103 protein-coding genes, 1 tRNA gene and 1 pseudogene (1 of these 105 running past the window's edge) are annotated in these 113,765 nt (G+C 70.6%); 48 read left to right on the top strand and 57 right to left on the bottom strand.

Features of this window, described 5'->3' with window-relative positions; genetic code table 11:
• The 8 genes from ACGFIS_RS01740 to ACGFIS_RS01705 form a co-directional block, all read left to right on the top strand.
• Positions 1-6,083: the 3' portion of an ADP-ribosyltransferase gene (locus ACGFIS_RS01740; protein WP_392907001.1), read on the top strand. The gene continues 2,281 nt to the left of window position 1, outside the view; 6,083 of the gene's 8,364 nt are visible here — the last part of the coding sequence; its start codon lies off the left edge, out of view; it ends in the stop codon at positions 6,081-6,083.
• A gap of 76 nt (positions 6,084-6,159) precedes the next feature.
• A complete protein-coding gene (locus ACGFIS_RS01735; RefSeq protein ID WP_392907002.1) occupies positions 6,160-6,984 on the top strand; it encodes a hypothetical protein in 825 nt (274 codons plus the stop codon).
• Between the two features lie 48 nt (positions 6,985-7,032).
• Positions 7,033-7,839, top strand: a complete 807-nt coding sequence (locus ACGFIS_RS01730; protein ID WP_392907003.1) for a hypothetical protein — start codon at positions 7,033-7,035, stop codon at positions 7,837-7,839.
• Between the two features lies 1 nt (position 7,840).
• The gene (locus ACGFIS_RS01725; RefSeq protein WP_392907005.1) at positions 7,841-8,728 is read left to right on the top strand and encodes a glycohydrolase toxin TNT-related protein; all 888 of its coding nucleotides are present in this window, start codon (positions 7,841-7,843) and stop codon (positions 8,726-8,728) included.
• Complete coding sequence (locus ACGFIS_RS01720; protein WP_392969009.1) at positions 8,725-10,086, top strand: TNT domain-containing protein; 1,362 nt, start codon at positions 8,725-8,727, stop codon at positions 10,084-10,086. Before ACGFIS_RS01725 ends, ACGFIS_RS01720 begins: the two co-directional genes overlap by 4 nt.
• 24 nt (positions 10,087-10,110) lie before the next feature.
• The gene (locus ACGFIS_RS01715; RefSeq protein ID WP_392907009.1) at positions 10,111-10,566 is read left to right on the top strand and encodes a hypothetical protein; all 456 of its coding nucleotides are present in this window, start codon (positions 10,111-10,113) and stop codon (positions 10,564-10,566) included.
• Positions 10,563-11,003, top strand: coding sequence for a hypothetical protein (locus ACGFIS_RS01710; protein WP_392907010.1), 441 nt, complete (start codon positions 10,563-10,565; stop codon positions 11,001-11,003). Before ACGFIS_RS01715 ends, ACGFIS_RS01710 begins: the two co-directional genes overlap by 4 nt.
• A 20-nt stretch (positions 11,004-11,023) precedes the next feature.
• Entirely contained in the window at positions 11,024-11,896 is an 873-nt protein-coding gene (locus ACGFIS_RS01705) for a hypothetical protein (protein ID WP_392969006.1), read from the top strand.
• Between the two features lie 57 nt (positions 11,897-11,953).
• Here the strand turns inward: ACGFIS_RS01705 and ACGFIS_RS01700 are convergent, their stop codons facing one another.
• From ACGFIS_RS01700 to eccD, 7 genes are all read right to left on the bottom strand, one after another.
• Positions 11,954-13,309 carry a S8 family serine peptidase gene (locus ACGFIS_RS01700; protein ID WP_392907012.1) on the bottom strand — a complete coding sequence of 452 codons (1,356 nt, stop codon included), beginning with the start codon at positions 13,307-13,309 and terminating at the stop codon, positions 11,954-11,956.
• Between the two features lie 90 nt (positions 13,310-13,399).
• A complete protein-coding gene (locus ACGFIS_RS01695) occupies positions 13,400-14,533 on the bottom strand; it encodes a hypothetical protein (protein WP_392907013.1) in 1,134 nt (377 codons plus the stop codon).
• Between the two features lie 24 nt (positions 14,534-14,557).
• Positions 14,558-15,139 carry a hypothetical protein gene (locus ACGFIS_RS01690; protein WP_392907015.1) on the bottom strand — a complete coding sequence of 194 codons (582 nt, stop codon included), beginning with the start codon at positions 15,137-15,139 and terminating at the stop codon, positions 14,558-14,560.
• A gap of 101 nt (positions 15,140-15,240) precedes the next feature.
• Positions 15,241-15,537 carry a WXG100 family type VII secretion target gene (locus tag ACGFIS_RS01685; RefSeq protein WP_392907016.1) on the bottom strand — a complete coding sequence of 99 codons (297 nt, stop codon included), beginning with the start codon at positions 15,535-15,537 and terminating at the stop codon, positions 15,241-15,243.
• Positions 15,538-15,582: 45 nt separating this feature from the next.
• Entirely contained in the window at positions 15,583-15,903 is a 321-nt protein-coding gene (locus tag ACGFIS_RS01680; RefSeq protein WP_392907017.1) for a WXG100 family type VII secretion target, read from the bottom strand.
• Positions 15,904-16,085: 182 nt separating this feature from the next.
• Positions 16,086-17,537 carry a type VII secretion protein EccB gene (gene eccB, locus ACGFIS_RS01675; RefSeq protein ID WP_392907018.1) on the bottom strand — a complete coding sequence of 484 codons (1,452 nt, stop codon included), beginning with the start codon at positions 17,535-17,537 and terminating at the stop codon, positions 16,086-16,088.
• Between the two features lie 7 nt (positions 17,538-17,544).
• Positions 17,545-18,945 (bottom strand): type VII secretion integral membrane protein EccD, encoded by a 1,401-nt coding sequence (gene eccD / locus ACGFIS_RS01670; RefSeq protein ID WP_392907019.1) that lies wholly within the window; start codon positions 18,943-18,945, stop codon positions 17,545-17,547.
• A gap of 175 nt (positions 18,946-19,120) precedes the next feature.
• On the opposite strand from eccD, the gene eccCa reads away from it, so the two are divergent.
• Positions 19,121-23,092 (top strand): type VII secretion protein EccCa, encoded by a 3,972-nt coding sequence (gene eccCa / locus ACGFIS_RS01665; protein WP_392907020.1) that lies wholly within the window; start codon positions 19,121-19,123, stop codon positions 23,090-23,092.
• A 128-nt stretch (positions 23,093-23,220) separates the two neighbouring features.
• Here eccCa and ACGFIS_RS01660 read toward each other — a convergent pair whose 3' ends face one another.
• A complete protein-coding gene (locus ACGFIS_RS01660; RefSeq protein ID WP_392907021.1) occupies positions 23,221-24,483 on the bottom strand; it encodes a S8 family serine peptidase in 1,263 nt (420 codons plus the stop codon).
• A 223-nt stretch (positions 24,484-24,706) separates the two neighbouring features.
• Here ACGFIS_RS01660 and ACGFIS_RS01655 point away from each other — a divergent pair, with 223 nt between their 5' ends.
• Genes ACGFIS_RS01655 through ACGFIS_RS01645 form a run of 3 tightly spaced genes read left to right on the top strand, consistent with a single transcriptional unit; the run spans position 24,707 to position 26,531 of the window.
• Positions 24,707-25,306: a hypothetical protein gene (locus ACGFIS_RS01655; protein WP_392907023.1), complete on the top strand. Its 600-nt coding sequence runs from the start codon at positions 24,707-24,709 to the stop codon at positions 25,304-25,306.
• Positions 25,303-25,905 carry a hypothetical protein gene (locus ACGFIS_RS01650; RefSeq protein WP_392969003.1) on the top strand — a complete coding sequence of 201 codons (603 nt, stop codon included), beginning with the start codon at positions 25,303-25,305 and terminating at the stop codon, positions 25,903-25,905. The genes ACGFIS_RS01655 and ACGFIS_RS01650 overlap by 4 nt, the downstream gene beginning before the upstream one ends.
• Entirely contained in the window at positions 25,902-26,531 is a 630-nt protein-coding gene (locus ACGFIS_RS01645; RefSeq protein WP_392907026.1) for a hypothetical protein, read from the top strand. The genes ACGFIS_RS01650 and ACGFIS_RS01645 overlap by 4 nt, the downstream gene beginning before the upstream one ends.
• Here ACGFIS_RS01645 and ACGFIS_RS01640 read toward each other — a convergent pair.
• From ACGFIS_RS01640 to ACGFIS_RS01605, 8 genes are all read right to left on the bottom strand, one after another.
• Positions 26,419-27,747, bottom strand: coding sequence for a hypothetical protein (locus tag ACGFIS_RS01640; RefSeq protein WP_392907028.1), 1,329 nt, complete (start codon positions 27,745-27,747; stop codon positions 26,419-26,421). The genes ACGFIS_RS01645 and ACGFIS_RS01640 overlap by 113 nt on opposite strands.
• A gap of 154 nt (positions 27,748-27,901) precedes the next feature.
• Positions 27,902-28,210 carry a DUF1416 domain-containing protein gene (locus tag ACGFIS_RS01635; protein ID WP_392907029.1) on the bottom strand — a complete coding sequence of 103 codons (309 nt, stop codon included), beginning with the start codon at positions 28,208-28,210 and terminating at the stop codon, positions 27,902-27,904.
• 34 nt (positions 28,211-28,244) lie between these two features.
• Positions 28,245-29,084 (bottom strand): sulfurtransferase, encoded by an 840-nt coding sequence (locus ACGFIS_RS01630; protein ID WP_392907031.1) that lies wholly within the window; start codon positions 29,082-29,084, stop codon positions 28,245-28,247.
• A 33-nt stretch (positions 29,085-29,117) separates the two neighbouring features.
• On the bottom strand, positions 29,118-29,570 hold the full coding sequence (locus ACGFIS_RS01625; RefSeq protein WP_392907033.1) for a DUF4395 domain-containing protein: 453 nt from the start codon (positions 29,568-29,570) through the stop codon (positions 29,118-29,120).
• A 78-nt stretch (positions 29,571-29,648) separates the two neighbouring features.
• Positions 29,649-29,714: a putative leader peptide gene (locus ACGFIS_RS01620; RefSeq protein ID WP_358455703.1), complete on the bottom strand. Its 66-nt coding sequence runs from the start codon at positions 29,712-29,714 to the stop codon at positions 29,649-29,651.
• A gap of 117 nt (positions 29,715-29,831) precedes the next feature.
• Positions 29,832-30,200 carry a thioredoxin family protein gene (locus tag ACGFIS_RS01615; protein WP_392969306.1) on the bottom strand — a complete coding sequence of 123 codons (369 nt, stop codon included), beginning with the start codon at positions 30,198-30,200 and terminating at the stop codon, positions 29,832-29,834.
• 238 nt (positions 30,201-30,438) lie between these two features.
• Positions 30,439-31,146 carry a DUF2993 domain-containing protein gene (locus ACGFIS_RS01610; protein ID WP_392907034.1) on the bottom strand — a complete coding sequence of 236 codons (708 nt, stop codon included), beginning with the start codon at positions 31,144-31,146 and terminating at the stop codon, positions 30,439-30,441.
• Between the two features lie 141 nt (positions 31,147-31,287).
• Positions 31,288-31,548, bottom strand: a complete 261-nt coding sequence (locus ACGFIS_RS01605) for a MoaD/ThiS family protein (protein ID WP_392907036.1) — start codon at positions 31,546-31,548, stop codon at positions 31,288-31,290.
• 219 nt (positions 31,549-31,767) lie between these two features.
• On the opposite strand from ACGFIS_RS01605, the gene ACGFIS_RS01600 reads away from it, so the two are divergent.
• Positions 31,768-32,484, top strand: a complete 717-nt coding sequence (locus ACGFIS_RS01600; RefSeq protein ID WP_392907037.1) for a winged-helix domain-containing protein — start codon at positions 31,768-31,770, stop codon at positions 32,482-32,484.
• Here the strand turns inward: ACGFIS_RS01600 and pstB are convergent, their stop codons facing one another.
• From pstB to mshD, 5 genes are all read right to left on the bottom strand, one after another.
• Positions 32,485-33,261, bottom strand: a complete 777-nt coding sequence (pstB, locus tag ACGFIS_RS01595) for a phosphate ABC transporter ATP-binding protein PstB (protein WP_392907038.1) — start codon at positions 33,259-33,261, stop codon at positions 32,485-32,487.
• Between the two features lie 52 nt (positions 33,262-33,313).
• Positions 33,314-34,216, bottom strand: coding sequence for a phosphate ABC transporter permease PstA (gene pstA / locus ACGFIS_RS01590; RefSeq protein ID WP_392969000.1), 903 nt, complete (start codon positions 34,214-34,216; stop codon positions 33,314-33,316).
• Entirely contained in the window at positions 34,213-35,190 is a 978-nt protein-coding gene (pstC, locus tag ACGFIS_RS01585; RefSeq protein WP_392907039.1) for a phosphate ABC transporter permease subunit PstC, read from the bottom strand. The genes pstA and pstC overlap by 4 nt, the downstream gene beginning before the upstream one ends.
• A 107-nt stretch (positions 35,191-35,297) precedes the next feature.
• A complete protein-coding gene (gene pstS / locus ACGFIS_RS01580; RefSeq protein ID WP_392907040.1) occupies positions 35,298-36,401 on the bottom strand; it encodes a phosphate ABC transporter substrate-binding protein PstS in 1,104 nt (367 codons plus the stop codon).
• A 314-nt stretch (positions 36,402-36,715) separates the two neighbouring features.
• Entirely contained in the window at positions 36,716-37,672 is a 957-nt protein-coding gene (gene mshD, locus ACGFIS_RS01575; RefSeq protein ID WP_392968997.1) for a mycothiol synthase, read from the bottom strand.
• 147 nt (positions 37,673-37,819) lie between these two features.
• Between mshD and ACGFIS_RS01570 the strand changes: the two genes are divergently transcribed.
• On the top strand, positions 37,820-39,568 hold the full coding sequence (locus ACGFIS_RS01570) for a bifunctional metallophosphatase/5'-nucleotidase (protein WP_392968994.1): 1,749 nt from the start codon (positions 37,820-37,822) through the stop codon (positions 39,566-39,568).
• Between the two features lie 90 nt (positions 39,569-39,658).
• Here the strand turns inward: ACGFIS_RS01570 and ACGFIS_RS01565 are convergent, their stop codons facing one another.
• The 5 genes from ACGFIS_RS01565 to ACGFIS_RS01545 all read right to left on the bottom strand — a co-directional run bounded on the left by ACGFIS_RS01565 (position 39,659) and on the right by ACGFIS_RS01545 (position 47,013).
• Complete coding sequence (locus ACGFIS_RS01565) at positions 39,659-40,864, bottom strand: anion permease (protein ID WP_392907045.1); 1,206 nt, start codon at positions 40,862-40,864, stop codon at positions 39,659-39,661.
• Complete coding sequence (locus tag ACGFIS_RS01560; protein ID WP_392907046.1) at positions 40,861-41,478, bottom strand: DUF47 domain-containing protein; 618 nt, start codon at positions 41,476-41,478, stop codon at positions 40,861-40,863. The genes ACGFIS_RS01565 and ACGFIS_RS01560 overlap by 4 nt, the downstream gene beginning before the upstream one ends.
• A gap of 373 nt (positions 41,479-41,851) precedes the next feature.
• Entirely contained in the window at positions 41,852-42,043 is a 192-nt protein-coding gene (locus ACGFIS_RS01555) for a hypothetical protein (protein ID WP_392968991.1), read from the bottom strand.
• A 208-nt stretch (positions 42,044-42,251) separates the two neighbouring features.
• A complete protein-coding gene (locus ACGFIS_RS01550; RefSeq protein WP_392907048.1) occupies positions 42,252-46,391 on the bottom strand; it encodes an AAA family ATPase in 4,140 nt (1,379 codons plus the stop codon).
• A gap of 100 nt (positions 46,392-46,491) precedes the next feature.
• Positions 46,492-47,013, bottom strand: coding sequence for a gamma carbonic anhydrase family protein (locus ACGFIS_RS01545; protein ID WP_392907050.1), 522 nt, complete (start codon positions 47,011-47,013; stop codon positions 46,492-46,494).
• A gap of 325 nt (positions 47,014-47,338) precedes the next feature.
• Between ACGFIS_RS01545 and ACGFIS_RS01540 the strand changes: the two genes are divergently transcribed.
• The 4 genes from ACGFIS_RS01540 to ACGFIS_RS01525 all read left to right on the top strand — a co-directional run bounded on the left by ACGFIS_RS01540 (position 47,339) and on the right by ACGFIS_RS01525 (position 51,508).
• On the top strand, positions 47,339-48,439 hold the full coding sequence (locus ACGFIS_RS01540; protein ID WP_392968989.1) for a DivIVA domain-containing protein: 1,101 nt from the start codon (positions 47,339-47,341) through the stop codon (positions 48,437-48,439).
• 94 nt (positions 48,440-48,533) lie between these two features.
• Positions 48,534-49,064, top strand: a complete 531-nt coding sequence (def, locus tag ACGFIS_RS01535) for a peptide deformylase (RefSeq protein ID WP_392968986.1) — start codon at positions 48,534-48,536, stop codon at positions 49,062-49,064.
• Positions 49,065-49,193: 129 nt separating this feature from the next.
• Positions 49,194-49,937 carry a response regulator transcription factor gene (locus tag ACGFIS_RS01530; RefSeq protein ID WP_392907053.1) on the top strand — a complete coding sequence of 248 codons (744 nt, stop codon included), beginning with the start codon at positions 49,194-49,196 and terminating at the stop codon, positions 49,935-49,937.
• A complete protein-coding gene (locus ACGFIS_RS01525) occupies positions 49,937-51,508 on the top strand; it encodes a sensor histidine kinase (protein ID WP_392968983.1) in 1,572 nt (523 codons plus the stop codon). Before ACGFIS_RS01530 ends, ACGFIS_RS01525 begins: the two co-directional genes overlap by 1 nt.
• A 343-nt stretch (positions 51,509-51,851) precedes the next feature.
• Here ACGFIS_RS01525 and ACGFIS_RS01520 read toward each other — a convergent pair whose 3' ends face one another.
• On the bottom strand, positions 51,852-52,682 hold the full coding sequence (locus tag ACGFIS_RS01520) for an oxygenase MpaB family protein (RefSeq protein WP_392907056.1): 831 nt from the start codon (positions 52,680-52,682) through the stop codon (positions 51,852-51,854).
• A gap of 88 nt (positions 52,683-52,770) precedes the next feature.
• On the opposite strand from ACGFIS_RS01520, the gene arfB reads away from it, so the two are divergent.
• On the top strand, positions 52,771-53,196 hold the full coding sequence (gene arfB / locus ACGFIS_RS01515; protein WP_392907057.1) for an alternative ribosome rescue aminoacyl-tRNA hydrolase ArfB: 426 nt from the start codon (positions 52,771-52,773) through the stop codon (positions 53,194-53,196).
• Positions 53,197-53,239: 43 nt separating this feature from the next.
• On the opposite strand, the gene ACGFIS_RS01510 is transcribed toward arfB, so the two are convergent.
• The 3 genes from ACGFIS_RS01510 to ACGFIS_RS01500 form a co-directional block, all read right to left on the bottom strand.
• Complete coding sequence (locus ACGFIS_RS01510; RefSeq protein WP_392907058.1) at positions 53,240-54,013, bottom strand: methyltransferase domain-containing protein; 774 nt, start codon at positions 54,011-54,013, stop codon at positions 53,240-53,242.
• A 90-nt stretch (positions 54,014-54,103) separates the two neighbouring features.
• Positions 54,104-54,994, bottom strand: a complete 891-nt coding sequence (locus ACGFIS_RS01505) for an N-acetylmuramoyl-L-alanine amidase (RefSeq protein WP_392968980.1) — start codon at positions 54,992-54,994, stop codon at positions 54,104-54,106.
• Positions 54,995-55,029: 35 nt separating this feature from the next.
• The gene (locus tag ACGFIS_RS01500; RefSeq protein WP_392968977.1) at positions 55,030-58,398 is read right to left on the bottom strand and encodes a BTAD domain-containing putative transcriptional regulator; all 3,369 of its coding nucleotides are present in this window, start codon (positions 58,396-58,398) and stop codon (positions 55,030-55,032) included.
• 122 nt (positions 58,399-58,520) lie between these two features.
• Between ACGFIS_RS01500 and ACGFIS_RS01495 the strand changes: the two genes are divergently transcribed.
• Positions 58,521-59,855 (top strand): FAD-binding oxidoreductase, encoded by a 1,335-nt coding sequence (locus ACGFIS_RS01495; RefSeq protein ID WP_392968974.1) that lies wholly within the window; start codon positions 58,521-58,523, stop codon positions 59,853-59,855.
• 82 nt (positions 59,856-59,937) lie between these two features.
• On the opposite strand, the gene ACGFIS_RS01490 is transcribed toward ACGFIS_RS01495, so the two are convergent.
• Both ACGFIS_RS01490 and ACGFIS_RS01485 read right to left on the bottom strand, forming a co-directional pair.
• Positions 59,938-60,798 carry a crotonase/enoyl-CoA hydratase family protein gene (locus ACGFIS_RS01490; protein ID WP_392907062.1) on the bottom strand — a complete coding sequence of 287 codons (861 nt, stop codon included), beginning with the start codon at positions 60,796-60,798 and terminating at the stop codon, positions 59,938-59,940.
• Between the two features lie 7 nt (positions 60,799-60,805).
• Positions 60,806-61,579, bottom strand: a complete 774-nt coding sequence (locus ACGFIS_RS01485; RefSeq protein ID WP_392907063.1) for an SDR family oxidoreductase — start codon at positions 61,577-61,579, stop codon at positions 60,806-60,808.
• Positions 61,580-61,798: 219 nt separating this feature from the next.
• Here ACGFIS_RS01485 and ACGFIS_RS01480 point away from each other — a divergent pair, with 219 nt between their 5' ends.
• On the top strand, positions 61,799-62,647 hold the full coding sequence (locus tag ACGFIS_RS01480) for an SDR family oxidoreductase (RefSeq protein WP_392968971.1): 849 nt from the start codon (positions 61,799-61,801) through the stop codon (positions 62,645-62,647).
• Positions 62,648-62,706: 59 nt separating this feature from the next.
• On the opposite strand, the gene ACGFIS_RS01475 is transcribed toward ACGFIS_RS01480, so the two are convergent.
• The 4 genes from ACGFIS_RS01475 to ACGFIS_RS01460 form a co-directional block, all read right to left on the bottom strand.
• Positions 62,707-63,468 carry a metallophosphoesterase gene (locus ACGFIS_RS01475; protein ID WP_392968968.1) on the bottom strand — a complete coding sequence of 254 codons (762 nt, stop codon included), beginning with the start codon at positions 63,466-63,468 and terminating at the stop codon, positions 62,707-62,709.
• Positions 63,465-63,731, bottom strand: coding sequence for a BON domain-containing protein (locus ACGFIS_RS01470; RefSeq protein WP_392968965.1), 267 nt, complete (start codon positions 63,729-63,731; stop codon positions 63,465-63,467). Before ACGFIS_RS01470 ends, ACGFIS_RS01475 begins: the two co-directional genes overlap by 4 nt.
• A gap of 16 nt (positions 63,732-63,747) precedes the next feature.
• Positions 63,748-64,368 (bottom strand): hypothetical protein, encoded by a 621-nt coding sequence (locus ACGFIS_RS01465; RefSeq protein ID WP_392968962.1) that lies wholly within the window; start codon positions 64,366-64,368, stop codon positions 63,748-63,750.
• Positions 64,369-64,443: 75 nt separating this feature from the next.
• Positions 64,444-65,742 carry a glycoside hydrolase family 1 protein gene (locus ACGFIS_RS01460; RefSeq protein WP_392907069.1) on the bottom strand — a complete coding sequence of 433 codons (1,299 nt, stop codon included), beginning with the start codon at positions 65,740-65,742 and terminating at the stop codon, positions 64,444-64,446.
• Positions 65,743-66,752: 1,010 nt separating this feature from the next.
• Here ACGFIS_RS01460 and ACGFIS_RS01455 point away from each other — a divergent pair.
• On the top strand, positions 66,753-67,097 hold the full coding sequence (locus ACGFIS_RS01455) for a C40 family peptidase (RefSeq protein ID WP_392907071.1): 345 nt from the start codon (positions 66,753-66,755) through the stop codon (positions 67,095-67,097).
• 146 nt (positions 67,098-67,243) lie between these two features.
• Here the strand turns inward: ACGFIS_RS01455 and ACGFIS_RS01450 are convergent, their stop codons facing one another.
• Positions 67,244-68,317 (bottom strand): alkene reductase, encoded by a 1,074-nt coding sequence (locus tag ACGFIS_RS01450; RefSeq protein ID WP_392907073.1) that lies wholly within the window; start codon positions 68,315-68,317, stop codon positions 67,244-67,246.
• Between the two features lie 100 nt (positions 68,318-68,417).
• On the opposite strand from ACGFIS_RS01450, the gene ACGFIS_RS01445 reads away from it, so the two are divergent.
• Entirely contained in the window at positions 68,418-71,255 is a 2,838-nt protein-coding gene (locus ACGFIS_RS01445; protein WP_392907075.1) for an ATP-binding protein, read from the top strand.
• Positions 71,252-72,103 carry an ADP-ribosylglycohydrolase family protein gene (locus ACGFIS_RS01440; protein WP_392907077.1) on the top strand — a complete coding sequence of 284 codons (852 nt, stop codon included), beginning with the start codon at positions 71,252-71,254 and terminating at the stop codon, positions 72,101-72,103. The genes ACGFIS_RS01445 and ACGFIS_RS01440 overlap by 4 nt, the downstream gene beginning before the upstream one ends.
• Here the strand turns inward: ACGFIS_RS01440 and ACGFIS_RS01435 are convergent.
• Together ACGFIS_RS01435 and ACGFIS_RS01430 are read right to left on the bottom strand one after the other, a co-directional pair.
• On the bottom strand, positions 72,098-72,787 hold the full coding sequence (locus ACGFIS_RS01435; RefSeq protein WP_392907079.1) for a dienelactone hydrolase family protein: 690 nt from the start codon (positions 72,785-72,787) through the stop codon (positions 72,098-72,100). The genes ACGFIS_RS01440 and ACGFIS_RS01435 overlap by 6 nt on opposite strands.
• Before the next feature lies 1 nt (position 72,788).
• Complete coding sequence (locus ACGFIS_RS01430; protein ID WP_392907082.1) at positions 72,789-73,187, bottom strand: PaaI family thioesterase; 399 nt, start codon at positions 73,185-73,187, stop codon at positions 72,789-72,791.
• Between the two features lie 25 nt (positions 73,188-73,212).
• Between ACGFIS_RS01430 and ACGFIS_RS01425 the strand changes: the two genes are divergently transcribed.
• Both ACGFIS_RS01425 and ACGFIS_RS01420 read left to right on the top strand, forming a co-directional pair.
• Complete coding sequence (locus tag ACGFIS_RS01425; protein ID WP_392907085.1) at positions 73,213-74,499, top strand: cytochrome P450; 1,287 nt, start codon at positions 73,213-73,215, stop codon at positions 74,497-74,499.
• Positions 74,500-74,542: 43 nt separating this feature from the next.
• Positions 74,543-74,615: transfer RNA gene (locus ACGFIS_RS01420), tRNA-Lys, on the top strand.
• A gap of 458 nt (positions 74,616-75,073) precedes the next feature.
• On the opposite strand, the gene fadD1 is transcribed toward ACGFIS_RS01420, so the two are convergent.
• From fadD1 to ACGFIS_RS01400, 4 genes are read right to left on the bottom strand one after another with little or no spacing between them, the layout of a single operon-like run.
• Positions 75,074-76,714, bottom strand: a complete 1,641-nt coding sequence (gene fadD1 / locus ACGFIS_RS01415; protein WP_392907088.1) for a fatty-acid--CoA ligase FadD1 — start codon at positions 76,712-76,714, stop codon at positions 75,074-75,076.
• Positions 76,707-77,645 (bottom strand): alpha/beta fold hydrolase, encoded by a 939-nt coding sequence (locus ACGFIS_RS01410; RefSeq protein WP_392907091.1) that lies wholly within the window; start codon positions 77,643-77,645, stop codon positions 76,707-76,709. Before ACGFIS_RS01410 ends, fadD1 begins: the two co-directional genes overlap by 8 nt.
• Complete coding sequence (locus ACGFIS_RS01405; protein WP_392907094.1) at positions 77,642-78,271, bottom strand: TetR/AcrR family transcriptional regulator; 630 nt, start codon at positions 78,269-78,271, stop codon at positions 77,642-77,644. The genes ACGFIS_RS01410 and ACGFIS_RS01405 overlap by 4 nt, the downstream gene beginning before the upstream one ends.
• Positions 78,268-79,617, bottom strand: coding sequence for a flavin-containing monooxygenase (locus tag ACGFIS_RS01400; protein ID WP_392907097.1), 1,350 nt, complete (start codon positions 79,615-79,617; stop codon positions 78,268-78,270). The genes ACGFIS_RS01405 and ACGFIS_RS01400 overlap by 4 nt, the downstream gene beginning before the upstream one ends.
• A gap of 106 nt (positions 79,618-79,723) precedes the next feature.
• Between ACGFIS_RS01400 and ACGFIS_RS01395 the strand changes: the two genes are divergently transcribed.
• Positions 79,724-80,068, top strand: a complete 345-nt coding sequence (locus tag ACGFIS_RS01395) for a hypothetical protein (protein ID WP_392907099.1) — start codon at positions 79,724-79,726, stop codon at positions 80,066-80,068.
• A complete protein-coding gene (locus ACGFIS_RS01390; RefSeq protein ID WP_392907101.1) occupies positions 80,065-80,430 on the top strand; it encodes an SDR family NAD(P)-dependent oxidoreductase in 366 nt (121 codons plus the stop codon). The genes ACGFIS_RS01395 and ACGFIS_RS01390 overlap by 4 nt, the downstream gene beginning before the upstream one ends.
• 10 nt (positions 80,431-80,440) lie before the next feature.
• Here the strand turns inward: ACGFIS_RS01390 and ACGFIS_RS01385 are convergent, their stop codons facing one another.
• Complete coding sequence (locus ACGFIS_RS01385; RefSeq protein ID WP_392907103.1) at positions 80,441-81,142, bottom strand: hypothetical protein; 702 nt, start codon at positions 81,140-81,142, stop codon at positions 80,441-80,443.
• Positions 81,143-81,536: 394 nt separating this feature from the next.
• Here ACGFIS_RS01385 and ACGFIS_RS01380 point away from each other — a divergent pair, with 394 nt between their 5' ends.
• The 4 genes from ACGFIS_RS01380 to ACGFIS_RS01365 all read left to right on the top strand — a co-directional run bounded on the left by ACGFIS_RS01380 (position 81,537) and on the right by ACGFIS_RS01365 (position 85,093).
• The gene (locus ACGFIS_RS01380; RefSeq protein ID WP_392907105.1) at positions 81,537-82,889 is read left to right on the top strand and encodes an NAD-binding protein; all 1,353 of its coding nucleotides are present in this window, start codon (positions 81,537-81,539) and stop codon (positions 82,887-82,889) included.
• Positions 82,890-83,619: 730 nt separating this feature from the next.
• The gene (locus tag ACGFIS_RS01375) at positions 83,620-83,913 is read left to right on the top strand and encodes an STAS domain-containing protein (protein ID WP_392907108.1); all 294 of its coding nucleotides are present in this window, start codon (positions 83,620-83,622) and stop codon (positions 83,911-83,913) included.
• A 9-nt stretch (positions 83,914-83,922) separates the two neighbouring features.
• A complete protein-coding gene (locus ACGFIS_RS01370; protein WP_392907110.1) occupies positions 83,923-84,093 on the top strand; it encodes a hypothetical protein in 171 nt (56 codons plus the stop codon).
• 724 nt (positions 84,094-84,817) lie between these two features.
• On the top strand, positions 84,818-85,093 hold the full coding sequence (locus ACGFIS_RS01365; protein ID WP_392907606.1) for a MerR family transcriptional regulator: 276 nt from the start codon (positions 84,818-84,820) through the stop codon (positions 85,091-85,093).
• A 98-nt stretch (positions 85,094-85,191) separates the two neighbouring features.
• Here the strand turns inward: ACGFIS_RS01365 and ACGFIS_RS01360 are convergent, their stop codons facing one another.
• Together ACGFIS_RS01360 and ACGFIS_RS01355 are read right to left on the bottom strand one after the other, a co-directional pair.
• Entirely contained in the window at positions 85,192-85,815 is a 624-nt protein-coding gene (locus ACGFIS_RS01360) for a LysR family substrate-binding domain-containing protein (protein ID WP_392907112.1), read from the bottom strand.
• A 60-nt stretch (positions 85,816-85,875) separates the two neighbouring features.
• Positions 85,876-86,172: a hypothetical protein gene (locus tag ACGFIS_RS01355; protein ID WP_392907114.1), complete on the bottom strand. Its 297-nt coding sequence runs from the start codon at positions 86,170-86,172 to the stop codon at positions 85,876-85,878.
• Between the two features lie 237 nt (positions 86,173-86,409).
• Here ACGFIS_RS01355 and ACGFIS_RS01350 point away from each other — a divergent pair, with 237 nt between their 5' ends.
• Both ACGFIS_RS01350 and ACGFIS_RS01345 read left to right on the top strand, forming a co-directional pair.
• Positions 86,410-86,556: a UBP-type zinc finger domain-containing protein gene (locus ACGFIS_RS01350; RefSeq protein ID WP_392907117.1), complete on the top strand. Its 147-nt coding sequence runs from the start codon at positions 86,410-86,412 to the stop codon at positions 86,554-86,556.
• A gap of 139 nt (positions 86,557-86,695) precedes the next feature.
• Complete coding sequence (locus ACGFIS_RS01345) at positions 86,696-87,904, top strand: PP2C family protein-serine/threonine phosphatase (protein WP_392968958.1); 1,209 nt, start codon at positions 86,696-86,698, stop codon at positions 87,902-87,904.
• 31 nt (positions 87,905-87,935) lie between these two features.
• On the opposite strand, the gene ACGFIS_RS01340 is transcribed toward ACGFIS_RS01345, so the two are convergent.
• The 4 genes and pseudogenes from ACGFIS_RS01340 to ACGFIS_RS01325 all read right to left on the bottom strand — a co-directional run.
• A complete protein-coding gene (locus ACGFIS_RS01340; RefSeq protein ID WP_392907122.1) occupies positions 87,936-88,115 on the bottom strand; it encodes a hypothetical protein in 180 nt (59 codons plus the stop codon).
• Positions 88,116-88,340: 225 nt separating this feature from the next.
• Positions 88,341-88,880, bottom strand: coding sequence for a hypothetical protein (locus ACGFIS_RS01335; RefSeq protein WP_392907125.1), 540 nt, complete (start codon positions 88,878-88,880; stop codon positions 88,341-88,343).
• A 216-nt stretch (positions 88,881-89,096) separates the two neighbouring features.
• Positions 89,097-90,077, bottom strand: a complete 981-nt coding sequence (locus tag ACGFIS_RS01330; protein WP_392907127.1) for a YihY/virulence factor BrkB family protein — start codon at positions 90,075-90,077, stop codon at positions 89,097-89,099.
• Positions 90,078-90,140: 63 nt separating this feature from the next.
• Positions 90,141-90,293 (bottom strand): annotated as a pseudogene (locus ACGFIS_RS01325) (hypothetical protein); the annotation flags it as partial.
• Positions 90,294-90,476: 183 nt separating this feature from the next.
• On the opposite strand from ACGFIS_RS01325, the gene ACGFIS_RS01320 reads away from it, so the two are divergent.
• The 3 genes from ACGFIS_RS01320 (at position 90,477) to ACGFIS_RS01310 (ending at position 94,154) form a co-directional block, all read left to right on the top strand.
• Positions 90,477-91,994 carry a molybdopterin-dependent oxidoreductase gene (locus ACGFIS_RS01320; RefSeq protein ID WP_392907129.1) on the top strand — a complete coding sequence of 506 codons (1,518 nt, stop codon included), beginning with the start codon at positions 90,477-90,479 and terminating at the stop codon, positions 91,992-91,994.
• Between the two features lie 26 nt (positions 91,995-92,020).
• Entirely contained in the window at positions 92,021-92,242 is a 222-nt protein-coding gene (locus ACGFIS_RS01315) for a heavy metal transporter (protein WP_392907131.1), read from the top strand.
• Between the two features lie 505 nt (positions 92,243-92,747).
• On the top strand, positions 92,748-94,154 hold the full coding sequence (locus ACGFIS_RS01310) for a hypothetical protein (protein ID WP_392968955.1): 1,407 nt from the start codon (positions 92,748-92,750) through the stop codon (positions 94,152-94,154).
• 585 nt (positions 94,155-94,739) lie between these two features.
• On the opposite strand, the gene ACGFIS_RS01305 is transcribed toward ACGFIS_RS01310, so the two are convergent.
• Positions 94,740-95,579 carry an SDR family NAD(P)-dependent oxidoreductase gene (locus ACGFIS_RS01305; protein WP_392907136.1) on the bottom strand — a complete coding sequence of 280 codons (840 nt, stop codon included), beginning with the start codon at positions 95,577-95,579 and terminating at the stop codon, positions 94,740-94,742.
• 171 nt (positions 95,580-95,750) lie between these two features.
• Here ACGFIS_RS01305 and ACGFIS_RS01300 point away from each other — a divergent pair, with 171 nt between their 5' ends.
• Positions 95,751-96,653 carry a helix-turn-helix transcriptional regulator gene (locus ACGFIS_RS01300; protein ID WP_392907139.1) on the top strand — a complete coding sequence of 301 codons (903 nt, stop codon included), beginning with the start codon at positions 95,751-95,753 and terminating at the stop codon, positions 96,651-96,653.
• A 147-nt stretch (positions 96,654-96,800) separates the two neighbouring features.
• On the opposite strand, the gene ACGFIS_RS01295 is transcribed toward ACGFIS_RS01300, so the two are convergent.
• Positions 96,801-97,643: a helix-turn-helix transcriptional regulator gene (locus ACGFIS_RS01295; RefSeq protein WP_392907143.1), complete on the bottom strand. Its 843-nt coding sequence runs from the start codon at positions 97,641-97,643 to the stop codon at positions 96,801-96,803.
• Positions 97,644-97,781: 138 nt separating this feature from the next.
• Between ACGFIS_RS01295 and ACGFIS_RS01290 the strand changes: the two genes are divergently transcribed.
• Both ACGFIS_RS01290 and ACGFIS_RS01285 read left to right on the top strand, forming a co-directional pair.
• Complete coding sequence (locus ACGFIS_RS01290; RefSeq protein ID WP_392968953.1) at positions 97,782-99,164, top strand: amidohydrolase family protein; 1,383 nt, start codon at positions 97,782-97,784, stop codon at positions 99,162-99,164.
• Positions 99,165-99,243: 79 nt separating this feature from the next.
• Positions 99,244-99,573 carry an Atu4866 domain-containing protein gene (locus ACGFIS_RS01285; protein WP_392968950.1) on the top strand — a complete coding sequence of 110 codons (330 nt, stop codon included), beginning with the start codon at positions 99,244-99,246 and terminating at the stop codon, positions 99,571-99,573.
• A gap of 219 nt (positions 99,574-99,792) precedes the next feature.
• Here the strand turns inward: ACGFIS_RS01285 and ACGFIS_RS01280 are convergent, their stop codons facing one another.
• Positions 99,793-100,212: a PLDc N-terminal domain-containing protein gene (locus tag ACGFIS_RS01280; protein WP_392968947.1), complete on the bottom strand. Its 420-nt coding sequence runs from the start codon at positions 100,210-100,212 to the stop codon at positions 99,793-99,795.
• Between the two features lie 776 nt (positions 100,213-100,988).
• Here ACGFIS_RS01280 and ACGFIS_RS01275 point away from each other — a divergent pair.
• The 5 genes from ACGFIS_RS01275 to ACGFIS_RS01255 all read left to right on the top strand — a co-directional run bounded on the left by ACGFIS_RS01275 (position 100,989) and on the right by ACGFIS_RS01255 (position 105,755).
• Positions 100,989-101,276, top strand: a complete 288-nt coding sequence (locus tag ACGFIS_RS01275) for a DUF308 domain-containing protein (RefSeq protein WP_392907154.1) — start codon at positions 100,989-100,991, stop codon at positions 101,274-101,276.
• Between the two features lie 428 nt (positions 101,277-101,704).
• Positions 101,705-103,192 (top strand): cation:proton antiporter, encoded by a 1,488-nt coding sequence (locus tag ACGFIS_RS01270; protein ID WP_392968944.1) that lies wholly within the window; start codon positions 101,705-101,707, stop codon positions 103,190-103,192.
• Between the two features lie 71 nt (positions 103,193-103,263).
• The gene (gene cas6e, locus ACGFIS_RS01265; RefSeq protein WP_392968941.1) at positions 103,264-104,019 is read left to right on the top strand and encodes a type I-E CRISPR-associated protein Cas6/Cse3/CasE; all 756 of its coding nucleotides are present in this window, start codon (positions 103,264-103,266) and stop codon (positions 104,017-104,019) included.
• 682 nt (positions 104,020-104,701) lie between these two features.
• Positions 104,702-105,034 carry a hypothetical protein gene (locus ACGFIS_RS01260; RefSeq protein WP_392968938.1) on the top strand — a complete coding sequence of 111 codons (333 nt, stop codon included), beginning with the start codon at positions 104,702-104,704 and terminating at the stop codon, positions 105,032-105,034.
• Positions 105,035-105,266: 232 nt separating this feature from the next.
• A complete protein-coding gene (locus ACGFIS_RS01255) occupies positions 105,267-105,755 on the top strand; it encodes a hypothetical protein (RefSeq protein WP_392968935.1) in 489 nt (162 codons plus the stop codon).
• A 23-nt stretch (positions 105,756-105,778) separates the two neighbouring features.
• Here the strand turns inward: ACGFIS_RS01255 and ACGFIS_RS01250 are convergent, their stop codons facing one another.
• Positions 105,779-106,225, bottom strand: coding sequence for a hypothetical protein (locus ACGFIS_RS01250; protein WP_392907166.1), 447 nt, complete (start codon positions 106,223-106,225; stop codon positions 105,779-105,781).
• 476 nt (positions 106,226-106,701) lie between these two features.
• On the opposite strand from ACGFIS_RS01250, the gene ACGFIS_RS01245 reads away from it, so the two are divergent.
• Positions 106,702-107,784 carry a lytic transglycosylase domain-containing protein gene (locus ACGFIS_RS01245; RefSeq protein WP_392907169.1) on the top strand — a complete coding sequence of 361 codons (1,083 nt, stop codon included), beginning with the start codon at positions 106,702-106,704 and terminating at the stop codon, positions 107,782-107,784.
• Between the two features lie 705 nt (positions 107,785-108,489).
• Positions 108,490-110,286 (top strand): type IV secretory system conjugative DNA transfer family protein, encoded by a 1,797-nt coding sequence (locus ACGFIS_RS01240; RefSeq protein ID WP_392907173.1) that lies wholly within the window; start codon positions 108,490-108,492, stop codon positions 110,284-110,286.
• A gap of 68 nt (positions 110,287-110,354) precedes the next feature.
• Here the strand turns inward: ACGFIS_RS01240 and ACGFIS_RS01235 are convergent, their stop codons facing one another.
• The 3 genes from ACGFIS_RS01235 to ACGFIS_RS01225 are packed head-to-tail and all read right to left on the bottom strand — an operon-like array spanning position 110,355 to position 113,626.
• The gene (locus ACGFIS_RS01235; RefSeq protein ID WP_392907176.1) at positions 110,355-111,890 is read right to left on the bottom strand and encodes an ATP/GTP-binding protein; all 1,536 of its coding nucleotides are present in this window, start codon (positions 111,888-111,890) and stop codon (positions 110,355-110,357) included.
• On the bottom strand, positions 111,887-113,368 hold the full coding sequence (locus tag ACGFIS_RS01230) for an SCO6880 family protein (protein WP_392907179.1): 1,482 nt from the start codon (positions 113,366-113,368) through the stop codon (positions 111,887-111,889). The genes ACGFIS_RS01235 and ACGFIS_RS01230 overlap by 4 nt, the downstream gene beginning before the upstream one ends.
• Positions 113,369-113,386: 18 nt before the next feature.
• Positions 113,387-113,626, bottom strand: a complete 240-nt coding sequence (locus tag ACGFIS_RS01225) for a PT domain-containing protein (protein WP_392907608.1) — start codon at positions 113,624-113,626, stop codon at positions 113,387-113,389.
• Between ACGFIS_RS01225 and ACGFIS_RS01220 the strand changes: the two genes are divergently transcribed.
• A partial coding sequence (locus tag ACGFIS_RS01220; protein WP_392969317.1) for a hypothetical protein occupies positions 113,511-113,765 on the top strand: 255 nt, incomplete at its 3' end. The two genes, ACGFIS_RS01225 and ACGFIS_RS01220, sit on opposite strands and share 116 nt — an antisense overlap.

Genomic DNA, 113,765 nt, shown 5'->3' with positions numbered 1-113,765 from the left:
CGGGCTTCGTCGCGCCCCTGCCGATGGGGATGATGGGCGGCTCGGCAGGTACGGCGTCCCCGAGCCGCACACCTTCATCCTTCGGCAGCGGATCTCCGCCGCCCTCACCCACGCCCACGGGAGGTTCGCCCTCCCCCTCGCCCTCCCCTTCCGCCACGGGCGGCCCCAGATCGACGACGCCGCCCAGGCCCGAGTCCCGGCCCTCGGCCGGCGACGATCCCGGCGGACGCCCGAAGCCGCCCCCGATCGAGAACGTCGACGACGGCGGTGTCGTCCGCGGTGAGCCGGTGCCACGGCAGGACGACGCCTCGCAGCAGGACCAGCCCTCGCAGCAGAGTGAGGGCGCGCCGCACAACAAGGAATCCGACGGCGGCGACTCAGGCGACACGTCCACCGGCAACGACCAGACCGACAGGTCGCAGGAGCTCGCGGACGCCGAGCAGCAGGCGCGGGACGCCCTCACCCAATTCGGCAACGATGCACCGACCATCGACTTCTCGTCGAGCCCGCTCGACCCGGCCGCGGCGCGGGAGATCAACAACGCCATCCAGCAACTCGCCGCGGACTATCCCGAGACGATGCGGGGCCTGTCCCACATCGGCTCCGGGGACTTCAGCCAGTCCCTCGGCCCCGGCAACGACGACGTCCTCGCCTACGCCACGCCCGGTGCCACCAATCCGGGCATCTACATCAACCACGACGCGTTCTCCGACAACGCTCAGCGTGCGCAGGACGGCGCGAGCGAGGAGCAGACCGGGTTCACGGTGCCCGGCGGCGGCTCCACGGAAGGCGTCTTCACGCACGAGTTCGGGCACCACCTCGGCGAGCAGCTCCTGAACAACCCGCAGATGCTGGCCGACCTGAACCAGGCCGTGTCCAACGCCCTGGGCATCCCGTACGACGCCACGCAGCCGCACGACCCCGCCACGCAACAGAGGATCGCGGACGCGCTGTCGGAGTACGGGTCCGGCGACTCGCACGAGATGATGGCGGAGGCGTTCACCGAGTACCGCCTTTCCGACAGCCCGCGTGACCTGGCCAACGCCATCGGCCAAGTCATGGACCGCCACCTCGGCGGCCAGAACACCGGCACCCAGAACACCGGCACCCAGAACACCGGGGGCAGCACTCCGGCGCCCGGCAACCCGGCGAACCCCAACGGGAACACGACGCCGCCCCGGTCAGGTGAAACACAGCCGCCCTCAACCGACCCGCAATCGCGGTCGGACGGCACGCCACCGCGCACCGACGACGGCCAACCGCGCTCGGACAGCACCCAGCAGCCCGACGGCACACAACAGCGCGGCGACGACGGGCCCCGGCCGGGTGAGGGCGAACCTCGCTTCCGGCGGGGAGACACCGACGACTCGAACACCTCCCCCGGGGACCAGGAGCCGCCGGCCCGGACCGACCCTCCTGCCGGACGTGGGCTGCCTCACCAGCAGGCCGACTGGGCACCGCCGTCGTACACCCGCGAAGACAACATCACTCTCAGGCCCAACGAGCGGCTGGTCCAACAGGGGACGCTGGAGCCGAGGACCAAGTACACCGTCTACGAGACCGACGCCTCGGGGAACAGGGTCCCTCGAAGCGAGGCCTACACGGACGGCGACGGCAACGTCACCCACATCACCAACGTCACGCCGGATCCCGGTACCCGGGTCGTCGACCCCAACGAGAACATCGACCTGACCCGGCCCGAGCCGGGGGTCACCCACAAGGTCGAACTCGGGTTCGACAACCCGCACATCTTCACCGGCGAACCCCACACCGGCGGCCGAGAGGGCATGGCGCCATCCGCCGCCAGGTTCGACCCCCCGGCGGACGCCACGCCGGTGCGGTGGCAGGGCACATACGACGTAGGGACGCAGGGCCCGTTCTCGGCCCGGCAGGACCTGCCGCCCAACTCGCGGATCGAGGTGCGCGGCCCGGGCGACAGGCTCCACGGCGTCTTCTGGACGGACGCGAACAGGCAGGTCACGCACGCCCGCACGTGGTACGGCGACCGGCAGCACGGGTTCAACCCCGAACTGGGCGACAGCAACGCCACCGTCAAGAAGTACGGGGTCCCCCGCCCGAACACGCACTACCTCGCCGAGCCCCACGACCGTTTCCAGACCAGCGACCCCGACGCGCCGCTCGACCCGCCGGACGCCACCCGCAGCGGTGATTTCGGCGACGGCAGCGTCGAGCCGGGCACCTTCCTCTTCCACACCGACCACCGCGGGCAGACGGACGCCGCCGCCGGACGTCCCGAGTACGACACGCCCCACGCGGACGAGGAGCAGCGGAACACTTCTGTCCAGAAGAAGGCCGGCCACATCGGCAAGGCGACCGGTGAGTACCCGGGCGGCCGTTTCGACGGCGGCCACATCTTCCCGCACGAGGCGCGGGGGCCGGGAGAGCGGATCAACTACTTCCCGCAGTGGAGCCCCACGAACCGCGGGAACTCCGGCACGGGCCTCACTCCCGGCGATACCTGGCGGCAGTCGTTCGAGAGCCTTCTCGAACAACGGCACAGCGGAAATCCGGATGTCACGATCGAGCGGATCGACTTCTTCCCGGAGCCGAACGATCCGAAGATCACGCCAGAGGTCGTACACACCCGCTGGACGGAGACCGACAACTCCCAGACCCCGCCGGTGACCACGACGCACTACCGGAGCTACCACAACCTGGACCCGAGCCAGCGAGCCGCAGGAGGCACGCCGTCCGGCGGCGCGCCGTCCGGCGGCCCGGCGGCGTCCCAGCCGCCGAGCAACACACCACCCGGCAACACACCGCCCGGCAACACCGCTCCTACCCAGCCATCGGGGAACGGTCAGCCCACCCAGCCGGCCACTCCGAACCAGACGGCCACTCCCAACCAGGCGGGCGCGGACAACGGATCGCAGTCATCCCCGGCCGGCGGGAACACCACGCCCGAGTCGAACGGCGGAGACCAGCCGCGATTCCGCCGGAGCAACCCGGCACCCGAGCCGGACGGGGGACAGGCCCCGCGCTCGGACGCCCAGCAGGCGCCGCCACGCACACCCTCCGAAGAGACGCGGACATCCGGTGACGGCACCGACCGGCAGAGCACGTCACGACCGGACGCCCGGACCCATTACGGCTGGTACGAGGACGGCGGGCCACGCAGCACGCCCAGCACGTCGACAACGGAATCACCCACACCCGGCACACCCACGCCGGGAACACCGGCTGCGGGCACGGCCACGCCCGGCGCGGAGACGGCCGCGCCGCGGTCCGGTGATGCGTCCGCTTCACGGCCGGATGGCCGGACCGACACCGGTACCCGGTTGCAGGACGCGTCCGCCCCGCCGGCGGGTCACGCCGTTCCGAGGTCGGCGGAGAGTGAGGGCTCGCCGCCCCGGACCGCCGAGCCCGAGCTCATGCGCCGGATCCAGGAGAACCAGCAGGTCCGGCAGATGGTCGACGAGGCCCGCGGGACGGTCGTCGACGACCGGGGGAACCGGCTCGGCGATCTGCTGGCCGACGACCTGCGCAACCGGCTGCCGAACCATCCCCACCTCGCCCGGATCATCGAGGGCGGCGGCCCACCGCCGCTGACACCTGCCGAGGAGTCGGTCCGGCAGTCGCTGCTGGCGCGGCCGCGGACGCTGCACAGCCTGCTGACGCACTCGGACGCCGTGCACATCCTGGAGGACTCGATCCGGGAGGTGAACGAGCGGGGCGCCGACGCGGTGCTGCGCGAGGGGCAGGTGGAGCCCACACCGACTCCGCTTGAGGACTGGCAGGTCGAGATCAGCGACCGGGCCATCGACGAGATCGGCCCCGGCAAGTCCCCGAAGCAGCCCGGGTTCGACGAAGAGGCGCTCGCCGCCGAGCAGGAACGCGCGGGCGGGCAGCCGCTCTCGAAGGACAACGAGCTCGTCAACCGGTACCTGGACGAGCTGTACCAGAAGGCCGCGGAAGGCACCGGCACCCTCCGCAACGTCCTGAACGACCTGGCCGGCGATCCGGACGACGCCAAGATGCGTCCGGGGCCGAAGGACCGGGTCCGGGCTCTCGACAAGATCATCAATGAGAGCGACGGGGACGCCTCCGCGCTCAACGACCTGCTCGGCGGCAAGGTCCAGTTCGACAGCGTCTCGGATCTGTACCGGGCGCTGGACCGGGTCCGGGAGGTCGCGCAGCGGCACGGCGTCGAGGTCGTGTCGATCAAGGACCGGCTGCGCACACCGCAGCCGAGCGGCTACCGCGACATCCGGATGACGGTCCGGATGCCGAACGGCCACATCGGAGAGCTCCGCCTCCACCTGCGGCCGTTCGACAACGTCGCCAGCTACGAGCACTCGCTGTACGAGGTCTCGCGCGACCTGCCCAACGTCGCCGAGGAACGGGCGGCGCGCGGCGAACGCGACGCTCCGCTGACACCGGAGGAACGGGCCGTCCGCGAAGTGATCAACCGTCGCCTCAACGAGCGGTTCGACGCGGCGCTGAACGAGTCGCTGCCGCCGCACCTGCGCACCACGCGCGAGGACGGCGACACCACCCACGGCGACTCCACCCACGGCGACTCCACCACCGGCGACGCTTCGCACGGCGATGGGCAGCCACCCGTCCGGCGGGAGGACGCCGAGTCCCCGGAGAGGGCCCCGGAGACCATCCCGGACGGTCTGCCGCCGCACCTGCACGACACCTTCCGGGACAGCGACGCCACGCCGGCCGGACGGTCGTTCCACGACCCGGCCGACCCCGCCATGCGGGACCTCGCGCGGCGTGTCCCCGCGGACCCGCAGCGGTTCACGGTCGACGGGCACGGCGACGCGGACGGGCTGCGGCTCGGCGGCGGACGCCGGCTCAACGCCGACGACCTGGCGCATCTGATCCGCAACGACCCGAACTGGAACGGCCGCGAGATCCTGCTGCTGTCGTGCCGGACCGGCGACGGCGACTTCGCCGCGCAGCTCGCCCAGCGGCTCGGCGTGCCCGTCACCGCCCCGAACGGGCTGGCGTGGTCGGACGGCGACGGCAACGTGTACGCCTCGTCCGGCCAGACCGGCCCGGACGGGCGGACCCGCCCCGGCTGGCCCCCGAACGGCACGTGGCAGACCTTCAACCCGGACGGCACGACCTCGACCGCCGGACGCGACGGCCGTCCCCCTGGCCGGGAGGACCACCGAGGCCCGGACCCGGCGAGGCCCGCGGACGACGCGGAGGCGCGGGGGCTGCGCGACTGGTTCCGCCGTGAGGGCCACGTCGACCGGGACGGGTACCGCCGTTTCGACACCGACGAGCAGGGCGAGCGGTACGGCGAGAACCGGCTGTCGGACGTCTACCGCAACCTGCCGCACCAGTTGCAGCAGGCCCTGCACTGGTACACGGTGCAGTCGATGCCGAATCCGCAGCTGCGGCCCGGCGCGGACGTGGGCCGATACCTGACCCATCTGTTCACGGAGCAGAACTACGTCCAGCACCTCGCCTACCTGAACGGCGGGGGCATGCCGGTCCACCGGAACCAGCTGATGCAGATGTGGAACCGGCCGGACCTCACCGACTACCAGCGGCAGCTGATCCAGCACGTCCTCACGCAGACGGACCCGGAGGCCCGTCTCCAGGAGATGTGGCAGAACCACGAGCAGCGCGAGTTCCTGCGGCGCTACCTCGGCGGTGAGCCCACACCGGACGCCTTCTGGCGGCGGATCAATGAGCTCGACCACGCCCTGAGCCAGCCGCTGCCGGAGCCCGTCCAGGCGGTGCGCGGCCTGCACGACGTGGACTTCATGCTCGCCTCGGACGGCAGGCCGCTGGCCGGACGGCATCCGATGCTCCTCATCGGGGCCGTGCAGAACGAGCCGGGATACATGTCGACCTCACTGGGATCGGGGACGACGGAGGTCGACGGACAGGGCTTCACCTACCAGTTGCACCTCAACCTTCCCGAGGGTGCGCACGGGGTGTGGATGGGCACCAGCAGCGCATATCCTGACCAGCGCGAACTCGTCCTCCCCCGGGGCACCAGGTACTACGTCAGAAACGTCGTGCAGACCGGGTGGAACGGCACCCAGCCGGTCTTCTCCATCGAGGCGGACGTCATCCCGCCCGGGGCGGCGCCGTGAGTGCGACATCGCCCAGGGAGAAACGGCCACCGGGGAGACGGCGACGGAGAAATGACGACGGAGAGGCGCGCGTGTCATGAGTGACGGGTTTCCGGACCTTCCGCAGGCACCGCCCATCGACGGCGGGCTCCGGCCGCCGAAGCAGACCTACGAGCGGTTCACGCGGCAGGCGGTGTTCTACCTGCCCGTCGTCCGCCGCGGCGAGCTGCTCGGGCATCTGTGGGCCGCGGAGTCCAACGCGAAGGCCGCCGGTTTCATCCGGCGCGTCGCGGCCCAGGCGGCGGGCGCGGAGGCCACCGATGTCTGGGGACGACGCCTGGACGACGCCCACGACCGCGGCGTCCCCGCGCTGGAGGCGATCCGCCTCTGGGTCGGCGCGGCGGAGGACCCGGTCGGCGGCGCGATCCCGGCGGACGCGCGCGAGTACCGCGTCGCGAACCTCGACGCCCTGCGTGAGCTGACCAACCCCGGCGCACCGGCGACACCCGGCCCCCTCATCCAGGACGGCCTGTACCCGGACGGAACGCCGGCCGACCGCTCGCAGGGCTGGGGCCCGCTGGTGAGCGTCCGGCCGCCGTCGTACGCGCCGCGGACCGCGGCGCCCGTGCTGTTCTACCCGGTGACGCGCGGCGGGGCGGTTCTCGGCTACGTGTGGGCGTCGTTGTCGGAGGAGGCGGCGTCCTACCTGCGGCGGGCGGCGGCGGGCCGGGACGGGGAGATCGCGGCGGGGCTGTGGGAGGCCCGGCTGGCGCACGCCTTCGGTGCGGGCGTGCCCGCCGCCGAGGCGGTACGGCGCCTGCGCGGAACGCCTGAGGACCCGCTCGCCGGCGGTGTCGCCGCCGACGCGCAGGAGGGCCGGGCGGCCGGGCTGGACGAATTGGACCGCCTGGCGCGGGGATAGCGCCGGGTACGGTCGTCGGCATCACGAATCATCACGGGAGTCGTCGTTGTGAAGCTGGTGAGGAAGACCTATCCGCGGTACTTCGTGTACAACGAACGGCCGGTGGTCCTCCTGGAGACGCCGGGCGGCGGACTGGACTGCCTGGCCGCAGACCCGCGGGGCGGGGCGTTCGTGCGCGCCATGCGGTACATCGGCGAGCTGGACTTCAACCGTGACGCCGACATCGACGAGCTGCCGTACGAGGAGTTCGTCACCGCCGTGGAGATGTACCGGGCCCGCAAGGGACTGGGCGAGGGCACGGTCAAGGCCCTCTACGAGACGATGCGCGGGCTTGAGGAGACCGCCCTGGAGGGCGGCCGGCGGTTGACCCTGGAGGAACAGGCGCTGATCCGTTCCCTGAGCAAGCGGACGAATCCGCTGTTCGACGAGTCCCTGCGTGAGCGGGGACTGACGGGCACCCCCCAGCCGTCGCCCGCGGGGATGCGGATCGCCCGCGTCTTCGGCCCGGCCGGCCCGTCCGGGGCGCCCGTCGCCGATCACCCGCCCGTCCCCGAAGAGGACCGGGAGGGGCTGCTGCGCTACCTGGAAGGCGCCCCGATCGTCCTGGCGGCCCGCGGCTACGACACCGATGTCCTCGACCCGGGCCGCCGCGCCGAGGTCCCGATGACCTACCACACCGACGGCACGTGGATCTGGCCCGGTGCGGTCGCCTACTACCTGCGGGTCCACGGCGTCCCGCCCGAGCCCGACCTGGTCGGCTTCGCCCGCGGGAACGGGTTCGCGGTGCCCGAGGTGGACGAGGACGTCCGCCGCGAAGCCGTCGCGACCATCAACCGGCCGGCGGAAACATCCTGAGATGCCTTCCCCCGAGGAGACGCCCTCTCCGCAGGACGAGCGCGAGCTCGTCGCCCGGCTCGCGCCCGAGAGCCCCATCATGTTCGCGCGAGCCCGTCGGCTCCTGCGTGACATGACGCGGGACGGCGCCGCCCGTTTCCGGGTCGGCGTCGCGGAGCACGGATGCCGGTCGGTCCTGCACGGCGAGAACGGCTGGCAGGCCGTGCACCGCCCGGACGGTTCCGCCGACGCGGCATCGGACCACGCCACGGCGAGGGCGGCCACCGCTCACGCGGTCGGCGGCATCCTCTCCGAGGACGGCGTGAGCCTGAACAGCACGATCCTGGAGATCGCCGACCTGATCCGGCGCGAATCCCACGAATACACCTGGACGTGGGCGCTGACCGAGACGGCGCAGCGGATCTCAGCCGAGTCCCGGAACGCGACACGGCCGTCCGGCACGCCCTGCATCGCTCTGGAGGGCCTGGTCGGACGCGCCGGATACATCGTCCTGCGGCCCGCCCCCACGCCTTCCGAAGGCCCGTTCGTGGACGTTCACACGGTCTGGTCCATGATGGCCTTCAACCTGCTCCCCGACACCCCGGGAGAACCCGCCGAGATCCTGTCCGAGGGCACGATCCTCGACGGTTACGGCGACACCGACGACGTGTTCCTCTACGAGCCCGGAACGCCGTTCACCCGTCGCGGACTGTGGGACGAGCCCGCCCGGCACACGCACCGCTCCTACCGGGTCCGCAGGCCGCTGCACGTCTATCCGTCCTTCCCGACCGACAAAGCGACGATCTCCGTCGCGGACACCACCGGGCAGGGCCGCGGCTACTACCTGGTCGACACGATCGCCGCTCTGCTCGCGACCGGAACGCTGCGCGAGACCACCGAGGGCCCATGACGAACGACCCGGAAACAACGCTGCTCCAGCAGCTGATCGACGAAGTCACCGGCCTGCTTCCCGACACGTGGACAAGGGCCGAGCTGACCTACCGTGCGATAGGCGACCATGAGGTCATCTACCTGACCGGCAACGAAACCGGCCGCAGCTACCCCAGCGGCATCCGCGCCGCCGGGCGGCGCATCCCCAGAACCGGCATCCCGGGCCTGCTGCGCCGGCACCGGGAGATCACCTACCACCCCGACCAGGGGACCTGGCCGTCATTCAGCTACAAGCTGCGGAACAAGAACGGGGTCGCCGACTGGGGGGTGTCCGCCCGGCCCCCCGCCGAGTTCGCCTGGACGGACGAGATCACCCCCGCCGACTGCGCCGCGGAACTCCAGCGGTTCCCCCGCCCGGACGGCGCGGTCCCCGAGTGGATGCGCTCGCTCCTGGACCTGCACCACGCGGCGCGGACCTACAGCCCCGTCCCGCAGCGGGAAAGCGACCTGGTCGCGCTGCTGCCGCCGGGCATGGAGCAACTGTTCATGCGGGCACGCGTCAAGCTCGCCGACTTCGTTCCGGGCGCGGGAACGCTTCGTATCGGGGCTCCGGGCGAGGGTCACTGGACGGTCGCCCACACCGGCGACGCCTGGCTGGCCGTGGCGCCCGGCGGTGACGCCGCCCCCTACGCCGAACCGCACCGCGCGGTCGCGCACGCGATGGCCGGGGTGATGACCGACGCCGGGATGGAGATCAACAGCGCGGTCCTGAGCGTGGTGCAGATCATCACCGGGGAACGCATACCGAGAGACGACCAGCAGGCATGGACCTTCGGCGACGTGGGCCGAGAGCTGAGCGTACGCAGGTCCAACTCACCCCGGCCCGACGGAACCGGCCCCTACATCCACCTCGACCCGCTCCACAACCGCCCTGAAGATCACTTCGTGTGCTTCCCCGGCGCCGCCCCTGAAGAAGGCGCGTACGTCTCCGTCCACGAGGTGCTCATGATGCTCGCGGAGAGCGGGCTCCCCGCACCGGCGCCGGAACCCGAAGCCGCACCCGAACCTCCCAGCGAAGTGCTGGAAACCGGTAGGGAAGTCGATGCGTACGGCGACCCCGCGAACTGTTTCGTCTACACGATCGGAACTCCGTTCCTGCGTCGCGGCCTGTGGGGTGCGCCGAGCGACTACGCCTACCACGTCTACCGCGTGGAGAAGCCGATCCGCGCTCACACCGGCCTCTTCGCCCCCGGCCCACTCGGAAGCGACCCTTCCCCGCCCGACACCGGGATGGGCTTCTATCTCGCCGACTCGATCGCCGACCTCGTCGCGTCCGGCCACCTGGCGGAGATCACCGGTGACCGGGCAGGACACTAAACTCGCGGAACAGGAGGGACAGCCATGACCGACGCTCCAGGCCGCGGGCCGATGCCCTACGACCCGCAGCGCTACGACGTGCTCACCAAGGGAGTCGCGACGCTGCTCGCCCAGGCGGCACCGGCCGGCTGGAAGCGCATCGACATGAAGGCCCTCATGACCGTCGCGGTGTCCGACATCGCGCTCACGGTCGTCCTGCAGGACGGTTCGTCACCACCGGCCGAGATGCCGCGCGACGTGATCGGCATGCTCGGGGAACTGCGCTCGATGATGTACCGGCCCGGTACCGGCACCTGGCTGAGCATGCGCCTGATGATGGACCCGCCCGGCGCGTACCACACCAGCTTCAACTACGACCACGACCCGCTCTGGCAGCCGGGCATCACCGCCGCCGAGTGGGCAGAAGACCTGGCCGCGTTCCCGCGCGACGACGAGCACATCCCCGGCTGGTTGCGCGCCAGGCTGCAGGAGGCACAGTGAGCGAGCAGCTGAACCCTGCCGAACAGAACCGGCTCCTCGAAGAGATGACGCTGTTGCTGGTCCACACCCTCCCGGCCGCCTGGCAGGAGTGCGTCGTCGTCCACCGGTCGGTCGGCTCCCACAGTGAGACCCTGGGGCAGGTCCGCAAAGTCTCCGGTCCGGGCTTTCCCAGCCTGTGGACGCCCCCGCCCGCTCTCGGCGACCTGTTCGCCCGCCTCCGCTCCGGCATGTACGCCGACGGGCTCGGCACCTGGTTCTCCGCCAAGTTCCGGCTGACGTACCCGTTCTCCTACGAGATCGAGTACGACCGGGAGAACGACCCCAAGTGGGCCACCTCGCCGCCGGCGAAGGCCTATGCGGAAGAGCTGGAGCTCTACCCCCGCACACCCGAGAACATCCCGGCCTGGCTGCAGGATAAGCAGCCGGCCGGCGGCTGATAGGCAGCGGGGCCTGCAGGGTGTCCGATGGGTCGCGTCCGGAGTTCGAACCCCCGGACCAACTGCTGGACGGGGCTGACCGCACGGCCGCCGAACCGCCCGAGCCCGCCGAACCGCCCGAGCCCGTCGCGGAACCGCCCGAGCCCGTCGCGGAGACCGCGGCGTTCCGGTGGTCGCGGATGGCGAGCAAGCCATGGCTCATGGGTTCCGGCGTGCTCGCGGTCGCCGCGGTGTGCGCCGCCGCCTGGGCTTTGAGCAGCGCCGGGGACGAGCCCGAGCCGGCCCGGTTCACCTCGATGCCGGAGCCGTGCTCCCTCGTGCCGGGCATGACCCTCGAACAGCACGTGCCGAACTCCGCCTTGCCCGTCCCCAGCAAGGCCGGCACCTCGGCGGCCGAACGGTACGCGGCCTGCGAGTGGGCGGAGCCCCTGATCGGGGCGCCGGGCGACGAGACGGCCACCGCGCGTCGGCTCGACATCGCGGTACGGCTGCACCTGGACGGGGTGACGCCGGCGAAGTCCGACTACGACGGGGCGTGGAAGGGCGCCCGGCACATGGCGGGCACCTCGCGCGGCGCGGAAGGTGCACTGCACGCCGAGGCTCCCAGCGTCATCGGACTCGGAGACCAGGCGTTCACCCGCTATTCGACGCTCAAGGGGCCGCTGGGGCAGTCCGGTACCATGGCCGCGACCGTCCGCCTGCGCAACGCCGTCATCACGGTGCGGTACCGGGGAACGACATCGCCGCTCGACAAGGACGGCTTCCCCAGAGCCGGCGCGTCGAAGGCACTGGACGAAGGAGCCGTGCGCGGAGGCGCCGAAGCGGTCGCGAAAAGCATCACCGACACCCTCGCGAACTGCGGCGAATGCCTGAGCCGGCGACCCGGCGGTTAGCCCGGTCGGCGTGGCCCGGTCGACGGTGAAGGGCCGGCCCGAAGACCGGCCCTGCCGTCAGCGGCCGGGCGGCGGATTCTGCGGACCCCCGTGCGGACCTGGTTGCTGCGGAGCCGGTTGCTGCGGAGCCGGCGCCTGCGGGCCGGACTGGTAGGGCGACTGCTGCGGCCCCGGCTGCGGCGGCCCGAACTGCTGTGGTGGCCCGAACTGCTGCGGCGGCGACGACATGGGGCCCGCGGGCCCCGACGGTGCCCCCGATGGCCGGCGACGCCGAACGAGCAGGAAGGCGCCGGCGCCCAGAACGAGGAGAACGACCACGACTCCGCCCGCGATCAGCACCGGGAAGCCGCCGGAGTCCTTCTCCTCCGCAGCAGCGGGCTTCTTCGTGGCACCGGCCCCGCCCTCGCCGCCGGCGACCTTGTCGAGCCGCGCGTACACCGGGTTGGGCGCGGTCTCGGGGACGTCCTGCTTGAGGGCGCGCGGGATGCTGATGACGCCGTATCCCAGCAGGTTGTCCTTGCCGCGCGGGCCGAAGTCCTTCGCGGTGGCGATGAGGCGCTGCACGATCTGGCGGGCCGGCATCTGCGGGTAGCGGCTGCGCAGCAGGGCGACGGCGCCTGCGGTCAGCGCGGACGCCTGGCTCGTCCCCTGACCGGCGGTGAAGACGTGGCCGGTCTTACCGATGTAGCCGACGTCCTGGCCCGGCGCACCCACCGCGACGTAGCTCTGCTGCTGCGTCGACTCCCACGGCTTTCCGTTGTGGGCCAGCGCTCCGACGGCGACGACCCCCGGGCACGAGGCCGGATAGGCGGGCTTGTTGTTGAAGTTGCCGGAGTTGCCCGCACCGGCGACGATCACGACGTCCTTGCCCGCCGCGTACTTGATCGCTTCGAGCAGTTCTGGCGGGCACTGGTTGGGATAGAGGTTCGCGGACGGGCTGGCCTGGGAGATGTTGATCACCTTGGCGCCGTGATCGACCGCGAAGCGAACCGCCTTGCTCGTTATCGGCCCGCTCAGGGAGGGAGCGGCGATCGGAAGGATCTTGGCCTCCGGGGCGACCCCGACGAACCCCGTCTTGGTGCCCTGCGAGGCGATCAGGCTCGCCATGCCGGTGCCGTGGCCCTCATTGCTGGTGTCGTAGTCCCGCCGGCCGTCGCCGCCCTTGCCCGTCATGTCGCTGCCGGGCAGCACGGCGGGCTTCAAATCGGGCAGCTGGGCATTGACCCCGGTGTCGATGACGGCGACCGTCACACCCTTGCCCTTGGTGACGGGCCAGACCTCCTTCTGGATGTTCCAGGAGTCGAACCACCACTGCTGGGGCGAAGGGGCCGGCGCGGCGTGTGCGGGGACGACCGGGGCCACCGCCAAGCCGATCGCCACCGTCGACGCCGCCGTCCGAAGCAGCCATCGCATCTGTCGCACACTCCCTAGTCCGTCGCGCAGGCGCGGGCGGCCTGCGACCGAAGCCGCCGACCGCCCGTGAGCCGCGCGTTCACCGTGGGTTCAGCCGATCACCGGGGGCGCGGTGTCGTCGTCGCCGCCCCAGACGTCCTCGTCCTCGGACAGCCAGGTCTCGCGCTCGCGCTCCTCGCCCTTGCCGCCTTGGCCGCCGCCCCCGCCCATCGGCATGCCGCCCATGGGCATGCCACCGCGCATGGCGCCGGCGCCGCGTCCCGCGGCGCCCATCCCGCCTGGACCGACGCCCGAGCCGGCACCGCCACCGGAGCCGGCGCCGCCGAAGCCGCCCGGGTCGGCACCGAAGCCGCCGCCTGCACCGCCGCCGCCACTGGGCATGCCGCCGCCTCCGCCGCCTCCGGGGAAGCTCGACAGGTCGGAACCGGGAGCCCCGCTGAGCGACCCGCCGCTTCCACCGGGCACACCGCCGCCGGAAAGGTGCGGTCCGCCGCTACCCGGATCAAAGGGGCCGCCGCCCCCGGCCCATGGGCCCGCGCCGCTGCCCGAACCACCGGTGAACGGAGAAGCACCGTCGGCACCCAGGGAACCGGCACCGCCAGCGAACGGCCCGCCGTCGGCGCCGAACGGGCTGGAGCCGCCTCCACCGCCGCCGCCTCCGAACGGGCCGGGGCCGCCGGGCGGGGTGTAGGGCGGCGGGTCCTCGCCCGTGGTACCGACCTCGGACGGAAGATCTTTTTGGATCTTGAGCGGGTGGCCGTTGAACGCCTCTCTCATCCGGCCGATGAACCTGTTCATCAATTCGCGGGCGTTGTCGTCGTCCCCGCCGGTGTGAACATAACCGTCGGTCATGGTCTCGCCCTGGGTCTTGTACCAGTCGAGAATGTCGTGCTTGTACCAGGCGTAGAGGGTCGCGTTCTGGTGGCTGTCGTCGGACAGCTTCACGGAGGTGTTGTACACCTGCCCTAGCTGGTCGAGAGCCTTCTGCGCGGCGTCACCCTGCCAGTGCTGAATGATCTTCTTGGCGAAGTTGTTGGTGAGCTCGTCGCTCATCTCGGCGAGGGCGTCCGCCGCGTCCTTGTAGGCGGTGGAGGCGTCACCGACCTTTTCCGGCTTCAGGCTCTTCAGCTTGTTCTTGACGTCCTCATGGCTCATGCCGCCGGCGTCGTGGCTGCCGAACTGCAACCCGTCCTTGATCGGGTAGTACGTGGTGTTGTCACCCATCGGGCCTCCTTTCAGGGGTGCTGATCAGCCGAGATCCGGGTTGACGCCGTCAACCGTCGTCTTGGTGTTGCCGTGGGCGTTCTCGTACTGGTCCGCCGTCGCGTTGAGCCTGCTGATCACACCCAGGTAGGCGCCTTCGATGGCACCGATGTACTCCGAGAAACCGGACTTGCTCGCGTTCACGACCCCCACGAACTCCTCGGAGCCCTGGATGTTGCCGAGGTCGCCCTGAGTTATCGAGGTGGTGGCGACCTTGTCGAGCTTGCGCTTCCAGATGTCGAGCTTGTACTGCATGTCCCTGGCGAGCTGCCTGAGCTCCGCCGGATCCACGTCGTAGCCCTTTTCGGCCGTCGCGTTCCACTCGCCGCGCTGCGGCTCGGTGCCACGCGGAAGGGTATTGCTCGCATCATTCCACTTGCCGGCGTCGGCCCCCGCGCTGTACTTGAAGTACAGTTCGCGCTGCTCGGACTCCGAAAGGTCGTTCCACTCATCACGGGTCGGGCTCTGCACGTGCTCTGCAGGCGTTGAGTAATTGCCATGCATCTGGCCCGGGAAGGTGTGGTCGATCCTCGCAAGTTCCTCGTCGGTCAGATAATAGTCGCTCATCGCTCGCCCTCCCGGCGAATCACGTTTCTTCCCCCTGCACGCCTACGTCGTGCGGGTCCAGCGGACCTGCACGACGTAGGCGGACCTCGCGGACCGGTGTGTCAGCCCGACCAGATGTTGAGGTTCGCGCGCTCCGCGCCGCTGTAGTTGCTGTGGGCCTCGCCGATGGTGACACCGAGCTGGTTGAGGATCTGACCGATGTGGGCCGCGGCGGTGTCCCACTGGCGCTTGGCCTCCCAGTAGGCGGTCTGCGCGCCGCCCTCCCATTGGCTGAGGTGGTTCTCAAGGTTCTTCTCAAGGTCGTCGAGTTCGTCGACGAGGGCGCGGTAGGCCAGCGTGAAGTCCGCCTGGGCCTGCTGCATCTGGCCGAAATTCGCTCTGGTGTAGCTGTCGCTCACGATGGAAGTCCTTCGGTCGGAGGGAAGTCGGGTGAACGGGACGGATCAGGTGCTGCCGTTGAGCAGCTGGTTGATCTTGTTGACCGCGTCCTGCTGCTCCTGTTCCTTGCTCTCGTAGACGATCTTGGTCTGCACCAGCTTCTGGTGCATCCCTTCGAGAGCGGTCCGGACCTTGGTCATCTCGGTCTGGAACTCGTTGAAGACCCGGTCGAACGACACCGCGGCGTTACCGGCCCACCCGGACATCAGCTGGCCCTTGTGCCCGTCGAGCTTGGTCTGCAGGCCCTTGACGATGCCCGCGGAGTCCTCGATCCGCGTGGCGGCCTGCTGCATAGCTGCTCTGTCGACTGCGGACTGGTCACCCACAGTGTCACCTCCGTTGCGATTCTTGATTTCGCGTACCAGAGAGAGGGGAGTCGATCAGCCGGGTGCCAGTCGGCCTGGGAGCCCCACCGTCGGCACAAGATGGCAGAAATCATAGGTGTTTGCCGCCATCTAAGTCGACGCAGTAGATGATCCGACGGTTCGTGTGACGTACATCACGTTTACTATCCTCGCGCCGTTGAGATCGGCTTTCTCGCGAGCGCCGGGTCGAGTGCCGGCCCCTGCGGAATCAGATGGATGACGCTGGACGGGACGGGCGCGGCCTTCCCGGCGTCGTAGCCGAGCTTCTTGGCGACCTCCGCGGACGGCAGCGCGAACCGGATGCCCTGGTCGTTGACCAGCGACAACGAGCCGGAGCCACCGCCGCCGACGGTGGTGGTGTCGCCGCCCGCGGGCACCAGGCTCATCAGCGCGGCGCCGCCCGGCGGCAGCACCATCTGGTCGATCGAGCCCGACGCCCCGGCGCTGCCGGACCCGAGCGCGCCGGCGGACGGCGCCGGGAGCGTTCCGCCGATGGTCAGCTGCGCCGTGGGCGAACCGACCGGGAAAACGGAACAGAGCGGCTTCGAGGTGTCCCAGGAGACGAACTTCGGTAGCGTCGGCGGCAGATTGTTGTCCAGCAGCCGCGTCGCCGACGCCCGCTGCTGCGCCGACGGGACGTCCGTCGGCAGCGGGCGGGCCTGCTCGCCCGGGTAGGCGTCGGCCGTCTTGACGTCGCGCAGCAGCAGCTGCGCCTGCGTCTCGTTGATCTGCGAGAGCCCGTCGGCCAGCATGACATACCAGAGCGCCTGCCCGCCGGCGCCGGTCTCGGCCTTGAACACCTGCCCGACCCGGGCCGTCCCGCCCCGGGGGCCCGGCACCTCCTTGCCCCGCTCGGGGACGTCCGGCGAGCCGAAGTTGCCCGCGGCGGGAAGCGCGTTCAGCCACGTCGCCGGGACCTCGACGGCACCTGGCCCACCGGTCAGCGCCGTCACCTGGTTCAGCGGGAGGGTCAGCTGCATGCGGTGGTCCTGCCAGACCACCCAGGGCGTGCCGCCACTCTGCACGACGACGGCCTCGCCGGCGCTCAGCCGGCGCCCGCCGACCTTCTTCCCCGCGGCGAGGGCGGTGATCTGCCGCTTCACCCCGGTGGGCCCGGCCGCCTCCCGCGTGCACACCGACCAGGGGCCGCGGATGAGCTGCTTGTCGTCGGGCAGCGAGTCCGGCGCGCCGGGGATGCCGATCATCGCGCCGCGCTCGAACCCGGCCAGCGACTTGCGGGACACGCTGCGCCGCTCGGGCTCGCTGTCGGAGTCGAGGGCGAGCAGCGCCGACGCGTAGTTCGCGACCGGGAACATCTTCCCGGTGTTGCCGTCGTAGATGTACTTGGTCCCGGTCTCCTTCTCGATGATCAGTTTGCCGGGCTTGTCCAGGCCCTTGGCACCGCCCGGGGACAGCAGCCCCCAGATGCCGAACACCGCGACGACCAGGAGGCCGATCATCACCCCGGCGAACGCGCCCACCGTCAGCCGCCGCATCGGCGACTCGGCGACGTCGGGCTCGCCCTGCAGCAGGGCGAGCCCGACCCGCTGCGTCATCAGCCGGTGCGCCTGGTAGAGATCCCGCCTGCTCTGCATCAGCGCGTCACCCGGCCAGCCCGCGGACGCGGGTGTAGACGTCGAGCACCGCGAGCGCGAGCGGGATCAGCGAGATCATCACGAGCATGTCCAGGATGTCGCCCCATCGGCCCCAGACCGGCGTGGGCCGGTGGCTCGGCAGCCACAGCGTCACCGCGACGAGGATGCCGGTGAGCACCAGCAGCGGGACGAGCGCGGCGGCGAGCGCGACCACCTGGCTGCCGTGCACCGCCATCCCGATCGTCGTCAGCACCAGCCCGAACAGCCCGATCACGAGCATCCACGACCGCTGCGCGACACCGCGGAAGATCCGGGCGCGCAGCAGCAGCGACAGCGACATCACCGCGGTCATCGTCGGACCGGCCCAGCCGCCGGTGTCGAAGAGGAACAGCATCGCCCCCGCCGCGACGAGCGCGATCGCGGCGATCAGCCCGGTGGAGAACCGGTCGGCGGCGGCGGTACGGGTGAGCACCTGCGCGCCGTCCACCGTCTCGGTGTCGCGGCGCAGGTCCTCGGCGCTGCTCGGCACGGGCGGCAGCGGCATCCTCGCCAGCTTGAACGACAGCGACGGGACGGCGGCGAAGAACATCATCACGATGACCGCGGAGACGGCGGCGATGCCCGCGGCGGGCAGGTCGTCGAACAGGAATCCGACGGTGGACCCGATCGTGCCCACGAGCGCGGCGAACGCGATGCCGAGAAAGACCGGCAGCCCGTCCGCGACGGCGAACGCGGCGATGATCGCGGCGAGGGCGGCCACCCCGAACCCGGCGAGCAGATGCGGGGCGCCGAGGTCGAGCAGTTCCAGGTCCTCGCGGGCGGGCGCGGTCAGCCCGGCGAGGAACGCGTACGGAAGCGCGGCGTAGCCGAGGATGACGCCCGCGCCGGAGTCGGCGACCGCCCGCGACAGCACCGTCGCCACGGTCAGGATGAGCAGGGCCAGCAGCCCGGCGGCGATGGCCGGGACGATCCACGGCGGGCCGGACAGCGCGATCACGACCGCGCCGACGAACAGCGCGACGCCGCCGGCGCCGAGGCCGAACGAGCGGGTCGTGGTGGGGCGCCAGCGGTCGGAGCGTTCCCGGATCCCGGACGCGATCACGTCGGCGACGTCGTCGAACGACATCTCCGGAAGCTGCGCCATCCGCGGCCGGAAGTACAGGATCTCGCCGTCGCGCACGCCGAGCGCGCTCATCGTCTGGCCGGCGTCGAACGGCTCCGAGTCCAGGCGCTGCAGGACCCATCCGGAATGGGCGAGCCCGGCGTCCGCCAGGTCCTCGCCCGCCGCGCGCAGCAGGGTGGGGAGCATGTGCGCGAGCGGCACGTCCGCGGGCAGGCTCACATCGACCCGTCGCCTCGGGGCGACGATGGTGACCCTGCAGAGTTCCGTTGTAGCAGGCGAGTTCACGGGAGCTACCGTTCTCCATGTCAGATCTAGGGGCGGATCCGATCAGCGCGCAGCCTAGGATGTTGCGTCGAGCTACGGTAAATCAACCTCATGCACGGATAAGTATCCCGCGGGCCGGTCGTCCCCCCCGGACGATGACGAGGCCGCCCAAGGCTAGTCCCGGAGGAACGCCGAGGTGAGCACGATCCTCGTCAGGCGCAGAGAGCGCCGCAAACCGCCGCCGGCCCCCAAGGGGGAACTGCTGCTGGAGTCGCCGCCGGAGATTCCGGAGACGCAGAGCGGCGGCCTGCAGAACGTGCTCATGTACCTGCCCATGGCCATCATGCCGCTCATGATGGGCCTGATGCTCCTGGGCGGCGGCACCCGCAGCCCCATCATGATGATCGGCAGCGGCGGCATGGCGCTGGCGATGGGCGCCATGATGGTCGGGCAGATCGGCCGCGGCTCGGGCGAGCGCAAGTTCAAGCTGAACGGGGCGCGCCGCGACTACTTCCGCTACCTCAGCCAGGCGCGCCGCAAGGTGCGCCGCGCGGCCGAGCAGCAGCGTGAGTCGCTGGAGTGGAACAGCCCCTCCCCGGACTCGCTGTGGTCGCTGGTGATGAGCGCCAGGATCTGGGAGCGCCGCCCGTCCGACCCCGACTTCGGGAACGTGCGGATCGGCGCCGGGCCGCAGAAGCTCGCCGTCCAGCTGATCCCGCCGGAGACGCGCCCGGTGGAGGACCTGGAGCCGATGACGGCGGGTGCGCTGCGCCGCTTCGTCCGGGCGCACTCGACGGTGCCGAACCTGCCGGTGTCGGTGTCGCTGCCGTCGTTCGCGCGGATCCTGCCGATGGGCGACCTGGACGCCGCACGCGGGATGGTCCGCGCCATGGTGTCGCAGCTGACCGCGTTCCACTCCCCCGACGACATGCGCGTCAGCGTGTGCGCGTCGCCCGAGGCGATGCCCCACTGGGACTGGATCAAGTGGCTGCCGCACGCGATGCACCCGACGATGACGGACGCGGCGGGCCCCGTGCGGCTGATGTCGCACACCCTGTCCGATCTCGAGCGGATGTTCGGCAACGAGGTGAAGGACCGGGCGCGGTTCACCCCCGGCCTGCAGCAGAGCGACCTGCCGTACCACGTCGTGATCGTGGACGGCGGCACCGTCACGCCCGACTCGCAGATCGGCTCGGACGGCATCGAGGGCGTGTGCATCGTCGACCTCACCGGCCATGTCGCGCCGACCGCCGACAACACGATGCTGCGGCTGCGGGTCGCGCCGGACAAGATGGCGATGCTGCGCCGCGACCGGACCGGCAAGGACGTGCCGAGCTCCCTCGGCCGGCCCGACCGGTTCAGCTACGTCCAGGCCGACGGGCTGGCCCGGCAGCTCGCCCCGCTGCGGGCCAGCGCCGCCGCCGACCCGGAGATGGACGCCCTGTCGGCCGCCACGACGCTGACGACGCTGCTCGGCGTGCCCGACCCGGCCCGGGTCGACCCCCGGCAGGCGTGGCAGCCGCGGGCGCCGCGGAACCGGCTGCGGGTGCCGATCGGCATGGACGCCGACGGCCGCCCGATCGAACTGGACATCAAGGAGGCCGCGCAGGGCGGCTACGGCCCGCACGGCCTGTGCATCGGCGCGACCGGCTCCGGTAAGTCGGAGCTGCTGCGCACCCTGGTCCTCGGCCTGGCGATGACGCACTCGTCCGAGGTGCTGAACTTCGTCCTCGTCGACTTCAAGGGCGGCGCGACGTTCCTCGGCATGGACGGCCTCCAGCACGTCTCGGCGATCATCACGAACCTGGAGGACGAGCTTCCGCTCGTCGACCGCATGTACGACGCGCTGCACGGCGAGATGGTGCGGCGGCAGGAGTGGCTGCGCGCCGCCGGCAACTACGCCTCGCTGCGCGACTACGAGAAGGCCCGCGAGCAGGGCGCGCCGCTCAAGCCGATGCCGACCCTGTTCGTCGTGCTGGACGAGTTCTCCGAGCTGCTGTCCGCCAAGCCCGACTTCGCCGAGCTGTTCGTGATGATCGGACGGCTCGGACGCTCGCTCGGCGTCCACCTGCTGCTGGCGTCGCAGCGGCTGGAGGAGGGCAAGCTGCGCGGCCTCGACACGCACCTGTCCTACCGGATCGGCCTCCGGACGTTCTCCTCCGCGGAGTCGCGGGTCGTCCTCGGCGTGCCCGACGCCTACGAGCTGCCGCAGGCGCCCGGCAACGGCTACCTGAAGATCGGGACCGAGACGATGACGCGGTTCCGCGCCGCGTACGTCTCCGGCGCGTACAAGCCGGAGGAGAACCAGGGCCAGGAGTCGCGGCAGGGGCCGCGGCAGCTCGCGCAGATCGTCCCGTTCACCCCGGCGTACGTGCGGCCGCAGATGCAGGAGCAGCCGCAGCAGGAGCAGCGCGGCCGGGAGGACGAGGGCCCGCAGATCAGCCTGTTCGACCTGGTCGTCAGGCAGCTGGCCGGGCATGGCCCGCCGCCGCACCCGATCTGGCTGCCGCCGCTGGCGGAGCCGTCCACGCTCGACCAGGTTCTGCCGCAGTTGCAGCAGACGCCCGATCTCGGGTTCACCACGGCGGGGTGGGACGGCAGGGGGCGGCTGCACGCGTTCGCGGGCATCGTCGACAAGCCGTTCGACCAGCGCCGCGACCCGATGTGGCTGGACCTGTCCGGCGCCGCCGGGCACATCGGCGTGGCCGGCAACCCGCAGGCGGGCAAGTCGACCGTGCTGCGGACGATCATCACCTCGCTGGCGCTCATGCACACGCCGCAGGAGGTGCAGTTCTACTGCCTGGACTTCGGCGGTGGCGCGCTCGCACCGCTGGTCGACCTGCCGCACATCGGCGGCGTCGCCAGCCGCCTGGACCCCGACCGCGTCCGCCGCACGGTCGCCGAGGTGTCCGGGCTGCTGGAGTCGCGGGAGCGGTTCTTCACCGAGCGCGGCATCGACTCGATCGGCACCTACCGGCGGATGCGGGCCGAGGGCCAGATCGCCGGGGACGGCTTCGGCGACGTGTTCCTCGTCGTCGACAACTGGCTGACCGTCCGCCAGGAGTTCGAGGCGATCGAGGCGACGATCACCGATCTCGCCGCGCGCGGCCTGGGCTACGGCATCCACGTCGTCGCCGCGACGAACAAGTGGTCGGAGTTCCGGCTGACGATCCGCGACCTGTTCGGGACGCGGCTGGAGCTGAAGCTCGGTGACCCCTACGAGTCGGAGATGGACCGCAAGCTCGCCGCGAACGTCCCCGAGGGGCGTCCGGGGCGCGGCATCACCCGCGAGGGCCTGCACTTCCTCGGCGCGCTCCCCCGCATCGACGGCCGGCAGTCCGCCGACGACCTCGCCGACGGCGTCCGGCACCTGGTGCAGACGATCAAGACGGGCTGGCAGGGGCGGCCGCCCGCGCCGCCCGTCCGGATGCTCCCGGACCTGCTGCCGCACGCGCAGCTGCCCGTCGTCACCGAGACCGGCAAGCGCATCCCGATCGGCATCGACGAGGACACCCTGTCGCCCGTCCTGCTGGACTTCGAGAACGACCCGCACTTCGTCGTCCTCGGCGACAACGAATGCGGCAAGTCCAACCTGCTGCGGCTCATCGTCGAGTCGATCAAGGCCAGGTACACCACCGACGAGGCCCGCATCATCATGCTCGACTACCGCCGGGCCCTGCTGGACTCGGCGGAGAGCGACCACGTCATCGGCTTCGCCGCGTCCTCCACGGCCGCGGGCGGGCTGATGAAAGATGTCAACGGCGCCCTCGTCAACCGGCTCCCGCCGTCCGACCTGACACCCGACCAGCTGCGCAACAGGTCATGGTGGAGCGGGTCGGAGCTGTTCCTGGTCGTGGACGACTACGACCTGGTCGCCACTCCGTCCGGCAACCCGGTCGCGCAGCTCGCCGAGCTGCTGCCCCAGGCCCGCGACATCGGCATGCACCTGATCATCGCCCGCACCATGGGCGGTGCGGGGCGCGCCATGTACGACCCGGTCCTGCAGCGGCTCAAGGACATGGCCAGCCCGGCGCTGATCATGTCCGGCAACAAGGACGAGGGCAACGTGTTCGACGTCCGGCCGAGCCCGCTGCCCACTGGCCGCGGCACCCACTCCGACCGCCGCGCCGGCAAGCGCCTCATCCAGACCGCCTTCTACGAGCAGTGACCTGGTGAACGGAGAGCCCCGCTCGGGGCTCTCCGTCTCCGGACCGGTGAACGCCGGTGGTGGGCGCCGGTGGTGGGCGCCGGTGGCGGGCGGCCGGTGGCGGGCCGGGCGTCGGCCCCGGCGGCGTCTCAGTCGCGGTCCTCGGCGGGAATGACGGTGCGTCCCGGCTTCCAGCCCCGCTTGCGGCCGAGGGGAATGAACGCGCCGCCGAACGCGACGAGCATCGCGACCAGGAGGGCTCCGCCCGCGATGGCGGCGCCGATGGTGCGGGTCCGGTGGTCGACGGGCTCCGGTTTCGCGATCGGGACGGCGCCGCCCATCGGCTGCGCGTTGGTCCCGCCGGGCTTGGCGTTCGGCTCGACCAGCGCGGACACCGCCTGCAGCGGGCTGATCATGCCGTGCCCGCTGCCCTGCCCGTTGCCGCCCTCCGCCGTGATCAGGATCCGGTTGATGACCTGCTGGTAGTTCAGCTTGGGATGCCGGGCGCGGACGAGCGCCGCCACCCCCGCCGCGTAGGGGGCGCCGAAGCTCGTGCCCTGCAGTCCCCCCGCGTAGCCGTCGCCGAGAGTCGAGATGACGTTCTGGCCGGGCGCCGACACGTCGACCCGGGTCTTGAGGTTGGAGAAGTTCGCGATCGTGCCGGCCTCGTCCACCGCGGCGACGGACAGAACGCCCTTGTAGCTCGCCGGGTAGGACGGACCCTCCTTGCCGCGCTGGTCCTCGGCGACGTTGCCGGCCGACGCGACGATCAGGGCGTCGCGCTGCTGCGCCTTCTGGACGGCCTGGCGCAGCGCCGGCGTGTCCGGGGCGTCCGCCGACACGTTGATCACCTTGGCGCCCTGATCGGCGGCCCAGGCGATGGCCTTGGGAAGCAGTGTGTTGTCGTTCGTGCTCTGCCCGCTGGACCATTTGGCGTTCAGCAGCTTGACCTGCGGCGCGACCCCCACGAACGGGACGCCTTTGGAGCGCATGTCCGCCGCGGCGATGATGCCGGCGACCTCGGTGCCGTGCCCGAGGCAGTCGTCGGTGGTGGTCTTGGTCGCGTCGAAGTCGGCCGCGACCTTGCCCCGGAGCTGCGGGTGGCCGGTGTCGATGCCGCTGTCGACGACCGCGACCGTCACGCCCTTGCCCCTGGTGATCGACCATGCCTGCTCGAAGTCCAGCCGCCGCTGGGCCCACGGCTCCACCGTGATGGCCGACGCGGGCTGCCCGGCCGGCTTGTTGCACTCCGGCTTGGCCGGCGGCCGCTGCTTCGGCTTCTTGCTGGGGGTCGGCGCCGCCAGCGGACGGTCCGCCGGGGCCACCGGGGTCGCAGCCGCCGCCGGAGCGAACACCAGAACGGCCGTCAGGGCCAGGCCGCCGGTCCCTGCCGCAAGTCGCCCTCCGCGCATTCCTCGCCTCTCCAGATGTGTGCGAACCCTAAGAATCTAAATGATCCGCACGACTCTAAGCGATCCGCGCGGAGGAGGCGGTCATCCGCACGGGCCGTGCGCATAACCGATCTTTTGGTCGCACCGGGGTAATACCATCTGGCGGGTGCACTCGTACGGACCGGTTCCCCCGCCTCCCGGGGACGAGCAACAGCGGCGCAGGGCTCGGCGCTGGGTGATTCCCGTGTCCGTGCTGGGCGTGGCGGCCGTCCTGACCGCGGCCCTGTGGGCGACGGGCGGCCTCAAGGAGACACCGAAGCAGCCGGCCGCGACGGCGGGGAAGGCCCTCGACCTCGGCCTGTTCACCGTCACCGTCCGGGATGTGCGGATCGGGATGGCGAAGGAAGACTTCGGCAGTGACCAGGAACGTTTCCTGATCATGCGGATGAGGGTGGTCAACAAGGGCAAGGAGACCGAGTCGCTGGGCGACAGCGGCCTGGCAGCCGGTGTGGTCGCGCTGACCAAGGCCGGCAAGTGGGTGAAGCCGGACCGGGTCGAGGGCGTCGCCGGCGGCGCGGAGACGGACGTCGCGCAGCCGGGGCTGGCGGTCGAGGCGTCGGCGATGTGGAAGATGGGTCCGGCGGACTCGCCCGAGAAGCTGACCGTGGGGCTGCGCAAGTGGAAGTACGAGCAAGGGTTCACCGACAGCAGCTTCAACTGGCTGGTGCAGCGTGAGGACGACAAGCTCGTCGGCCGTCTCACCCTCCCGGTGGCGCCGATGAGCCCCGCGCCGCAGCCGCGCGCCACCACGCGTTCGCCGAGGCCGACCGCGAGCCGCCGATGAACGCGCGGCAGGTGCTGTTGCGGGGCGGCGCCGGGATCGGCGGGACGGCCCTGCTCGCCGGCGCGATGTGGCTGCACTCCCTCCGGCCCGGAATCAGGGCCGCGGAACTGGACCCGATCCGGGGCGGCGGCACGATCGGCGAGGAGATCCGCAACCGCGACTTCAGCGTCCGGGTCGAGAAGGTGGAGGCTGCGCGGTCGCTGGCACCGGGATTCTCGCTCCGCAACCCGCCCCCGGTCGGCACCGACGGCATCTACCTCATCGTGCGGCTCCGCGCGACGAGCCATCGTGAACCCCTCCAGCTGGCGACGGCGGAACTGGAGACCCCCGGCGGCTACACCTTCAAGGACGACCCGCGGACGGGCACCGCGTCGGCGGGGCGACAGCCCACCTTCCAGCCGCTGATCTGGTCGTCGGCGGCGTTCGTCTTCGAGCTGCCGAAGAAGCGGCTGGAAGGGGCGCACCTGGTCGTGGGCACGGGCGGGCTGCTGGCGCAGCTGTCCGCGGCCGCCGACATCGACCTCCGCATCACCCGGGACCGGGCGGACGCGCTGATCCGGGACGCCGGCGAACGCTACGAGATCAAGGACAACCCTTGACGGCAGACGACACCCGGCCCGATCTCCCCGCGGTCCCGCCGGAGTTCGGACCTCCGGAGTCCGAGGAGACGCCGGAGCCGGAGGAGACGCGGGAGTCCAGGCTGCGTCCGCTCGACAGGCGGGTCCTTCAGGCGATCGCGCTTCTGTGCGCCGTCCCCGCGATCCTCGCCCTGCACTGGGTGGACGAGACGAACAACATCGAGAAGAACCTGAAGCCGCCCGAGACGGTCACCACCGTCCCGCCGGGGAAGGTCGGCGAACTCGTCGGGGCCAGGTGGATGATCCTGAAGCGTGCGACGGCACAGCCCCGCCCGGGCGGCGCCGAACCGGGCTCGAACGGCGTCACCGAACTCCGGCTCACGGTCGGCGTCCGCCCCGGAGACGCCGCCAGCGCGAAGACGGTCGGGTCGTACGGTCTCGCCTTCCGGTTCGTCGACGATGAGGGCCGCGAATGGACCGCCGTCAAGGCGGGCGGCCAGGAGCCGCGGGCCGGCACGGCGATGCTGGTCACCGTCAAGGGGACGGTGCCCCGTGCCAAGGCGGACTCACTGGACCTGGAGATACGGGCACCGAAGACGTCCCGGAAGGAGGGGGAGCCACTGCCTTCGCTGCGGTTCGAGCACTGACCCTCGCCATGACGAGGTTGAACGCCGCCGCCAGCAGGCAGACGCGCAGGATCTCGAAGACCAGCGACGTCCCGTACCCGACGAACGGCAGCACCTGGATCCACCACGTCACCTCGTGCGGGCCGATCAGCTCGTAGACGAAGCGGCGTGAGGCCTCCTGGCCCACGTCCAGGGCGGCGAACAGCAGGCAGAACGTCGCGAACGGCATCATCCCCGACCGGCGGACCAGCCGCAGCCCGAACCAGGCGGGCAGCCACATCTCCCGGAAACCGCGCGTGAGGATCTCCCGGGGGCTGTTCGTCCGCTCGATCCCGCCGGCCCTCGCCAGCCGCTGCGCCGCGCGGCTGCGGCCGAGCACGACCCGCTCGTCCCCGGCGTCCAGCCCGAGGATCACCCCGGCGATCACCAGCAGGATCAGCGCCCCGAGCACCGCGTCCTTGAACGGCGGCCACAGGGCGAGGGCGGGCCCCGTGGCGCCCGTCAGCCACTCCCACGCCTGCCGCCCGGTGGCCCACTCGGCCGCCTCGGAACGCAGATGGTCGACGGTGAAGATGCCGAACAGCGCGAACTGCACCTCAAGGAACGCGACGAGCGCGCCGACGGCGCGGGGCAGCCGCTCCTCCAGCCGCCACTCCGCCGCCACCTTCATCACGAACAGGCCCGCGGTGAGGCCGATCGCGAGCCCGACGTGCTTCTCCAGCGACAGCAGCAGTTCGAGTGCGTCGAGCTGTCCCTGGATACCGCCCTCGGCGAAGCCGCGGCTCGCGGCCATCTCGGCGAACTCGCGGGCGTCCTCCGACTGCTTGCCCCACGCCAGATAGAAGATCACGAACGGGAGCGCGGCGCGGCCCATCGCGCCGATCACCGACTCCTCGTTCCCGACCGCCCACGGCGTCAGCTCGCCGTCGGACTCGCGGGCGTGCACCACGTCCAGGCCCTCCCGGACGCTGTGCACCATCAGCACCGTGACCGCCAGCGTGATCACCACCAGCAGCCCGACGGTGGCGATCGGCGCGACCGTCGCCGCCGTCCCCTTCATCGAGCCGAGCCGGTAGCCGCCGTACATCACGCCGTAGCGCAGCAGCTCCCCGATCGTGAACCACAGGGCGAGCGGCAGGACGAAACGTCCCGCGAGCTTCAGCGTGGCCCACGGAAGTACGAGCGGCGATCGTGCGGACAGTCCCAGCATCGCGCCGATGGTATCGAGCCTGCGCACCCCTCCGCGGCGCTCCCCGGATGCCGGCGCGGGAAATGACGGACCCCGCCGTCCGCATGAAGCGGGCGGCGGGGTCCAAGGTGCGCCTGCCCCCTGATGGGATCAAGGGGGACGCCCCCCGTGCCACCGGGGAGCCGTGTCGTGGCGGCTCGGGTCAGATCGCGACCTCGAGGCCGGCGACCTCGCCGGTCTTCGCCGTGACGGTGTTGTCGACGCTGACGCCGCCGGCCGCCAGGACGCGCACGGTCCAGTCGCCGTCGGCCGCGAAGAACCGGAACACGCCCTCGTCGCCGGTGACGACCTCGGCGGTGAACTCGCCGGTCGAGTCGAGCAGGCGGGCGTAGGCGCTGGACACCGGGGCGCCGTCACGGGTGACGGTGCCCTGGATGACGGCCTCGTTGGTGAGATCGACGGTCGCCGGAAGGTGCGCCGTCTGCTCGGGCGCTGCGCAGCCCTGGGTCATTGCTCCTCCATCTCCATGCACACGGAAAATCTGGTTACTTGGGTGCGCCGAGCTCGATCGGGACGCCGATGAGCGAGCCGTACTCGGTCCAGGAACCGTCGTAGTTCTTCACGTTCTGCACGCCGAGGAGCTCGCGCAGCGCGAACCAGGTGTGGGAGGAACGCTCACCGATGCGGCAGTAGGCGATGGTGTCCTTGCTCAGGTCGACGCCGGCGTCGGTGTAGATCTGCCGGAGCTCCTCGTCGGACTTGAACGTGCCGTCGTCGTTGGCCGCCTTCGACCACGGGATGCTGCGCGCGGTCGGCACGTGCCCGGCCCGCTGCGACTGCTCCTGCGGGAGGTGCGCCGGGGCGAGCAGCTTGCCGCTGAACTCGTCCGGGGAACGGACGTCGACCAGGTTCTGCTTGCCGATCGCGTCCACGACCTCGTCGCGGAACGCGCGGATCGACGCGTCCTGGTCCTGGGCCTTGTAGTCGGTCGCCGGACGGGTCGGGACGTCGGTGACGAGTTCGCGGGACTCCAGCTCCCACTTCTTGCGGCCGCCGTCGAGCAGCTTCACCTTGTCGTGGCCGTACAGCTTGAAGTACCAGTACGCGTAGGCGGCGAACCAGTTGTTGTTGCCGCCGTAGAGGATCACCACGTCGTCGTTGGCGATCCCCTTGGCGGACAGCAGCTGCTCGAACCCGGTCTTGTCGACGAAGTCGCGGCGGACCGGGTCCTGCAGCTCGGTCTGCCAGTCGATCTTCACGGCGCCACGGATGTGGCCCTTGTCGTAGGCGGACACGTCCTCGTCGACCTCGACGAGAACCAGGCCGGGCGCGTCCAGGTTGGACTCAACCCAGTCGGTGTCCACCAGGACGTCTGAGCGGCTCATGCAGCAACCTCCCTTTCGGAGTTCTTCGCGGTATTACGTCGGAGCACTACTTCTCGAGGGGGGCCGACCCCCCACGCCCCCCGGCCGACTTCGTCGGATCATGAGATACATCTCGCACCCGAGGCAGAACCCGAACGCCGCGTTCAGGAACGCCGCCGCCAGCGCGAGGGCGGTCGCACCGATGCCGAGCCAGGTGGTCCCCGTCACGTAGCCGACCGTTCCGACCAGGGCGAACGCGAGACCGACACCCTGCGCGAAGCGGGGGCCGGCCGCGTCCTCCAGTTCCCTTGGCGGAGCGAGCCGGGGACGGATCAGCACTCTGAACGCAAGCCCGTACGGGGCGTACCGGAGGCCGAGGAAGGTCGCGATGGCGAACACGACGGCCTGAGCGGCGAGCAACGCCCAGCTTCCGGTCACCAGGACCGCGACGAGAATCACTGTCGTGACGGTCGCGCTGAAGCGTGGCCCACGAGGGTCGACCTGCATCGGGGTGCTCCTGGCGGAGTGGAAGCGTGCGTACGAGCTGGGAGTGGAAGTGCTCGGGGGGCGGGTGGGCTCGATGCCTCAGGCCATACGACAGAGCGAAGCGGCCATGCGGCAGAAATCAACCGCGCGGCGCTTCGTGAGCATCTGCTCTGTCATGTCACGCACGGACACGATGGTAATCCGCCGATCCACGTACTGTCACATCCGTCTCGCCTTCCGAGACAGTGACATCCGTCTTGTCGCAGGTCGTCCGCGTGCGGCTCACCGCACGGCCTCGCCCAGGGCCGCGATGACGCCGGGCTTGCGCGGGGCGCCGGCGGCGCGGCGGACGATGCGGCCGGCGTCGTCCAGGATGAGGACGGTCGGGGTGCGGATCACGTTCAGGCGGCGGACGAGGTCCAGGTGCGCCTCGGCATCGAGTTCGACGTGCGCGACGCCGTCGACCATGCCGGCGACCTCGCCGAGGACGCGGCGGGTGGCGCGGCAGGGGGCGCAGAAGGCGCTGGAGAACTGCAGCAGCGTCGCCTTCTCACCGAGGTCGGCGCCCAGGTCGTCCGGCCGGAGAATGTCGCCCACGTCGTCCCCGCTTCCCCGGCGTGCGCGCAGGACACCGTCGCGGCGCCGCCGCAGCAGGCCGAACACCGTGGCCGCGGCGAGCACCGCCGCCGCAATGAGTGCACCAGTCATCGGTAACGACAACCGCGCGGGGCCGTGAGTTCTTCCATGAGCATCGAGACCGGGAGGGCGGGAGGCGGGCCGGGTGAGGGCGGGTCAGGTGGGGATCGTGAGGAGCGGGCGGCCGTCCCGCGCGTTCCGCGCCGGTCGCTTCCGGCCCGTCACCGCTGCACTCCGTCAACGCCGCACTCCGTCACCGCTGCACCTGCTGGATGTCGTTCAGCTTGACGTTCTCGGCGGTGGCGCCGATCCGGAGCCCCTCCGCCGTCGGCCGGATCTCGCTGATCTTGGCCCCGAGCGGCAGCGCGGGAACCCGCACGACCCAGGTGAGCTGCCGCTTCAGCACCGCCAGCGGGATCTGCGGCCCGCCGTCCGACGCCACCGACACCGGGCTGACCGCGATGCCGCGCGCGGTCGGCTTGACCTCGACGACGCCGTTGCCGGACACCGGGAAGCCGAGGATGCTGCCCTCCATGTCCACCGCCAGGTTGTCGCCCTTGGGCCCGATCCCCTTGACCTCCTTGGGCGCGTTCTTCTTGATCAGCGGGTAGGGGACGACGGCGGACACGGTCGCGGTCCGCGCGGTGACGTTCGCGGTGTTGCCTCCGGCGACCTGCGACAGCGGCGCGCTCACCCCGCGCATGTCGATCCTGACGTCGGTGACGGTCACGTTCTGTTCCGTCCAGTCGCCGATGGCCATCTCGATGTGCCCGTACTCGCCGCCGACCACCTGGGTGAGGAACGGGATGCCGTGGATGGTGACCTCCGGCGGCTGCGTCAGGTCGGTCTGCGCGGCGACCTCCTGCGCGATCCTGTCCTGGGCGATCCGCACACCGATCCGGTCGGCGGCGACCACGCCGACGACCATGAGGACCAGCAGCACCACGAGCACTTTCCGCATGTCACTCCTCCGCCCGGCGCCATGCGATCGCCACACCGCGCCGGCTACACGTGCGATCGCCACACCTTATTGCGCGGACGCACCACAACGGGTCAGACCGGAGAATGACCTCGAAGTTCGGAAAATCACTCCATTGTGATATCAACCACCTGCGAACGGCGGCAGAACCTCTACGACGCCGCCCTCGGGCAGCTCCACCGACTCGTGCGGACGCGTGCCCACCGGATCCCCGTCGATGAGGAACGAGCTGCGGCCCACGACCAGCTCGAACTCGTTCCCGCGCCCGTCCCGCAAGGTCGCGGCGGTGATCGCCTCGGCCAGCGTGCCCGCGTCGTACGGCTCCTCGTGGATACCCGCCGCCGCCTTCGCAGCGGCCCAGTACCGCATCGTCCCCTTGGCCATGTCCCCAGACTCCCATTCCCGCCGCGTGACCGTCCCGACCTGGCCACTCCATTGTCCGCCGGACCGGTTCCGTTATGCTCGGGGGGAGGGATCCGGGCGACGAGGCCATGGAGTTCATCCGAAACCCTTCATGGCCACCTCGTCCTTGAGTCGTCGGCCATGGCCGGGCTTGGGGGTGAGCCGCCTGGATCCTACGTCTTTGTGGACGGGAGGCGGCATTTGAGCAGCTTGCTCTTGCTGACCAACGCACTGGAGCCCTCCGACGAGATCCTGCCCGCACTCGGGCTTCTGCTGCACTCGGTGCGCGTCGCCCCGGCGGAGGCGTCCGCCCTCATCGACGCTCCACCCGCCGACATCGTGCTGGTCGACGCGCGCCGCGACCTCGTGCAGGCCAAGAGCCTGTGCCGCCTGCTGCGCACCACCGGGCTCGACTGCCCGCTGCTCGCGATCGTGACCGAGGGCGGGCTCGCCGCCCTCAGCCCGGAATGGGGCCTGGACGACGTGCTGCTCCAGACCGCCGGGCCCGCCGAGGCCGAGGCCCGGCTGCGGCTCGCGGTGGGACGCGCCGCCGTCGCCGGCGCCGAGGAGGTCCCCGGCGAGATCCGCAGCGGCGACCTCACGATCGACGAGGCCACCTACACCGCCCGGCTCCGCGGACGGGTGCTCGACCTCACCTTCAAAGAGTTCGAGCTGCTGAAGTACCTCGCCCAGCATCCCGGCCGGGTCTTCACCCGCGCCCAGCTGCTCCAGGAGGTCTGGGGCTACGACTACTTCGGCGGCACCCGCACCGTCGACGTCCACGTCCGCCGCCTGCGCGCCAAGCTTGGCGCCGAGTACGAGTCCCTCATCGGGACGGTCCGCAACGTCGGCTACCGCTTCGTCCCTGACCACCGCCCCGGCGGAGACGCCGAAGAGAAGACCCCGGCGCGTGCCTGATCAGCCGAAGCGGCCGGTGATGTAGTCCTCGGTCGCCTTCTGCTCCGGGTTCGTGAAGATCTTGCTGGTCTCGTCGATCTCAATGAGCTTGCCCGGCTTGCCGGTCCCGGCGATGGTGAAGAACGCGGTGCGGTCGCTCACGCGGGCGGCCTGCTGCATGTTGTGCGTGACGATGACGATCGTGAACTGCGCCTTCAGCTTCTCGATCAGGTCCTCGATGGCGAGGGTGGAGATGGGGTCGAGCGCCGAGCACGGCTCGTCCATCAGGAGGACCTGGGGCTGGACGGCGATGGCGCGCGCGATGCAGAGCCGCTGCTGCTGGCCGCCGGACAGGCCGGCACCGGGCTTGCTCAGCCGGTCCTTGACCTCGTTCCACAGGTTGGCGCCCTGCAGCGACTCCTCGACGATGTCGTCGAGCCGGCTCTTGCGGCGCACGCCGTTCAGCTTCAGGCCCGCGGCCACGTTGTCGTAGATGGACATCGTGGGGAACGGGTTGGGCCGCTGGAAGACCATCCCGACGACGCGGCGCACGGCTACCGGGTCGACGGACGAGTCGTACAGGTCCTCGTCGTCCAGCATGACCTTGCCCTCGACGCGGGCGCCCGGGATGACCTCGTGCATCCGGTTGAGCGTCCGCAGGAACGTGGACTTGCCGCAGCCGGACGGCCCGATGAACGCCGTCACCGAGCGCGGCTCGACCGTCATCGAGATGTCCTCGATGGCGTGGACGCCGCCGTAGTAGGCGTGCAGCCCGGAGACCTCGATCCGCTTGGCCATGGGGTTGGTGGTCCTCTCTGTGGTTCAGGCCTGTGGTTCAGGGCACGTGGGGTCAGGAGCGCGTGGGCGAACTGCGCCGGGCGACGAGCCGGGCCACCAGGTTGAGCAGCATGATGATCCCGATCAGGACGAGAGCGCCCGTCCAGGCCCGGTCGATCGAGTTCTGGTTGGGGTCGGCGGCCTGCTCCCAGATGAAGGTGGGCAGCGACGCCTGCGGGCCGTGGAACGGGTCGTTGTTGATCGCCTTGGTGAAGAAGATCGTGAGCAGCAGCGGCGCGGTCTCCCCCATCACGCGGGCGACGGCCAGCATCACGCCGGTCACGATCCCGGTCATCGCGGTGGGCAGGACGACGAACAGGACGGTCCGCCAGCGGGGCACCCCGAGCGCGAAGGACGCCTCGCGCAGGTCGTTCGGGACGAGCTTGAGCATCTCCTCGGTGGCCCGCACCACGGTCGGGATCATCAGGATCGTCAGGGACAGCGCCCCGGCGAACCCGGAGAACTCGAACCCGAACGTCAGCAGCCACAGCGCCAGGACGAACAGGCCGGCGACGATGGACGGGATGCCCATCATGACGTCCACGGTGAAGCTGATGATCTTGCCGAGCCGGCCGTTCGCGGCGTACTCCACCAGGTAGATCCCGGTCAGGATGGCGATCGGGACGGCGATCAGGCTGGTGATCGCCACCTGCTGAAGGGTGCCGATGATGGCGTGGTAGGCGCCGCCGCCCGGGTCGCTGCCGCTGACCGCGTTCATCGAGAACTGGAAGAACGTGAGGTCGAGCCGCTTCAGGCCGTTCACGAGGACCGTCCACAGCACCGACACCAGCGGAATGACCGCCAGCGCGAACGCCAGATAGACCAGTCCCTGGACGGACCGGTCCTTGATCTTCCGCCCGAGTGAGACCGACGACAGGCTGCTGGCCTTGCCGGTGCCGGTGGTCAGGGTGGTCACACGAACTCCTTCCGGCGGGCGACGACGGCGCGGGCCGCCATGTTGACGACCAGGGTGATCACGAAGAGGACGAGGCCGGAGGCGATGAGAGCGCCGCGGCCGGTGACCGACGCCTCGGCGAAGCTGTTGGCGATGTTGGCGGCGAACGTGGAGCCGCCGTTCTCCAGGATCTGCCAGTTGATGCCGGGCACGAACGTCAGGACCATCGCGACCGCGATCGTCTCGCCCATCGCGCGGCCGAGCCCGAGCATCGAGGCGCCGATCATGCCGGACCGCCCGTACGGCAGCACCGACATCCGGATCATCTCCCAGCGGGTGGCGCCGAGCGCCAGCGCGGCCTCCACGTTGGGCCGCGGAACCTGCAGGAACACCTCCCGGGAGATGGACGAGATGATCGGCAGGATCATGATGGCCAGCACGATCGACGCGGTGAAGATCGAGTTCTTGCCGGGGCTGCCGGCCAGCAGCGGGATCCAGCCGAGCACCGCGTTGAGGAACCGGCTGACGTCGTCCATGTGCTGCGACAGGAACACCAGGCCCCAGAGCCCGTACACGATGCTGGGGACGGCGGCGAGCAGGTCGACGACGTAGCCGAGCCCGGACGCGAGCCGCCGCGGCGAGTAGAACGAGATGAACAGCGCGATGCCGATCGCGATGGGCGTCGCGATGAGCATCGCCAGCAGCGAGGAGATCGCCGTCCCGAACGCCAGCTGCGCGATGCCGAACTCCGGCGGGTCCGCATTCGGGTTCCATTCCTCGGTGGTGAGGAAGCTCGCCTCGTTCTCCCGCAGGGCGGGGATCGCCTTCCAGACGAGGAACGCGGCGATGGCGGCGACGAGCGCCAGCACGGTGATGCCCGAGCCGCGGGCCGCGCCGGCGAAGATCCGGTCACCGGCGCGTCCGGTGCCCATCGCGGTGCCGGTGGCGCGGTGCCGGGCGTCGGCCCGCGCCTCGACGCCGGTCTCGCTGGTCATGGGGGTGCCTCCTTCGATCACGTCGGCCGAACCCAGGCCGGCCCCGCCGCCGGGACCCCCGGTTGGGGGGTCGTCGGCGACGGGGCTGCGGCTGGCGTCGTCCGCTGTCAGGACAGGGCCTTCACGGACGCCTGGACCTTGGTCAGCACACTCTGCGGGATCGGCGCGTAGCCGTGCTGGGTGAGGATCTTCTGACCGTCCGCGCTGGAGGTGTAGGTCAGGAAGGACTTGACGAACGCGGCCTGCTCGGCCGGCAGCCCCTTCTCACACGCGATCTCGTACGTGACCAGGACGATCGGGTAGGCGCCCGCCTCCTTGGTGGTGTAGTCGATCTCGAGTGCGACGTCGTTGCCGGTGCCCACGACCTTCGCCCCGGCGACGGCCTTGGACGCGCTCTCCGGCGACAGCTCGGTGAACTCCCCGGCGCCGTTCTTCACGTGCGCGGTCTGCAGCTTGTTGTTCGTCGCGTACGACATCTCGACGTAGGAGATGGCGCCCTCGGTGCTCTTCACCTGGCTGGTGACGCCGTCGGACTTGGGCGCGCCCTGCCCGGTGGAGTTCGGCCACTTCTTGGCGGCCTCCCACGTCCAGACGTCCGGCGCGGTGGTGTTCAGGTAGTTCGTGAAGTTGTCGGTGGTGCCCGACTCGTCCGAACGGTAGACCGGCTTGATCGGCGAGGACGGGAGCGTCGCGCCCTCGTTCTCCTTGGCGATCGCCGGGTCGTTCCACGTCTTGACCTTGCCGGAGAAGATCTTCGCGATCGTCTCGGGCGACAGCTTCAGCCCGTCCACACCCGGGACGTTGTAGACCACGGCGACCGGGCCGACGACCATCGGCAGGTTCACCGCCTTGCCGCCCTCGCAGCGCTTCTGCGCCGCGGCGGCCTCCTCCTCGTCGAGCGCCGAGTCCGAGCCGGCGAACGCCACCTGCCCGCTCGTGAAGGCCTGGATGCCCGCACCCGAGCCGGACGGGTTGTAGTTGAGGTTCGCACCCGCGCACTCGGAGGCGTAGACCTTCGTCCACTCCTCCATGGCGTTCTTCTGCGCACTGGAGCCGGCCGCGTTGACGCTGGCCTTCGCGCAGTCGATCTTCGCGGACGGCGCGCTCCCCGTGCTCGCCGTCGTGTTGGCGTCGCTCCCGCAGGCGGTGAGGGCCAGTGCCCCCGCGACGACCACGCCGCCCAGGGCGGCAAGTCGGGAACCGTTCTTCACCGGAGGGTCTCCTCTTAGTTTCGTTGGCCGGGTCCCCGGATCCGGTCCTGGTTCGTTGCCCAGGTGCCGGGGTCACCGTCGGATGCGACGCTAAGCAGGCGAGATGACCAGCCACCCTGATCCAGGTGAACGGCAGATGAACGAGGATGACCGGCGCTGCGAAGAATGCCCCGATTTGCCATGGACGCCGGGTTAACAGCGCAGCTCACAACGCAAAAGACCCGGTCGAGACCGGGTCATGCGCTGTGAGAATCCCCGGGTGCCCGGGTGAACGCCCGGCGGTGCGGAGGCCGGGTCAGGGCGGAGGCCGCGGGCTAGGACGTCGCGTACATGACGTCCACGGCGTACCGGGTGAACCCGAGGGACTCGTACAGGCGGACGGCGGCGACGTTCGACTCGTCCACATAGAGCATGATCTGGTCGACGCCGGCGTCGCGCAGGTGATGCAGGCCCGTCAGCGTCAGCGTGCGGCCGAGGCCGAGGCCCTGCGCGTCCGGGTCGACACCCACCACGTAGACCTCACCCAGAACCTCACCGGGGACGCCTGGATGGATCTTGGTCCAGTGGAAGCCGACCGGCCGGCCGTCCCGCTCGGCGAGGAAGAAGCCGGCCGGGTCGAACCAGTCCTCGGCCTCCCGGTCGCGGACGTCCTCGATCGTCCAGGCTCCCTGCTCGGGATGGTCGGCGAACGCGCGGGCGTTCACCTCCAGCCACGGCCGCTCGTCCCGTCCGGGCTCGAAGGTGCGCAGGGTGACGCCCGGAGCGACCCGCGCCTCCGGCAGCGGACCGGACGCGGGGCGCCGCATCTGGAACAGCGCGCGGACACGCGCCATGCCCTCGCCGGCCGCCAGCGCGGCGGCCGCGGGAAGATCGCCGTGCGCCCACACGCGGAGCGGCCCTCCGGCCTCGTCGCGCAGCGCACGCAGCAGCGCGCGCCCGTGCCCCCGGCGCCGGTGTTCGGGATGGACGACCAGTTCCCCCGCCGCCGGTTCCCCGTCGGCCGCCGGATCAAGATGCGCATACGCGACGATCCCACCGCGCGCTCCGCCGCCGACACCGCCGACACCGCCGCTGTCTCCGCCGTCTTCCCCCCGGCCGGCGCCGCCATCGCGGATCGCCATCCCGGCGCGGCCGCCGCGAAGCGCGAGCACCGAGTGCTCGGACAGCGGCCCGACCCCGTCGGCGTCCGCCGCCGCCTCGGCCAGCGCCAGCACCTCGGCGATCTCACCGTCCCCCAGCGTCCCGCGCGCCCGCAGCTCACTCACGGCCATCACCCTATGCGGCAACGCCCAACGGTTGCGGACGGGCCCGGAAGGTGCGGACGGCCCTGGTGATCGCCGGAATCCCTGATCGATTCGTCACAGAAACGTCACCGCGCCGCCGGGAACCGTATGCCGGGCGCACTTACCGTCCGCAGCATGACTCGACGACGCACCATCCTGGCGTGCGCAGCGGCGGGGCTGACGGTCATCGGCCTGACCGCGCAACCCGCCGCCGCAGGGCCCGCACCGACCGCGTCCTCCCACTTCTGGGGGGACGACCCCCCAGGCCCCCCGGCAACAGCGTCGGTTCGGCTGCTGTCCCTCAACGACTTCCACGGCAACCTCGAGCCGCCGTCCGGCAGTTCCGGGAGGGCCGTCAACGAGAACGGCGAGACCGTGCCCGCCGGCGGCGCCGCCTACGTCGCCGCCCACCTGAAGAATCTGCGGAACCGCGACACCCTCACCGTCGCGCAGGGCGACCTGATCGGGGCCTCGCCGCTGCTGTCCGCCGCCTACCACGACGAGCCCACCGTGCAGTTCCTCGGCGACATCGGCGTCACGGCCTCCGCCGTCGGCAACCACGAGTTCGACGAGGGCTACGAGGAGCTGCTGCGCATCCAGAACGGCGGCTGCCACCCGGTCGACGGCTGCTCCCCCGAAGGCGAGTGGCGGGGCGCGGAGTTCGACTACCTCGCCGCGAACGTGCTGAAGAAGCGCGAGGCCGGTGAGCACCGGCACGGGAACCGGCCGGCCCTGAAGCCGTGGACGATCCGCCGCGTCAACGGCGTCCGGGTCGGCTTCATCGGCGTCGTCACCAAGACCACCCCGAGCATCGTGACCGCGGAGGGCATCAAGGGCCTGGAGTTCCAGGACGAGGTCGAGGCCGCGAACCGGGCCGCCCGCGAGCTGAAGCGCCGCCACGTCCGCGCGATCGTCCTCCTCGTCCACGAGGGCGACGAGGTGAACTCCGGTCAGCGGCCGGACGCGTGCGGCGTCGTCCCCGGCGCCGGGTCCCGCATCGCCTCGGAGGCCGACCCGGAGATCGACGTCGTGCTGTCCGGGCACACCCACGAGCAGTACATCTGCTCGATCGAGGACCCGGCGGGCGACCCGCGCCTGTTCTCGTCCGGCTCCTCCTACGGCCGCGTGATCACCGAGGTGAACCTCAGGGTGAACCGCCGCACCGGCGACATCGTCCGCTCGTCCCTCCGCGGCGACAACCACGTCGTGACCCGCGACGTGCCGCCGGACCGGAAGACGGAGCGGTTCGTCCAGACCTGGAAGGACCGCGTCTCCGAGATCGCCGACAAGCCCATCGGCGGCATCACCGCCGACCTCACCCGCACGCCGTCCCCCTCGGGCGAGACCGCGCTCGGCGACGTCATCGCCGACGCGCAGCTCGCCGGGACCAGGGATCTCGGCGCGCAGGTCGCGCTGATGAACCCGGGCGGCGTCCGCACCGACCTCGCCTACGCGGCGAGCGGCTCGGAAGGCGACGGCGTCGTCACCTACGGCGAGGCGTTCGCCGTCCAGCCGTTCAGCAACGTGATGGGCGTCGTGTCCCTGACGGGCGCGCAGATCGACGCGCTCCTCGAACAGCAGTGGACGGACGCCGGCGAGAAGATCCTCCAGCCGTCCGCCAACCTGCACTTCGCCATCGACCGGTCCAGGCCCGTCGGCGACCGCGTCTCCGCCATCACCATCGACGGGACGCCCATCGACCCGGGCACCGCCTACAAGGTCGCGGCGAACAACTTCCTCCTGGGCGGCGGTGACGGCTTCACCGTCTTCACCGAGGGCACCGGCCAGGTCCTCGGCTCGATCGACCTGGACACCTTCGTCGCCTACTTCAAGGCCCAGGGCACGATCTCTCCCCCGCCCCTGGACAGGATCACCGGCCGATAACCCGGTCCGTTGAACTGCGGCGTGTCGCCCCATGCGCGAATTCGCAAGGGCGACGCGCCGCAGTTCAATGTGGGGGCTCGGCCCGGTGAGTCACGCTCCGAAGAGGTGGACCACGAAGTAGACGATGGCGGCCACCGCGGCGGCCATCGGCATGGTGAGGATCCAGGCGGTGATGATGTTGCCCGCCACACCCCAGCGCACCGCGGAGAGCCGCTTGGTCGCGCCGACGCCCATGATGCAGGACGTGATCGTGTGGGTGGTGGAGATTGGAGCGTGCCAGATGTATGCGGTCGCATAGAGGATCATCGAGGCCGTCGATTCGGCGGCGAAACCCTTCGGCGGGTCCAGTTCGATCACCTTGCGGCCCAGCGTCCGCATGATCCGCCAGCCGCCGGCGTAGGTGCCGAGGGACAGCGCGCCCGCACAGGCGATGATGACCCACAGGGGGACGCCCTTGCCGTCGGAGTGGCCGGTCGTGACCAGGGCCAGGACGATGATGCCCATCGTCTTCTGCGCGTCCTGGAGGCCGTGGCCCAGCGCCATCGACGCGGCCGACAGCGACTGCGCGATCCGGAACCGGCGGGCGATCCGGCCCGGATTGGCGCGGCGGAAGATCCACAGGATGGCGACCATCACCAGGTAGGCCAGCCCGAAACCGGCGACCGGGGAGATCACCATCGGGATGGCGACCTTCTCGACGACGGTGTCCCAGCTGACGGTCGACGCCGACGCGATCCCGGCCCCGACGACGCCGCCGATCAGCGCGTGCGAGGAGGACGACGGCAGCCCGAAGTACCAGGTGATCATGTTCCAGGTGATCGCGCCCAGCACGCCGGCGGCGACGACGGTGAGGCCGTGCAGCCCGGACGGCGGGGTGATGACCTCGCTGACGGTCTTGGCGACCTCGACCCCGAGCAGCGCGCCGATCAGGTTCATCACGGCCGCCATCAGCAGCGCCGCCCGCGGTGTCAGCGCCCGGGTGGACACCGACGTCGCGATGGCGTTGGCGGCGTCGTGGAAGCCGTTGGTGTAGTCGAAGACCAGCGCGATGACCACGACCAGGATGAGGACCGCGGTCTGCGCGTCCTGGCGCAGGCCCAGCGCCCCGGAGATCACCACCGCGAGGAGGCCCAGCAGCAGGAAGGGCCAGAACCGCACCGGGCCGCGTCGGACCTGCTCGGCGAGGGTCGGGTCCGCCCCCGGAGGCTCGTCCTTGGCCAGCACCGCCCCGACGGGTCCGCCTACGGCGAAATCGGCGGGGCGGCTGGATTCTGGCGGTTCGTCCTTCGCGATCATGATTCCTTGACCGAGATCGTCTCGACCGTGTTGGCCACGTGCTCGAACGCGTCCGCCGCGTCCTCCAGCCGGTCGATGACCTGCTTCAGCTTCAGGACCGTGAGGGTGTCGTAGTCACCGCTGAACAGCTGCGCCAGCAGCTTGCGGTAGACCTGGTCACCCTGGTTCTCCAGCCTGTTGATCTCGATCCAGTACTCGTTGAGCTCCTTCATCGAACGCAGCCGCGGCATCGCCTCGGCGGTCAGCTCCGCTGCCCGCTCCAGCACCTCCACCATGGCGACGATGCCCTTGGGGAACTCGTCGATCTTGTAGAGGACAACGAGGTCCGCCGCCTCTTCCATCTCGTCCATCACGTCATCGATCGTCGAGGCCAGCCGGTAGATGTCCTCGCGGTCGAAGGGCGTGATGAAGGTTTCGTTGAGCCGTCGCATGATCGCGTGAGTACATTCGTCGCCCGCATGTTCGCAGGCACGCATCTTCTCCGCGATCGCTGCACGGTCCGAGCCGTCGCTGATGAGCTCCACGAGCAGCCTGGCACCGGTGACCAGGTTGTTCGCCGAGTCGGCGAACATGTCGTAGAAGCTGTCCTCACGCGGCGTGAGACGCAAGCGCACGTCGTTCTCCTGAAGTGCCGGAACAGTCCGCAGAGGATCGTAGGCGCAACCAGCCGTAAAAAGAACCTTTGCCCCAGCTTCGGCTGGTGTCCGCCATCCTCTCACCTACATGGGTGCCCTACACCACCAGGTACATACCTTCTGCGCATCGCCGTATGGCCGGGCCTCCCGAGCCCGCGGGCCGGACGCGGCCGTCACCTGGAGAACGGGGCGGCACACAGGGTGAGATTCGTTACAGCGACCGGCGTGGCGAGCCGCCACGGCAGGCACGAGCGGCCTGCACGAAGACGAACCGGGGGCGCCTTGATCGGCGCCCCCGGTGCGAACTGCGGGCTTCGGCTCGGCCGGGCCGGGGGATCGCCCCCGGGACCGCCTAGTCTTGCGGCGTCAGCTCGCGACGACCGGCTTCGTCGGACCGTACTCCGAGCACCATGTCGATTTCCGCGATGGTGAGCGGCTCTTCCGCCGCCGCCACCGCACTGAGCATCTCGGCATAGAGTTCGATCTCGTCCAGCGCAACGCGGTCGTGGACGCGCAAATCAAGGTTCTGGCGCACCGCGTCCACCTCCGTTCGTTCCCCACACCCAAGTCGAGGCTACGCGGCCGGCCCCGGCGGGCACATGACCCAAGCGGGCCATTCGAGGGTCACTCCGACCCTGTCAATCCGGGCCCCCGACCCCCGCAGTCACCCTTCCCGGATGAGGCCCGTCTGATGCCCGTGTCCGGGCCGTGTCAGGTTCGCCGGGCATCCGGCGGCGATGCTCAGCGGCGGTTCAGCGGCCGGGACGGAAGTCGCCGAGCATCTGCTCCAGCGGCGTCTCGGGCAGGTCGCGGGCCGTCAGCCGGGCCACGGTCGCGGCGTTGACGTCGGCGCCCGCGAGCCGGGCCGCCTGCCGCGCCACCGTCTGCTCGAACAGGGCCCGGACGGTCCGGGCGTAGGCGAACTGCGGGTCGTCGCGCAGCCGCTCGAACCGGCTCAGCAGCTCGACGCGCAGTTCCTCGTCCAGCATGTACAGGTCGCGCTCGGCGTAGCCCTGGAAGAGCCGGACCATGTCGCGGTCGCCCATCCCGGTGAACTCCATGACGCGGCCGAGCTCGGCGCGGAACGCGGGGTTGCCCGCGAGGAAGCCCTCCATCTCGGCCACCGGGCTGGAGCACACCACCATGAACCGGGTGCCGTTCTGGTTCATCTGGCGGAGCAGCTCGTCCACCACGGCGGGGCTGCGGTCGAGCCGGTACGCCTCCTGGACGAGCAGCACCCCGCCGAGCGCCTGCTCGACCATGCCCGCGACGCGGCGCTCGGTGTCGAGCCGGTCACGTCCCGCGAGGTGGACGGGACGGCAGGCGACCACGTGCCCGGAGTGCAGCAGCCCGAGCGCCGCGTAGATGCCGCCGACCAGGCCCGCCACGGTCGTCTTGCCGGTGCCGGGCGGTCCCACGAAGATCAGGTGGCGGGGGTCGCCGCCGCCCACCCCGTACCGCGCCCGGTCGGCCGCGAGCCCCGCCTCGGCGGCGAGCTCGTGCACGGCCGCCTTGACGTCGTCCAGCCCGGTGAGCTGGTCGAGCTGCCGCAGGTAGCCGTCGATGTCGCCGGGCGGGCGCAGCGCCGGCTCGATGCCCTCCGCGACGCCCGCGAGATCGTCCGGGGTCAGGACGAGCCGGTCGTGCGACGCGCCGGCCCGCTCCATGTTCCGCTGGGCCGCCTGGTCCAGGTAGGCCTCGACCAGGCGCGCGTTGACCAGGTCGCCCGGCCCGCGGAGCCGGTTCAGGTCCTCCCGGACGACCTCCAGCGCCGACGCGCCGATGGTGACGCGCCGCTCGTCGGCCAGCAGGTGCAGCAGCGTCAGGCGGTTGTCGAGGTCGCTGAAGTCGGGCAGCCGGTGCACGCGGAACGCCTGGACGAGCTTCGGATGCTCCTGCAGGAGGCGCTTGTACGTGTGCGGTTCACAGGTGGCGATCACGGGCGTCGTGTTCACCGGGTCGCGGCGGGCCCGGCGGACCGCGCCGACGACCGCCGCCGGGTCGGGCGCGCCGTCGATCGCCGCGTCCAGCCGCTCGAACAGGATGACCGGGCCCGGCTGGGAGAGGATCTGCCCGATCCGCTCCGCGGGCGCGTCCCGCACGTCCTCGGCGTCGTGCGCGCGGATCGACCCGTCGCCGAGGCCGGCGTTCGCCAGCGTCAGCGCGATCATCCGGGCGAGCCGGCGCTGCCCCGAGTGCGGACCGCCGACCAGCAGCACGCCCGGCAGCCCCGACTTGATCGAGCTCGGCGCGCCGTCCACCCTGGTCCGCTCGACGTCCTGGCCCGCGGGCGCGTTCCACTCCTCGGCCTGCGTACGCAGGTCCGCCAGGAACGGGCTCGCGTCGTGATCCCCGTACACGAAGCCGAAGCCGAACCGCTCCAGGACACGGCGCTCACTGCGGTCCTGCGGAGGCGGGATCTCGTGGACGGGCTGTTCCGGCGAAGGCGTGTCGTCCAGGAAGTCGAAATCGCCGACCATCGTCTTGGACATGACCTTCGTGCCCGGCCCGCCTGCCGGGACGGGCGGCGGCGGTGGCGCCGGATCGTCGTCGAGGTCACCGGGCCCCAGGACGCGCGTGCCGGGCGGCCCCTGCCGGCCCGGTGGCTGCGGCGGGGGCTGCTGCGTTGGCGCGCCGGGCGCGCCCTGCGGCGCTCCGGCCTGGTCCTCCACCCGCGTGGCGTACGGGTCGAACGCGGCGGGCGCCGCGGGCTGCTGATGCTGCTGCGCCTGCTGCGGTGCCGGCTGTGCCTGCGGTTGTGCCTGCTGCGGCTCTGGAGGCCGGACGGGATTCGGCGGTCCTTGCGGGACGGCGCCAGGCGCCGGCCCCTGCTGCGGAGGAGCGGCGCCCGCCGGCTGATACCCGAGATGCGTGTACGGCGGCACGAAGTCGTCGTCCTGCCGCCCCTCCTCCGGAGGGGAGAACCCTCCGAGCTGTGGAGCCGGGGCAGGTTGCCGCTCCGGCGCGGCGGGCGGCGGCGTGGCCTGTTCCTGCGCCGCGTAGGGCATCTGGCCCTGGCCGGGAGCCTGGGGCGGCTGAGAGGCGCCCTGGTTCGGCGCGGGGCTCTGCATGGGGGCAAGGCTCTGCATCGGCGCGGGGCTCTGCATCGGGGCAGGCGGCGCCGCGCCCGGACGCTGGAACCCGAGTTCGGTGTAGGGAGGCGCGACGTTCCCGTCGTCCCGGCCCTCCCTGCTCTCGCGCTCCTCCTCGGCGGGCGGCGAGCCCCCCGCCGGCGGCTCGGGAGCGGCGAACGCGGCCTGCTGCCCCTGGCCGGGACCCTGTGCAGGCATCTGGCCGGGCGCGGGACCGGCCGGACCGGACGGGTTCTCCCACCCCTGCTGGGCGGGCGGCTGCACGAACGGGCGGTCGGGCTCGGACGGCTTGCCCTGCGGCTGCGGAGGCGTGCCCGGGGCAAGACCGGGCTGGCTCTGCATGCCGAACGGGGACGGCTGCGAGGGCGCCGGGTTGGGCGGCGGGGTCGGGGCCGCCACCGCGGCCGTCGCGCGGGCCCGGTTGCGGCCGATGATCCCGGCGATGAGCGCGGTGGGGACGGGAAAGCCGCGGGGACGCGCGGGCATCCCGCCGAGCCGGCACCAGGCGAGGTCGACCTCGTACATCGCGGCCAGCAGTGACTCCGCGCCCGGCCCGGACCCGGTCGCGGACCGCAACGGCTCCGGGAGGCGCATGTCCTGCGGCCACAGCCGGCGCAGAGGGTGGCCCTTCTGTTCCGACACCGCCTGCACCGTGTAGCGGATCTCCGGGTCGAGCCAGGGGACGATGGTCCCCACCATGTCCTTGCGGACGACGTCCAGGTCGGCGGCGAGCAGCGCGGCGGCCACCAGGCGCGGCTCAACGTAGGCGGGGTCGGCGGGGTCGCCGGCGAGGTCGGCTATCAGCTCGCTGAGCGTGTAGAAGGCGTGACGGAAGTTGTCCCCCGGCGAACTCTCGTTCCTCAGCGCCGGGACCAGGTTCGCCGGGCAGCGGGTGAGCCACTGCTGGACGATCGCCTGGTCCCCGTAGGGCAGTGCCCCGTAGTCGACGGTCGGGTTGGCGAGCGTGGTGCTGAGGATGGCGAGCAGGGCGTCCGCCCGGCTCTGGTACCGGACGTCTTCGCGCAGTGCGCTGGCGACGGCCCACATCGTCCGGAGGATGACGACCGCCGCGTCCACACGGCTCGCCCGCAGGCGTTCCGCGTAGAGCCCGGCCAGCGTCTCCAGGGCGGGCGGGGTGAGCCAGCGCGGGCCGTCCACGTCCGGGAGGGGCTTGGCGCGGTACGGCTTCCAGAGGTCGAGCATCTGCGCGTCCAGGCGCGCGTCGAACGCGGGCGCGGACGCACACCACAGCATCACACCCCACGCGACGACCACGGTGGACGGCGTGCCGCTGGAGAACTCCGGCCACCAGTGCGGGTACTCGGGGGCGGGCAGGGCCGCGGCGGACTCGACCGTCGACCGGACCCGCGAGGTCACGTCCGTCGCGAACCCGTGCCCGACGAACGGCAGGCCCGTCGGCGGGTCGTAGGAGAAGTCGGGACCGGCCGGGATGACGTGCGGCGGCAGGTTGGGCACCTGCCCCGGCGCCTGCTGCGCTGGCCTCGCCGCCATCCGGACGGCGGGCGTGCGGGGCGGCGGGCACAGGTACCACTGGCCGTCGGACGGGTGCAGCCGGTACCAGCGCGCCCACGCTCCGAACAGCCACCATGTGCCGTCGGGCAGGACGAGCATGCGCCCGCCGATCGCGTGATGGCGCTGCTGAGGAGGCGTCGACGGCCACCATGCGGCGGCCACCATCGCCCTCGTGTCCCGCTCTGCCTCCGCGAACGGATCCTGCCCCATCTGGGGGCTGGGCGGCGGAGCACTGCCATAGCCCGGTCCCCACACCACGCTGGTCATCGTAGTCAGGAGAAGCCGGTTGGGATGCCCCTCACCGGCCCATTAGCCACATAACCACAGGTCAGCGAGACATCAATTCGGCTCGACGGCGACCGGACCGTCAGTGCCACTCGGCGGTGCGGTGCCGCCGGGCCTTGGTCACGTACACCTCGGGGGTGTGCGCCAGGACGAGCCGGTCATCGTCGGTCAACTCCCGGACGATCTTGCCCGGAGTCCCGGCGACGAGGACGCCGGAAGGGATCTTCTTGCCGGGCGGCACCAGCGCGCCCGCCGCGATCAGCGTCCCGGACCCGATCCGGGCGCCGTTCAGCACGATCGCGCCGATCCCGATGAGCGAGCCGGTTTCGACATGCGCGCCGTGCACCATCGCCTTGTGACCGAGGCTGACCCGGTCCTCCAGGACGGCGGGCATACCCGGGTCGGAGTGCATGCAACTGAGGTCCTGGATGTTGCACTCGTCGCCGACGACGATCTCCTCGTCGTCGCCGCGGAGCACCGAGCCGTACCAGACGCTGGACGCGCGGCCCAGCGTCACCCGCCCGACGACGACCGCGCCCGGCGCGACCCACGCCTCAGGGTCGATCTTCGGCCGGTCCTCACCCAATGATCCCAGGTAGCTCATGCGGCCGATGCTAGGACGCGTCCCGTCCCGTCCCGAACGGCACCCCCGGGACGGGCGCCCACCGGCACGAACCCCGACACGAACCCCGACACGAACCTCCACACGGGCCCCACAGCGCGAAGTTTGTGCAGATTAGGTAGCTTGTCGGGCCTACCCGGATGAAGAAACGGCAGCGAGAAGCGCGTTCCGGTTGCGCGAATGGGGTGGACCGGACAAGAGTCGTCCTGACGTTTCCACATGTGGGCCCGCTCAACGGCGGGTGAGGATGTTATCGCAACCGACCCTGACGGGGTGATGACCCCCGCCAACGACCCCCCAAGGCATCATGAGCAACGAAGCCGAAATCCTGCCGAATCTCCTCCAAGAAGAGTCCTTCGAGATCGTCATGCGCGGCTACAACCGCCGCCAGGTCGACGATTACATCGCCCGCGCCCAGCAGAAGCACCGCGAACTGGAGGCGCGGCTCGCCCGTGCCCAGGACGACGGCGAGCGCCTCCGCCGCGAGATGGCCGAGGTCCGGGAGGCGCGCAAGCCCACCGGCGACGACCTGTCCGACCGGCTCCGGCAGATCATCAACCTCGCTGAGGACGAGGCCCAGGACAAGGTCGCCCAGGCCGAGGCCAAGGGCGCCGAGATCCGCGAGGACGCCGAGCACGAGTCCAAGCGGATCATCGACGACGCCCGCTCGCACGCCGACAAGAACCTCGCCCAGGCGCAGGAGAAGGCCGAGAACGTGCTCGCCTCCGCCAAGCAGGAGTCCGAGAGCGTCCTGTCGGCCGCCAAGCAGGAGGCCGAGCAGACGGTGAGCAGCGCGCGGCTGGAGGCCGAGCGCACCCTCACCGCGTCCGAGCGCCGCGCCAGCGTGATCAACGAGGGCGCGACGCAGCGGCTGACCTCGCTCACCAAGAACCACACCCAGGCCCTGCAGCGCCTCACCGAGATCAGCGAGACGCTGCACCGGCTGCTGACCGCCGAGAACGAGGCGGGCCCACTGGAGAAGATGGTCGAGGACGCCGTCCGGCAGAGCGCGCCCCGCAAGCAGCAACCCGCCCCGCCCCAGGCCGGGCCCACCCAGGCGGCCCAGCCCTCCTCGCCGTCCGGGCCGCAGTCCGGGCCCGGGACGAAGCCGATTCCGGCCGCGCCCAAGCCGGCCACGGCTCCCGGCGCGCCCCAGGGCGCCCCGTCCATGAAGAAGCCCGGGCCGGCGGCTCCGGCCGCCGACGCTCCCGCGCCGCCGGCCCCGCAGCAGCCCAAGCCCGCACGCCCGGCCGAGGAACCGGACGGCCCCGCGCAGTCCGGTCCCGCGCAGTCCGGTCCCGCGCAGTCCGGCCCCGCACAGCCCGGCCCCGCACAGCCCGGCGGTCCCGGGCAGTCCGGTGGTCCGGCCGTCCCGCCGCAGCCTCCGCGCGGCCCCATCGAGCTGTAACCCCACCCGGCTCCGGAAGCGTCAGGCGGGCTCCGCGGTGTGCCCTGCCCTCACCCGGCCGGGCACACCGCCTCGTCCTTTATAGGATCTCGGGGTGAGCAAGAGGACCCACACGCGCCGCGGAACCGCCCGCCCGATCCGGCTCCTCGGAGACCCGGTCCTGCGCACCGGATGCGACCCCGTCCGGACGTTCGACGCCTCCCTGGAACGCCTCGTCGACGACATGTTCGTCACCATGTACGAGGAGGACGGCGCCGGGGTGGCCGCCAACCAGGTGGGAGTCGGCCTGCGGGTCTTCGTGTACGACGTCGGCGACGACAAGGGACGGCGGCACATCGGGCACGTCGTCAACCCGACGCTCGTGGCGGCCGACGGGGAGATGCTGGTCGAGCCGGAGGGCTGCCTGTCCGTCCCCGGCCTGCGTTTCGAGACGCCCCGCCACGCGCACGCCGTCGTCGAGGGCGTGGACGTCAAAGGCGAACCCGTACGCGTCGAGGGCACCGGCTACTTCGCACGCTGCCTCCAGCACGAGTGCGGCCATCTGGACGGCGGCGTCTACATCGACGTCCTGTCCGGCGACGCGCGCCGCGAGGCCATGCGCGCCATCCGGGACCTCGGCCGGTAGGCGCGGGCACCCGGTCTCCCCACCAGGCACGATGACGAAAACGCACTCACCCGATCCTCTGCGCGCATTCAGGGGACATTCAGGTTGAGATGGGAACCTCTGCGGTGATTGTGGAGGGAGACTGTGCCATTGGCTGATCGAACGGTTGATCGGACGGCGAACGGCGGCGGCAAGGCGGCGGAGGCGACGCTGCTCGTCGTCGAGGACGAGCCGAACATCCTGGAGCTGCTCGCCGGCAGCCTGCGCTTCACCGGATTCGACGTGGTCACAGCGACCAACGGGGCCGACGCCGTCCAGTCGGCGCGGCGGCACCGCCCGGACCTGATCGTGCTGGACGTCATGCTCCCCGACATCGACGGGTTCGACGTGGCGCGGCGGCTGCGGTCCGGCGGCGACCACACCCCCGTGCTGTTCCTGACCGCACGGGACGCCGTGCAGGACCGGATCAAGGGGTTGACGATCGGAGGCGACGACTACGTCACCAAACCGTTCAGCCTGGAGGAGGTCATCGCCCGCATCCGGGCGGTCCTGCGGCGGTTCCGCGGCGGAGTGGCCGAGCCGACGCCGCGCATGGTGTTCGCCGACGTCGAACTCGACGAGGACAGCCACGAGGTGTGGCGCGGCGGACGCGCGATCCAGCTCTCGCCGACCGAGTTCAAGCTGCTGCGCTACTTCATGGCCAACGCGGGACGCGTCGTGTCGAAGGCGCAGATCCTCGACCACGTGTGGAACTACGACTTCCGGGGCGACGCGGGGATCGTCGAGTCGTACGTGTCGGCGCTGCGCCGCAAGGTCGACAACGCCGAGCCGCGCCTCATCCACACGCTGCGCGGTGTGGGGTACGTCCTGCGTGAGCCGGCGAGACCGGGCTGATGACCGCCCGGGTTCCGGCGTCCGCCACCGGCGCCCTTGCATCCGCGGCGCACCCCGGGCCGCCGAACGCCCCCGGCGGGAACGCGGCCGGGTGGACGCGGCGCGGCCTGGCCCACCTGTGGGGGCGGACGTCGCTGCGCGTCAAGCTGGTCGCCGGGATGCTCGTCCTCGCCACCCTCGGGATGACGGTGATGGGCGCGGCGGGCGCGTCGGTGCTGCGGCAGTACCTGGTGGGGCGGGCCGACGATCAGCTCCGCGGCTCCGTGGGCCGGACGATCGACCAGGTCGTCCCCCATCTGGAACGCGGGCAGACCCGGTTCACCGTCCGCCTCCCGAGCGAGATCTACGGGCAGATCCGCGTCAATGACGGCCGTACGGTCGGGCAGAACCCGGCGTGGAGCGATCCCGGCCATCCGCGTCTCCCGGAGGACCTGTCCGGGTGGATCGACCGGCCGTTCACCGTGTCCGGGACGGGCGGTTCGACCTCGTCGTGGCGGATCCTGGCCGAGCCGATCCCGGACAGCGACGGCGCGATCCTCGTGCTGGCATTCAGCCTGGACGAGGTCGACCGGACCGTCCGCCGGCTGGTGGCGATCGACGCGATCGTGGGCCTGGTGGTGCTGGCCGGCCTGGTCGGGCTCGGTGTGTGGGTCGTCCGGGCGAGCCTGCGTCCGCTCGCCGCGGTCGAGGAGACCGCGGGCGCCATCGCCGCGGGCGACCTGTCCCGCCGCGTCCCGCAGGCCGATCCGCGCACCGAGATGGGACGGCTCGGCCGCTCGCTGAACGCGATGCTCGCGCAGATCGAGACGGCGTTCCGGGCCCGCGCCGAGTCGGAGGCGGCGGCGCGGCAGTCGGAGCGGACGGCGCTGCGCTCCGAGGAGCGGATGCGGCGGTTCATCGCGGACGCCAGCCACGAGCTGCGCACTCCGCTGACCGCGATCCGCGGATTCGCCGAGTTCTACCGGCAGGGCGCCGCCCGCAGCCCCGAGGAACTCGACCGGCTGATCGGCCGCATCGAGGAGACCGCGTCCCGGATGGGCCTGCTCGTGGAGGACCTGCTGCTGCTCGCCCGGCTGGACCGGCAGCGTCCGATCGAGCGGCGTCCGGTGGACCTGCTCGCCGTCGCCGCCGACTCTGTCCAGGAGGCCAGAGTTCTCGCACCCGAGCGCACGATCGACCTTTCGGTCGAGGGAGGATTGGCGTACCAGGTCCGGGGGGACGAGCCGCGGCTGCGCCAGGTGCTCGGGAACCTGCTGACGAACGCGATCGTGCACACCCCCGAGGGCGCGCAGGTGGAGGTGCGCCTCAAGCCGGGGACGCTGCGCGACGCCCCCGCGGCGATCGTCGAGGTCGCCGACCGGGGCCCCGGTCTCTCGCCGGAGCAGTCGGAACGGGTCTTCGAGCGTTTCTACCGCGCGGACGAGGCCCGGTCGCGGGAGGGCGGCGGCGCGGGCCTCGGCCTCGCCATCGTCGCGGCACTGGTGGCGGCCCATGAGGGCCTGGTGGAGGTGGACTCCACACCGGACGAGGGAGCCACCTTCAGGGTCGTCCTGGCCTTGGACGAAGACTGACCACGGGCTTGCCGACCACGGGCGAGAACCGACCACGAATGAAGACCGAAGGTCGCGTTCAGGCAACTTTCAGGTTGGATCCAGGTGGATTGCAGCCCCGGGACGCATTCTCGATCGTGAGTGAACGAAAGACCGCCGACGAGATCATCGCCGGCGCCCCGATCTGACCCGGGCGCCGTCCGGCCAGGCTCTGGGGGGAGCGGGCGGACGGGCGGCGGAACCGGGCCAGAGGTCCCTCCCAGCCGGGCCGGGTGAGGAGGGACCGAGCAAGGGAGAGCGGCCGCGTGGCTTCCCTGTGGGCCACGCGGCCACTCAACGGCCACACGCCCCATGGCCGCTTTGATCAGGTGGATCTGACCGAGATCGCGGGCCGCTGCTTCACCTTCGCCAGCATCTTCCGCGTCGAGCGCAGGTAGACGGACCGCGGCAGCGTCCGGACTCGCAGCGGCAGCCGCGGGTACACGACCGACAGCACGTCGACCAGGAGCCGGAACCGCCGCTCCCGTGCGGCGTCCCACTTCCACCCGTACTGCTCGCGGATCGGCGCCGGCATCAGCCCCGCCGTGAGCAGCCGGATCGCCATCATCCCGGGCGCGTTCAACGGGCCGCCCGGCAGCTTCCCCCCGTCCAGCACCTGGTCCGCCACCGCCCGCGACGCATCACTGATCTTCAGGTTCTGGAGCATGTCCGCGTAGTACTCGCGGAACCGCCGGTAGTTCCCCGGCATCCGTTCCTCCGGGCAGCCGAGGATCGTCGCGTAGGTCTTGCTCTGCTGGTAGAACTCCTCAAGCTCCGACTCGTCGAACGTCCGCCGGAAGAGCATCTGGTAGAACTGCGCGGCCACCGCGAACAGCGTGGAGGCGACCCACACCTGCAGTTCCGGGTCATTGGCCTCGTAGTCGGGTCCGGTGATGGACTCATGCCCCTTGGTGACCAGTGCGCTGAGGGTCTCGGCCTCCTCCCGCGTCCCGAACTGCACCGTGTAGAGCCACCCCATCGTGTTCCGCAGCCGCCGCACCGGATCGTCCGCCGTGTAACTGTGGTCGTAGACGCCCTGCGCCACCTTGGGATGCGCGGTCTGCAGCAGCGACGCGGCCCCACCCGCCGCGATGAGCACGCCCTCCTGCGTGATGACACGGATGAGGTCGCCGTCCTGGAACACTCCTTCAGCCATGGCGTTCATTGTAAGTAAGTGCTTGCAGTTTGCCGCCATCGGGGGTTACTCGTACGACAAGATCACCCTCCCCTGCGACAATGGGGACATGCCCGACCAGATCCATGTCCGCGGCTCGGTCTCCATCCCGGAGTCCGAGCTGAGCTGGCGTTTCTCCCGTTCCTCGGGGCCGGGCGGGCAGCACGTCAACACCAGCGCCACCGCCGCCGAGCTCTCCTTCGACGTCGCGAACTCCCCGTCCCTCCCCGACACCCTGAAGTCCCGAGCGCTGGAACGCCTGGCCGGCCGCCTCGTCCGCGGCGTCCTCACCGTCCGCGCCGAGGAGTACCGCTCCCAGCTCCGCAACCGCGACGCCGCACGCACCCGCCTGGCCACGATCCTCGCCGAGGCCACGGCCCCGCCCCCGAAGAAGCGCATTCCCAAGAAGGTCCCCCGCGGCATCAACGAACGCCGCCTGGAGAACAAGAAGCGCCGCGCCAACATCAAGCGCCAACGCTCCACCCGCTGGGACTGACCACCCCGCTGACATCCGTCCGTCTTCCCTGCGCGCCGGGCGGTCATCGGCGCGTGGCCGCGGTCACGAACAGCGGGAGGGCGAGGTACATCCGCCCGCGCCGTCCCCGTTCACGCTGCTCGGCGACCCAGGCTTCGGCCTGCGCGTCGCTGATCGCTCCGGCCGAGCGCGCCCCTTCGGCGAGGCCGGCCAGCGCGGGAACCATCGCCGCATCGGTGAAGATCCAGGTGTGGGCCTCGACGGTGACGTCGGCGAAGCCCGCATCGAGGAGGAGGTTGCGGCTGCGGCGGACGACCCGGGGGGTGGGGACCCGGTCGGCGCGAGCGTGCACGATGGTGCGGGTGAGCGCGGCGTCGTCGGCGTCGATGACGAAGGTGTCCCAGTCCTGCCCGATCAACGCGATGCGCCCGCCGGGGGCGAGCACGCGCCGTGCCTCGCCGATCGCGCGGGAAGGGTCGTCCAGGACGTGGTACACCTTGTCCGCCCGGTAGCCGTGCAGTTCGCCGTCGGCGAAGGGCAGATCGTAGGCGTCCGCCACGCGGAAGTCCGCGGTGGGCCAGCGCTCGGCCGCCACCGCGATCATCCGCTCGTCGGGGTCGATGCCGACCGCCCGTGCGCCCCGCTCGGCCATCTCGACGGCCGCCCGGCCGGATCCGCATCCGACGTCGACCACCGCCGCATCCGGCGCGATGCCGAGCAACTCGTACGAACGGGCACGAAGTTCGCGCGCCCCGGGGATGTTGTCCGCGATGTCGAGCAGGGCGATGAGGGCGTCGGATTCGTCGTCGGTTCGGCCTGTCGTCCGAGTCTTGTCCATGCCCCAGACCCTGCCGCTTAAAGTCCACTTGAAGTCAAGCGAACCCGGTCGTACGGCTTCCGGCCCCGGGCGAAGCGGCCAGGACGGGGGTCAGGTGGGCCAGGCGAGGGCCTTGGCGATGCCCGAGGTGATGCGGGCGGTCTCGGTGCCGTGGTGGATGACCTGGAAACGGACCCGGTACCCGTCGCCGACGGTGTCCGCCGGGAGGCTGTAGTGGACGAGGGTCGAGCCCTTGCCCGCGATGTACTCGGCGACGGGGCCGCCCGCGACGTCGCCGCCAGAGTCGGCGTGCTCGATCGCGCGGGCGCGCAGCCCGGTTCCGGGGGCCAGGCCGTCCACCTGGACGTTGGCCGTGAAGGCGTAGCGGGCGGGGCCCTCGACGAAGGACGGTCCGCCGGCGTCCCGGTGGTGATGGTCGCGGTCGGAGTGCTCGCGGCCCCAGTCGATCGTCACCCACGTGTTCGGCGGGAGGGCCTGCTCGGCGTCCATCGAGACGGAGACGTAGTCGGGCACGTCATCTAAGTCTGCGGGCATCCCGGCCCGTACCCAGGCGTACAGCTCGTCACCGGGGCAGCTCGTCGCGTACACGTCACGGTGGCCGAGCTTCTTCAGGTCGCGGCCCCCGCGCCGGCCCGCTTCGTCGTACAGCCGGCGGATGGACCGTTTCGCGGCGGCGGTGGCGTCGCCGTCCCGGCCGATCATGCACACGCCGATGCCGGAGGTGTTGTGGTCCGGGGCGTGCGCGCCGACGACCAGCCAGCCGCGGCCCGCGTAGATCCGGCCGCCGACGTCGACGAGGAAGTTGTAGCCGATGTCGGCCCAGCCCCGGCCGTCCATGTGGAAGTCCTGGATGCTGCGCACCGACTGGTCGGTGGGGCCTTCGGAGTAGTGGACGACGAACTCGGTCCGCTGGGACCAGCTGACTTCGGTGCGGGATCGGGGGGCCCGGGCGTCCCATTCCGCCCGGCTGATGATGTCCATGGGTCTCTCCCGGGGGGTCGATTCCGGTAACGAGCCTACGGGCTTTCGGTGTCTCGTGACACCCCGTAGCCGAATCCGTGCTGTTCGTGCACGTCGTGGGCTGCACGGGCGTGATCGCGAGCCGCGTCGTCGTCGCCTGTGCGGCGCGCCAGTCCGGCCAGGACGAGGTGGGTGGATCCCCAGCATGCGGTCCCCATGCCGGCGACGACGAACTGGTCTGCATGAGGGAGGAGACGGCGATACAGGTCACCGGGGTCGGGGGTGCCCAGGCGGGCGGCGACCAGGCCCCAGACCGGGATGAGGAAATCGGCGACCCAGTCGTCGGGAATGCCGGTTCCCCAGCGGCCGATCAGCTCATGCGCCAGTGCGGGACGGTCCGCTTCGACGGCCGCCAGGACGGCGACGGGGCGCAGCGGAACGAGATGGGGTTCCTCTGCAGCGGCGATCAGCTCGTCCAGTACCTCGGGGACACGGCCTTGAGCGCGGCGGCACGTGAACGTCGTGACCAGCCGGCGGAACCGGCTGCCCCAGAGCGCCGAGCCGAACCGCATGTCGTGGGCGAGCAGTGCCTCGGCCTCGTCCCACCGCCCGTCCAGGGTGCTGCGCGCCGTCTGCGCGACACGGACCATCGACTCCAGCTCGGGCCGGGGCGCCGCGCCGAGGAGGGTCTCGCAGCGGGCCAGTTCGCGGTCCCAGCCGGGCACGTCGCCGTCGCGCAGCAGGCAGGACATCAGGAACACGCGCGCCATCACCTCGCCGCTGACCGGGAGGCCGGGCAGGTTCGCCAGCTCCTCCGCCGCAGCGCGCCGCTCGGCGTTGCGGCCGGGACGGAACGCCGCGAGCAGATAGTTGTTCAGCGTCCGGGCGAGGAGCGGGACGTCCGCGGTCCTCCTGGCGATGTCGACCGCCTCGGCGGCGTGGCGTTCGCCCTCGGCGCTGCGCGGGCCGTAGTGCAGTTCGAGTGCGAGGGCACCGAGAAGCGCCGCCCGGTCGGCGTCGCGCAGCGGCCCGGCGAGGAGATCCTCGATGACCGCGACCATCTCGCCGTCGACGACGCCGTACGGCCGCCAGTTCCACAGGGACGGTCCGCCGATGGCGGTGACCGCGGGGATCAGTGCGTCGCGGTCGCCGATCGTGCGGGCGATGCGGATCGCGTCCTCCCAGTCGCGGCGCGCCTCCTCCGGCCGACCGACGGTGCGGCGGGCCTGGCCGAGTTCGGTGCGGATCCTGGCCCGTTCGGCGTCCCGGCCCGGCGGGAGGACGGAGAGCGCGAGAGCCCACAGGTCGACGGCCTCGGTGTGCGCGAGCTGGCCCGTCGCGTGCCGGGCCGCGCGGGACGCGTGCTCGGCCGCCTTGTCCGCCCTGGCGGCCCTGTCCGTACCGCCCAGCTTCGCGGCCTGGGCGAAGTGGTGCGCGAGCGTGGCCGATTCCGCTTCCGGAAGGACGGGTTCCAGCGCCTCCCCCACCCGCAGGTGCAGCCGCGATCGCTCCAGCCGGCTCAGCCCCGCGTAGAGCGCCTCGCGCACGAGAGCGTGCGCGAACCGGTAGTCGGGGGCCGGCCCCACCGTCCCGGCGGGCGGCTCGACCAGCAGGCCGGTCGCGATCGCCGGTTCCAGCGCCGTCATGACCTGCTCGGGTGTCATGTCCGTGACCGTTTCGAGCAGGTCGATGCCGACGTCGCGTCCGGCGACCGCGGCGGCGCGCAGCAGTGCCCGCGTCTCCTCCGGCAGGCGGGCCACGCGGCGTTCGATCACGTCCCGCGCGCCGCTCGGCACGGTCTCCATCCCCTCGCTGCCGCACAGGCGCAGGACCTCGCCGAGGTAGAAGGGGTTGCCGCCGGTCCTGTCCAGCAGGGTCTCCACCAGGCCGGGTTCTTCGGTGACGCCCCTCACGCGCAGGTAGGACGCCACGTTCTCCGCGGTGAACGGGCTCAGCTCCACACGTTCGGCCGACCGCGACAGCCCGGCCAGGGTGTCGCGGAGCGCGGCCGGATGATCGCCGGGTTCGGGGCGGCACGTGACGAAGACCAGCAGCCGGTGCCGGACGGCCGCGTCCGCCACGAAGGACAGCAGCCGCAGCGACGACACATCCGCCCAGTGCAGATCGTCCAGGACGACCGTCAGCGGTGTCTCGTCCCGCGTCAGAACGTCGGCGACCTGCTCGAACAGGGCGAACAAGGCGGCACCGGGGTCCTGCCCGCGGGAGTCCGGTTCGGGCGAGCCCGGTTCACGGGAGTCCGGTTCGGGGGAGATCGTCTCCGCGGTGAGCAGCCCGGACTCGTCCCCCGCCTCGCGGACGATCTGCCTCCACGGCCAGAACGCGGGCGCGGTGCCGTCGACGCAGCGTCCCCACGCGACGCGGAATCCCCGGGCGGCGGCCAGGTCTGCGGCGGCATGAACGAGCCGGGTCTTGCCGATGCCGGCTTCCCCGGTCACCAGGACGACACCGCCCCGCCCGCGCCGGGCCTCGCCGAGACACCGTTCGACCAGCGCCATCTGCGCCGACCGTGCCACCAGCCCGTCCCCATCCGGTTCCGGGCCCGCCACGACGGACCCCGCCGTGGCGGACCCTACCGTGGCGAACGCCGCCTCACCCGGCGGCTTGCGCTGTGCCTCGCGTGGGGGGAGGCGGAGGTCGGGCGACTGGTCGAACACCGCCCGCTCCAGCTCCTGGAGCTCGGGCCCCGGACGAAGCCCGAGGTCGTCCGACAGGCGTGCTCTCACGCGGCGCAGCGCGGCCAGGGCGTCGGCCTGACGTCCGGCCCGGTAGAGCGCGAGGACGAGCAGGGACCACGTGCGCTCCCGGTAAGGCGCGTCCTCGACGAGCGCCTCCAGCCCCGGGACCAGGGAGGCGGTCTCGCCGAGCGCGAGCCGGGCGTCGAACCGGTCCTCCAGCGCGGCCGCGCGCAGTTCGGTGAGGCGGGCGGCGGCGGGGCGGGCGAACTCCTGGTCGGCGAACTCCCCCAGCGGGTCACCGCGCCACAGGTCGAGGGCCCGGTCCAGTGCCTCGACGGCCTCCGCGTGCGCGCCACGGGCGAGTGCCTCGCGGCCTTCCTCCGCCCAGGCGGTGAATCGCCACAGGTCGATCCGTCCCGGCGGGACGGCGAGCTGGTAGCCGGGCTCACGGGTCAGCAGGACGGACGGCGGTGTCCGCGGCGCCCTGCCGGGCTCCAGCACTTTGCGGAGGTGCGCGATGTAGGCCTGCAGCGTCCGGGTCGCCCGGGCGGGCGGCTCCCCGGCCCACAGCTCGTCGATCAGCCGGTCCAGGGACACCACGCGGCCGGGTTCCAGCGCCAGCATCGCCACCAGCGCGCGCTGCTTGCGCGTACCGAGGTCGAGCGCGTGTCCCGAGCCGTCCGCGACCTCGAGCGGGCCGAACAGCCGGAACACCGGTCCCTTCGCCATCACCCTCCCGAATCGTGCGAGTGCCCAGCTTACGGGCACCTCAACTCGATCCCAGCTCGATCCCAGCCGCCGGCGGGCACGCTGAACCCCAGATGACGAACACGACGACGAAGAGGAGAAACATGAATATCGGGGACGAACTGCGCGGCGTGGTCCGGGGCCGGGTGTTCGCGGCGGGCGACGGCGGATTCGAAGGCGCGCGGCGCCCCTGGAACCTCGCGGTGGACCAGCCCGTCGGAGCCGTGGTCGAGGCCGCCGACGCCGACGACGTGGCCGCCCTCGTCCGGCACACACGCCTCGCCGGGCTGACCATCGCGGCACAGCCGAGCGGCCACGGCGCGGCCGGCGACCTCGGTGCGGCCGGCGGCCCCGGCGACCCCGGTGACGTGATCCTGCTCCGCACCGCACGTCTCAACGAGCTGGAGATCCGTCCGGACGAGCGGATCGCCCGAGCCGGCGCGGGCGTCGCCTGGGGGCGCGTCCTGGAGGCGGCGAGCCCGCACGGCCTGACCGGTCTCGCGGGCAGCAGCCCGGTGGTCACCGTGACCGGCTACACCCTCGGCGGCGGGCTGAGCTGGTTCGGCCGCAAGTACGGGTGGGCGTCCGGGAGCGTCCGCGCGTTCGACATCGTGGACGCGGCGGGGGCCCGCTCCCGTGTGACGTCCGAGACCGACCCGGACCTGTTCTGGGCGCTGCGCGGCGGGGGCGGCGACTTCGCGATCGTCACCGCGATCGAGTTCGCCCTGCATCCGGCGCCGCGGCTGCACGGTGGACGGATGCTGTGGCCCGCCGACCAGGCCCCCGCCGTCCTGGACGCCTACCGGGAGATCACCGCGGCGGCCCCGGAGGAGCTGACCGCCTGGTACGAGCTGCTGCAGTTCCCGGGTGCGGCGCCGCTGGCGGCGGTCGACAGCGCCTTCCTCGGCGACGGGGGCGACGCGGAGGCGCTTCTGCGTCCGCTCGACAAGATCCCCGGAAGGATCTCCGATACCCGCGCGCCGCTGCCGGTCGCCGACCTCGGGTCGATCACGGCCGAGCCGACCGACCCGGGCCCCGGACGGTCCCGCGCGGAACTGCTGACCGAACTGACGGACGACGTGGCGGCGGCGCTGCTGGAACGCCCCATCGACCCGCTGCTCAGCGTCCAGTTGCGGCACCTCGGCGGCGCGCTGGCCCGTCCGTCCGGCACGCCCGCCGGGCATCTGGACGAGCCGTTCGCCCTCTACATGTTCGGCGTCCCCGGCGAGGACGGCGGGACGGCCGTGCGCGACCGCCAGCAGGAGATCGCGAACGCCCTCGTCCCGTACACGACGGGCCGCAAGCCGTTCACCTTCCTCGCCCCCGGCGAGCGGGCCGCGAAAGCGTTCACACCCGGGACGCTCGCCGGGCTGCGCGACCTGAAGCGCCGCCGCGACCCGCACGGCGTGTTCCACAGCAACTTCCCCGTCCTCCGCTGAGGCTCGTGCACCACATACGTCGAGACGCCCGAAACCAGTTGATTCCGGGCGTCTCGGCGTACGGGTCGGGCCGGTGGTGGGGCTACTCGCCCTTCCAGTTCGGCTTGCGCTTCTCGGCGAACGCCGCCGGTCCCTCCTGGGCGTCCTTGGACGTGAAGACGGGCAGCACGATGTCCTGCTGCTTCTTCCACGCCTCGTCCGACGACCAGTCCGCGGACTCGACGATGACCTTCTTGGTCGCCGCGAGCGCCAGCGGCGCGTTCTCGGCGACCTTCAGGGCCAGCTCCTTGGCCGCCGCCAGCGCACCACCCGACTCGGCGAGCCGGTTGACGAACCCGAGCTCGGCCATCCGCTCCGCCGGGTACTTGTCGCCGGTCAGGGCGATCTCCATGGCGATGTGGAACGGGATGCGCTGCGGCAGCCGCAGGAGGCCGCCGCCCGCCGCGACCAGGCCGCGCTTCGGCTCCGGAAGCCCGAACTGGGCGTCCTTCGCCGCGACGATCATGTCGCAGGACAGCGCGACCTCGCAGCCGCCGGCGAGCGCGTAGCCCTCGACGGCGGCGATCAGCGGCTTGGCCGCCGGACGCTCGGTGATGCCGGCGAACCCGCGTCCCTCGACGGTCGGGTTGTCGCCCGTCAGGAAGCCCTTCAGGTCCATGCCGGCGCAGAACGTCCCGCCGGCGCCGGTGAGGATGCCGATGGACAGGTCCTTGCGGGAGTCGAGCTCGTCGACGGCCGCCGCGATGCCCCGCGCCACCTCGCCGTTGACCGCGTTGCGGGCCTCGGGGCGGTTGATGGTGATGACGAGGACGGCGCCGTCTTCCTCGGTTAGAACAGCGGCGTTTCCGGGGGGCGTGGGGGGTCGTCCCCCCTCGGGTGATACAGCGGCGTTTCCGGGGGGCGTGGGGGGTCGTCCCCCCTCGGGCGATACAGCGTCGGTCATTCGGGCCTCACTTCGGCTGGAAGCGGATACCGCCGTCGAAGCGGATGGTCTCGCCGTTCATGTAGTCGTTCTCGACCAGGGACTTGACGAGGTGCGCGAACTCCGACGCCTTGCCCATCCGCTTCGGGAACGGGACGGGCGCGGCGAGCTTGGCCTTGAACGCGTCCGCGGCCTCGCCCTCGCCGTAGATCGGGGTGTCGATGATGCCCGGGCAGATGGTGTTCACCCGGACGCCGATCGCGGCGAGGTCGCGCGCCGCCGGCAGCGTCATGCCGATGATGCCGCCCTTGGACGCCGAGTAGGCGAGCTGCCCGGTCTGGCCCTCCAGGCCGGCGATGGACGCGGTGTTGATCACCACGCCGCGGGCGCCGTCGGCGTCGGCGGGCTCGGTCTTGGAGATGGCGGCGGCGCCGATCCGCATCAGGTTGAAGGTGCCGATCAGGTTGATCCGGATGACGGTCTCGTAGGAGGCGAGGTCGTGCGGGGTGCCGTCGCGGTTCACGGTCCGCGACGCCCAGCCGATGCCGGCGCTGTTGACGATGACGCGCAGCGGGTTGCCGGTGTCGACGGCGGCCTGGACGGCGGCCTGCACCTGCTCCTCGTTCGACACGTCCGTCTTGACGAAGACACCGCCGATCTCGTCGGCGAGGGCCTTGCCCTTCTCCTCGTTCAGGTCGGCGATGACCACCTTGGCGCCGTCGGCGGCCAGCGCGCGGACGGTGGCCTCACCGAGACCGCTCGCGCCACCGGATACGACGGCGGAAACTCCGTTCAGGTCCATAAGCAGCACCTTACGTCAGGGACCGAATGTGGTTCGGGATGATGTTACCCAGAAGTCATCCCGCGCTCTGCTCACACCCCGGCGGATTGCGGAGCACGATGTTACTTAACAGTCACAATAGGGGTCGCGTTTGCTCCCCGCAGCCCCGGGCACCCGCACCCCATGAGCCAACCGAACCGGCAGGCATGGGGGTCGACGCCCCACAAGGGGGACTGAGCCATGAGCGAGCGACCGGCACAGAGCCAGCCATACCCCGGCCGGACCGGGGACATGTCACCCGAACCCCGCGACGAGATGCGCGACTACGCCGGGAGCGGCCTGCTGGACGGGCGCCGCGCCCTCATCACCGGCGGCGACTCCGGCATCGGACGCGCCACCGCCGTCGCGTTCGCCAAGGAGGGCGCCGACGTCGCGATCACGTACCTGGAGGAGGACGACGACGCCCGGCACACCGCGAGCCTGGTCGAGGCGGCCGGACGCCGCTGCTTCACGTTCGGCGGCGACCTGGCCGAGGAACGGCACTGCCGCGAGGTCGTCGAACGCGCCGTCCGCGACCTCGGCGGGCTCGACCTGCTCGTCCTCCACCATGGGACGCAGACGCCGGTGAAGGACGTCCGCGAGATCGACGACGCCCAACTCCGCCGGACGTTCGACGTCAACGTCTTCGCGCTGTTCTGGACCGTCCAGCAGGCCCTCGACCACATGGGGCCGGGGTCGTCCATCATCATCACCGGGTCCATCAACGGGCTGCGCGGCAACAAGACGCTCATCGACTACTCCGCCAGCAAGGCGGCCGCCATGACGCTGATGGAGTGCCTCGCCCAGAACCTCATGGACCGCGAGATCCGCGTCAACTGCGTCGCCCCCGGCCCCGTCTGGACGCCGCTGATTCCGGCCACGTTCGATGAGGAACGCGTCGAGGGCTTCGGGCAGCAGGCACCGATGGGGCGCGCCGCCGACCCCGACGAGATCGCGCCGTCCTACGTGTTCTTCGCGTCCAACCGCCAGTCGTCGTACTACACCGGGCAGACGCTGGTACCCGCGGGCGGCGAGATCCATCCGGGCTGAGGCCCCGCCGAACGTGCCGTCCTCGACCTGCTCCGCGGCGCTGACTGACCGAATGCGCTTCACCATGCGGAGACGCTCTCCTGGACTCGGTGACGCCCGGCCGCTTCCGAGGTGTCCAGGCGGTACAGCGCGTAGGCGTGCTGCAGTACGGGCAGGGCGACGTTCCGGACCCGGACCCCGCCCTGTGTGAGGCCTTTCTCCGTTCCCTTATGCGCGTGGCCGTGCACGGCGAGGTCGGCACCGGCCGAGTCGATCGCCTCGCCCAGCAGGTAGCTGCCAAGGAAGGGATAGATCTCCGGCGGCTCGCCCTGAAGGGTGTCCTCGGTGGGCGAGTAGTGCGTCAGGCTGATGGTCACGTCCGCGTCCAGGCCCAGGAGCGCCGCGCTCAGCCGTCCGGCGAAGTCCTTGGTGTGCGCGACGAACGCCTTCATCTCCGGTTCGCCGAAGTCGCTGGCGCACTTGCCCTCGAACCCGCCGCCGAACCCCTTGCCGCCCGCGATGCCGAGCCTCGTCCCGCCGCAGTCCAGGACCGTCCCGTCCCCCTCCAGGACGGTCACACCGGCGTCGCGCAGCACGTCCGCGATCTCCTCCTCGGCGTCGGAGTGGTAGTCGTGGTTGCCGAGGACCGCGACCACCGGGACCCCGGCATCGCGCAGCTCACCCGCCGCGACGCGGCCCTCCTCGACCGTCCCGTGCCTGGTCAGGTCGCCGGCGACCAGGAACACGTCCGCCTGGTCGGCCAGCGCGGACAGGTGCCGCCGGTACGCCCCGGCGACTTCCGGCCCGACGTGCAGGTCCCCCGCCGCAGCCACACGGATCATGAAATCCTCTCCTCCCCCTCCGGCTCGGCGACCGCGACGACGTGAACCTCGTTGCAGATCTCGCGGCCCTCAGCGACGGCCCGGGCGGCCGCCTCCACGTCCCCCCGCCGCTCCTCGCTCACCACCTCGCCGCGCAGATGCACCACGTCACCGCGAATGTCGACGCGAATGCCCAGCTCGTGCGCCTCGTTCGCGAGCCTCTCCTGAATGTGCGCGGACAGGTAGCCGGGCAGAGCGGCCACGCCGCGGTCCCTTCCGGTCACCACCGTCTCCTCTCGGTCACAGGACGTCCTCCTCGATGACGCCGAGGCGGGCGAGCAGCGTCAGGAAGGCGTAGGCGTAAGGGGATCGCGCCGTCTCGGCGGCGACGCGCCGCCAGTCCACCTGCTCCCGCAGCGCCCGGCTCACGTGCAGGAATCCGCTGAAGTCACACGCGGTCTCGGTGAACGCCAGCAGCCTCATGATCATCAGGTCGGTCGCGGGCAGGACGGGCATGAACACCGCCGCGACCGTCATCTCCTCCGCCCGCCCGAGCAGTTCCCCGTCCACGGGACGGCCCGACGGAGTGTGGATCAGGTCGATGAGGTACTCACCGTCGCGCGCCTTCTCCAGCCAGTTCTCCGGGCTCTCCATATGCGTCATGCCCGCGGCGGCGAGCGCGTCCAGCGCCCCCTGGACGTCCCGCTCGCGCACCACGAAGTCGACGTCGTGCGTCGACACGGCCGCACCGTGCGCGTACGCGGCGAACCCGCCGGCGAGCGCGTACCCGATGCCGGCGTCCCGCAGCGCGGCGGCGGCGCGCTTCAGGCTCAGCAGCAGGCCGTCCGCCGCGCCGCCCGAGCCTGGGCCCGGACCCGCGGTACCGGACCCGCGGCCCATGAGCTTGGGTTCTGTCCGCACATCCCCCACGCGATCCTCTGGTCGGTAACGGTCGCGATGGCGGTACCCGGGGACGCGCGGGTCATGCCTCGCCCGTCACCCCGGGACGCGGTATTCGGCGGGCGGCGTCGGCGTCGTGCCGAGACAGGTGGCGATGGGGTCTTCGATCGAGCACCAGCCCGGCTCGCGTACCGGCACATACCCGGCCGGAACACCCTGGTTGGCGATGATCGACCGGTAGGTCGCGACGGCGTCGGTCGGACGGCGCGTCAAGGACGGATCGGTCAGCACGTCCACCGTGTACAGGCCGAAACGCGACCGGTAGCTGCCCCATTCGTAGTTGTCCGTGAGGCTCCAGTAGTTGTAGCCCATCATCTTGACGCCCTCGGCCATCGCCCGTTGGACCCAGTAGAGGTGGTCACGCAGATGGTCCGTGCGCGTGTAACCGTCCGGGCGCGGCTTGCCGTTGTCGGTCGGCATGCCGTGCTCGACGATGTAGACGGGCAGATGCGGTAGCCGGCGCTGATAGTTCTTGAGGACGTAGTACAGCCCCTCCGGCTCCGGGTCGATCTTCCAGAACTCGCCGGTGAGGGAGTACACGGCGCTGAAGTTCTCCAAGTTCGCGCCGTAGTAGTAGTCGATCCCGATGAAGTCGAGCTTGTCGGTGACGTCGTTGAACAGGGCCGCGTCGAAGATGCCGTTGAGGAGCGTCCCGTACGCGACGTTGCTCGACACCATGGCGTCCGGGTCGATCCTGTGAATCAGGTCGTAGGCGGCACGGTGGGTCTTGATGAGGGCGTCGCGCATCGTCAGCATCTGCCCGATGTGCATGGGGCGGGTCGTCAGTTCTTTGTAGATGTATGCGCTGGCCTCGTTGAACGTGATCCAGATGACGTCCTGGTCCTTGTAGCGGTTGACGACGAACTCGGCGTTGCGCAGCCAGTCCTCCTGCGTACGCGGGTTGTCCCAGGCGCCCTGGTCCGCCACCCACCCCGGGTACACCCAGTGGTCGAGCGTGAGCATCGGCCGCATCCCGTTCGCCTTGATCTGGCGGATGAGGTCGTCGTAGTAGGCGATCGCGTCCGGGTCGCGGTGCCCCCGGCGCGGCTCGATCCGCGACCACTCGATGGACGTGCGGAAGACGTCCACGCCGAGGCCCTTGGCGAGCTTCAGGTCACCGGGGTAGCGGTGCCGGAAATCGACGGAGCCTCCGTACGGGTGCTCCACCCCGTACGCCCCTTGCTCCGCGTACCTCGTCCAGTTGCTGTCCGGGAAAGACCCTTCGCTCTGGAACCCGGACGTGGAGACACCCCAGAGGAAGCCGGGCGGGAACTTGGCCGTCGCCGGCTCGTCCTGGGCGGTCGCAGGGGATGCGGCGGCAAGCGCAAGCGCCACCGACAGGGTCAGTGCTGAGAGGAGACGCGCGGTACGCGCTCTGCCTGGCCTGCCGAACACGGGACTCCCTCCGGAGACCGGACATGATCCTCCATCGGACTACAGGTGGCTTCGCCGTCCCCGTCAACCCCCTGGTCTGGCCGAATCCGGCTATCCAGCCCGACCGCTCCACCAGCCGTCCCTGCGGGGATGTGCCTGAAATGGCCAGGCATTGGCGGAATTTAGCGATCTGTGATCAACCAAACAAATGCCCGTCCCGGCGGCCGGGTTTTCCACAGAACGCTGTTCTACTTACCTGTCGTCGCCCGGGACGCGAGCATGGACGTCGATCTTCATTCGGAATTGGTGATGCGTATCACACATTCCGAAATGGAGTCGGAATCGCCGCAGGCCGACCCGGGGCCTTGTGTCTCCTTGCCAGTGCCTGCCGACACGGAAATGCCGAGGAGGATTTGCCTTGTTCGCCCGAGTCCGCCTACGTTCCTGCTCGGTTCATGCGGCTCAGAAGGCCGCCCAGATAACAGAACACGCACTCCGACGAGCGGCAGCGACGTGCCTGGCCACCTGTGCGCGGCGGGCACGCTCCCCCGAGGCCGTCCCCCTGGACCCTTCCCGGAAAGCCGCCGTCGGTCGCCGAATCCGTGCAGTCGAGAGGCACGGAACCGGAAGCGGCCCTGATTCTCCCGCGTCGTGCTTGATGACGTTTTGGATCCGCACGGCCGCAGCATCCCGAACCCATGGTGAACACCCCGTGGATGACGGCTGCCCGGTAGGCATCACCCGCGAGGTCTGGAGTCATTCTGCATACCCCCCGAATCACCCCGAAGACCGGAATCACCACTGGCGGCTTCGCCCTCACCACGGCCGCGGCGCTGGGAGCGTCCCTCCTCACAGCCGCACCTGCGGAGGCGGCGGCGCCATCGCAAAGGCACGCCGCCCTTGCGGCCACGCCGGTCACGAAGGCCTCCACGTCGCGGGCCGCCAAGCAGAAGAAGCGCGCGGCCTACGCCGTGAAGTACGCCTCGAGGCAGATCGGCGACCCGTACCGCTACGGCGGGACGGGCCCCGGCTCATGGGACTGCTCGGGCCTCGCCGGAGGCGCCTGGCGCAAGGCCGGCGTGAAGATGCCCCGCACCAGCCAGCAGATCTACCGCGCCGTCAAGAAGAAGGTCTCCTGGAAGGGAGCCGTCAAGGGCGACCTGCTGTTCTTCTACAGCGGCCGGTCCCACGTGGGCGTCTACGCGGGCCACGGCTACATGATCCACGCGCCCAACTCCCGCTCGCGGGTGAAGAAGATCAAGCTGAACTCCTACTACAAGCGGAACTTCAACGGCGGCGTCCGCCCCGGCCTCTGATCCTCCCCCGCCCCCGGCCCGGCCCCGCCCTGGCCCCCGGTGAGGGGCCGGGCCGGGCCCCGGCCGGGCCGCCGCCCCGGCACCTGGTCCGGCCCTCCTGGCCCCGGGCCATGCCCGGCCCAGCACCCGGGGGCGGCCTGGTGCCACTACGTCAGGGTGGGGTAGTCGGTGTAGCCGCGGTGGTCGCCGCCGTAGAACGTCGCCTTGTCGGCTTCGTTGTAGGGGCCGCCGGCCTTGATGCGGGCGGGCAGGTCCGGGTTGGCCAGCCACATCTCCGCGAACGCGACCGCGTCGGCCACGCCGTCCCGCAGGGCCTCCAGGCCGTACTCGGGCCTGGAGGGGAAGGACTCGGGCGTCGGGTGCGGGTTCAGGATCAGCGCGCCCGGCCACTCGGCGCGGATCCGGCGGGTCGTCGCGCGGTCGCCCAGCTCCATGACGTGCAGATAGGCGAGGCCGTACGGGGCGAGTGCGGCGATCAGCGCCGAGTACAGCTCGGGGGTGTCGCTTTCGCTGACGCCGTTCGCGGTGCCGCCCGGCGACACGCGGAAGCCCACCCGGTCGGCGCCGATCGCGTCGGACACCGCCTGCGCGACCTCGGCGGCGAACCTGACCCGGTTCTCGACCGTCCCGCCGTACGCGTCGGTCCGCGTGTTGCTGCCGTCGGCGAGGAACTGCTGAATCAGGTAGCCGTTCGCGCCGTGCAGTTCCACCCCGTCGAACCCGGCCTCGATCGCGTTGCGCGCCGACGCGGCGAAATCGTCGACGGCCTGCGCGATGTCGGCCGGCGTCATCTCACGAGGCTCGGGGTGGTCGAGCATCCCGTCCGGGGTGAACAACTGCACGCCGGACGCGATCGGCGAAGGCCCGAGCGGCAGCGCGCCGTCCGGGTACAGGACGGGGTGGCCGACGCGGCCCGCGTTCATCAGCTGGGCGAAGATCCGTCCGCCCTCGCCGTGCACGGCGTCGGTCACCGTCCGCCATGCCGCCACCTGGTCGCCGGAGTGCAGCCCGGGCGTGAGGATGTACCCCTGGCCCCGGACGCTCGGCTGCGTGCCCTCGGTGATGATCAGCCCGGCGCCGGCGCGCTGCCGGTAGTACTCGGCCGTCAACTCGGTCACGGTGCCGTTCTCAGTGGCCCGGCTGCGGGTCATCGGCGCCATCACCAGGCGGTTGGGCAGGTCCAGCTTCCCCGCGGACAGTGGCTCGAACAGTTCCTGCATGACGTCCTCCTAGTGCGTTCTCGCTGGTCAAGAACGTACGAGCCGTCCGCTACAAGGCGAATCCGTATGACTTCGGTAGTTCGGCCCGTAGTTTGGACACGTGCTTTACGGGCGGAACGACGAACAGGCGCGAATCTCCTCGCTGCTCTCCGAGGCACGCGCGCACGGCCGCAGCGGCGCGCTCCTCCTGCGCGGGGAGGCCGGCATCGGCAAGTCGGCGCTGCTCGCCGAGGCGGCGGGTCTCCTTCCGGCGGACGCGCCCCCGCATGTCCTGCGGGTCACCGGCATCGAGGCGGAGTCCGCCATCGCGTACGCGGGCCTCAACCAGCTGCTGTGGCCCGTCCGGGACCAGCTGGACGCCCTCCCCTCCCCGCAGGCCGCCGCGCTGCGCTCCGCCCTCGGCGGGCCGGGCACCGCGTCCGCCGAGCCCGGGCGGGACAGCTTCACCACCGGCCTCGCCGTCCTGACCCTGTTCGCCGACCTCGCCGACTCCTCCGGCCTCGCCGGAGAGAACGGCCCGGTCCTGGTCCTGGTCGACGACGCACAGTGGCTCGACACCGCGACGGCCGAGGCGCTGCTGTTCGCGGCACGGCGGCTCGCGGCCGAAGGGGTGGTGATGCTCTTCGCGGCGCGCGACGACGCGTTCACCGGCACCGGACTGCCCGAGCTGCGCGTCGAGAGGCTGGCGCACGGCGACGCCGAACGGCTCCTCGCGGCGCGCGACCTGACGCCCACCCGCCGCGCCAGGGTGATCCGGGAGGCGGCCGGCAACCCCCTCGCCCTGCAGGAACTGGGCGCCGCCGGGACCCGCCTCGTCGACGGTCCCGACCCGCTGCCCGTCGCCGACCGGGTGCTCGCCTCGTTCCGCGCGCAGATCGGCCGCCTCCCGGAGAGAACCCGGCTGATGCTGCTGATCACCGCGGCGGAGGGGCGGGGGCACATGCCGACGCAGCTGAGCGCGGCGCACAGCATGGGCGTGGGCCTCGCCGATCTGGAGGAGGCCGAACGTGCCCGGCTGGTGGCGGTCACCGGCCGCGACATCGTTTTCCGCCACCCGCTGATCAGGGCGGCGTCGTACCACGGCGCGGTCGCCGCGCGGCGCATCGCCGTCCACCAGGCGCTCGCCGACACCGCCGACGACCCGGACTGCCGCGCCCGCCACCGCGCGTCCGCGGCCATGGCGCCGGACGAGGACGTCGCCGCCGAGTTGCAGGACGCGGCGGAGCGGGCTCGCCACCGCGTGGCGTACGCGACGGCCGCGGCGATCTACCGCCAGGCGGCGGACCTGACGCCCGCCCCGGACATGCGCGCCGCGCGGCTCGGCTCCGCCGCCTCCCTGATCCTTCAGGCGGGACGGCTCGACGAGGCCGAGGAACTCGCCGTCCAGGCGGGCAAGATCACCGCCGACCCCGCCGCGCCGGCGCGGCTCGCCCGCGTTCACGCCGCCGTCGAGTACGAGCGCGGTGACCCGCGCGCCGCGGCCCGCATGATGGTCGACCACGCCGCCGGCGCGGCACCCGACGAGCGCGCCGCGATGCTGCGGACCGGTGCCGTGTACGGATGGACGTCCGGTGAGCTGCCCGCCGTGCTGCGAGCCGCCGAGCTACTTCCGGGCGACCGCATGATCCGCGGGCTCGCCCTCCTGGCCGGCGGCGACCACGCTCACGCCCTTCCGCTCCTCACGCGGCTGGTCGCAGAGATCCGCGGCGGCCGGGTTCACCGCGACGGCACCGGCCACCACGGCGCAGACGACTCAGGTGTCCCGGGCGCGGGCGACTCCGGCCCCGGTCGCGGTGGTCCCCTCCAGGGTGCCGGGGCCGCCGTACGCGACACCGGAAGTGTCGCCCTCGACGCAGCGAACCGCCTCCCCGATGCGGGGGATCTGGTGCGCGGCGCGCAGCTCGCGCTGATCATCGGTGCGGACGAGGCCGCGCTGGAACTGGCGGCCGCCGAGGTCGCGCATTCCCGGCGGCACGGACTGATCGGCGCGCTTCCGAACATCCTCCAGACACTGGCCCAGGCGCAGATCGCGGCCGGTCGGCACGCGGACGCCGAGGCCACCGTCGCCGAGGCGATCGCGCTGGCCCGCGACACCGGCCGGCCCCACCGGGTGGGCCGGCTCGGCGCCGTCCTGTCGCGCGTCGCGGCGATCGAGGGCGACGAGACCCGGCTGCGCGAGCTGATCGCCCCACTCGTCAAAGCCGGGCCCCCGGCGCGCGGCGGCCTCGCCGACGGCGCCCTCGCGCTGCTCGACCTCGGCCTCGGCCGCTACGACGACGCGCTGCGCCGCCTCGACGAGATCGCCCACGGCCCCCGTCGCCACAGCACGGGCAGCATGGTCTCCGCCGCCGACCACGTCGAGGCGGCCGTGCGTTCCGGGCAGCCCGAACTCGCTTACGCGCCCTTCGAGCGGTTCCGCGCCTGGGCCGAGGCGGGAAAGCAGACGTGGGCCCTCGCCGTGGCCCTGCACTGCGAAGCCCTGCTGGGCGACAGCGAGGAACCGTACGCACGGGCCGTCCAGCTGCACGAGCGGTCGACGCGGCCGTTCGAGCGGGCCCGCACAGAACTCCTCTACGGCGAGTGGCTGCGGCGGGCACGCCGCCGTTCCGACGCACGGGTCCTTCTTCGTTCCGCAGTGGAGATCTTCGAGCGCCTCCATGCGACCCCCTGGCTGGACCGCGCGCGCGCCGAACTGCGGGCCACCGGCGAAACGGGCCCTTCCGTGCCCACGGCCCCGGATCTCCTCGACCGGCTCACTCCGCAGGAGCTTCAGGTCGTCCGCATGGCAGCCGAGGGAACGAGCAGCCGCGAGATAGCCGCGCAACTCTTCCTCAGCCCGCGAACGGTCGAGTACCACCTCTACAAGGCGTACCCGAAGCTCGGCATCTCGTCCCGCAGGGAACTGTCCCGCCTCACCTTGGAACCCGCCACCACATGACCACCCGCGCCCGCGCATACGCCTCACTCCAGGGCCTCGCCTTGGGGGACGCCCTGGGCTCCCAGTTCTTCGTGCCCGCCAACCGTTCCGCCTTCGAGGCGCAGACACTTCCCCCTGGGCCTTGGCAATGGACGGACGACACCGAGATGGCCGCGTCCATCTACCTCGTCCTGTCCCGGCACGGCACCATCGACCAGGATGCTCTGGCCGCGAGCTTCGCCGAACGGCACGACTTCGACCGCGGCTACGGCCCCTCCACGGGACGTCTTCTGCGGCTCGTCCGCGAAGGAGGCGACTGGCGCACTCTCGCCAGGGAACCGTTCGACGGCGCAGGCTCATGGGGAAACGGCGCCGCGATGCGCGTCGCGCCCATCGGCGCCTGGTTCGCGGACGACCCTGCCGAAGCAGCCGGCCAAGCCATGCTCTCCGCCGAGGTAACGCACCCCCACCCCGAGGCAGTAGCGGGCGCGATCGCCGTGGCCGTCGCCGCAGCCCTCGCACCCACCGAACCACCGCCGGGCAGGTTCATCGACGAGATCCTCCGTCATGTCCCCTCCGGCACCGTCCGCACGGGTATCACCGAGGCCCGCCACCTTCTGACCGTCAGTGACCCGTCGACCGCGTCCGCCGTCCTCGGCAACGGGCGTCAGGTCGCCGCGCACGACACCGTCCCGTTCGCCCTCTGGGCCGCCGCACGGCACCTGCGCGACTACGAACGGGCGTTCTGGACGACGGCCGCCGCCGGCGGGGACATCGACACCACCTGCGCCATCGTCGGCGGCATCCTCGGAAACGCCCCCGCCGCCTGGCTGCCCGACTGCGAACCGCTGCCGTCCTGGGCGCTATGAAAGGGTTCGGGCGAGGAAGTCCACGGTGAGCCGCCACGCCCGCTCTGCGGGCTCCGGCTGGTGGAACATCGGCGCCTTCCGGTTGTGGAACGCGTGCCCGCCGTCCTCCTGGACGTGGATCTCCATGCCGTCCCGTCCGTCCACCGCACGCTCCACCTTGGCGACGTCCTCCCGGGGGATGTACGGGTCACTCCCGCCGAAGTGGAACTGCACCGGCCCCCGGATGGCGTCGATCTGCTCCAGAGCACCCGGAACGCCCGACCCGTAGAACGACACCAGGGCATCGACCTCGGCCTTGGCGGCCAGCAGGTACGCGACGGTCCCACCGAAGCAGAACCCCAGGACACCGGCCTTGCCGACCCCCGGCAGCCCCTTCAGAACCGCCAGCGCCGCCGCCGCGTCCTCAATGCCCTTCTCCCAGTCGAACCGGGACACCATCGACATCCCCGCCGGGACAGCCTCCTCGTCGTGCACGACCGCCCAGTCCGGCTCGATCCGCCAGAACATGTCGGGCGCCGCCACGACATACCCGAGCGCCACCAGATCCTCGGCGACCGCCTCCATGTACTCGCCCACCCCGAAGATCTCCTGGACGAGCAGGATCCCCGGCCCCCCGCCCTCCGGAGCCCACACGTGCAGGTTGAACTCACCGTCCGGGACAACGACCTTCTCAACGCGCGTCATATCACCCGATGATCGCGTAAACGGCGCTCGCATGCGCGACGGTCTTCGAATCCGCCGTCATGTCGATCTCCGCGAACGCCAACGTCCGCCCCAGCTTCGTCACCTCGACCCCCACCAGCACATCACGTCCCACCACCGGCCGCTGAAAGGACGTACTGAGCTGCACCGTCGTCATGGGGACGAAACCGCCCTTCGCCCCCGACACGGCGATCACCACCGCCGTGTCGGCTGCCGCCATCAACGCCTGCCCGGACAACGCCCCACCCTCCCGGGCCAGCCGATCGGACCACGGCAGCCGCAACACCGCCGTGCCGTCACCCACCTCCTCGACGACCAGCCCCAGATCGAGCACCCAGGGCGCAAAGTTGTCACGCAGGATCTCCTCAGGCTTCACCGTCACACCCGACATGATGCACGCTGAGGGCATGCACGAGGAGATCTTCCTGCCGTCGACCTACACGACCGGCGTCCCGTACGAGACCTTCCGGAAGCTGCGCGCCGAATCCCCGGTCACCTGGGTCCCCGAACCCGCCATCGGCCCCTGGCCCGCCGGCCCCGGCTACTGGGCGGTCTTCCGGCACGCCGACGTCAAACACGTCCTGCGCTCCCCCGACCTGTTCTCCTCGAATCTCGGCGCCACCCAGATCCGCGACCCCGACACGCCCGAAGATCTCGCGTTCGTCCGCGCCATGATGCTCAACCAGGACCCGCCCGACCACTCCCGCCTGCGCCGCATCGTCGCCGCCGCGTTCACCCCCCGCGCCGTCCGCGCCCTGGAAGAGACGATCAACGCCCGAGCCCACACCCTCATCACCTCGGCCCTCAACGAGGAAACCGACTTCGTCGAACTGGCGGCCGACCTCCCCGTCTGGACACTGGCGCACATCATGGGCGTCCCCGACTCCGACCGCCGCCTCCTCTACGACTGGGCGTCCCGCGTCATCGGCTACCAGGACGACGAATACGCCGGCATCTCCACCGCCGACGCCGCCTCAACGAGCCCCATGGCCCGAGAAGCCATGAAGTACCGCCCCGCCACCTCCACCCATCCCGACGGCCGCCCCATCAACCCCCGCTCCTACACGGCCCTGGCCGACATGTTCGCCTACGCGCACGCCTTGGCCGCCGAGAAGCGCGCCAACCCGTCCGGCGACATCATGTCCCGCATGCTCCAAGGCGGCCTCACCACCCAAGAGTTCGAGAACATGTTCTTCCTCTTCGCCGTCGCGGGAAACGAAACCCTCCGCAACGGCATCCCCGGCGGCCTCCTCACCCTCCTCGACCACCCGTCCGAACTGGCCCGCCTCCGCGCCGACCCGTCCCTCCTCCCGTCCGCCGTCGAGGAGATGCTCCGCTACTGGCCCCCGGTCATGGACTTCCGCCGCACCGCCACAACGTCCCTGCAACTCGCCGGCCACGACATCGACACCGGCGACAAGGTCGTCGTCTACCACGCCTCAGCCAACCGCGACGAAACCGTCTTCCCCTCCCCCGACCGCTTCGACATCACCCGCACCCCCAACGACCACGTCAGCTTCGGCTTCGGCCCCCACTTCTGCCTGGGCGCCCACCTCGCCCGCACCCAGATGCGCGCCGTCTTCCGCGAGCTCCTCCCCCACCGCATCACCCGCACCGGCGCCCCCGTCCGCCTGGCCTCCAACTTCCAGAACGGCCTGAAGCATCTCCCCATCCATCTGAACTCCACCCCGTAACCACGTCGCAAACCCCCCAGCGATCTCGGTACCCTTGCACGACGGGTCGCTAGCTCAATTGGCAGAGCTCCGGACTTTTAATCCGTAGGCTGTGGGTTCGAGTCCCACGCGACCCACCCATCCTGACCAGGGCAAACACGAGAATGCCCGGCTTGCCCACCGCCTGATGTGTCCCAGTTCGTCCCCGTGGCAGCTCGGTGGCGGCTCGGCGGCACGATCCGGGCTCCGCGTCCACCCTGGCAGTGCCTCGAAACCGGGCACTCTCCGCCCGCCCAAGCCGGTCATGTCGCCCACAGCACCGCCGGTCAGAGCCGCCAGAGCAGTCAGCACCGCACTTCCACGGGCGTGAATCCGCAGGCTCGCATGACGGCGCGGGCGGCACCATCGAGCACTCCCCGAGGCGGTCCTGAAGAGCAGTCGCGATCAAGAACGTGAACACTGGCGATGGCACACCTCCGGCCCTGCGGGTGCCGAAGATGTCATCCATGCAGGTGAGGGCCCATGCGGCTGGTGGTCAAGCCACCGGGTGCTGTGACACTGGTTGATCAGCTACGAACGGCCGTGCGGGAGGTAGTCACCGCGGCATGATGGTCGGCTGTGTTGTTGCGATTGGCCTATCTGACGGTGACGAACACCTTCTCGGTCGGCGATAGACGAGGTCCCGCTCGCTCCGCGTGAATAGCGTGTCCGTGGTCTCGGTGCCCTGAGCCCGGAGCTCGCGCTTGAGAACCTTGTTCGTCGCCGTACTCGGCAGGTCGGTTGCGATCCGGACGAACTTCGGCCATGCCTTCGGCGACAGGTCCGGCTGGGCAGTCAGGAACTCCTGGAGATCGACGGGCGTGAGGGTCGCGCCGTCGCGCAGCACCAGCGCGCACATGAGCTGGTCGCCCGGGGCGTCGGCGTCCGGTATGCCGTACACCGCGGCCTGGCTGACCGCGTCGTTGCGCAGCAGCACCCGCTCGATCGGCGCCGCCGCGAGGTTCTCGCCGTCGACGCGCAGCCAGTCGTCGGTGCGACCCGCCAGATACACGAAGCCTGCTTCGTCCCGGTAGGCGAGATCGCCGGACCAGTACATTCCCCCGTCGAGCCGCTCGGAGGTCGCCTGTTCGTCGTTGTAGTAGCCGGCGAAGAACCCGGCCCCGGTGGTGTTGACCAGCTCGCCGACCGCCTCGTCCAGGTTGGTCACCCGGCCCAGGTCGTCGAAGACGGCGCGCGGGCACTCGGTGCGGGTGTCGCGGTCGTAGACGGCGACGCCGTCGAACGGCTGCCCGATCGAGCCGGCCGGCGTGTCGTCGGTGCGGGTGATGATGACCGCGGTCTCGGTGGAGCCGAAGCCGTCCCACACGGTGCAGTCGAAGCGACGGGCGAACTCCTCGATGTCGCGGTCGCTCGCCTCGTTGCCGAACGCGACACGTAGTGGGTTGTCCCGGTCGTCGGGCTGTTCCGGCGTCGCGAGCAGGTAGGCGAGCGGCTTGCCGACGTAGTTGAGGTAGGTCGCACCATAGTGGCGCAGGTCGCTGAGGAACCGGCTTGCGCTGAACTGGGCCGGCGCCAGAGCGGCACCGGCGTGGGCGTGCACGGCGTATCCGGCGAGGATGGCGTTGCTGTGGAACATGGGCATCGACGAATAGACGATGTCCTCGGTCGTCAGGTCGAACTTGTCGGCGAGCGTCGCCCCCGACATCACCGCCATGAAGTTGGCGACCCGCACGGCCTTCGGCTCCCCGCTGGTGCCGGAGGTGAAGATCAGCATGAAGGTGTCCATCGCGTCGACCGCCGGGAACCCGGCGGTTCCACGCGGTGCGTCGGCCACCCGCCTGAGCCAGTCGGCGTCGTCGGTGTCGACCACCGTCGCGCCACCGAGGTCGAGCCCGCCGAGCAGGGCCAGGTGCCGATGATCGGTCAGCAGGATCTGGCAGTCGGCCCGGCGTACGTCGGCCGCGAGACCCTCGCCGCGCCGGGTGGTGTTGATGCCGACGGTCACGTGCCCGCCGAGCGCACCCGCCGCGATCGCCATCGCCATCTCGGGGCTGTTCTGCATCAGCACGCCGACGTGGACCGGCCGGCCTGGGTCGGCCATCGCGTGCAGCACGTGCGCACGGGCGGCGCTCTCGCCGAGGTAGTCGCGCCAGCTCCGCACCTGGTCGCCGTACTTCAGGCCGGGCGTGTCCCGCTCGGCATGCTGGAGGAGGAGGGCCTGGACGGTGTCAGACACGGGACGGCTCCGATGCGGTCGCGGTGGGCGAGGTGGCGGCGGAGGGAACAGTCAGGTGGCGGCTCAGGAACGCCACGACGTGGCGGGTGGCGGCCTCGTGGAAGGGCTTGCCGGCGAAGAGGTCGAAGTGGTCGCCGGGGTAGTGCCGCACCTCGGCGCGACCGGCGAAGGCCGCCTTCGCCGCGGCGTACGGCGGCGCGCTCCTGTCGAAGTCGCAGATCTGCACCAGCCACGGGACCCGCAGCGACTTCGCGTCCTTGGCGGGCGTCCGGCCGCCGAGCTCCAGCACGACGTCGGCGGCGATCTCGTTGCGCCAGGTCGGGCCCGCGAGCACGAGGTAGTCCTCGTAGGCGCCGGGCAGGGTCAGCGCGCCGAGCTCCCCGGGACGAGCCACGACCGGGATCATCGTCGGCGCGCGGCCGGCCTTGCGTCGTACGGCCGAAGCGATGCCGCGGCCGGTGGAGGCGAGCAGCCGGGCCGGGCGGTGGTGCTTCGTGGCGAGCCGCGCGGCGGCGAGCCCGTCGATGAGCGGCACCGCGGAGACGACCGCCGCGACGTCGTCACGCGCGGCGGCGACGGAGACGACGTGGCCGCCCGCGAGTGAGATGCCCCAGAGCACGACCCGTTCGGCGTCGACGCCCGGAAGGCGCTTCGCTGCCTCGACGGCGGCGTGCCAGTCGGCGACCTGGTCGGCGACGGACACGCACTGGCGCGGACCACCGTCGCCGGCGTCGCTCGCGCCGAAGCCGCGGTAGTCGAAGGTGACGGCGTGGAAGCCCGCAGCCGCGAACGCCTCGGCGAACGGCTGGAGGCCGGAGTCCTGGGTGCCGGCGAGGCCGTGGCCGAGCACCACGACGGGCGCACCGTCCGCGCCGGCGTGGTGCGTGGCGGCACAGCGCACACCGGCCGAGGTGAAGTCGAAGGTGGTCATGCGATGCCTCCGTAGATGCTGGTCACCCAGATGTGCGTGAGCGCGTCGACGTGTTGCTCGCGCGGCGGTTCACCGCCGAGCGCATGGCGCTCGAGGGCGTGGTCGTTCAGGTCGAGGAGTACGGCGGCTAGGCCCGCCGCGTCCGGACCGTCGGTCGCGTGGCCGGCGGCCCGCTCCCGCTCGATCATCTCCGCGACCATGCCCGCGAACTCGGCGCGGCCCGCGTCCCAGCCCTCCCGGACCTGCGGGTTCGCGGCCCTTGCTTCGAGCAGGGCGCGGTAGGTGTGCGGCGAGGCGTCGACGGAGTCGAAGAGCGAGCCGAGGACCTGCCGGATCCGCTCACCGGGATCACCCTCCGCCTTGACCAGCAGGTCGGTCGCGTCCGACGCGGCGTCGTACAGGCCGGTCATCAGGGCGAGCACCGCGGCGGCCTTGCTCTCGAAGTAGAAGTAGAACGCCGAGCGGGTGACGCCGGCACGCCGCGAGATCTCCGCGACGTTGACCTGGTCGAGGGTCTGCTCGCGCAGCAGGTCGTCGAGTGCCTGGAGCAGGGCCGAGCGGCGCTGGTCGCCGCGGTTGGCACTGCGGCGGTCGACCAGCCGCGCCCAGGTGCGCTCCTCGCTCACCCGCGCGCCTCCACGGGCCGCCGCGCCCGCTGCCGCCCAGCTCGCTCCAGCCCCGCGGGGATCTCCCGGGTGCGCAGGTCGTGCTCGTAGAGGAAGTAGTCGAGCTGCTGGGTGTGCCGCGGCCGCTGCACCATGTGGGCGGTGTACTTCTGCTGGTCCTCGTCGATCACCCGCTCCATCTCGGCGACCGGCGGCGGCGCGTAGCGGCCGACGAGCCAGGCCGCGACCAGCCGGGTCTGGCACTCGACGAACGGGAACAGTGTCGGCGTCGCCTGGGCGAACCCGATGAACGCGAGGTCGTCCATGCCCGGCTTGAGAATCCGCTTGTAGAGGCGGATGTGGTTCTCGGGTGCGCTGATGAAGTCGGGGTCGAAGAACGGGAAGGTGATGTTGTAGCCGGTGGCGTGGATGACGACGTCGAAGTCCTCGGCCGTGCCGTCGGCGAAGTGCACGGTAGGACCGTCCCAGCGCTCGATGTCGCCCTTGGCCCGCAGGTCGCCGGAGCCGAGCCGCAGCGGCAACTCGACCGACTGCGTCGGGTGCGCCTCGAAGAACTTGTGGTTGGGCTCGGGCAGGCCGTAGTCGGTCGGGCGGCCGGCGGTCAGCGGCTGCATCACCTGCATGAACTTGCGCTGCCACGCGAACGGGATGTGCGGGGAGGTCTTGTAGTACTTGTCGGCCGGCGTTCCGGCGAAGTACTTCGGCACGATCCACGCACTGGACCGCGTCGAGATGACGACCTCGTTGTCGAGTGTCCTGCTGGAGAGTTCGACCGCGATGTCGGCGGCGCTGTTGCCCAGCCCGATGATCAGGATCCGCTTACCTGTCAGGTCGTACGGCGTCCGCGGGTCGATGTAGGCGTGCGAGTGCATCGTCAGGCCGGTGAACTCTCCCGGCTTGTCGGCGAAGCGCGGATCCCAGTGGTGGCCGTTGGCCACCAGGAGCACGTCGAAGCGACGTACGCCGGTGCGCTCGGTCTCCAGCAGCCAGCCGCCGTCGGGGTGCCGCTCGGCGTGCACGACGCCGTTCTCGAACTCGATCCGGCGCCGGATGTCGAACGCGTCGGCGTAGCCGTCGAGGTAGTCCTTGATCTGGGTGTGGTGCGGGAAGTCGGGATACTCCTCGGGCATCGGAAAGTCTTTGAAGGACAGCTGGTACTTCGAGGTGTCGATGTGCAGCGAGCGGTAGGCGCTGCTGTGCCCGTTGGGGTTGCCGAAGGCCCAGTTGCCGCCGACGCGGTCCGAGGACTCGAACGTGGCGTACTCCAGCCCGTAGTCCTCCAGCATCTTGCTCATCGTCAGCCCACTGATGCCGGCACCGATCACGGCGACCGTCGGACCACTCATCGGCTACTCCTCGGCATCTGCTTGACAACCTGGCGTGATGCACGTCACGTTAAGACCGCAATTGACACGTGTCAACAGATACCGACGAGCGTCAGGATGGTGGCGGATGGGTGGGCAGCGCACGGTCGTGGTGGTCGGGGGCGGGTCCGGCCTCGGAGCGGCGACGGCCGCGCTGCTGCGGTCGCACGGCGAGTTCGTGGTGGTCGCCGACCTCCCCGGCACGGGCGCCGACGTCCAGGTCGATGTGACCGACGAGGGAGGAGTGGAGGCGCTCTTCGGAGGTCGCTGCGCTCGAGTTCGCGCCACGCCGTGTGCGCGTCAACGCAGTGGCGCCCGGCCTGGTCGTCACACCGCTGACGGCGCCGGCGATGGACATACCCCGGGTGAACGCGGTGCCCACCTGATGCGCTACCCGGATCTCGCCGGACTCGTGGAGAAGGCGTTCACATGAGCCTCGCGAGCAGATCCGCGATCGTCACAGGCGGCGGCTCGGGCATCGGAGCGTCGCTCACCGCGGCACTCGTCGGTGCAGGCGCCGACGTGGTGTGCACGGACCGCGACCTGGGCGCCGCAGAGAAGACCGCCGCCGGCCTCGCCGGACCGCGATCGGCACGTGCTGCGGCCGTCGACGTGACGCAAGCGGCCCAGGTGCAGCAGGTCGTCGACGAGGTCGTGGAGGCGCACGGACGGATCGACCTGATGTTCAACAACGCGGGCATCACCTATTTCGGCGACACGGAGCACCTGACGCTGGACCTGTCCCGCTCGATTATTGAGTTTCGCGCTCTGACCAGGGCTTACGCGGCGTGGTGATATTCGCTGATCATGCCTGCGACGACGCGTTTTCCGTCACGCCGCCCAGGTGGAGTCTGCGGGTCCCGTGCTCGATGAACACCAGCACGTACAACCTCTTGAGCAGCACCGTCTCCACCGTGAAGAAATCGCAGGCGATGATCGCGTGCGCCTGGGCCGTCAGGAACTGCCGCCACGTCGGGCCGGCACGCCGGGGCACGGGATCGATGCCAGCAGCGTGCCAAATCTCCCACACCGTGGATGCGGCGATCACATACCCGAGCCGGGCCGGCTCACCCTGGATTCTCCGATGGCCCCAGGTCGGGTTCTCCCGCGCCATCCGCAGAATCAGTGCCTTGACCGAAACCCCGGTCGATGGTCGCCCCGGCCGACGTCGGTCGGTAAACGTCCACTTGCGGGCGACCAGACTGCGGTGCCAGCGCAAGATCGTGGCTGGGGTGACCGGGAAGACCTCCGCCCACCGGCGGCGGTGCACCGATCGGGACAACGCCGCCAACCAGAGCCGGTCGAGGTGATCCCACCGCAACCGGCGACCGCCCACCTGACGACGCAGCACCTGGTTCTCATGACGCAACACCAGCAGCTCGGCGTTCTTCGACAGATCAGACCGGACCAACACCTCCAGCACGCCGAGCAAGCACCTCACCAACCGGTAGACCAACGACAACAGCACCTCGAGATGATCCCAGTCACTCTGCTGATCGTGCAGCAAAACCCCAGGTCACAGCCCGAAACCGAGAAGTTTCGAGCGGCACACGCTCAGCCCCGACCCCCTGGACGACTTGGACAGGGCACCGCCTCCCTACTCACGAACCTGTCCGGTTGGTATCGACGCGTCCGCGTGCGGAATCCCGAGAGCGCCGCACAGTCGTATGCGAGGCCCCACTCAGCGCACGGTCCCGCATCCAGAACGCCCTCGACAGAAGGACGAATCAGGCAGTGAGCCACGTGTCGATCACCCGTGCCCGAACGACGGACGAAGAAACCCTGCCGTGTCATTGCGGGAAGAGCATGGCCCGCTGCGTCACCTGCGGCATGCCACGATGCCTGACATGTGACCCATACGTATCGGACGACTGCGATAGGCCGACGGCGGAACCCGTGTCATGAACGAGGTCCCCGTTTCACACGGCTTCCGCTCGTTCATCGTCATCGGTGAGACCAACCTGGCCCGCCACGTATGCGCGTCGCTGCATGAAGGTGGGCACAGTGTCCAACATTTCACCGAACCCCGCGACGAGGAGCTGCGCACCGTGATGACCGCACGCCCTCAAGGTGTCGCGGTGCTGCTCCACGATGACGTCGCGGCCCTGCGTTACGCGCTGGCCATCGCCAACATCTCCGCCAGTGTCCCGATCATCGTGACGATCTTCGACCGGACGGTCGCCCACGAGCTGCTGCGCCTGCTGCCGCAGTGCGACGTCACCTCCCCCGCCAGTCTGGTGGCACCGGCCCTGGCCGGGCCGTGTGTCGACGCGACCTTCACCGCCCTGCGGCACGGTGGCCACGGGCCCCAGGCCGTACAGGTGATCGGCCAAGAACCCCGGACGGAGCCGTGGCAGCCCGAACGGGCATCTTTGCTGTCACGGCTGCGCCGGCTCGCCGGGCAACTGCGCCCGCACGACGTCGGCACACGGATCATGCTCGCAGGCATGGCGGGTATGCTCGTCGCGTTGTTAGGAGACTGGGCCTGGCTGCTGAGCCTCGGCCGCCCTCCCGCGGAGGCGTTCTTCGACGCCGCCCGGGTCGTCACGACCGTCGGTCCTGCCACCGCCCCGCACCACTCCCCCCTCTACCAGGTGGCCTCCAGCGCGGCCATGCTCGGCACCATCATCTTCAGCGCGATGTTCACCGCCGGCCTCGTCGACCGCATGCTCGGGCCCAAGCTGGTCGGGCTGATCGGGCCTCGTACCGTACCCCGCTTCGGACATGTGATCGTCGTCGGCGTCGGCCAGGTGGGGCTGCGGCTGTGCCGCGAACTGCAGCTCCTGGGCATTTCGGTGGTGGGTGTGGAACGCGATCCCAACGCACCGAACGTACGACTTGCCCGGTCCCACGGCATCCCGGTGGTGAAGGGCCACGGCGGCGACCGGGCGGTGCTGGAGCGCCTTCACCTCCATCGGGCCATCGCCCTGGCCGCGGTGGGCTCGAACGACCTCGACAACATCGCCGTGGCCATCGCCGCACACGGAATCTCCCCCGAGACCAGGGTCGTGCTGAGGGCCGGCGAGCACGAGGCGATAGCCGAAACCCGCTCTCTCCTGCCGCTGGGGACCATCCGCGACGTCACCAGCCTGGCCGCCGCCTACGTCCTGGCCCGGCTACTCGGACAGCCGGCCACCGGCGTCGCCGCGGACCAGCACCGCATCTTCGTGGAGACGCCCGACGACGGCTTCACCGTCTGGCCGCTTGCGGCGCGAGAGGGCTGCTGTCACGTGGACGTCGCCGTCTCCGCATGACAGAGCCAAGGCCGCCATGCCCTTGGCCGCCCAGCTTGACCGGGCGCGGAAAGTCGTCGAAATGGTGTGTCCGGTGGTGGACGGGTTAGGCTCGCGGAGCGGGCGCAGGTCACGGGAGGGCCGCCTCAGCGGTCCTGGCGGGCTCGGCCGGGGGCTCGCGGCTCACGCGGTCGACGCGATCTGAATTGGGACGCCCATGTCCCGGATCATTGCGAGACGTCCGGCGACAATGCGGGTGCCTGAGCGTGGATATTGTCCAGACTGGACCGGTCGCCGCATATTTCGCGGCGATCTCCCGGAGCGTCGCCACGTCGCTCGTGGAGGCTGCCGCGACTGCGGCCGCCGCCGACCGGCAGGAGGGCACTCTGGTAACCGACCGTGCACGGCAGCGGGTCCGGACGCTGCGCCGCCGTACCAGCGAACTCGCCCGGCTGCCGATCGGACCATTCGCGCAACCGGGCCAGCCACCGCACAAGCCCGCTGGCGCAGGCGGCACGGAGCCGATGAGCGGTGCCTGCGCCACGAGCCGGCCGGCGGACTTGGTGCGGCGTTCGTGCCGAACATCATCGCTCGACCAGTGGCGGTCCGTTTCCTCGAACACGGTCTTCGGGGATCCGGGTCGGCGCTGAGCCCGGGTCGCCGGTGGTCGGTCTGTCCGTCACTGGTCCAGCGCGTTCTCCGCAGGCGGGGGCCGGGTACCAGCCGATAACCCCGGCGGAGGGTGATTGGTGTGAGCGACGATGCCGCCGGGCGGTCGCCGTCCGCGCCCGGGGCGCGGTTGAGGGTGCGCACCGAGCCCCGCCCGGGTGGCCGGATCGTGGTGGTGCACGTCGACGGGGAGATCGACAACGCTACCGCCGGTCTGTTGCGCGAGCACGCGCTCTCGGCCGCGCGGTCGGCCTCACCGCCCTTGCTGGTCCTGCATCTGGGCCCGGTGACCTTCTGCGACGCCTCCGGGCTGGGCGCGCTGGTGGCGATCGGCAACGCGGTCCGCGCCCGCGCCGACGACCTGGTCATCGCCTAACCGCCACAGATGTGCCGCTGGATCCTGCACCGCACCTGCCTGGACCAGTACATCCCCGTCACCGCCACCCTGGACCGCGCCATCACCGGCCTCACCAGCCGAAACGCCCCCCGCCGCGACCCCGGAAACCCCTGGTCCGGGCACTTCCACGCGACAACGGCAGATATTCACATCCACTGATCTCCGGAAACCTCTGCTGGCCGAAGTAGATATTCGCTGCGGTGTGGGGTATGGTTCCTGTCATTGAAGAGGAACAAGTCCAGCAGGTGCGGCAGATGACGAACTGCCCGCGTAGATGGATGACGCGGGCCGGGCGTGCCGGGGTCAACGCAGTGGAAGGGACCCCGGCAGCCGGCTCCGCGCCCGGCGGCCAACGGGCCGCCGGTGGCAGGAAGGCAAGTCGCAACACCGCAGGAGAAACAGGTAACGAAGGTAGGAAGAACACGGAAGGAGGGTCTCGGCACCATCGGGATCGCCCGCAGCGGGTTCCAGTCACTCCGCGCGGGCACCGCAGCCCCACAGATTGGACGGTGGTCTACGGTCACGCATCCGCGATCCCCGCGCCCCCGCTTCAGGCGGGCGGCGCGGAAGACAACCGGCCGCAGCGCCGGATAGATGGTGTTGTACCTCATGGCCCCGGCGCCGCCCTTGGCGCCGGGGCCCCGTCGTTTCCGGCATGGTCCAGCCCGGCAGGCGTCCGGCACCTACAACCCACGACAGTACGGAAGGTTCTGTGAGAGCACCTCAGCTGGCTGAGCCCGGCACCCACCCGGCACACCGCGACCCGCACCCTGCCCAGTCAGGCCCGGTGCCAGACGATCCCGGAGGGCAGGACGACTCCGACACCGGGCCCGACAGCAGACTGGACGACAAGCTCGACGACGAGGACTACCCCGCCTACAGCATGGGCCGGGCCGCCGAGATCCTCGGCGTCACCCCCGGGTTCCTGCGCGGCCTGGACGCCGCCAAGCTGTTCGTCCCGCAACGCTCGACCGGCGGCCACCGCCGCTACTCCCGCTACCAACTGCGCCTGGCCCAGCGCGCCCGCGACCTGGTCGACCAGGGCACCCCCCTGGACGCGGCCTGCCGCATCATCATCCTTCAAGACCAACTCGCCGAAGCCATGCGCATCAACACCCAACTCAGGCGGCGCATCGACACCGGCGCCGACCAGGACTGAGTTCGCCGTGCCCGCCCACGCGCCCAGCCGATACGCGCTGAACCGATCACCGCAACCGATCACCGAGCGGACCGGTCGGCCCGATCGGGATTCCCGGGTCAGCCGGTCGTCTGGTCCGCGGCGGCCAGCCAGCCGAGCCGTTCGGACATGTTCCGGGCGCAGGCGACGACGGCGCGCACATGATCGGAATCGTCCGCCTCGCGCCACAGGATCGACCAGGGATAGAAGGACACCGGTTCGGTGAGCGGGCGCCAGATCGTCCCCGGGAGCGCGGAGATGCAGGAGGAGGGGACGCGGCTCAGGCAGCGGCCCTGGGCGACGAGCGCGGACGCGGCGCGGATGCTGTCGACGGTGCCCTCGTACACCGTCGGGGCGAAGCCGGCGGTCCGGCACATCTCGACGGTGAACTGGTTGAACTCCGGAGCCTTCATCTCCTCGGCCAGCAGCAGCGGTTCACGGGCGAGGGCCTCGACCGGCACCGCGTCCAGTTCGGCGAACCGGTGCCCGCGAGGGATCAGGACTCCGAGACGGTCCAGGCGGAACAGGTGTGAGGTGACGCCCCTCGGTGCCAGTGCGGCACGGCCGATGCCCACGTCGAGACGCCCGTCGACGAGTTGCTGATACTGCTCGGGGACACCGACCTCCACCTGGTGGATCACCAGGTCCGGGTAGAGCGCCTGAGTAAACGGCGACGAAATAGCGGAGCTGGCGCAGTTCCACATCTCCCACCTTCTGAGCTGGAACAGCGAGGCCTGCTTGCCGAACCTACATCGCGGCGTGCCCTAGAGGGCTTCACTGACCCAGCGCCAGACACCCCCCTCATGCCGTGCGCGGACGAGGTGCGCGGTGCTGGAGTCGGCGAGCTGGGCGACCGCCCGGATCAGCTGGCGATGGAAGTCACCTGGCGGGCGGACGCCGGACGAGCCTTCCAGAAGGGTCACACTGACCTTGGCGTCATCACGAAGCTGCGCGGTCAACCGTCCGGTCTCGTCCAGGCGGAGCATCACGATGGAATCAGCACGGATCAGATCATGGCCCCCACCGGCCTCGACCCAGACTTCGGGCACGGTCCCGCTCATGGGCCTCATCTCCTCGGTTGTGCCGGCCAAGGCCCCGCCACTCAACATAGACGGTTCGGCATCACCTCCGTCAGCATCACGACGACCCGCGGCCCCCGCGTCATGCGGGTCACGACAGATGCCGGCGGTTATCGCCCCCACTGATCGAGCTTGCTCGTATCGCTCGTTACAGCCCGCTGAAAGCCGAGGTCAACTGATAGTAGGCGCGTCCACGCGTGGACGGCCCTCCGGATCTGTTTGAGCTGCGGTTGGGTAGCGTGCTCCGACGACTCGCCGCACCGGCACGCACGAGCGCATTACCAGGAGACCGATCATCCGCTCACCGCCACGATGGAACCGGGATCCACCTGGAGATGGTGCTACGTCCACGAACGTCAGGTCTGACTCCGGCCAGGCTTCCGGTGGTCAACGGGTCACCAAGGCGAGCCGATCACGAGCTGAACAGTCTCGGACACATGGAGTTGATGATGTGTATTGGGGCACGTAAACGGCCGTGGGGGAACTGACCGGGCCCAAGGACACCGTGGACCGGAGTGAAGGCTTCGGTGAACGGCTGCTAGGGCAGTTGCTGGACCGGGCGCACGAGATGCCGCCCCAGCTCATCGCTCCGCTGGTGGCCGAGGAGGTGCGCGCGATCGGCGGCCGGGACGTCTCGATCCTGTTGCAGGACTACGCCCAGCTGACTCTGGTGCCACTGCCGGGCCGCGGCCTCACCGACGGGGAACCGCTGCCCTTGGCAGGTTCCCCGGCCGGACGTGCGTTTCTGTTCGAGACGATCGTCGAACAACGGCAAGCCGACGGCGTGCGCATGTTCCTGCCGCTGCTGGACGGCAGCGACGAGATCGGGGTGATGTCGCTGACCCTGGACAGCGTCAACGATGACGACCGCCGGCTGCTGCGACGGCTTGCGGGCCTGGTCGCCGACATGCTGGTGACCAAGAACCACTACACCGACCAGTTTCTCCAGGCACGACGGCGTGAACCGCTGAGCGTGCCCGCTGAGATTCGGTGGTCACTGCTGCCCCCGCTCACCATGACGACGCCGCAGGTCGCCGTCGCCGGAATCCTGGAACCCGCATATAACGTCGCAGGCGACAGCCTCGACTACGCCCTCAACGACGACATCCTGCACCTGGCCGTGATCGACGCGATGGGCCACGGCCTGAACGCCGCCGTACTGGCCACCGTCGCCGTGGGCGCCTACCGGCACGCCAGACGCGCCGACGCCGGCCTCGCCGAGCTGTACGCGTTCATGGACACCGCCATCGACGCCCAGTTCGGTCCCGACCACTTCGTCACCGCACAGATGATGCGGCTCAACATCGGGACCGGCCACCTGCAGTGGGTCAATGCCGGCCACCCGGCACCCATGCTGATCCGCGATCACCACGTCATCGGCACACTGGAAGGCCACGGCACCCAGCCCGTCGGCGTCGGCGGCTCAACACCCCAGATCAACAGCAAACGGCTCCGCCCCGGCGACCGGGTCCTGGCCTACACCGACGGCCTCATCGAAGAGCACACCACCGGCGGAGAACAGTTCGGCGAGGAACGCCTGATCGCCACGATCGAACGCGTCGGCCCCGCCAGCGCGACCGTGCAGCAAATGGTGCGGGAACTTTCCCACACACTCATGCGGGAAAGAGGCGGGATCACCAGCGACGACGCCACCCTCTTCCTCATCGAATGGCGCGGCGGCACCGCCGACCACCTCGCCCGAACAGATCTGTGACCGCAAGACGCCGAGCCGGTGGGACGGTCCCTCAGCGCGGGCGCCTGCGGGTCAGCGGGCGCAGCTGCGTGAGGCGGGCGGTGCCCAGGATCAGAATGACCGCGATCCCGGCGGACATCGCGGCCATGAGCACGACCGCCGGCGGCAGAACACCGCTCATGCCGGCGAAGGAGATCCGCACATCGCCGGTGTTGCTCACCACGAACACCATGAAAAGAATCAAGATGAGCGCGACGGCCCACAGGCCGGCCCACACAAACGCTGGTGCGGGTCGCCGCCCTCTTGAGACCCGGCCAGGAGGAATCACGAGCCATGCCACTCTCCACTCACTCGTCATCCTGCCCGACCCCGGCGAGCAGGGCAGCGAATGAGAGTGAACCCCGACCGGCTTCATCCCGGCTTCGGATCGGCTTCACCGACCGGCCGGGGCGCTTGGTCAGGGGGTGGTTTCCTCTAGGACGGTGCGGATTCGGCTCCAGGCGTGTTCCAGGTCCGTGTCGGGGGCGGGTTCGAAGACCAGGACGCCGTCGCCCAGGTCGATGGTGAGGACCGGCCGGCCCGCCTCGGTGAGCATCGGTTCTCGTGCTTCCACGCCGTAGGGCGCTTCCAGGACGCTCATCTCCGCGTCGCCGCGCGGGTCGAACATCAGGAGTCCGGGGGCGACCCACAGGGCTCCGCGTTGCAGCACGTTGTCATGCACGACGCCCTCGTCGTACGGCAGGGGGCCGCACAGCCTGCCGATCAGGCAGAGGCGCGGGCGGCGGCCGGCGGTCAGCTCGGCCACGATCTCGTCGGTGTTCCCCAGACCGGGCGGGATGACGTAGAAGGCCAGGCCGGGGCGCGGGCCGGTCAGCTCGCGGCGGAACGACCGGAGCGAGGGGCGGCGCCGCAGCATTCGATCCAGGGCGGGCCGGAGCAGCAGGCCCCCGGCGAACCCCGTCAGAGCCGCGGCGATGACCGATATGACGATGGACACCCGCGTCACGGTAGCTCTTGGGGATTACGCATGGGTGTCCGTCTTGCGAGCCTCACCACATGTGGGAGCGGCTGTCATTCTGAAGGCATGCGGATAGTGGTCGCGGGTGCGGGGAACATCGGTGCCGCGCTGGCCGACCGGCTCGCGTCGCGTTCGCAGGACGAGGTCGTCCTGGTCGAGGAGGACGCGCCCGGTGGGTCGCCGTCCTCCAGGAGGTCAGTCCGGGTCGTCGCGCGGGGGCGGGTCGAAGTCGACGTCGACGTTCTCGAAGCCCTTGTGGCGTTCGGTCTCCGCGTAGGAGGCGTAGGCGCGCCGGTCCGCGGAGGTCAGCTCGACATTGTCGGTGAAGGGCGTCAGCAGGCTGCGCGGCCACAGCCGCCGCTCCCGGACGACGTTGATCTCGGCGCTCAGCACGAAGGTGAGCGCGCCCAGATAGATCCACGTCAGCAGGCCGAGCACGATGCCGAACAAGCCGTAGGTCGCGCTGGCGCCCTGGAGCCAGTGACCGAACAGGAAGGTGCCCGCCCACTGCAGCAGCTGCCAGACGAGAGCCGCGACGATCGCCCCCGTCCGCACCTGCGCGATGGTGAGCGGCCGGGCGGTCAGCATCCGGAACGTCACCGTGAACAGCACGACGTTCATCGCGATCGCCGCCGCGATGACCACCGCCCGCACCCCGGTACCGAAGGCGCCGCTGGACGTGATGATCCCCGACAGCAGCGCCGTCCCCAGGAGCACCACGCCGCCGACCGCCAGCAGCGCCAGGCTGCGCACCCTGGCGAGGACCGGGTTCGGACGGGAGTTTCGCGGCACCCCCCACATCTTGTTCAGGGCGTTCTGCGCGGCCTGCACGACGCCCAAGGCGCCGTACACGCTGCCCACGACGCCCGCGGCGAGCGCCAGTTCGCTGCCGCGGAAGGACCCGATGTTCGCGCCGATCTGGTCCCCGATGACCGGGAACTGCGCGAGCGCCGAATCCAGTGCGCGCTGCTGCAGCCCGGGATTGCCCTCCAGCACGAAGCCCAGCACCGTGACGAACAGCAGCAGCAGCGGGAACAGCGACACGAACCCGTAGTAGGTGATCATCGCCGTGAGGTACGTGCCCTGGTCGTCCACGAACTTGTACACCACCGCGAGCGGCAACCCCGCCCAGCGATGCCGCCGCTGGTAGGCGTCCACGCGGCCGACAACTCCCACACGGCCCTTCTGCCCTTTTCAGCGCACACGCAACGCCCCGCCGCCCCCCGTCTCGCGCGGCGGCATGACCCGCTCGAAGCGCCCCGAGCAGACCCGGACGAAGGCCAGCCGGTCCCGGTGCGCCCGGTCCATCCCGGCCTGCACCTTGAACACCTGCCCGGCGAACGGCGCCGACACCGGGCGCTCCCTACCGGCGTCGTCCACGCGCGCCGCCGGCACACGTCGAACAGCTTCAGCGTCTGCGCCTCCAGGCCGCGGGTCCCCGAGGAGCCGAGGCCGGCGGTACGAGCCAGCGGCCGGGTTTTCGGCGGCTCGCGCACCGGCGGTTCGGGTTTGCGGACCGCCCGAAATGGTGAATGATCTGAGCAACCTGGTCATTTGCTTAGCGATGGAGACCGAGTGGACCCCGACTTCCCGCTGTGGCTGCGCAGCACCCACCTGCTCAACTTCGTGCTCATGGGCATCGTCCTGCGCAGCGGCTGGGAGATCATCTCCTCGCTGCCGCGGTTCTGGTGGCGCAACGACTGCAAGCCCGGCACCGAGTGGATCAAGTTCACGCGGCGCAGGCTGCCGCAGGAGGAAGGCGTCTACACGTCCCTCATGGACGAGCGCACCGCCAGCCCGCTGCTCACCCTGCCGGGCAGGAAGAACATCGGCCTCGGACGGCACTGGCACGGGCTGGGCGTGACGCTATGGTTGATCAACGGCTTCGTGTACGTGGTCCTGCTCTTCGCCACCGGGCTCTGGCGCCGGATCGTCCCCACGTCGTGGGACGTGTTCGGTGAGGCGTTCGACTCGCTCAAGGTCTACCTCGGTTTCGGGGTTCCGTCGATCGAGCACTTCCAGCCCTACGACGCACTGCAGATGCTCATGTACACCGGGGTCGTGTTCCTCCTCGCGCCGTTCATGATCCTCACGGGGATCGCGATGTCCCCGGCCGTCCGCTCCCGCTTCCCCCGGTACGTCAAGTTCTGGGGCGGCCACCAGGGCGCGCGCTCGCTGCACTTCATCGGCATGGCGCTGATGACGGCGTTCATCGTCATGCACGTCGGGCTGGTCTTCATCGTCCACCCCGAGTACAACCTCCCGCACATGGTCTTCGGGGTGACCGACACCTCCCGCCACGCCCAGGCGTTCACCGTCGCGCTCATCACGATCGTCGCCGCCATCGGCCTCTGGATAGCGCTGAGCTACGCCACGCTGGCGGACCGGGCACGCTCCCAGCGGGTCCTCGTCGCGCTGACCGAACCCGTCCGCAAGCTCACCCTGAACTGGATGAAGCCGCGCATGGGCCGGCAGAACGCCTACACCGAGAAGGACATCTCCGAGTTCCACTGGACCAACGGGCTGCCGCCGACGGAGGACGAGTCCACCGAGTGGCTCGCGCACCGGGACTCCGGGTTCCGCGACTGGCACCTGGAGCTCGGCGGCGAGCTGAGCGGGCAGACCCTGCGGCTCGGCCTGGAGGACCTGCGCCGCCTGCCCAAGACCGAGTACGTCGCCGTCCACACCTGCATGCAGGGCTGGTCGGCCACCTCGAAATGGGGCGGGGTGCGCATGCGCGACCTCCTGGAGGTCCTCGGCCCGCGCCCGGAGGGCGCGAACTACGTGATGGTGACCTCGCACGGGCTGGCCCAGGAGATGTACGACCACCGGCCGCGCGAGCCCTTCTACGCCGTCCTCGACCTGGAGATGATCGAGGAGGACGACACGATCCTGGCCTACGAGCGCAACGGCCGCCCGCTGGACGTCCACCTCGGTGCGCCGCTGCGGCTGCGGGTGGAGTCCAACCACGGCTACAAGATGGTCAAGTGGGTCAGATCCGTCGAATGGATCACCGACTACGCGGACTACGGCGACGGGCGCGGCGGCACCCGCGAGGACGCCGCGCTGCAGGCGTTCAACGGCCGGATCTGAACCGGCCGGAGCCCAACGGAGGCACCATGATCAGCACGACGTTCCGGATCTCCGGGATGACCACCGCGGCCGACGCGCGCACCGTCAAGGACCGGCTCAGCGCGGTGCCGGACGTCGGCGCGGTGGCCACGGAGATCCTCCCTGGCGGCGACTCGCTGGTGATCCTCAAGCACAAGGACGACGTCGCCATGGACCGCGCCGCGCTGGAGGAGGCCCTGCGCGGCGCGGGCGGCTACACGCTCGCCTGACCGCCCGCGCCTGTGCCTGCCGAAAACCTCGTCCGCGCAGGTCAAGCCGCATCCACTTCCACCTGCCATCAACACATTGGTGTCGGGAGTGAAGCTATTACCGCCGGAACACGCGACCTTCAGTAGATTTTTCCTGATGAGAATCTGTTGGGCGGACCGGGGTGTGTCCAGTTAACGGCTCTGTCGCTCTTTCGGTGGTAGCGGAGGGTGCCTGCCCATCACGCTAAGACGTGGGCAAGGACGACGGGCTTGTCGGTGCGGTGTTCTCAAGCCTGTCCCGGTCCGGCCTGCGTCCCCATCCGTCCCAAACCTGGCGCCAGGTGACTGCAGACGCCCCCGCAGCCTCCGTGCCCGGCGGCGCCTGATTGGAATTCTTCGGTCGGGTACCGCAGCCGTCGCATTTCCGTCCGATGTGGTCGTTTCTGGGTGGAATGGCGGTCCCTGCTGGCAAGCTTGCCCCTGCCACAACGCGGCACCGGTCCCGAGCGTGAATCTGGGAGTTCCCATGTCAACCGACCTGTACGGTGCGCGCGTGCTCGGCGTCGCCGACGACCGGCGGAGCCTTCGGCTGCGGGTGTTCGTCGTTTACAACGAGCCCTCGATCGAGGGGGGCTTCCCGCTGCCCGAGAACGCCGTGTTCTTCCTGCGGCTGCTGTGGGATTTCGCGGCGGACGGGGCGTACGGCCGTCCGCGCCCGCTGGCGCGGGTCTTCGACTACAAGCCGTTGATGGACGAGGCTTGGGTGGCGGCCAACGCCCGGTGGTTCATCGAGGGCGTGGAGCGGGTGGCCACGCGCAACCATCCGATGACGTCTGAGCAGTGGGACAGGCTGGGGATGTTCTACTACCTGCGCGACGGCGGCTGGCAGGACGAGGAACTGCTTGTCCAGGGCGACTACGTGGTCCGGGTCACCGACCCCCGCTGGCTCGAGGGGCTGGAACCCGGGGACACCCGGTCGACCGTCTGGGACACCGGCTTGAGTGCCCCCGAACCGCGCGACGCGCCGTACGTGCCCGACTTCTCCCGCCCGGCGCACGTGATCGAGCCGTTCCGCGCGGGGAGGCGCGAGGGCCGCCAGGTGAGCGGCATGGCGTTCTCCGACGACGGCGCCCATCTCGCCGTCCTCAACTGGGGCGGGGAGCTTGTCGTCTACGAGACGGCGGACTGGACCGAGCGGTTGCGTCTCGCCCATGGGGTCGAGCCGACCGCGGTACTCATGTGGGTGCCAGGGCTTCCCGTCGTGGCGGTGAAGTCGTTCCTTGATGACGAGCAGTGGGCCTACGACCTGGCGGCCGGCGCGGTGACCGAGGTGCCGCACGAGCCGGGGAGCGTCCGGTCCGCTACGGGGCGGTATCGCGCCCGGCACCTCCTGCCGGGCGTCGAGTTCGTCGACTCCGCCGGCGGGGCGGACGCATCCGTGGTCCTGCCGGAAGGCTTCGACGCGAGCCGCCTACGGCAGGTGGCATTCAGCGCCGATGAGTCTCGGATGTTCCTGATCGGCGAGGACCATCCCGACATCACGGTCGCCGAGCCACGCACCGGCCGCGTCCACGGCCGCATCGCGACGGACTGGGGATGGGTGCGCGACATCGCGGTGGCCCCCGGCGACCGGTACGTGCTCATCACGCAGAGCCCTTTCGCCTCGGATCACCGGCGCGAGCCGAGCGTCTGGCGGGTGGACGGAGGCGGCCCCGTCATGTACGGCTCACTGGAGCGCCAGGCGCACCTCGTGGCCTGGTCACCCGACAGCGAATGGGTGGTGGTGGAGAGCCGGATCGGCGAGAAGGCGCCGAGCCGACTCGACGTCTTCCCCGTGGGCCTGCCCGCGGAACCGCCCGAGGAACTGCGGGCCGCACTGGCCGGAGAGGAAGAGTCACGCCGCCCGCGGGCCAATGGTCTTGGTCCTAATTAGCGACGGCGGAAGGTGCCGGCTGCGGACCAACCTGACCGCCGCCGGGCGGTCTCCTCACCAACTGGCGCGGAGGGAGCGTCCGCTGGTCTTCACCGACCTCGTATTTTCGGTCCTTAGATCAGGTCCAGTGATGCCACCTTCCGGCCGCTGCCGGCCTACGCCTGGAGCCCGCGGGCCCGAAGGACACCGACGGCCTCGTCGATGAGGCGGCTGTCGGAACACTGCAAGATCACGACCGCGACGCCCTCGTGGGAGCCGACGAGGTGCGGTGACGAGGAGTTGGAGACCAGCCCCCGCGCAGGATCTGCGTGACGTCCCTCAGCTGCTGGGAGTGCAGATCCGGGTCGAGTCGCCTCTGGCTTCAGTTCGGCAGGACGATGGCGGCCACGAAGCACGGTCCGTGCGGCTCGAACCCGAACCTCCTGGGAGGTCGGATGGCCGCGAGAAGCTGCTGGTAGAGGACGCTCGCTGCGGGCCACACGTTCGTTGACGGCGTCCTTGATGGAGCGCGGGGACGAGTTGGCGCTCCGGTGAGAAGAGCAGCGGTCATGACAGATCCTTCAAGGATGAAGGCGGGGCCCGGGGTCAGGCCGCGTCGTCGTGTGCGGTGGCGGCGGATCTGTCCCGCCAGGGGGCCACGTCCTGCTCGATCCGGTCCAGCTTCACCTGCAGCCGCTCCAGGGTGTCGAGCCCGAGGTACAGGTGACCCGGCAGCTCCTCCTGGCAGGTCACCTCGTAGATCAGCGCGGCCCCCTTGACGGGGTCGCCGAGCTGGGTGTGGTTGGCGGTGCCCGCCCAGTCCAGGGTGACGTGGGCAGGGGTGCCGTCGTAGGCGCCGACGCGGCGTGCGGCGGTGGACAGGGAGCTGGCGTCCAGGAAATCGGTACGGAAGACGCCAGGCTCGACGACCATGCACTGAATTGCGAACGGCGCCAGCTCCGCCGCCAGCGCTTCGCTGAGGCCGGCGACGGCGAACTTCGACGCGGCGTACACGCTCACCCCCGGCTCGCCCTCGAAACCGGACCGCGACCCGATGTTGACGATCCTGCCGCCACCCGCGGCGCGCATGCCCGGCAGCACGGCCCGGGTGAGGTTGATCAGCCCGAACACGTTGAGGTCGAACAGGGAACGCGCCTCGGCGTCAGTGATCTCCTCCAACGCGCCCAGCAGCCCCCGGCCGGCGTTGTTGACCAGGACGTCGATGCCGCCGAACCGCTCAACGGCCGCAGCGACGGCGCCCGCGATCTGCTCGCCGCGGGTGACGTCGAGCCGGACGGCGAGTACCCGGCCGGACCGCTGCAGGTCTTCGGGCAGGGCGTCCGGGTTACGGGCCGCCGCCACCACGGTGTGGCCGCCCGCGACGGCCGCGCGGGCGATCTCCAGGCCAAGGCCCCGGGCGGCGCCGGTGATGAACCACGTGGACATGCGAGAACTCCTTCGTACGGAATGAGGGACAGGACCGAATCAGCGGCCCGATCTCCACTCAACCAGCCCTGAACGGCAGAAACGGGCGGCAGAATGGCCCAAGCCATCGGGGGACGAACTGGGCCACTCTCACCGGTCGGCGCACTGCGGAAAGGCGTGACACTGGGTGGCATGGACCATGGCAGAACCAGCACCCCCCTGGCGGAGTTCCTGCGCTCAGCCCGCGCCAGGCTGAGTCCGCACGAGGCCGGGCTCGACGAGCCGCTCGTGGGCCGGCGCCGCGTGGCCGGGCTGCGGCGTGAGGAACTGGCCCGCCTGGCCGGGGTGAGCGTGGACTACTACACCCGCCTGGAGCAGGCCCGCAGCCGCAGCGCCTCCCCCGAGGTGCTCGACGCGCTGGCCACCGCCCTCCACCTCGACGACGCCGAACGCGAGCACCTGCACACCCTGGCCCGTCCCCGGCCCGCCCGGCGCAGGCGGCGCCCCCGCCCGCAGCGGGTCCACCCCGCGACCTGGCGGCTGCTGGACATACTGGAGGCGGCGCGCCGACCCGGCTTCGTCCTGGGCCGCCGCCTCGACGTGCTGGCCCACAACCGGCTGGCCGGACGCCTGATCACCGACTTCCGGGCGCTGCCCGCCGCCGAGCGGAACCAGGCCCGCTTCGTCTTCCTCGACCCGCACGCCCGCGAGCTGTACAAGAACTGGCCCATCGTCGCCGCCGACACGGCCGCCATGCTCCGCCGCGACGCCGGCCGACATCCCGACGACCCCGCTCTCAGTACTCTGATCGGCGACCTGTCCATCCGCAGCGGGGAATTCCGCCGCTCGTGGTCCGACAACAAGGTCCACCAGCGCACCACGGGCAACAAGGACTACCACCATCCCCTGGTCGGCGACCTCACCATCACTTACCAGGCCCTCACTCCAGCCGACGACCCCGACCAGACGCTCTTCATCTACGACGCCGAGCCCGGCAGTCCGTCCGAGACCGCGCTGCACCTGCTCGCCCAGTGGAATGAGCCGGCCGCTGACGATCACATCCCTCTGCGCAGGGCGGAGGACCGTCCGAGATGACAGCGCCCCTCACCCTCGCCAACGCCGGGGGCGAGGCGGCCGGTGAGGGGAGGGCCTGGCGGTGGCGGCGCCGCCGGACCGCCGAGAGCGACCCGGCCCTGGAGATCTGGACCCAACACCTCCGTCGCCGCGCGGCGGGTCGGCCCTCTACCTTCGCGGTTCGCTCTGGCGTCGGGTGGCATGGATGGAGCCGAGGAGATCGAGGGCCTGGGCGCTGCCGCCGCCCGGCTCGGCGTGGTAGATCACGAGTTGCTGGCCGGGGGCGTCGCGTACGTCGAAGGCCTGGTAGGTGAGCGTGAGCGGGCCGACGTCCGGGTGCAGGAGGTGCTTGGCGTCCTGCGTCTTGCCCCGCACGGTGTGGGCTTTCCAGAGGCGGGCGAAGTCCGCGCTCCGCTCGGTGAGATCGCGGACGAGTTCGGCCAGGCGCGGGTCGTCCGGGTCGAAGCCGGCGGCCTGGCGGAGGTTGGCGACGGTGGCCTGGGCCGCGCGGTCCCAGTCGGTGTAGAAGCGCCGGCCGGCTGGATCGAGGAAGGTCATGCGGGCCAGGTTGTCCGCCGGCTCGAAGGGGCTGTAGAGGGCGTCGGCCAGGGCGTTCGTGGCCAGGATGTCCAGGGTCCGGTTCATCACGAACGCCGGAGTGTGGGGATAGCCGTCCATCAACTGGCGCAGCGCCGGGCTGACCCGCTCGGCGGTCTGCGTGAAGGGCCGGTCGTGCGGGGTGGTCCCGGCCAGCCGGAACAGGTGCGCCCGGGCGTCCGCGTCGAGGCGCAGCGCGCGGCCGAGAGCGTCGAGCACCTGGCCTGAGGGGTTGCGCTCGCGGCCTTGTTCCAGGCGGGTGTAGTAGTCGGCGTTCACGCCGGCCAGGACGGCGACCTCCTCACGGCGCAACCCGGCGACTCTTCGAGTCCCGTAACTCGCCATGCCGACATCCTCCGGCCGCAGGGAGGCGCGGCGCGCGCGCAGGAATTCGCCCAGGTGGTTGCCGTCCATGCGACCAAGCTATCCGGGGGCCGCATGTGCTGCCGGGGTGCGCCGCACCCAGGCAGCACGCGTCCTGGTTGATGCCCTCTGACCTGCACAGACTCAATGGAGTAGCGCCCCACTAATCCCTTATCTGCGGAGGAAGCCTTGAACGCCACCCTGGACCAGTTGCGCCGCGCCGTCCCCGGTCGCCGCGTCCTGCTCACCGGAGCCGCCGCCGTCGTCACCATGGACCCGGGGCTGGGCGTCCTGCCCCGCGCCGACCTGCTGATCGACGGCGAAAGGATCGCCGCCGTCGGCGCAGGCCTGCCGGCAGGCGACGCATTGGTCATCGACGTCAGCGGCGCCGTCCTGGCCCCGGGCTTCGTCGACACCCATCGCCACGCCTGGGAGGCGCAACTGCGCCGCATCATGCCGGACGTCAACGACCTCGGCGAGTACGTCACCTCCACCCTGGCCGGCATCGCCCCCGCCTACGAGCCGCAGGACATGTACATCGGCACCCGCTTGGCCGCACTGACCGCCATCGACAGCGGCATCACCACCATGCTGGACTTCTCCCACAACTCCCGCACCGCCGCCCACTCCGACGCCGCCATCCGGGCGCTGGCCGACACCGGCATACGCGGCGTGCACGCCTCGATGCGCCCACACTTCGGCGACTGGGACGGCCAATGGCCCGCCGACCTGACGCGCCTGCACGACACCCACTTCGCCGCAGGCGGGCTGCTCACCCTGCGCCTGGCCGCCCTGGCCACCGGCGAGGTCGCCGGCCCCGACCTCGCCTACGGCGAGCACCTCGCCCGCACCGCCCGCGACCTCGGCATCGGCGTCAGCATCGACGCCGTCTTCGGCCCGCCCTCCTCCGAGGCCATCCTCGGCTGGGCCGAGCAGGGCCTGCTCGGCCCCCACGTCTCCCTCATCCACTGCACCGGCCTGACCCGGCAGGCCTGGCAGGCGATGGCCGACACCGGCGCCAACGTCGCGCTCGCCCCCACCTCCGACGCCCAGATCGGCCTGGAGAGCGCGGTCCCCGCCATCGACGAGGCCCTCGCCGCCGGTATCCGGCCCGGCCTGAGCATCGACGTCGAAGTCGCCCTGGCCAGCGACATGTTCACGCAGATGCGCGCCCTGCACACCGTCCAGCGCATGCGCGCCGTCCACGCCGTCTACGGCACCGGCGAGCAGCCCGTCCGGATCGGCGTGCACGACGTTCTCGACTTCGCCACCCTGCAGGGTGCCAGGAGCATCGGCCTGGGCGACGTCGCCGGCTCCCTGACCCCGGGCAAGCAGGCCGACGTGCTCGTCGTACGCGCAGAAGACCTCAACAACATGCCCCTCAACGACCCCATCGGCACCCTCGTCCTGGGCTGCGACGCCCGCAATATCGACGCCGTCCTGATCGCCGGGCAGGTCCGCAAGTGGGCCGGCACCGTCCTGGACGTCGAGTTGTCCACGCTGCGCGAAGACGTGCGCGCTTCCCGCGACCGCGTCCTGCACGCCTCCGGACACGCCGGCCGCCGGCTCTGACCAGCCGCACCGTCGCCAGCGCCGCCGCGACCCGCGGAATCGGCCTGACCATCACCTGTCCATGCAATGGAGCCCGTCCATGTTCAGAAAACCCCTGCACCTCCTCGGACTGTTCACCATGCTGCTCGCCTGCGCCGCCCCGGGCAGTGGCCGCGCAGCGCGCGCCCCTCACCCGTACGTCGGCATGTGGGTCACCGCCGACGGGCGGATCCGCCAGGAACTCCTCGCCAACGGCCGCTACGAGGAGGAACGCGACGGTCGCAAGCGCGCCTACACCGGCCGCTACACCGTCACGGGCACCCACCTCGACTACCACGACGACCTGGGCTTCACCGCCACCGGCGACGTGCGAGGCGGTGTGCTCTACCACGAGCACCTCGTGCTGTACCGGCAAGAGCGGCCGTCATGACCGAGATCGCCGGATCAGCCCGCCCCGTCACCGTCGCCCGCAACGCAACGCAACGCAACAAGAATCTGACCCAACACCCGCCCGACGGCCCAGGCGTCCCCGCCGGGTGCCGGACACCCGCCACCCAGCCCGCAGCACATGGGTGGCGGTCTTTTCGGCGGCGGTGTGTGCGAGCGGGCAGGTGCGGCCTACACCCGCCCGGTCCCGGCCGAAGGTGGATCAGGTGAGGACCTTGGTCTTCGCCCGCTGGTACTCCACCTCGCTGATGTCGCCATGCTTCCTGAGCTCGGCCAGTCTGACCAACTCGTTGGTGCTGCTCGGCTCTGGCGCCCCGGCGGTCTCCCGAACGTAGGCGCGGAATTGCTCATCGCGCTTCTGGATCGCTCGCAGGTCGCGTTCCCCCATGTCCCGGCCGCGCGCGATCAGGTACACGAAGGCGCCGAGGAATGGCAGCACGATCACGAAGATCGACCATCCCGCCTTCCCCCAGCCGCTCAACCGGTCGTCGCGGAAGATGTCAGTGATGATCCTGAAAAGCAGCATCAGGAACAGCACCCATAGGAAGAACCAGAGCATGGTCCAGAAGATGTTCAGCAGGGGGTAGTCCGTGGCGCCGATGGGTGTGGCGAGTTCGTTCATGGTGGTCCTCCAGTCGTGAGGCCCTGTGCATCGATGCCGCCTATGCTCCCCACACCCGTCTTCCCCTGCATCACCCGCAGCGGGTGGCTCTCGACGTGCGACGCACTACCGCCCCGGGCTGCCGCCTTCCCGCGACGATGGTCTGGTTCGGCTTGACCTGCCTCGTGGGCGCCCGCCGGCGATACTCCGCCGCCGCGTCCGGGCCCGCGCACGGACCAACCTGCAGGCCTTCGCGAAGCTCACCCGCTTGGACGGGGGCGTACGGCGGATCGTCCCCGACCCGCCGCTGATCACCCCCGGTCCGCGACCTGCTTCCCGGGGCGGAGGGGGCTGGTCCGGCCGAGATGCTACGGGCGCTGGTCGAGAACTACGGCCGCAGTCTCTCCTCCGAGCGCCGGGCCCTGCTCGGGCGCTACCGCGTTGCCGACATACCCCTGCCGCATCTCGATGGGGGTCTTCAGCATCGGCGTGCCGCTGCGTGACGTATGAACCTCCTCATTGCATGGATCACTCGCAGAATCGCCCGGCGACGGTGCTGGGGGCTCACCCTCGGCGGGTGAACCGGGTAGCACCGCAATCACCCGTGGTGGAGGATGCGGCCCGACCTGCCCGAACGGTGTCATTTCGATACAGGGCCGATCCGGGACGCGTAAGCCGTCCGGGAGGCCGGAAACCCGACGCAATACGTCAACATGGGAGGAGCGATAATGTCGACGACATCTCGGAGGACGGGGGGAACCGTCCCTGGTCGCGGGCAGGGCACGACGCTCACGCACATGGTGAACGAGCACCAGGCGATGGCCCTGACTCTCGGCGGCATCTCATTCTTGCTGGGCGTCGTCGTCGTGGCCTGGCCCGGTGTCACCGTCGGCGCGCTGGCCGTGCTCATCGGGCTCCAGCTCATCATCAACGGCGTCGTCCGGATCGCGCAGTCGGTCACCGGCGGCCTCACCAGGGCTAGACCGCGTGGCGTCGCGTTCAGGCCCTCGCCGCCTGCTGGAGCGTCGCGAGGTCACAGCACGATGGGGCTTCGGCGTTCGAGGAGGACGACGTCGCGCCATTGACCGTGGAGGCGGCCGAGGTCGCCCCTGCCGAAAACCTCGTCCGTGCAGGTCAAGCGGCATGTTCGTACTCGTTCAGGGAGCCCTCTGCTCGGGATGCGGCAGCGATTGCTCCTCCTGCGGATGCGCTCCGGCACCGCACCATGTGCGCCCGCAGATGGAAATCACCCAGCACGGGACACCGCCGGTCGTACCCGCACCGCATCCGGAGTTCGATGCCGTCTATCCGGTCGGCCCCCCGGAGGGGGGATACCGGCGGCTTCGGCGTGCTGTGAGGTGGGGCCGTCTTGACGCCCGCCCTTCTGACTGCACTGTCTCTGCTGGCACCGGGACACGCGTTGTGCTCAGGAGTCAGAGACACCAGGTCCGCTCGACATCCAAGGGGCATCAGCTTGCCATCGGAACAATCCCGCATGATCCCGTCGGCGATCATGGGGAGGCGGTCCGCGGTCCTCGTGATCGCCGGTAGCACGGCTCTCCTCTCGATCGCCGCGGCCCTGGCATGGCGGCTGTCTCCGGAGGGAGGGCCCGGCCGCCTCCACGACCTACCGGTCCCGATGGAGAGCTCCGGCTTCCACCTGCTCCTCGCGATCGGCGTCGTGCTCGGCGCGGCCCGGCTCGGCGGGCTGATCGCCCAGCGGTCCCGGCTGCCCGCGGTGCTGGGCGAGATCACTGTCTGCGTGCTCCTCGGTCCCTCCCTCTTCGGGGCGCTGTCCCCGGACGGCATGGGGTGGCTGTTCCCGGACGAGATCGTCTCGGCCGTCCACGGCCCGGCGCAGCTCGGCCTGGTGATGTTCATGGTGGCCGCCGGAGCCGAACTCGACCTGGACGTGCTGCGTACCGGACGCCGGTCGCTGCTCACCGTCGTGTACGCCGGACTGGCGGTCCCGATGGCGGCCGGGCTGGCCCTGGCCGTGCCGACGGCGGCCCAATACGCCGGGCCGGTGAACTTTCCCGTCTACGCGGTGTTCCTGGGGCTCGTCCTGGGCGTCACCGCGCTACCGGTTCTGGCCCGCGTTCTCGGTGACCTCGGATTGAGCGGAACCCCGATCGCCTCGTTCGCCCTGGGCGCCGCCGCCGGGACCGACCTGGTGGTGTGGTCCCTGGCGGCGATCTGCCTGGGCATGGCCGGAACAGGGGCGGCCTCGGGCACCACGGTGATCCTGTTGACGGTCCTGTTCGTGGCGGTGATGGTGGCGATACGCCCGGCGATGGCTCGCATCGCCGCCGCGATGGAGTCGCCGGGGTCCGGCGGCTCACGCGTCGGCGGGCAGGACGCGGCGTTGCCGCTCGTCATGGTGGGCGCCTTACTGGCGTCGACGGCCACCGACGCCATCGGCGTGCACGCGGCGTTCGGCGCGTTCGCCTTCGGCGTCGTGCTGCCACGCCATTCCCTCGCCTGCATGGGGGCCGCCGACCGACTCGGGCGCTTCGCCGCGGCGGTGCTGCTGCCGTTGTTCTTCCTTGAGGTCGGCCTCCGCACCGATCTGGCGGACGCGCTGGGCGACAGCGGCGATCGCTGGTGGTGTCTGGCGTTCGTCGTCACCGCGGTGGCCGCGAAACTGGGTGGTGTGACCCTCGCCGTCCGGGCGGGACGCTGGCCCTGGGTTCCTTCGCTGACGCTGGGTCGGCTGCTCAACTGCCGTGGCGTCACCGAGTTGATCCTGCTGCGGATCGGCGTGGACACCGGGATCCTCTCGGCCGACCTGTTCGCCATCCTGGTGGTCATGACTCTGGTGACTTCGGTGATCACCGCCCCGCGCGCCGGAGTGACGGCCGGGTCCGGCGACCTCCGCGGCGGAAAGAGTGGCGATGCCGCAGTGACCGCGGAGAGCGGAGACGCCGGCGCACTCCGTGGAGCCGCAGTCCAGCGGAATCCCGGAGTGTCCGGCGATGTCCCCCCAGGCTCAGGCGGTTGACACTGCCCAGAGCGTACGGACGGTGAAGATCACCGAAGACGACTTCGGTTCCTGGGCCGGCGAGGGGTGCCATGACCTACTTGTCCCACATCCCGATCAACCCGCTGCGGGCGGAGAGCCGGGATCTCCTGGCCTGCCCGCGCGCCATGCGCGGTGCGGTCCTCGGTGGAATCTCCGATCCGTCCGAGATGAAGCGGGTTTTGTGGCGCCTGGACGCCGACGATCCCCAGCGGCCCCTGCTGTTCGTGCTCAGTCCGTCCCGTCCCGACTGGACCCGCCTGGTCGAGGCGGCCGGCTGGCCGGGCGCGGCCGGAGACCAGGCGGCGACCCGTGAATACCGGCCGTTGCTCACCCGGCTCGCCATCAACAGGGAATTCGCGTTCCGGGTCACCGCGAGCCCGGTTCGCGACGACCCGGGCGAGAGTCAGGCGCCCGACGACGATCGTGCTCACCTGACCCGCGCCCAGCAACTCGGGTGGTTCCTCGAACACGCTCCCACATGGGGCTTCGCCATTCCCCGTACCCGCACCGGCTCCGCGACCTCCGGTCTGGACGGCTGCTCCCCACGCTCCGCGCCGGACGTTCGGATCACCGCGCGGAGCCGACGCTCCTTCACCGAAAGTGGACGCGGCGTCCCGGTCACCCTCCACACCGCGACTTTCGAGGGCAGGCTACTCGTCACCGACGTGATTCTGCTCACCCAGGCAATTCTGAAAGGCATCGGCCCCAACAAGGCTTACGGCTGCGGACTGTTCACCCTCACTCACCCGCATTCAGAAGATTTTTATAGCGGCGGCACCCTCAATGAGGCGGGGGCATCCGCCTGACGACAATGTTAGGTCGCCGTCCAGGGCCGCGCGGCGGCGGCAACCGCCCAGGGACGCGGATCGAGCGAATGGCGACGCCGCGACCTGGGCGGCGTCGGCTCTGGGCTCGTCCCGCGACGGCGTGGAGGGCAAAATGACTGCCCGGTCGCTTGCGGTCCGCCCGGTCGACTGAACCGTAGTAGACAGACACGACATCCACCCCAGGAGAACTGGCCACACCATGCCGCAGGTAAAGAGATGAATTCCTTCGCTTCAAGCGAAGATCCACGTCATTTGGCAAGGCAACTTCAGCAGCGCAGCAAGCAATGGATCTGCTGGTACGGGAACCGGACCGGCCACTACTGGGCGGCGACACGCCACGGCCGAGCAGTCCTGGTCGAAGGAAGAACTCAGAAAGAATTGCTCAGAGAAATAGTCCGCCTCGAGACCTCTGGTGGGCTGGGCATCCGCGGTGCTTGACCCGTCCGACGACGTCCTCGGCCGAGCCACGCCTGTGCCTGCGGAGATCGGGGCGGTCCGCGAAGGCGGGTGTCGGCGGGGCCGGCGGGAGGGTGCGGGGCTTCGCCGCATTGAGCGGCGACATGGAATCGACGGCGGGGCGGCTGATTCATCACCGGCTGCTCCAGCGCAGGGGTAAGTGTGATCGTGACGGTGCGAACCCGAGAGGAACCGGTGAGCGAGCTTGAATCGGGCGCTGTGGGCGCTGCGGGAGCGGGTGGAAGCGGTGTCTTCGGCGGTGGGCGACGACACGGACGAGTTGACGCTGACCGGAGCCGGTCAGGCAGTGGAGATGGTCACGGATGTACTGGATCTGGTCTGGAACATCGTCGGCACGGTAATGGAGCGGACCGAGCAGATCCGGGAACTCGAAGTGACCGGGCAGCCGCCGGGTTCGGGTGTGGAGATGGTGGAAACGGCCCTGGTCCACTTGGACTACGGGCACAAGGAGCTGGAGGTGGCCCGTCACCTGCTCGGGACCGCCAGGGAAGACCTGCTTCGCGCTGAACGGGGGTGAGGCGCCCGATTCCGCGCCCACCTCCCTATCACCACTGTTAGCCGGAAGCCGAATCGGCATGCCCTGGAAAGGGTTTGCGCGTCACCTCCTGGTGACCAGCACCGTCCATCATTCTGTATCGTCAGTGGCTTTACTGTCCGGGGGGATGGGGAGCGTGCCGGCTGAGTCGGCCGTCACGCGCGGCGGTTAAGGCAGCCTCGAAAGGGTTGCCCTGACGGGGGAACGAGCGAGGATGCCAGGAGCCCAGCACCGGTTGTGCACAGCGATCATTACGGTCGGCGACACCGAGACAGGTCTGATCCATCGCAGCGTGCTGGGCCGGGTGGCCGATATCGCCGGCAGGCTGGGCTGCCGCAGCGCCGCCTCGGTCGACAACCTGCCCGCCTCGTTCACCGGTGCCGTCCTCGTCCGGATGCGCCGCGACCTGGACGAGGTCATGGCTTTCGCGGAGGCGGCCCGGCGCACCGGCTGGGTCCTCGGCGACCTGGCCGCCGCCCCGGGGGACGAGCCCGTCCCCGTACTGGACACACCGGACGGCAGGGTGTGGGCGAGTTCCGCTCGCGGTTTCGAACTGCACGGCCCGGACGGGGTACGGTACGTCACCGAGTTGGCCGGGCTACCCGGGACCGCGCGGCGCACCGCACTGATGCTTCTGATCACGCCGCTGGCGGAAGCTGCGAGACGGGCGCAGCTCCTCCAGATCCACGAGTTCAGGGGTTGAGCCGCTCACCGTTCACGACCTGCTCAGATGCCGACGCTCAGTTCGATCTCCACGGGCGGAGCGACCCGGCGGGGACGGGCCCGCACGGGCTCGAAACGATCGGCGACGTTCGTCTCCGGCATCTCGGCGGCGGGCTGGGAGGGGACAAGGAGACTGCTGCCGGGCAGCACCTGCTCCATCGCCTCGGCGTGATCATGTCCGGCCCTGCGTTCGCACGCGTAGGCGAAGGCGTCGCCCGTCGCCATGTGCGCCTCCAGCACCTCCTGGTGTGAGGACCGCCGCCTGGCCGTGACGTAATCCCGCAGCCGGATCCCGCGGCGGACGGCGGTGACGATGTCGTCGTTGTGGAGGCCTATCGCCTGCGCGTCCGCGTATCCGGCGGCGCGTTCGCCCCAGAACAGCAGCCAGGCGATCCGGCGCGTCCCGGCGCCTGCCTTCCCTGCGGCCATCAGCTCGTCCAGCACGGCCATCCATTCCTCCCGGCGATCCGAAGCCCGCGGCGTTGAGAGCTTCTGCCGGGTACCGTCCGGCGGCACGCCGAACCCGCAAGGTCGCAATGCACGCGACGACCGGATCGCTCGCGAGGCGGGGTCCAGAGAGCACTGATGAACGGTCGATCGCCGCACGTGGGAGAAGGGACGGCGCCCGGATCCGGTCCTGGACGCGGCGGGTGCCAGGAAACGCCGGAAAGACCTTGCACATCCGGGTGGCGACCGCACTGTCTTATCCAACGCGGCAGGAGGTGAACCATGCCCGGACAGCCATCGGGGCGTCCTGCCCGGGGGCTCACACGACGATCGGGCCACCCGGCGTCCCAGGCGCACGGTTCGCCTTCCTTCGGCGGACGCGGTGACCGGCTCTGGCTCGACGGCACCTCGACACCGCAGAGAGGGCCGGCATGCGAAGACGCACAATTTGGTTGATCATTTTTCTTCCAGGCAGCGCCATGACCATCGTCATCATCTTGCTCGTACTCGCGGTCGTCGCCATGATGCTGATCCCCGGCTCTCCGATGTTCGTGCAGGCGGCGTGCGCCCCGAATTCCAGTGACGGGGGGTCGGGAGTGGCGCAGGCGGACGCGAAGGCGTCACCAGGGGAAATACCCAGGAACTACGCCAGATGGTACTCGGCGGTCGGGGAGCAGTGGAACATCCCCAAGAACGTGCTCGCCGGCATCGGCTGGGTGGAGACCCGTCACGGCACGGCCAGAGGCGCTGACGGTGAACTGCTGCCCGGCGTTGCCAGAGGCACAGAGAACTATGCGCACGCCGGCGGGCCGATGCAGTTCATCCCATCGTCCTGGATTGCTTACGGTGCCGATGGCGACGGGGATGGAAAAGAAGACCGCTGGAACCCGGCGGACGCCATCGCCGGTGCGGCCAATCACCTCCGGGGCAGCATCGGCAAGAACACCAAACAAGACAAATTGACGGCACTCACTCCGGACGAGATAAAACGAGCCGTCCATCGCTACAATCCCGGAAATTACACCCCCGACAGCAATCCCTACGTGAAAGACGTGCTGGCGGCGGCGAACTACTACGCCAAAGATTTCAACGTGGGGTCGGCCAATTATGCGAGTACCTGTTCGGGGGGCGGCAAGTGGCCACCTGGGGCGACATGCCCCGGCGGTAAGGCACTCGGCCCGGAGAACATCACGGCGCGAATGCGCTGCGTCCGGAATCAGATCAAGGCCAAGTTCTCCATCCCGCGCGGGATCGGCTGCTACCGCGCCAACGGCGGCATCCCCGGCGGCGGTGAGCATCCCCTCGGCCGGGCCTGTGACTTCATGATCTCTTCCGGCTCTCCGACCGCCCAGGAAGCCCAACTCGGCCGCGACATCGCCGACTGGGCCAAAGCCAATGCTCAACCCCTGGGCATCGAGTACATCATCTATCGCCAGCAAATATGGAGCCCCGCGCGAGCCCGAGAAGGGTGGCGTGCCATGGAGAACCGTGGCGGAGTGACGGCCAACCACTACGACCACGTCCACATCTCGGTCCTCGCTGAACGCGTCGCCAATGTCTGAGCGCACTCGACGCAGGTGTGATGTGACCAAAGGATTGGCCACCAGCCTGCGTTCCGCCTGCTGTGTCGTTTCGGTCGCCGCACTGGTGGCCGGCTGCAGTGGGCCGGGAAGTAGTGGTGAGAGGGCCCGACCCGAAACACCGTCGGCTACTCCGGGCGCGGCTAGCAGTATTCCGATCAGTACAGAGTCACCGTCGCCGTCGGCTTCCCGGCTACCGGACGACCTGCCAACCCCTGGCCGGATCGACGAGCGGGACGCGACGGCGCTGTCGAGAGCGGCCCTTATGGTCATGTACACGGCCGACAGCACTGTCGACGCGGGGTTGCGAGACGCCAAACTGCGTGCGGCACGCTACCTCACTCCCGCATACACGGCCAGAGTCAGGGCCGAGCCCAGACAGTACATCCCCAAAATATGGGCGCAGCACCGGGCTTATCTCGCGGTGCGCCTCAAAGCACTCGGGCGGGAGGCGGGGGACCCGTCCGACCGGCCGACCACCGCCTATCGGCTGTGGGAGATGAAAATTACTCCCACCGGCCGAGACGACTGGCACGGCTCTCCCACGAATTACTTGGTCTCCATCGACCTCACCAGGTCGTCCCCGCGTGACCCGTGGCGGGTCTTCGGTGCCATCGTCAATGCGAATAATTAGCACCCCGGGACAAGAACAACTGCGCCAGGGCAGGATTGACATGAGGAGCCTTCGTGAGCAGTAGCGATGACGACGAGGTTTACGGCTGCCTGATCGGTCTCGGAGTCGTCACCTTCCTGCTGGGTGGCGCGACCAGCTTCCTGGTATGGCTGGCGGGCCAGTTGTCCGGCCTTCTCACCGGGCGCGGCTGGCCCGACTCGAGCCCCGGCGACGCTTTGCGGATCACCTACAACCTCGTGCGAAGTCCCGGCGATCCGCAGAGTGCGTGGCCGCCGGTCGCCGCCGCCGCGATCGGGTCTTCCCCCCTGTTCTTCTTCCTGCTCATCGTGCTGCTCGCCTTGGCATCGGTGGTCGTCTACTTCGTGGTGCGGCTCCTGCTGAACGTGCGGCGCCACCGCCCCATCCGGCGGCTGCGCCTGGGGTACGCGTCCGGCTGGGAGGTCCGGAAACTGCTGAGTGCCCGGACCGCCCTGAGCAAGGCGCACCAGGTCCGGCCGTCCACCGCGACCCGGTCCCCGCGCGAGGTGAAGCCCGAGGACGTGGGCTTCTACCTCGGACGGGACGTCAGGTCCCGGCGGAAGCTGTACGCGTCGATCGAGGACACCGCGATCATCGTTTCGGCGCCGAGGCAGGGAAAGGACGTCCATTTCGTCACGCCTTTCACCATTGACGCGCCCGGTCCCTGCATCGTCACCTCCACCAGGCGGGAGACGTTCGTCAACACCGCGATGGCCCGTGCGCAGTTCGGTGAGGTGTACGTGTTCGACCCGTTCAACTGGACCGGATGGCCGAACCGGATGCGCTGGTCACCGTTGCAGGGATGCGAGGACCCGAACGTGTGCGCGGTCCGGTCGGCGACGCTCGTCCAGTCCAGCCACTTCAGCATCGCCGACGAGGGCACCCACCTCACCGGGGTGCTGACCATCATCCGCTGCCTGCTGCACGCCGGCGCGATCGGCAAGGTCAACTTCCGCCGGGTGATGGACTGGGTCCACGATGCCAATCCCGACGAGGCGATCGAGATCCTGCGCACCAACGCCAAGGCCGCTCCGGGATACGCGGCGCAGCTGGAGTTCCAGCGGAGCTCCCGACGGTCCTGGACCACCGTCATCCAGGTCATGCACTGCTTCTCGCATCCGAACGTGCTGGAGGACTGCTCTCCGCCGCTCGGCGAGGAGTTCGACTTCATCAAGTTCCTGAAGGGGCGCAACACCCTCTACTTCGTCGGAAAGCAGCAGCCCGACTGGGGCGGCATCGCTCCGGTCGTCACCACGATCATCGAGCAGTACTTCCGGAGCGCCCGCGGTACGGCCATGAAGAACCCGACCGGACGCCTCGACCCGCCGCTGACCTTCGAGCTGAACCAGGTCACCGACATCTGCCCGATTGGCGGTCTTCCCGTGTACATGGGCGAATCGGGTGGCTACTCCATCACCGTGCACGTCTACCTGACCTCGCTGGCGGACGCCCGCGCCAGATGGGGCGGGGACGGTGCCGCCCGGCTGTGGGAGAACTCATCGATCAAGATCGTCTCGGGCGGTACCGGAACCGCCAAGGACCTCGACGAGCTCTCCAGTCTCGTGGGCAAGGACCACGGGCAGCAGGTGCTGCGTCCCGAGGAGCTCAGGACCATGCCCTTCGGCCGCGCGGTGGTCGTCGCGGGCACGGCCCGTCCCGTTGAGATGTGGCTCACCCCGTGGTGGAAGCGCAAGGACGGGGACTTCATCGCCCAGGGCAAGAAGACCGTCGAACAGATGATCGAGAGGAGCGTCGCGCAGCAGGCGGCCGGGACGGGCCCCGCCCCGGACCCGATCACCGCGGAAGAGCGAGACTCCCGGCCGCGGAGCTGAGACGTCCCCGGTCTTCCCGCAAGGACGATGCCGCCTTGCGGGAAGACCGGACCGGTCGGCCCGACCGGTCAGACGGTGTGCGCGCCGGGCATCGTGGTCGAGTTGGTCCAGCGCTTGTTGGTGTCGTTGACCTCCATTTCGACGGAGGTGAGCTCCACCTTGAACGGGATACCGGGGCGGCCGCCGACCTTGACCAGGAACCTGCCCCGTCCGGGGGGCTCGCTGTCCCGGTTCATGTCGGGGTTCCAGGAGGGCGGCGTCGACCAGTCGACGATCATGCGTTCCTCGACGGACGACATCCGGACCACTTCGTTCACCATGGGCATCTCCGCCTGCGGCAGCCCACCGCAGATCACCATGCCCGCACGTTCAGCGAAGCCCCTGGCCTTCATCCGGTCGGCCTGGTCGGCCAGTGACAGCAGGTCGGCCATGGTGTGCGTGATCATCACCTGGCCCGCGCCGCGCTGCCGGTTGAGGCGGGTGAGGGCGTCGACCCGGTCCACCAGGCCGCGTCCGGACCGCAGGACCCGCCACAGCTCGTCCAGGACGACGAAGAAGTGCCGCCGCGGCGCCAGCCCCTCGTCGGCCAGCGCGTGCGCGGCCTCCACCGCGCCGAACCCGTCCGACCAGCAGGCCAGCAGGACGGCCGCCTGGAGTTCGGCGTCGGCGTCGTCGATCCCGCTGATGTCGATGCAGACACCGCCCGGATTGTCCAGATCGATCGCGGTGGTGGTGTGCCGCGAGAACGCCTCCCCCATCGGGCCGTCCAGCACTCCGAGGAGTGAGGCGTGCAGCGGGTCGACGGCCGTGCGGTACCGCGCGTCGTCCCCGCGGGCGAGGGTCACCGAGCGGAGCCGCTCCGGTCCCTCGTCGATCACCCTGATGAGGTCCGGCAGGACGGGCACGCCGGGGTGACGCTCGTCCAGAACCCGCAGGGCCGCGTTGAGGACGGTGCGCTCGGTGTCGGCGATCGGGCCACCGCGCAGGACCGTCAGCAGCGCGGCGACCATGTTCAGCCGCCGACCGTGCGCGTCCGCGACCAGTTTGACCCGCGCCTGCTCCGGAAGTATGGCCGCGGCGGCGGCCGTCGCTCCGGGATCGAGCACGTTCAGTGCCCCGAGGCCGCGGCCGAGCTTGATGATCTGCCCGCCCATCGCCTGGATCAGGTCGACGTAGTCGGGCTTGAGGTCGCCGAGGACCATGGGGAACACGCCCTGCCCGACGAGCCCCAGCAGCATGCGGCGGATCATGGTCGACTTGCCCAGCCCGGGCTTGCCCAGCACCAGTGCCGACGGGTTGTGGATGAGGTTGGCCCGCTGGAACCAGGAGATCGGATCGCAGCACAGGGCCGCCCCCGTGGTCAGTTCCCTGCCGAGCGGCACGCCGATCATCGGCGTTCCCGACCCGGCCCCGAACGGCCACAGCCCGCACACCTGGACGGTGGTCCCGCGCCACTCCGAAGGCATCTCCACGTGGGAGGCGCGCCCTCCGCCGCGGCGGGTGAAACCCCTGAATCCGGGTTTCGGCTCGGCCTTGCCGGGCTTCTTCGCGTCCTTGCCCGGCTTCTCCGCGTCCTTGCCCGGCTTCGTCTTGCCCCTGCTCACATGGACTCCCTCACCAGCGCGGGGACCTGAAGGTGATCGGGCAGGACGACGCCCAGCGGGAGAGCCGCCGCGAACGCCGACGACTGCGCCCCGTACATCCGCCGCAACTGCAGGCGCGCCGGGGCCGAGAGCGTGTCGACGGCCGCCGCGGCGACCGGCAGTTCCTCGGCCGAACGGACGGTGGCGGTGACGAGGACGGTGAACCGGGTCACCCCCGCGCCCCGTGCCTCCTCAATGGCCGACTGATCGCTCTTCATGACGTCGATCTCGTTCCGCGCCGCGCTGGCGTTTCCGTCGAGACGGAAACGCGTGTCCTTGCGGTCCCGTTCCACGATCCGGGCCGCGGAGGCCGGATCGTGCGGCCGGTAGAGGAAGGTGACGCGCTTGCGCGCGATGTCATGGTGCGGGGCCACCAGACCGGTCATCACGTTGGACAGCACCTCGCCGCGCGGCGCCTCCGTCATGCCCCAGGTGATGGAATGGCCGCTGTCGTGGACGTAGTGGTCCCACGATTCCTGCGCCGCGGCCGGTCCCGCGTCCTCCCAGGGCGCTTCCGAATTCTCGGCGGCGTCCAGGGTCGACTGCGCGCCGGGGTCGTAGGCGAGCCGCACGGCGCGGGCGAGTTGGTGGGCGGTCATCGGGCGAGCGGCCCCGGCGCCGGTCATCTCCAACCCCGAGATCAGCCCGGGGATGCGCATCCCGATCTCCCGCACCATGGCGTCCTGGTCGCGGCGCTTGCCTCCGGCATGCGGTAGAGCCCCATAGGTGACGGCAATGCGGGTGGAGACCCGTGCGCTGCCCACGGGGTAGTTCCAGACGATCTCTTCCAGGGCCGCCCGGGCCAGTTCCGGAGCGTTCGGATCGGTGTGGGCGTGGATCTCTTCCCGGAGGCGATGGCCGAGGTCGGGGGCCGTCTCAATGGTGACGCTCGCGCCGACCAGACCCGGTTCGTAGCCCAGCGACGCCAGCCAGTGTCCCCAGTGGGAGACCCACGCGTCGACCTGCCTCTGATCGACCAGCGCCGCCCCGTCGGCGTTGCACTCGAACACAACGGTGTAGTGCCGCGTGGACGGGATCACGACCAGGGCGAACGGGCGTCCGTAGGAGTCACGGCCTTCCACCAGCCGGGAGGCGGCGAGCAGCCCCGGCAGCCGGCACGACCCGTACGGGATGACGCTCAGCGGTCCCGAACGGTAGAGATGCCAGCCCTGCGAACGCCCCCACCACCAGTTCAACCGGGCCGTGGCCGACTGGAGCGCGGTCCGCCCGTGCTGGTCCTGGATGACCAGCGGAAGCATGGCCAGCCCCAGCAGCACCGCACTGATCAGGGCGGCCAGAGTCGACACCATGGCCATCATGGTGACGACGATGAGCCCCACCATGAGGATCAGCGTGCCGGCCAGGCCCAGCCGGCCGATTCCCGGAGAGACCGGTTTACGCCAGTTTCCGTACGTGGGCTCACGATACTCGGCTGCCATTTCCGCTCACCTCATTCCTTAGACCTGGTCAGCGCCACTCGGGCCTCTCACCTCGCCGAGGCTGTCACGCAGCGTTCGAGTGTCCGGCTTGGGCCGGTCGCCCCCACCGGCGATAGTTCCTCCGCTCGGACCGTTCGACGGGTTGCCGCTCGGACCGTTCGACGGGTTGCCGCTCGGACCGTTCGACGGGTCGCCGCTCGGAACGTTCGACTCCCACCACGGAACGCTCGACGGGTTGCCGCTCGGAACGTTCGACAGGGTGCCGCTCGGACCGTTCGGCGGGTGGCCCTTCGAACCGCTCGACGGGTTGCCGCTCGGACCGTTCGACGGGTCGCCGCTCGGAACGTTCGACTCCCACCACGGAACGCTCGACGGGTTGCCGCTCGGAACGTTCGAC

The organism is Spirillospora sp. NPDC048824 (genome assembly GCF_043198455.1).
In the GTDB taxonomy this organism is placed as follows: Bacteria; Actinomycetota; Actinomycetes; order Streptosporangiales; family Streptosporangiaceae; genus Spirillospora.
Note: the sequence above shows the minus strand (reverse complement) of the source record. Positions and strands in the feature narration are given on the sequence as shown.

Excerpts from the sequence above, each read along its gene's own strand:
- ACGFIS_RS01315 (WP_392907131.1), top strand. The coding sequence starts at position 92,021 with ATGATCAGCACGACGTTCCGGATCTCCGGGATGACCACCGCGGCCGAC.
- ACGFIS_RS01390 (WP_392907101.1), top strand. The coding sequence starts at position 80,065 with ATGAGCCTCGCGAGCAGATCCGCGATCGTCACAGGCGGCGGCTCGGGC.
- ACGFIS_RS01635 (WP_392907029.1), bottom strand. The coding sequence starts at position 28,210 with ATGACCCAGGGCTGCGCAGCGCCCGAGCAGACGGCGCACCTTCCGGCG.
- ACGFIS_RS01355 (WP_392907114.1), bottom strand. The coding sequence starts at position 86,172 with ATGAGCGGGACCGTGCCCGAAGTCTGGGTCGAGGCCGGTGGGGGCCAT.
- ACGFIS_RS01300 (WP_392907139.1), top strand. The coding sequence starts at position 95,751 with ATGGACCATGGCAGAACCAGCACCCCCCTGGCGGAGTTCCTGCGCTCA.
- ACGFIS_RS01285 (WP_392968950.1), top strand. The coding sequence starts at position 99,244 with ATGTTCAGAAAACCCCTGCACCTCCTCGGACTGTTCACCATGCTGCTC.
- ACGFIS_RS01570 (WP_392968994.1), top strand. The coding sequence starts at position 37,820 with ATGACTCGACGACGCACCATCCTGGCGTGCGCAGCGGCGGGGCTGACG.
- eccB (WP_392907018.1), bottom strand. The coding sequence starts at position 17,537 with ATGCAGAGCAGGCGGGATCTCTACCAGGCGCACCGGCTGATGACGCAG.
- ACGFIS_RS01610 (WP_392907034.1), bottom strand. The coding sequence starts at position 31,146 with ATGCGGAAAGTGCTCGTGGTGCTGCTGGTCCTCATGGTCGTCGGCGTG.
- ACGFIS_RS01250 (WP_392907166.1), bottom strand. The coding sequence starts at position 106,225 with ATGGCCGTGCTGGACGAGCTGATGGCCGCAGGGAAGGCAGGCGCCGGG.
- ACGFIS_RS01630 (WP_392907031.1), bottom strand. The coding sequence starts at position 29,084 with ATGAGCCGCTCAGACGTCCTGGTGGACACCGACTGGGTTGAGTCCAAC.
- ACGFIS_RS01425 (WP_392907085.1), top strand. The coding sequence starts at position 73,213 with ATGCACGAGGAGATCTTCCTGCCGTCGACCTACACGACCGGCGTCCCG.
- ACGFIS_RS01495 (WP_392968974.1), top strand. The coding sequence starts at position 58,521 with ATGAATATCGGGGACGAACTGCGCGGCGTGGTCCGGGGCCGGGTGTTC.
- ACGFIS_RS01435 (WP_392907079.1), bottom strand. The coding sequence starts at position 72,787 with ATGACGCGCGTTGAGAAGGTCGTTGTCCCGGACGGTGAGTTCAACCTG.
- ACGFIS_RS01295 (WP_392907143.1), bottom strand. The coding sequence starts at position 97,643 with ATGGACGGCAACCACCTGGGCGAATTCCTGCGCGCGCGCCGCGCCTCC.
- ACGFIS_RS01485 (WP_392907063.1), bottom strand. The coding sequence starts at position 61,579 with ATGGACCTGAACGGAGTTTCCGCCGTCGTATCCGGTGGCGCGAGCGGT.
- ACGFIS_RS01505 (WP_392968980.1), bottom strand. The coding sequence starts at position 54,994 with ATGGACATCATCAGCCGGGCGGAATGGGACGCCCGGGCCCCCCGATCC.
- ACGFIS_RS01700 (WP_392907012.1), bottom strand. The coding sequence starts at position 13,309 with ATGCGATGGCTGCTTCGGACGGCGGCGTCGACGGTGGCGATCGGCTTG.
- ACGFIS_RS01605 (WP_392907036.1), bottom strand. The coding sequence starts at position 31,548 with ATGGCCAAGGGGACGATGCGGTACTGGGCCGCTGCGAAGGCGGCGGCG.
- ACGFIS_RS01650 (WP_392969003.1), top strand. The coding sequence starts at position 25,303 with ATGAACGCGCGGCAGGTGCTGTTGCGGGGCGGCGCCGGGATCGGCGGG.
- pstC (WP_392907039.1), bottom strand. The coding sequence starts at position 35,190 with ATGACCAGCGAGACCGGCGTCGAGGCGCGGGCCGACGCCCGGCACCGC.
- ACGFIS_RS01395 (WP_392907099.1), top strand. The coding sequence starts at position 79,724 with ATGGGTGGGCAGCGCACGGTCGTGGTGGTCGGGGGCGGGTCCGGCCTC.
- arfB (WP_392907057.1), top strand. The coding sequence starts at position 52,771 with ATGCCCGACCAGATCCATGTCCGCGGCTCGGTCTCCATCCCGGAGTCC.
- ACGFIS_RS01370 (WP_392907110.1), top strand. The coding sequence starts at position 83,923 with ATGTGCCGCTGGATCCTGCACCGCACCTGCCTGGACCAGTACATCCCC.
- ACGFIS_RS01230 (WP_392907179.1), bottom strand. The coding sequence starts at position 113,368 with ATGGCAGCCGAGTATCGTGAGCCCACGTACGGAAACTGGCGTAAACCG.
- ACGFIS_RS01490 (WP_392907062.1), bottom strand. The coding sequence starts at position 60,798 with ATGACCGACGCTGTATCGCCCGAGGGGGGACGACCCCCCACGCCCCCC.
- ACGFIS_RS01410 (WP_392907091.1), bottom strand. The coding sequence starts at position 77,645 with ATGACCACCTTCGACTTCACCTCGGCCGGTGTGCGCTGTGCCGCCACG.
- ACGFIS_RS01565 (WP_392907045.1), bottom strand. The coding sequence starts at position 40,864 with ATGATCGCGAAGGACGAACCGCCAGAATCCAGCCGCCCCGCCGATTTC.
- mshD (WP_392968997.1), bottom strand. The coding sequence starts at position 37,672 with ATGGCCGTGAGTGAGCTGCGGGCGCGCGGGACGCTGGGGGACGGTGAG.
- ACGFIS_RS01380 (WP_392907105.1), top strand. The coding sequence starts at position 81,537 with ATGAACGAGGTCCCCGTTTCACACGGCTTCCGCTCGTTCATCGTCATC.
- ACGFIS_RS01310 (WP_392968955.1), top strand. The coding sequence starts at position 92,748 with ATGTCAACCGACCTGTACGGTGCGCGCGTGCTCGGCGTCGCCGACGAC.
- pstB (WP_392907038.1), bottom strand. The coding sequence starts at position 33,261 with ATGGCCAAGCGGATCGAGGTCTCCGGGCTGCACGCCTACTACGGCGGC.
- ACGFIS_RS01480 (WP_392968971.1), top strand. The coding sequence starts at position 61,799 with ATGAGCGAGCGACCGGCACAGAGCCAGCCATACCCCGGCCGGACCGGG.
- ACGFIS_RS01360 (WP_392907112.1), bottom strand. The coding sequence starts at position 85,815 with ATGTGGAACTGCGCCAGCTCCGCTATTTCGTCGCCGTTTACTCAGGCG.
- ACGFIS_RS01270 (WP_392968944.1), top strand. The coding sequence starts at position 101,705 with ATGGGGAGGCGGTCCGCGGTCCTCGTGATCGCCGGTAGCACGGCTCTC.
- ACGFIS_RS01440 (WP_392907077.1), top strand. The coding sequence starts at position 71,252 with ATGACCACCCGCGCCCGCGCATACGCCTCACTCCAGGGCCTCGCCTTG.
- ACGFIS_RS01720 (WP_392969009.1), top strand. The coding sequence starts at position 8,725 with ATGACGAACGACCCGGAAACAACGCTGCTCCAGCAGCTGATCGACGAA.
- ACGFIS_RS01525 (WP_392968983.1), top strand. The coding sequence starts at position 49,937 with ATGACCGCCCGGGTTCCGGCGTCCGCCACCGGCGCCCTTGCATCCGCG.
- ACGFIS_RS01280 (WP_392968947.1), bottom strand. The coding sequence starts at position 100,212 with ATGAACGAACTCGCCACACCCATCGGCGCCACGGACTACCCCCTGCTG.
- ACGFIS_RS01545 (WP_392907050.1), bottom strand. The coding sequence starts at position 47,013 with ATGAGCTACCTGGGATCATTGGGTGAGGACCGGCCGAAGATCGACCCT.
- ACGFIS_RS01690 (WP_392907015.1), bottom strand. The coding sequence starts at position 15,139 with ATGAGCGACTATTATCTGACCGACGAGGAACTTGCGAGGATCGACCAC.
- ACGFIS_RS01510 (WP_392907058.1), bottom strand. The coding sequence starts at position 54,013 with ATGGACAAGACTCGGACGACAGGCCGAACCGACGACGAATCCGACGCC.
- ACGFIS_RS01400 (WP_392907097.1), bottom strand. The coding sequence starts at position 79,617 with ATGAGTGGTCCGACGGTCGCCGTGATCGGTGCCGGCATCAGTGGGCTG.
- ACGFIS_RS01245 (WP_392907169.1), top strand. The coding sequence starts at position 106,702 with ATGACCATCGTCATCATCTTGCTCGTACTCGCGGTCGTCGCCATGATG.
- cas6e (WP_392968941.1), top strand. The coding sequence starts at position 103,264 with ATGACCTACTTGTCCCACATCCCGATCAACCCGCTGCGGGCGGAGAGC.
- ACGFIS_RS01625 (WP_392907033.1), bottom strand. The coding sequence starts at position 29,570 with ATGCAGGTCGACCCTCGTGGGCCACGCTTCAGCGCGACCGTCACGACA.
- ACGFIS_RS01305 (WP_392907136.1), bottom strand. The coding sequence starts at position 95,579 with ATGTCCACGTGGTTCATCACCGGCGCCGCCCGGGGCCTTGGCCTGGAG.
- ACGFIS_RS01255 (WP_392968935.1), top strand. The coding sequence starts at position 105,267 with ATGCCAGGAGCCCAGCACCGGTTGTGCACAGCGATCATTACGGTCGGC.
- ACGFIS_RS01695 (WP_392907013.1), bottom strand. The coding sequence starts at position 14,533 with ATGGGTGACAACACCACGTACTACCCGATCAAGGACGGGTTGCAGTTC.
- ACGFIS_RS01275 (WP_392907154.1), top strand. The coding sequence starts at position 100,989 with ATGGTGAACGAGCACCAGGCGATGGCCCTGACTCTCGGCGGCATCTCA.
- ACGFIS_RS01735 (WP_392907002.1), top strand. The coding sequence starts at position 6,160 with ATGAGTGACGGGTTTCCGGACCTTCCGCAGGCACCGCCCATCGACGGC.
- ACGFIS_RS01450 (WP_392907073.1), bottom strand. The coding sequence starts at position 68,317 with ATGCAGGAACTGTTCGAGCCACTGTCCGCGGGGAAGCTGGACCTGCCC.
- ACGFIS_RS01540 (WP_392968989.1), top strand. The coding sequence starts at position 47,339 with ATGAGCAACGAAGCCGAAATCCTGCCGAATCTCCTCCAAGAAGAGTCC.
- ACGFIS_RS01340 (WP_392907122.1), bottom strand. The coding sequence starts at position 88,115 with ATGGTGTTCGTGGTGAGCAACACCGGCGATGTGCGGATCTCCTTCGCC.
- ACGFIS_RS01500 (WP_392968977.1), bottom strand. The coding sequence starts at position 58,398 with ATGGCGAAGGGACCGGTGTTCCGGCTGTTCGGCCCGCTCGAGGTCGCG.
- ACGFIS_RS01365 (WP_392907606.1), top strand. The coding sequence starts at position 84,818 with ATGGGCCGGGCCGCCGAGATCCTCGGCGTCACCCCCGGGTTCCTGCGC.
- ACGFIS_RS01660 (WP_392907021.1), bottom strand. The coding sequence starts at position 24,483 with ATGCGCGGAGGGCGACTTGCGGCAGGGACCGGCGGCCTGGCCCTGACG.
- ACGFIS_RS01475 (WP_392968968.1), bottom strand. The coding sequence starts at position 63,468 with ATGATCCGTGTGGCTGCGGCGGGGGACCTGCACGTCGGGCCGGAAGTC.
- ACGFIS_RS01725 (WP_392907005.1), top strand. The coding sequence starts at position 7,841 with ATGCCTTCCCCCGAGGAGACGCCCTCTCCGCAGGACGAGCGCGAGCTC.
- ACGFIS_RS01550 (WP_392907048.1), bottom strand. The coding sequence starts at position 46,391 with ATGACCAGCGTGGTGTGGGGACCGGGCTATGGCAGTGCTCCGCCGCCC.
- ACGFIS_RS01715 (WP_392907009.1), top strand. The coding sequence starts at position 10,111 with ATGACCGACGCTCCAGGCCGCGGGCCGATGCCCTACGACCCGCAGCGC.
- ACGFIS_RS01520 (WP_392907056.1), bottom strand. The coding sequence starts at position 52,682 with ATGGCTGAAGGAGTGTTCCAGGACGGCGACCTCATCCGTGTCATCACG.